Genomic DNA, 88,848 nt, shown 5'->3' with positions numbered 1-88,848 from the left:
CTAGCCTGAATAAAACGCTATCCGCTATGGATCAACGTTCGACCGCAAGGAGGCCAGGATGGTAGATCAGCAGGCAACCCAATCGCATATTCAAACGGTTTTGCAGGTAACGCCGCGTATTGACCCGCAGCAAGAGATTGATAAGCGCGTTGATTTTTTGTGTCGCGAAATGATCGATACAGGGCAGCATGCGCTTGTATTGGGTATTAGTGGCGGCGTGGATTCCACGGTAGGCGGCCGCTTGGCGCAGTTAGCGGTTAATAAGGCGCGTGAGCAGGGCATCGACGCCTCTTTCTACGCGATGCGGTTGCCTTATGGTACTCAGCAGGATGAAGACGATGCGCAGAAGGCACTGTCGTTTATTGAACCCGACCATGTGCTGGCCGTTAACGTTAAACCGGCAAGTGATGTCCTGTTGGCCGCACTGGAAGAGGGCGGGCTAACGTTTAGAGACGACGCTCACCGCGACTTTGTGTTGGGCAATATCAAGGCGCGACAACGCATGGTGACGCAATACGCAGCGGCCGGAGCACGAAGTGGCCTGGTGGTCGGCACGGATCAAGCCGCCGAAGCACTAATGGGCTTTTTCACCAAATATGGCGACGGCGCCTGTGATGTTGCGCCGCTCACCGGGCTAACCAAACGCCAGGTACGTGAAGTAGGCGCAGCGCTGGGGGCACCTGCCTTCCTAGTTGAAAAGCAGCCCACTGCCGACCTGGAAACGCTCAAGCCCCAGCTGGCGGATGAAGTGGCGCTAGGCGTGACTTATGCGGATATTGATGCCTTCCTGGTCGGCGATGCCATCAGCGATGAGGCGTATACCACCATCATTGACACCTATACCCGCACCGAGCATAAACGCCAATTGCCCAAGAGCCCTTAAGTATTTCTCACCCGTAAAGGCTAAACGCCGTCAGGTTAGGTTGTTATGATGCAACCACCTAACCTGCCGTTGAGCCTGCCATGCGTCTACTCCACACCGCCGATTGGCACCTGGGGAGATTGTTTCACAACATCTCACTGCTTGAAGACCAGCGCCACGTTCTAAACCAGCTGATCGAGATCGTCGACCGCGAAGCCGTAGACGCTGTGCTGATTGCGGGCGATATCTATGACCGCTCGGTGCCGCCTTCCGCGGCTGTTACGTTGCTTGATGATGTGCTGGGCGAGCTTTGCCAAGCGCGTGGTTTGCCAGTGGTTATTATTTCCGGCAACCATGATGGCGCCGAGCGCTTGGGCTTTGGCGCACGCCATTTGCGTCAGGCGGGGCTGCATATTCTTTCTGATTTGAGCGCCTGCGATACCCCGGTTACGCTTGCTATCAACGGCGTTGAGATCGATATTTTTGGCGTGCCCTATGCTGACCCGGAATACGTACGCAGCCAGTTCGGTGAACCGGTCCGCGACTTTGATAGCGCCCACCGCTACTTGCTAACGCGTATTGGTGAGAAGCGCCACGCTACCCGCCCAACGGTGCTGATGAGCCACTGCTTTGTAGATGGCGGCAGCGCATCTGATTCCGAGCGCCCGTTAACCCTGGGCGGTGCAGAAAGCGTTGCCTGGGAGCCCATGCAGGGCTTTGACTATGTCGCGCTTGGTCACTTGCATGGCCCGCAATACCGTGGCGGCGAACATGTTCGCTACAGCGGCTCGTTGCTTAAATACAGCTTTTCAGAAGCTCAGCAGCGTAAAGGCGTTACGCTTGTGGATATAGGTAACGAGGGAGTGACCGGCATTGAGCATCGCCCGCTGGTGCCCAAGCGCGAAGTGCGCGTGCTGGAAGGCGAACTTGATGAACTGTTGAGACAAGGGCGCGAGGACCTCTGTGCCGATGACTACTTGTTGGTTCGATTAACCGACCGCCACGCTATTTTAGACCCCATGGGTAAGCTGCGCGCGATATACCCTAACGTTTTGCACCTCGAAAAGCCCGGTATGCTAGGGATGCAGCAGCGTCAGCAACTGGATCGCGAACGGCTGCGCTTTAATGCCCTGGATATGTTCAGCGATTTCTTCGAACAAACCAGCGGTGACGCCATGAGCGCGGACCAGGCGCGTGCCATGAGTGATGTCATCACCTCCCTCAGCCGCGATGAAGAGGGCCAGTCATGACGCCGCTCGTACTCACCATGCAGGCCTTCGGCCCTTTTGCGGCTGAGGAGATCATCAACTTTTCTCAGCTGGGTAGAAGCCCGCTGTTTTTGATCAACGGCCCGACAGGCGCCGGGAAAAGCTCGATTCTGGACGCTATCTGCTTCGCGCTTTATGGCCAGACCACGGGAGAAGAACGCTCGGGCACCCAGATGCGCTGCGACCAGGCCGCCGATACGTTGCTAACTGAAGTAACGCTGGATTTTTACCTGCGCGGAGAAAACTACCGGGTGCGCCGCGTGCCTCAGCAGGAGCGCCCTAAAGCGCGAGGCGAAGGGACGACAACGCAAAACGCAGAAGCCCAGCTGTGGCGGCTAACCGCTGACGACAAGGAAAATCAGTGCCTCGTCGCGCGTAGCGTTAACGATGCTACCGCCCAAGTGCAGGCACTACTGGGGCTGGATGCCAGCCAGTTCCGCCAGGTGATGGTGCTGCCCCAGGGCAAGTTCCGCGAGCTGTTGCTGGCGGAGTCAAAAGATCGCGAAAAGATTTTTTCCCAGCTGTTTCAAACCCATATTTTTCAACGCATTGAAGAGCATCTGCGCACCCAAGCCAACCAGATAGACCGAGCGGTGAAAGATCACCAGCATCGTGTCCAGGGCATTCTGGATGCAAGCGACATTGAAAGTGAAGCGGTGCTTATTGAGGCGCTGGAAACGCTGGCGCCAGAGCATCAGGCTGCTGAAAAGGCGTTAGCCATTGCTAAACAGCAACGTGAACAGGCAGAGGCTGCCGAGCGCCAGGGACAGGAGTGTCAGGCGCTTTTTGACCGCCATACGGCGTTGGGCGCAGAAAAAAAACAGCGGCTACACCAGCAGCCGGAAATAGAGCGTGCTCAACAGCGCCTAAGCGCCCATGAGCAAACCCAGGCGCTGGCCGAACCCTTTCACCGCGTGCAAACAGCGCAGCAAACGGCAAGCGCTACCCAGCAAGAGCGCGTTCAGGCTCAAACGGCTGTTGAAAAACAGCAGGCGACGCATCAACACGCTCAGCAAGCGTTACATCAGGCACAAACCCGCTACCAGCAGTTGCCGGAACGCCGTGAACAGGCTGGCCGTTTACAGCAAGCGCTGGAGCAATTTCAGGCGCTCACTGGTGTGGAGCAGGCGCTACACCAGGCGCAACAAACATGGCAAAGCCTGTATCGGCAGCTTGACCAACAAACGCAGCAGCGCGACACCATCGCTGAGCAGGGCGAGGCACTTGCCGCCAGGCTGAAAGCAGAGCAGATAGAGCGCAATCACCTTGCAGGCTGCGATGAAGTGTTAAAAAGCCGCCAAGCGCTGCACGCGCAGCGGCAAACACTGGCCGGGCTTGAATCCCAGCGCGCTGCATTGGCCGAGCAAGTGGCTCAGGCGGCAAGCGATGTTGAGCATCATCAGCAAACGGTTGAGCGCTATAAGCGTCGCGCCACCGAGCAGGAGATGCACTGGCACCAGGGCCAAGCCGCGTTACTCGCCGCTCGGCTGGAATCCCAGCAGCCCTGCCCGGTGTGTGGCAGTCGTGAGCATCCTGCGCCCGCCGTACAAGAGCAGCCCCCCGTTACCCAGGCCGATGTGAAGCGCGCACGCACGGATCATGAGCAGGCGCATCAAGCGCTGGTGCAAGCTCAACAGTTGCAGCAGCGTTTGACCCAACAGCTTAAGTATAACGACGAGCAGAGCGAGTACTTACGTCATACGCTGGGCGAGTGGGGCGCTAAACCACTAAGCGCACTGGAGGCTGCCTGCCAGGAGAGCCAGCGACATGTTGAGCGCTATCAAGTGCTGACTCGAGAGTTGGCAGCCCGGGAGCGCACACTTGAGCAACATCGCAGCGAATGGAAAGCGCTGGATACCCAGATAAAGACACAACAGCCTGAGTTAGAGGCCGCTCAAAAGCGGTGTCATCAGTTGGAAGCCCAATGTGAGCAACTGCGCAGGGCGTTGCCTGAGCCACATGGGTCACTTGAGGCGCTTCAGGTAGAGCTTGGCCGTGTGCAAAGCGACATTCAGCAGTCTGAGGCGGCGTGGCAATCTGCTCAGGAGAGTGCTCATCACGCACAAACGGCGCTGGCCCGCGCCGAAACCACGCTGTCAGATATTGCCCAGCGCGCCGCCGCCGCGACTCAGGCGCTAAGCGCGGCCCAAAACGAATGGCAACTGGCGCTAAGCGGTAGCGCTTTCGGCAACGACGCTGACTTTATTCAGGCCCGCCTGGAAGCGCCTGAGCGCCAGGCGCTTATTGAAACCGTCACCCTCTTTCAGCAGGCGCTGGCCAAGCTGGATGGTCAGCTTGAGGATAGCCAAACACGCCTTGAGGGGCTAACGCCGCCTGATTTAACCGCTTTGGCGGAGCAAGTGGCTAGCGCGCAGGCGCATGAGCAGGTTTGTAATCAAACCTACCAGCGCTTGGCGGCTCGGATTGCACAGCTAACCGCCACTCAGCAAAAGCTCAAGGCCGCCCATGCCGCCGAGGCGGAGCTTGAAGCCGAGTATCGGCTGTGGGGAACGCTGAGCGAGATCGCCAATGGGCGCACCGGGCATCGCATTAGCCTGCAGCGTTTTGTGCTTGGCGTGTTGTTGGATGATGTGCTTATCCAGGCATCCGAGCGGCTGGTGCGGATGAGCCGGGGGCGTTATCAGCTGGTACGCCGTGAAGACCCCTCCAAAGGAAATAAGGCCTCAGGCCTGGAGCTGGATGTTGCCGATACCTATACCGGTAAAAATCGCCCCGTCGCGACGCTCTCGGGTGGCGAATCGTTTATGGCCGCGCTGGCGCTAGCATTGGGCCTCTCTGACGTGGTGCAGGCGTATGCCGGTGGCATTCAGCTCGATACGCTATTTATCGATGAAGGTTTTGGCAGCCTGGACCAGGATGCCCTTGACCAGGCCATCACCATGCTGAGCGAGCTGCAAATGGGCGGGCGTATGATTGGAATTATTTCTCATGTCAGCGAACTCAAAGAGCAAATGCCGGTTCGTATAGAAGTACGTGCCAGCCGCCAGGGAAGCACAGTACAAGTGCAAGGTGTTATACCGGCGTAGGTCCTCTAGACTCAGTAGGATCTAGGCGTGCATTCGTTGCCAGTACGTACATGGTTAGCACGTACATTGTCAGTACAATCTGTCAGCCCCAAGGAGTACAAGGATGAACGCTAGTAAAATTCTTCAACAGCTTATGCAGCAGGCCGGTGGCAGCCAAAACGGCAGCAGCGGAGTCAATGTGAAGGGCATGCTGGAGGGCTTGTCTCGTCAGTTGGGCGGGGGCGGTAGTGATCAGCGCTCAAGCCAGTCGGGAAGTTCCAGCGGCTTCGATATGAAAAGCCTTTTGGGCGGTGGAGCCATGGGCATGCTGGTCGGTTCCAAACGTGGCCGGAGCATGGGCGGTAAAGCGCTTAAGTATGGCGCTATTGCAGGCGTTGGCATGCTGGCCTGGAAGGCCTGGCAGAATTCACAGGCCGCTAAAAATCAACCCGCCACCAGCAGTAACGCAGAAGGCGAGCGTGTTGATGTATTAAGCGGTGAGATTCAGGAGCGGCGTAGCCTTGAACTGCTGCAGGCCATGATAATGGCAGCTCGCGCCGATGGGCATATTGATGAGCAGGAACAGGTGCTGATTACGGAGCAGATCGATGCGCTAGGGGCCGACCAGGAAATGCATAACTGGGTCGAAAGGCAGCTAAAGGCTCCATTGGATGCCGAAGCGCTTGCCCGCGAAGCGGACTCGCCCCAGGCTGCCCGGGAAATGTATTTAATGAGTGTCGCAGTAACTGATGACCAGAACCCCATGGAGCGCGCCTGGTTGGATCAACTGGCGCAAGCGTTAAAGCTTACCCCAGATGTCACCAAAGAGCTTGAGCACCAGGCCCAGCAGGCGGGCTGATAGCGTTTTCGTTTTCACACTAAAAAGCGCCGCCAGGATGCTGGCGGCGCTTTATTTTTACCGGTGGCAATAGCCTAAACGGCGTTATCGATTACTCCTGAATTTGACCCGCCAAAGGGCATTTCCGGGGTGGCAATAAAAAGTGCGTACGTCTTTTATCAATGGCTGGTTGGCTGGCGTATGTATTCGTGATAGTTCCGTCCATCTTTTTAAAGCCAGTTTCTTTAAAGCGAGGGCCATACTTCGTTCAGCGTACGTAATGCCGCGTCAATGGGAGGTTCTTCTGCACGATCATGGCGCCAAATCAGGCTAAGTGCGCAGGGCAGGCGAATATTGCTGGCAACGACAAGGCCGCTTTCCTGACGCTCGGTCATAGCCAGAGCGTCGCGCGCAAGGCTCAGGCCAACGCCCGCGCGGACTAAGTCCAGCATGCAGGCCTCCTGATCGACCTGAGCGACGCGATTGGGTGTGGCGCCACTGCTGGCAAGTGTGTGTTGTAAAAGGCGGTGATGGGCCGAGTCCTCTGGCGTGACGATCCAGGGCAGGCGGGCCAGGGCTTCCCAGCGCGTATCGGCCAGTTGGGCATCCCAGCCCATCGGGGCAACAACGTAGTAGTGAAAGTGGGTCAGCTCGCGCCAGGCAAGCGCCTCATGGTCGGTTCCCAGGCTGGGTGGCGCCAGGTAAAACCCCACATCCAGGTCGCCTTGCTCAACACGCCTTAACGTATTGCCGCTCATCCCATGATGAAGCTCGGTTTCAAGCTGCGGTGCTTGCGTCATTAGGCGGCGCAGGAAAGCGCCCAGGCGAATAAATTCTGGATCGACAATCGTGCCTATCTTGAGCTTGCCTCTTGGCGTGCTATGCAACGTATTGGCTGTTTGCTCAAAAGCATAGGCGCTTGCCAAGGCTTTCTCGGCGGAGGGTAGCAGGGTATGGCCATCAGGCGTTAGCGCTAAGCCCTGGGGGCGGCGTTCAAACAAAGTAAGCCCCAAGCTTAGCTGAAGCTGCTTCAACTTTAGGCTGATGGCGGGCTGGGTAAGGTGCAGTTGCTCAGCCGCGCGTGAGACGCTGCCTAGACGGGCGACCATGACAAATGCCCGTAGTGTCGCATATTCGTGCATGGCGCCTCCTGGTTTTCATTTTGTTATTAGCAGAGCTTATATCCCGGTTTAAATTTACTCAATTGATCGAGCCAACAATCACGCTAGTCTGGGCAGATCCCATTGGTTCTGCTTATAAAGGTAGTGATGATGACAACAACAGCCATTCAGCACTTTATTAATGGTCAGATCAGCGAAGGTCGCTCTGGCGATGCCCAGGATGTGTTTAACCCAGCCACCGGCCAAGTCACCGGCCGTGTCGCCCTGGCATCACAAAGCGATGTGGAGGCGGCTGTAAATGCGGCCAGTGCAGCGTTTCCTGCGTGGGCCGATACGCCGCCCATTCGCCGGGCCCGAGTGCTGTTCAAGTTTCTGGAATTATTGGATACGCATAAAGATGCCCTCGCTGAGGCGATCACCCAAGAGCATGGCAAGGTATTTACCGATGCCCAGGGCGAGGTGGCGCGCGGGATCGATGTTGTCGAGTTTGCCTGCGGTATCCCCCAACTGCTTAAGGGTGACTACACCGAGCAGGTCAGTACCGGTATTGATAATTGGACAACCCGGCAACCGCTTGGCGTTGTGGCGGGTATTACGCCGTTTAACTTCCCGATCATGGTGCCGATGTGGATGTTCCCTATCGCCATCGCCACGGGTAACACCTTTATTCTCAAACCAAGCCCGCTTGACCCTAGCGCGTCACTAATGCTGGCAGACCTTCTGAAGCAGGCCGGTTTGCCCGATGGCGTGTTTAACGTGGTGCAGGGAGGGAAGGAGTCTGTTGAAGCATTAATCGATCACCCCGAGGTCAAAGCGCTCTCGTTTGTTGGCTCGACGCCAATTGCCAACCTGATCTATGAGCGGGGTGCCAAGCACGGCAAGCGCGTGCAGGCATTGGGCGGGGCGAAAAACCATATGGTCGTGATGCCTGATGCGCACCTGGATAAAGCGGTGGATGCGTTAATCGGCGCCGCCTACGGCTCGGCGGGCGAACGCTGCATGGCGATTAGCGTAGCGATACTGGTCGGTGACGTGGCGGATAGCGTGGTGCCCAAACTTGCCGAGCGCGCTAAAGCGCTAAAAGTAAAAAATGGCATGCAACTGGATGCCGAAATGGGGCCGATCGTAACGCGTCAGGCCCACCAGCGTATTACCGGCTACATCGAAAAAGGCGTGTCTGAAGGCGCGAAACTGATCGTGGATGGCCGCGAGTTTAATACTGCCCAGGTGGGTAGTGACTGTGCCGACGGCTTCTGGATGGGCGGCACGCTTTTCGACCACGTCACGCCGGAAATGACAATCTATAAAGAAGAGATCTTTGGCCCGGTGTTGGTGTGCGTACGCGTGCCGGATGTCGCGACGGCCATTCAGTTAATCAACGACCATGAATTCGGTAACGGCGTCAGCTGCTTTACCGAAAGCGGCAGCGTGGCAAGAGAGTTTGGGCGCCGTATTCAGGTCGGCATGGTGGGTATCAATGTGCCTATCCCGGTGCCGATGGCGTGGCACGGCTTTGGCGGTTGGAAGCGTTCACTGTTCGGCGATACCCACGCCTACGGTGAGGAGGGCGTACGTTTTTATACCAGGCAGAAGTCAATTATGCAGCGCTGGTCAGACTCGATTGATAACGGGGCTGAGTTTGTGATGCCGACGGCCAAATAAGTCGATGCGGAGCAAGGCAAATGACACAACAACAAACCTTGGCATTTGACTACATTGTGATAGGCGCAGGCACCGCAGGGTGCCTGATGGCCAACCGGTTAAGCGCCGACCCGAATAATCGGGTGCTTCTAATCGAAGCGGGTGGGCGCGATAACTATCACTGGATCCATATTCCGGTGGGGTATCTGTACTGCATTAATAACCCGCGCACCGATTGGCTGTTTCGCACCGAGCCAGAACAAGGCTTGAACGGCCGTTCGCTGATTTACCCGCGGGGTAAAACCCTGGGCGGCTGTTCGAGTATCAACGGCATGATTTATATGCGCGGCCAAGCGCGCGACTACAATCACTGGGCTGAGGTCGTGGGTGATGAGGCGTGGCGGTGGGAGAACTGCCTGCCGGACTTTATGCAGCATGAAAGCCACTACCGGCTGGATGAAGGAGGCGATGCGGATGCCGAGCAGCGCGAGTTTCACGGCGATAGCGGTGAGTGGCGGGTTGAAAAGCAGCGCTTGAAGTGGGAAGTGTTGGACGACTTCGCCGAGGCGGCCGTGCAGGCCGGTATTCCCCGCACCGAGGATTTTAACCGTGGCAATAATGAAGGCGTTGCTTACTTTGAAGTCAACCAGCGTAATGGCTGGCGCTGGAACACCGCCAAGGCGTTTTTACGCCCTGCGCTTAAACGTAACAACCTGACGCTTTGGCACTCTACCCAGGTGAATCGGCTCTGCTTTGAAGATGATCAGGGCAGCCCGCTCTGTAACGGGGTAGACGTTACCCTGCGCGGGGAAAATCTGAACGCCCGCGCCAGCAAAGAAGTAATTTTATGTGCCGGTGCCATTGGATCGCCGCATCTTTTGCAGCTATCGGGTATTGGGCCTAAAGCACATCTTGAAGAGCACGCCATTGAGGTAGTGCATGACCTGCCGGGTGTAGGCGAGAACCTGCAAGATCATCTTCAGATCCGCTCAGTGTATCGTGTCACCAATGCAAAAACGCTCAATGCAGTAGCAGGCACTTTGCTGGGTAAAGCAGGCATTGGCTGGGAGTATCTGTGCAAGCGCACCGGCCCCATGAGCATGGCACCTTCACAACTTGGCGCCTTTACGCGCAGTTCTAACGAGTATGAGCACGCGAATATTCAGTATCACGTTCAGCCATTAAGCCTTGAGGCATTTGGGCAGCCGCTACATCCTTATCCGGCCATTACCGCCAGCGTATGCAACTTAAATCCGAGCAGTCGCGGAACAGTCCGCCTGAAAAGCTCCAATCCAACTGATGCTCCGGCTATTTCGCCCAACTATTTAAGCACCCACGAGGATCGAAAGGTGGCCGCTGATTCACTGCGCGTTACTCGGCACATTGCAGCGCAGGCGGCTTTTTCCAAATATGCTCCCGAGGAGGTTAAACCGGGGCTTGAGTATCAAAGTGATGACGAGCTAACGCGCTTGGCAGGCGACATAGGTACCACCATTTTTCATCCAGTAGGCACAACACGGATGGGTTGTGCTGATGATCCGATGGCCGTTGTGGATGCTAAATTACGAGTGCTGGGCGTCAAGGGGTTACGCATTGCGGATGCGGGGATAATGCCCACCATCACCAGCGGTAATACAAACTCGCCCACGCTAATGATTGCAGAAAAAGCGGCTAAATGGATTTTAGAGGAAAATGTGTTGCATTAACTTTTTTTTTAAGCATAGTGTTGACGTGTGACCTGGTTAGGCGCATTCTTAAACGCAGTTGGTTAGCAAGTCGAACGTTGTCAGCAGTATCGAACGCCTAAGCGTGAGTCTGGTGAAAGTTTCTTGTTCTACCCACTGCAATTCGGGTATTTCCCGGCTTTACATTAAGCTACATCGAGGATTTCGATCATGGCAACTGGTACCGTTAAGTGGTTTAACGACACTAAAGGTTTCGGCTTCATTTCTCCGGACGACAATGGCGACGACCTGTTCGCGCATTTCTCTGAAATTCAAGCTGACGGTTTCAAAACTCTGCAAGACGGCCAGAAGGTTTCCTTCGACGTCACTCAGGGTAAGAAAGGCCTTCAGGCTTCCAACATCAAAGTTCTGGGTTAATTCTCAGCATTTGATGTTCGCTGCTAGCGCCAGGCGTTAGTAAGCTGAAAAAACGCTCGTGAGCGTAATGCCGTTCGGTTAACGATGACCGAAGGCTCTAAGAAAATCCGGTATTCTTCATTGGATACCGGATTTTTTTGTGCCTATTCAACAGACATTGCTCGATATTGATGAGCTACATTCCTTCACTGGCCTCAGCACCTTTGCCCAGCATATCCCTGTCGAATGGATAGAGTCTGCTCTTCACCTTTCTGGATGACCGTCCTCGACCATCAAGGCCGAGGACGGTAAAAATATCCAAAACCCGCTATCCAGTAAATCGCAAGGCGGCGCCGCTTAAGTGAACAGCATTACGAGCCTAGCGCCGGGGCTTTTTGCTATCCACTTCCCAGCTAGAAGCGTCACAGGTGCCACTACCGAGCAAATCAGATACAGCAGACATTGCGGTTAGAGTCTTTTGATGGGCAGGAAGGATTCAACCCCGCTGAAGCGGGGTCTGGTGGTTAGGCGACCTGATTCATAAGGCTGTCGTAAGGGATTTTCAGGCCGTCATGAAGTCTTTTTATCATGCCCAGGCTTAGCTTGCGCTTACGGTTCAATACCTCAGAGACGCGGCCACTAGGACCGATATAAGCCTCAAGGTCGCGCTGCGTTAGCCCCTGTTGCTCCATGCGAAATTTGATAGCTTCGATGGGGTCGGACGGGTCGATGGGATAGTGCTTATCCTCGTACTTCTCAATAAGGATGGAAAGCACTTCAATTTCATCGGCTTCAGGAGAGTCAGGCGCGGCACTCCAAAGCTCTTCTAGGCGAGCGAAAGCGCGATCAAGGTCGCTATCATTACGGATGGGCTGAATGTTCATCATATTGTCTCCGCATCAACTTTATCGTACTGAGCATGGGTGCCGACGAATCGAACCCAGGCAATTTGCTGCTCATAACGAATGGATAGGATTACCCGGTACTTATTGCCGCCGATATTGAAAACAGCGCGCCCACCTTTAAGGATGCTTGCTGTTCTAATATCAGCCTTTAGTTGCTGTGGTGTTTCCCAAGATGCCTTTAGCATCATGTTATACCACTCGGTCAGCGAGGTTTCGGCATCGCCATAGCCCTGCTCCCAAAACTCTTTCAGCGTACGCTTTGCTATGACTCTCATGCCACCTCCCAATATGGGATATTGTAGCGCCTCCCAATTTGGGAGTAAAGTTTGATTCCAGCAGGCTAGCGCCGCCTTCCCCCCCCCCCCTTAAAGCTAAGATTGGTTAGAACGCCCATATCGTCAGATGCCGCTAAGCGCGTCCCCAGTGATCGACTGCATGCCTTTCAGGGGGCGCTTGCGGCGGAGGGCTGAAGGAGGCTGAATTCTTGGCGCGAGAGAATGAAGAGACGCGATACCGTATTTCGATCGATTCCAGTGGCACCATGGATATATCGCCTACTGCCTACTAGGACGCTTATTTATTCTCAAGGGCTTGAGATAGGAAGACCCCGCCGAAGCGGTAATGCTGTTCGGTCATCGGCAAACCTTAACCGAACAGCATTACGCTCACGAGCGGGGTTTTTTGTGTGTGAATTTTATTATTCTATTTTGGTATTTAAATGTTTCTAAAAATAACTTTTTAGAATATGTGGTTGAGGTCACAATAGCGCATTACTTTTGTTAGGAATGTCGCGTTATGACACTGGATGCATGGATTGCGATAGCGGTGGTTGCCACCATCTTCCCGCTAATGACCGTCTCGAGGTTAGGGCCCGACATCATTTTGCTTGGCGCTGTCATTGTACTGATGACCCTGGGCGTTATTGAGCCAGCTCAGGCGTTAAGCGGCTTTTCCAACAGTGGGCTGTTTACGGTCGCTTTTATGTACGTGCTGGTGGCTAGCATCCGTGAAACGGGTGGTATCGATCTTATTATTCGCTATGTATTGGGGCGCCCTAAAACCGAGCGGGGTGCTTTGGTGCGGTTACTGTTACCGGTGGCCTCTTTAAGTGCTTTTTTAAATAACACCCCTGTAGTAGCTACCTATATACCGGCGGTTATGAGCTGGAGTCGGCGGCTGCGACGCTCCCCTCAGCGGCTGCTGATGCCGTTAAGCTTCGCCTCCATTCTTGGCGGTACGATTACCTTGTTTGGCAGCAGTACCAACCTGGTGGTGTATGGGCTGCTGACGGAGCGTTATCCCAATGTGGCCATGGGCCTGTTTGACCTTGCCTGGGTGGGTGTGCCAGTCGCCGTGGTAGGGCTTGCCTATCTGGTGATTCTTGGGCCGCGCCTGTTACCTGCCCGCGAGGGGTTGGCCAATGCGTTCGCTAACCCGCGTGAATTTACCATTGAGATGGAGATCGATCGGGAAGGCGTTCTGGTTAATCGAACGGTGGAGGAGGCCGGGTTGCGCCACTTGCAAGAGCTGTTCCTGGTTGAGATCGAGCGTGACGGTAACGTTGTGAGTGTTGTGGGGCCTGGTGAGCAGTTAAAGGGTGGCGACCGGTTGGTGTTTGTGGGCACCAGCGATGCCGCTGTCGAACTACAGCAAATTCGTGGATTAATACCCTCGCATGATCATACCTCCAGCCTTGAAAAAGAGTTCAAAGAGCGCCGCTTGGTCGAAGCCGTAGTGTCGAATCAGTGCCAGTTCATTGGCCAGCGCATTCGAGACGGCCGCTTTAGGACGCTTTATGGTGCGGCCGTACTGGCTATTTGCCGAGGCGGTGAGCGTGTCACCGGCAATCTGGGGCAGGTACGCCTGCAGCCCGCTGATGTGCTGCTACTGGAAGCGCGTCCTCCGTTTATTGAACGCCACCGTCAGTCAAAAGACTTTCTCTTGATCAGTGAGCTAAACGGCTCTGCGCGGCCTGTTCATGAAAAAGCGCCGCTCGCCTGGGGGATTCTGCTGGGGGCAGTATTGCTGGCTGCATTCGGCGTTTTGAGCATGTTAAATGCCGCGATGCTGGGCGCTGCACTGGCGCTGTTAAGCGGCTGCTGTTCGGTTGAAGCTGCTCGGCGCGGGCTGGATAGCCAAGTGCTTTTGACGATTGCTGCCTCGTTTGGTGTGGGGGCTGCGCTGCAGAGTTCGGGCGCCGCAGATGCTATTGCCGGTGGCATACTGCATGTCGTAGGCAGTAACCCTTGGCTGCTCTTGATAGGTACGTACTGTGTTGTGGCGTTGCTAACTGAGCTTGTCACTAATAACGGTGCGGCGGTCATCATTTTTCCGGTCGTCATGGCCGCCGCCGAGAGCCTTGGCGTAAACTCAATGCCTTATGTGATCGCGATAATGTTTGCCGCTTCGGCCAGTTTTTTAACGCCTATTGGCTATCAAACCAACTTAATGGTGTATGGGCCCGGCGGTTATCGTATCAGTGATTTTATGCGCGTAGGTGGTGGCCTAAACGTGCTAACCGGGGCCATCGCACTCATATTGATTCCTCACGTGTGGCCCTTCTAAGCGTAATCATTCGCTGTGAATGCCGGTTTACGTTAGGGTCTGTTAATGTTTCATCACCGCTTGCGCTAAACGTTCAAGCGCTCTAATTGTGTGCTTTTTCAATTAAGTAAGGATAAATATCATGACGGACCCGGGCGAACTGATTATTGAGCCGCAAAACGGTCAACCTGCCGATGCCTGTGTGTTTATCATTCATGGCTTAGGTGCCGATGGGCATGATTTCGAGCCTCTGGTGCCCGCGCTTAACCTTCCTGAAGATGCCCACGTACGATTTATTATGCCGCACGCACCACGGCTGCCGGTGACCGTTAACGGCGGCATGGTGATGCCCGCCTGGTACGACATTCTGGCGATGGACCTGGGGCGCCGTGTTGATGAAGTACAGCTGAAATGCTCTGCGGAGCGTATTCAGGCTCTGATACAGGAACAGATTGATCACGGTATCGACAGCCAGCGGATTATCGTGGCAGGGTTCTCTCAGGGGGGGGCAGTGGCTTATCAGGCGGCGCTATCTTTTCCGTTGCCGTTAGGCGGGTTGCTGGCAATGTCGACCTACTTTGCTACGGCAGACTCAATTGAGTTAAGTGACGCCAACAAGGCAATTCCGATTGAGGTGCATCACGGTAACCTGGACCCTATCGTGGCAGAGAGTTTGGGACGGGCTGGGTTTGATCGCCTAAAAGCCCAAGGCTACACCGCCAACTATCGCCAGTACCCTATGGCTCACGCACTTTGCCCTCAGCAAGTGGGTGATATTGGCCAGTGGTTGAGTACTCTTCTGAAGTAATCCTTACATCGACAAGTGATCAAAAGATAGGCAAAGTAATTTGTCTATAAGCCGCTGCAAGGATAGCAATGGCAGTAATCTCGTCGGTAGACCTCATCGAGGCTGTATTAGCGCTGTGTCTTATGATAGCAGCGCTGGTTTGCCCATTTGATCGCCATTGGCGTACACGCCCGCCGCCTGCAGGCGACTTATGGTGGCCTTATGCGTGGCTCGTTCAAAATGCCTTGGTAGGGGTTCGCTCTGCTGGGCAGTGGTGTGGCGATGTTAAAGCAGCGTCTGTGGGTATTGCTCTGGCCATTGAAAAGCGGATGATGGCGCGCTTAACTCAACTAACGGCTATGGAAAGCTGGATGCGCCACCATACGAGCGGCTTGATGATGGCGTTAGCCATTGTTTTGGCACTGTTATTAATCTGGGAAGGGTCGCCATGAGCCACGAGAGTTCACAGAACCACCGAGGGAGACGTGCCAAAAAGCCCGATGAGATTCCACGTTATGGGTGGTTTGATGTTGTATGGCGGGTGTTGCGCGCCGCTAAGCGTGACCGCCTTACCATGTTGGCGGCTGGTGTCGCGTTTTACGCTTTGCTGGCACTATTTCCTACCATTGCAGCGGTAATATCGCTGTGGGGATTGCTGTTTGATCCGGTGGAAGCAGGGCGGCAGCTTTATGAACTAAGCCGTTTTATGCCCCCGGATGCGGCAAGCCTTATTGATCAGCAAACCCAGACAGTGGTTGAGAGTGCCGAATCTGGCAACGTAATGGCGGTGCTTTTAGGGCTGTTGGTCGCCATGTATATCGCTTCCAAAAGCGTGGGAGTGCTCGTGGTAGGGCTGAATGTGGTTTATGGCGAAAAGGAGCGGCGTAACTTCTTTCTTCGCGGTGTTGTGTTGGTGCTACTGACGTTTGGCCTGATTGGCATGACGCTGGTATCGCTTGGCTTTATTGCGATTGTGCCTGTGTTGGTCGATGCCTTAGCGGTGGATGATCCTTTCGATCAAGTATTTAAGTGGCTGCGTTGGCCTGCCTTGTTGATCATCATGAGCTTTTTAATTGCCCTGCTGTACCGGTTTGCGCCTTATCGGCGTGCCGCACAATGGCGCTGGTTAAGCTATGGCACGCTGCTGGCGACCACTTTATGGTTACTTGGGTCAGGCGGGCTTTCACTTTATGTCCGCTACTTTTCAAGCTTCAGTGAGCTTTATGGGTCATTGGGCGCCGTGGTTGTACTGATGATGTGGTTTTGGCTGTCTGCGTTTGTGGTACTGCTAGGTGCAGAAGTGAACAGTGAAATGGAGCGCCAGACCTATAAAGACACCACTATTGGTGAAGAGCGCCCATTAGGTGAGCGCGAAGCCTTTGCCGCCGATACGCTGGGGGTTGAGAACCCTTGGAACGGCGATAAAGAAAAAAACCGCCAGTAGCGAGCTGGCGGTTTTACCGTACGTTTACGTATTAGGCGGTTACCCTCGCGGTAAAAGCCCTTTTTAGAACAGCCTTTTTACAAAAGCTCTTCAGCCGCCAGCGCCAGGCGCGAACGCTCAACGCTTTTGAGGGTAATATGCCCGGCGTGTGGCCAGTCACGGAAGCGCTCAACCACGGCCGCCATGCCGCAGGTATTGGCGGTTAGATAGGGCGTATCGATTTGCCCCACGTTGCCTAAACAGACAATTTTGGTATTACGCCCGGCACGGGTAACCAGTGATTTAAGCTGTTTGGGTGTAAAGTTTTGTGCCTCGTCGATAATCAAAAAGGTGTCGTTTAAGGTGCGCCCTCGCATAAAGCCTGGCGAGCGAATCTGTACGCGTGAGCCAATCAGTTGCCGTGTTGCGCCATTATCCCAGGTCGACTCTCCTTCGTCATTGCGCAGCAGGTTATCCATATTGTCGTGGAAGGCACCCATCCACGGCGACATCTTCTCCTCCTCGGTACCGGGCAAAAAACCAATGTCCTCGCCCATCGGAATAGGTGCGCGGGTAAACACGATGCGCTCAAACTGCTTGGCATCCAGGGTTTGCTGGAAAGCGGCGGCCAGCGTCATAAAGGTCTTACCCGTGCCCGCGTTACCGGCAATGGTGACCAGATCAATGTCCGGGTCCATCAGCAGGTTCAGGGTAAAGTTTTGACGGCTATCATGGGCGTGAACGCCCCACACTCCAGCGTGGTGGCGGTAGTTGGTCAACAGCTGTAACCGTGCTGATGAGGGCGACAGCTCACGAATAATGGCCTCAAACTCAGCGCCATTCTCGCTGTCGGAGACAAGCATTCCCAAGTGCCAGTGACGGGGCATGTCGCCACTTAATTGATAAAACGTTTGATGCTCCACCCGCTCAACGCTGACATCAACATTCAGCGCTTCCCAAAGCGCCCCGCCGTTGTGTCCCGCCGATGCGTATACTTGGGCACCCTCAATCATGGCATCGCTGTCTGAGAATGCCCGATCGTTAAAGTAATCCTCCACAGGGACTTTTAGCGCGGCCGCCTTTACGCGCAGGTTGATATCTTTGGTAATTAGAATGACCGAGGCATCGGGGCGCTCATCGCGTAGCCGACAGGTTTCCGCCAGAATACGGTTATCCTGACTGTCGTCCATCGAGTCGAAGGGCTTTAAATCGTTGAAGCAGAGAAAGTGCAGGCGTCCAGATTCGCCGCTAATACGTGGGATGGGGATGCCGCGTTGAATCTCGTCAAAAGTAACCTGGTTGGTAAGGTCAGAGAGCGTACGGCTAACTTGACGTGCCGTACGGGCAATCTCACGAATTCCGTTTTTATGCTTATCCAGTTCCTCAAGAACCGTCATGGGGATAACCACGTCATGCTCTTCAAAGTGGTAGAGCGCTGTGGGGTCATGGATTAGGACATTGGTGTCCAGGACATAAAGCCTTGTCGCTTTCTTATCGAGTCTTACCATCGGGCGATAGCTCCTTGGTTGACGGCAACATCGACACTGGCAGCTACATCTTACGCCTAGATGACACTTGCCTGTGTCGTTCCTCTGGCGTGTCTTTAAATCTCCTTGTGAGGCACTTTTTTATAGCGTGGAAGGATATTGCACTTTTTTCCACTGCTATATTTCACCGAAGTGACCACTCCTGCATTTCAGCGAAGTGACCACTACTGCGCATTGCCTAGAAAACGCGCCACTTTGTTAAGGAGTGCGGTGGCCACTACGCCCAGGTTTTCACTCTCTACATAGCGGTAATAGTGGCTTTCCAGGGCAAGGTCGTGATTCAGTGAGCAGAGCTGATCACTTTCCAATGCTTCTTTAACCAGCGGGTGAGGAAGTAGTGCCCATCCCGTGCCGTTTATTACCGCATCTCGGATCACCTCAAACATGGTGAAGCCCAGGTAGTTAGCGGAAAAAAGCGCTTCGCTGACCAGTTTGTCGTCCTGAATGTGGGTTAAGCAGACTTGCGTGTATTGGGCGAGATCATCGCGATTGACGCTGGGGAGCCGACTCAGTGGGTGCTGTGGAGAGGCCACTAAGCGCATACTCACAGGTGCCAGGTTGGCTGCGTGGGGGGCAACGCCTTCGGCGGTATAAAGCCCAAACGCAATATCGACAGTTTGGCGCAGAATAAATTGGCTGTGCTCCTGCGGTGGAACAAGATAAACCGATACCGCGGTCAGCGGGAACTGCTGCTTTAAATCGTGCATGACCTGGTGCCAGAACCGCTCAGGAAGCGCATCATCGCGGGCAATGCACAGCTGGTTTTCGACCCCTTGCAGATGTTGGTGGCAATGCTTTTTGATTCGGCTGGCGCTTGTCAGTAGCCGGTAACAGTCGGGGAGTACGCTTTCACCTACGGCAGTTAGTGTCAGGCTATTTCCCGAGCGTTCAAACAGTGCCACCCCCAGGCTATCTTCCAGCGCATGGACCGCCGCACTTAGCGTACCGCGCTTTATACCTGACTGCCGCGCAGCGGCGGCAAATGAGCCGTGCTCAGTAACTTCAACAAATGCCTGGACTTGTTCAGCTCGCATACGGAGTCTCGTGGTTGAGTGCTATTTTTTTTAGCGCTGAGTGATTCGTTAAACGTTAGTACACCCTTTACCATGCAGCACGATTTCCTACAATCCTGCTAAATCAGAACGGAGTTTTCTGCGTGACCCCCTTTATTGCTGAGCGCCGTGCGCTAAGATTTTCAGCTATTTCAGCAAGCTTTTTTGCGCTGTCTGGCTTGGTCCTGGGATTAGCCAGTGGCTCTATCACGATTTTATTCGATAGCGGATATTCACTGTTAAGCCTTGTTCTGGCTTCGCTCTCACTGCTTGCGTTACAGCATGCCCGCAAACCCGCGGATGATCACTACCCCTTTGGGCGGCTAACGGTAGAGCCGCTAGCGGTGTTGCTCAAAGGCGTGGTGATTGCGCTGGTGTGTCTGTTCTCTTTAGTGTCAGCCATGTGGAGCCTGGCGCAGGGCGGACGCTTGGTGACACTTGATTTGGCCTTGTTATTTGGTGTCGCTAACGTGAGCGGCTGTTTGTTGACCTGGTGGTGGCTAAAGCGCTATGCCCGTATTGCTCGCTCCTCCTTATTGGCGGCTGAGCTGCGTCAGTGGCAAATGGATACCTGGTTAAGCGCGGCGGTAATGCTTGGTTTTGCACTTACCTGGGGACTCACGTTAACGCCCTGGGCAAGTTATGCGCGGTTGGCTGACCCGGTAATGGTGCTGGTCATTGCAGGCTACTTTTTACCCATGCCTATCCGCATGGTGCGTGGAGCGCTTCGCGAACTGATGTTTGGCGAACCCATGGGCAGCATTCGCCAGGACATGGTGGAAGAGATCGCCGAGTTTGATATCGCCAGTGACGATGTGCGCCTGGCACAGGTGGGCAGTTTTCTGATGGTGGATATCCAGCTCGACAAGCAACAGATCGATGATGCCGAAGAGATTGTGGAGAGCGTTGAGCAGCACTGCTTGCAGCGTAATTTGCGCCCCGTCACCAGCATTACCCTGGTGGCCACGTAAACCGGGGGAATAGCGCTGTAATTTTCGTTGGTGTTGATCATAACGCCTGCTTAATGAAGCGGGCGTTATGATGTAGAAGCGGAGCACTACAAGCGCAGTTAATCGCCTTTCTTCTCTGGTTTGCCTTTGCGCTCGGTGCTTGCCATCTCCTCAAGCTCCTCTTCGCTCATTGAGTCGTACATATCCTTGGAAGCATCATAAAGCTCACTGGGCTTGGTTTCTCCACGTTTGGCGGAAAGGGCAGCGCCTGCGGCTTTTTGCTGGGCTTTCGATGTAGCTGGCATAATTAAGGCTCCTTTCGGTTGACTTCCCTTTAGCGCTTACGCTATTTAGCGTAGCAGGCAGGAATAGGCTTTCCAGAGCGCGCCACGAGGGCTGCCCAACTTTACTAAACATCAAGAGAGCGTCATGACACCAGCCATTAATACGGCCAAAAAAGCGGGTATCCCGTTTGAAATTCGTGAATATCAGCACGATGTAGCGGCAGAGTCCTACGGCTTGGAAGCCGCTGAAAAACTGGGGGTGGCCGTCGAGCAAGTATTCAAGACCCTGGTAGTAACGCTGGACGGCAAGACGCTTGCCGTGGGGATCGTGCCAGTCACTCAGCAGTTGGGCCTAAAGCAGATTGCCAAGGCCGCTGGAGCTAAAAAAGCCGTCATGGGGGTACCTGCCGAGGTCGAGCGTGCCACTGGTTACGTGTTGGGTGGGGTAAGCCCCTTGGGGCAGAAAAAACGCCTGGCAACCTATATTGATGCGTCGGCTGCGGGCTTTGCCACTATTTTTGTCAGCGCCGGGCGGCGTGGGCTTGAGATTGAGCTGGCGCCCAATGACCTGGCAACCCTTTGCAAGGCTGAGCTTGCGCCACTGGCGGTATGAGATGCACGCAGGGGCAGGCACTTTCTGGTATGGTGCTTCACATTAAAGTGTATCCGTATTAGTTACCTCTTTACTGGCCGTTAAACGGCCCTGCAGGTTTTATTGTGTCAGACGTCTCCTTCTCGTCGCTCGCCTTACCGGCCACGCTGCTTACTAACCTTGAGTCGCTGGGTTATCACCAGATGACGCCTGTTCAGGCGCAAAGCCTGCCGCCCATGCTGGCCGGGCGGGATGTGCTGGCACAGGCCAAAACAGGCTCGGGCAAAACAGCGGCGTTTGGTTTGGCGCTACTCGCTGAACTACGGGTTGAAGTATTTTCTGTACAGGGGCTGGTACTTTGCCCTACTCGTGAGCTTGCTGATCAGGTAGCCGAAGAGCTGCGCCGTTTGGCGCGGGCCATGGCTAACGTTAAAGTATTAACACTGTGTGGCGGAGCGCCGTTTGGGCCACAGTTAGGCTCGCTTGAGCATGGCGCGCATATTGTTGTTGGTACCCCGGGGCGTATTGAAGAGCATCTGCGTAAAGGTTCGTTGACGCTGGGTTCGCTAAGCACACTTGTGCTGGATGAGGCGGATCGCATGCTCGATATGGGCTTTCAAGCATCATTGGATGCGATCATTGCGGAAACCCCGGCGGATCGCCAGACGCTGCTATTTAGCGCTACCTTCCCTGATGAACAGGAGTCCGGTGGCTTGGCGGCCATGACGCGCGGCGTCATGATGGATCCTGTCAGCGTTAAAGTGGCTGAGGTGCATGACGCCACTACCATTGATCAGCACTTCTATGAAGTGCCCAATGAAGATGCCCGCTTTGGTGCGCTTAAACAGCTGTTGCTGGTCAACCGTCCGACGACCAGCGTGGTGTTTTGCAACACCAAGCGCGAAACCCAGACGGTAGCCGATAGCCTAGTGGATGCCGGTTTTAGCGCGGTAGCGCTGCACGGTGATTTAGAGCAAAAAGACCGTGATCGTATTTTGATACTCTTTGCCAACCAAAGTGCGTCAATCCTGGTGGCCACCGACGTGGCGGCACGTGGCCTGGATATTGCGCAATTGGATGCAGTGTTTAACTATCAAATTGCCCGTGAGCTAGAAGTTCATGTCCACCGCGTAGGACGTACCGGGCGGGCTGGCGCCAGTGGCATTGCCTGTACACTGGTAACCCCTCAAGAAACTTATCGCCTGGGCCGCTTGGCAGAGCTTCTGAGCGAGCAGCTCACCACGGAAGCGCTTCCTAAAGCCACACAAACAGCCCCCTTTGAACCTCCCATGGCGACGCTGCAATTAGCCGGTGGTAAAAAGGATAAACTGCGGCCAGGCGATATTTTGGGTGCCCTGACCAGCGAGGGCGGGCTGCGCGGTGATCAGGTCGGTAAAATTAAAGTGTTGGCCCGTAGTGCGTATGTCGCGGTTGAGCGTAGCGCCGTTCAAAAAGCCCAGGCCAAACTCGAACGTGACAAACTAAAAGGACGCGCCTTTCGTGTGCGTCGCATTCGCTACTGAGTGCCAGAAACTGTCCCTACGTCTATAGGAGCCATTGCAGCTAGCCATGAAAACACCCAAACGATTACAGCCCCTGGTCGATGACGGCCTGATCGATGAGGTGCTGACGCAGTTGATGAGCGGCAAGGAAGCACAGGTTTACGTGGTGCGCTGTGGCGAAGAAGTACGCTGTGCCAAGGTATTTAAAGAGGCTAAACAGCGTAGCTTTAAGCAGGCGGTACAGTACCAGGAAGGGCGTAAAGAGCGTAATAGCCGGCGTGCCCGGGCCATGGCGAAGAAGACCCGCTATGGTCAAAAAGAGCAGGAGCAGGCGTGGCTAACTGCGGAAGTAGACGCGCTCTATCGCCTTGCCGCGGCTGAAGTACGCGTACCCAAGCCTTTCGGTTTTGTGGATGGCGTGCTGCTCATGGAGATGATTACCGATGCCGAGGGCACTGTTGCGCCACGCCTGGATGACGTAACTCTGACCCACGAGCAAGCGCTGCGCTATCACGATAAAGTCATCAAGGATGTGGTGCGCATGCTCTGCGCTGGCCTGATCCACGGTGACTTGTCGGAATTTAACGTGCTGGTAGATGCCGAGGGGCCGGTCATTATTGACCTGCCCCAGGCCGTGGATGCTGCTGGTAACAATAGCGCGGCTGCCATGCTAGAGCGTGACGTTAATAATATGCGCGCCTACTTTGGCCACTATGCACCGGAACTGCTAAAGACCCACTATGGCAAAGAGATGTGGGCGCTTTATGAGGCAGGCGAGCTGCACCCAGAGAGTAAGTTGACCGGCCACTTCGACTTCGACACCCATATCGCCAATGTCGATGAGTTGATGGAAGTGATCGATGACGCCAAAGAAGAAGAGGCTGAGCGTCAGGCGCGGATGCGCGATGACGAGGATGAAGATTAAGCTTATTGGTCGTCAGCGTGAATAATCAGAGCATGGCATTTTTGGTGATGCTAGCCATGCTCTGAGTAGAACGTCGTTCAGCTATTTTTCTTACCTGTTTAGCATTTCTTCTGCTGTGCCAAGAATATTCTCAACCGTAAAGCCGAAGTGCTTGAACAGCTCACCCGCAGGGGCGGACTCGCCGAACGTGGTCATGCCGATCACACGCCCGTCCAGACCCACATACTTGTACCAGTAGTCGGCATGTGAGGCTTCAACGGCAATACGCTTGGTGACCGCCCTGGGCAGGACGCTTTCCCGGTACTCGGCGTCCTGACCGTTGAAGCGGTAGGTCGACGGCATGGAGACCACGCGTACCGCTTTGCCTTGTGCTTCAAGCTCGGCGGCAGCGTCCATGGCCAGCCCCACTTCCGAACCGGTGGCGATCAGGATCAGCTCGGGTGTACCGTCGCTGTCTTTCAGCACATACCCGCCACGCTGAATGGAAGCCAGCTGGGCTTTGGTGCGGGCCTGGTGCGGCAGGTTCTGACGCGACAGGATCAGCGCCGTGGGGCCAGAGTGACGCTTGATGGCCGCATCCCAGGCCGCGGCGGTTTCCACGGCGTCACACGGGCGCCAGGTGTTCAGGTTCGGCGTCGTGCGCAGGCTGGTCAACTGCTCAATCGGCTGGTGGGTCGGGCCATCTTCACCCAGGCCAATGGAGTCATGGGTAAATACGTAGATCGCCTGCTGACCCATTAACGCCGCCATGCGAACCGCGTTACGCATGTACTCCATGAAGATCAGGAAGGTTGCGCCGTACGGGACAAAACCACCGTGCAGGGCGATACCGTTCATCACCGCGCCCATGCCGAACTCACGTACGCCATAGTGCAGGTAGTTACCGCTGGCATCTTCCGGCGTAATCGCTTTGGCGCCCTTCCAGAAGGTCAGGTTGGACGGGGCAAGGTCCGCACTGCCGCCCAACAGTTCCGGCATTTTCGGACCAATCACGTTAAGCGCTTCCAGCGACGCTTTACGGGTGGCGATGCTGTCGCCTTTTTCCTGGGCCTGCTCGATGAGGGCTTCGGTCGGTATTTCAGCCGGCAACTGGCCTTTCATGCGGCGCTTGAATTCCTGCGCCTCGGCCGGGAACGCCTCGGCATAGCGGGCAAAGCGCTTTTCCCATTCCTGCTGGCGGGTTTTACCTGCTTCACGCGCATCCCAGCCAGCGTACACGGGCTCGGGAATATGAAACGGCGCGTGGGGCCAGTCCAGCTGCTTGCGTGCCAGGGCAACTTCGTCTTCGCCCAGCGGCGCGCCGTGCGACTCTTCCTTGCCCTGCTTGTTGGGCGCACCGAAACCGATAACCGTTTTACAGATAATCAGGCTGGGCTTGTCATCGTTCTGTTTGGCAAGTGCAATGGCGGCCTGGATCTCTTCGGGCTTGTGACCATCGACATTGGGCACCACGTGCCAGCCATAGGCTTCAAAGCGTTTGGCGGTATCGTCGGTAAACCAGCCTTCCACTTCCCCATCAATCGAAATGCCGTTGTCGTCATAGAGCGCAATCAGCTTGCCCAACTGCTGAGTACCCGCCAGCGACGCCGCCTCATGGGAAATACCTTCCATCAGGCAGCCATCACCCAAAAAGCACCAGGTGTGGTGATCGACAATGGTGTGGCCTGGACGGTTGAACTGCGCTGCCAGGGTTTTTTCGGCAATCGCAAAGCCGACGGCGTTGGCAAACCCCTGACCGAGCGGGCCGGTAGTGGTTTCGATGCCGGGCGCGTAGCCAAGCTCCGGATGGCCAGCGGTGGGCGAGTGCAACTGACGGAAGTTCTGAAGTTGTTCCAGGCTTAACTCATAGCCACTTAAGTGCAGCAGTGAGTAGAGCAGCATTGAGCCGTGGCCATTGGACAGCACGAACCGGTCACGATCGGCCCATTTGGGGTCTTCGGGGTTGTGCTTGAGGTGATCATTCCACAGCACCTCGGCGATATCAGCCATGCCCATGGGGGCGCCAGGGTGGCCGGACTTGGCCTTCTGAACAGCATCCATGGAAAGGGCGCGAATGGCATTGGCGAGGGCAGAGCGATTTTTCATAAGAATCATGCCTTGGTCTTGTTGATTAAATGACACTGCAAGCTATAAGGCGCTACGAGATTAATGACGCCAGGTCCTGTTAGTCGATGTCAACAGCCGAACGCCATCTGCCAGCGAGTGTTCGCTTGTCATTTTTGCTATTTTTAAAATGAACAGTCTGTGATCAAATGATTGGGCAGTTAAGGGTCTTTCGTCAAGCATGGTGACGGAGTTTTTGGATGGATGGTTACTATACAAAAGTATAAGTATTATGCTTCTACAGCTTTTTTGGCTAATAATTTATATTATTCAATCGCTTGCCATAATTATGTTTTATCTCTTTTGTATAAGCGCTGACATATACTTTATGTTCTTATGATCAATCTGTTTACAAATGATCATCTGGTGGTAGATTGAAGGCACCAGTAGGCGGCTGGATAGAGTGTCTGAATATTTGTTGCTATCGGTCGCTGTGCTTCTATTGCTTGTGCGGAGAGAACCAAAATGTCTAATAAAACGCCTACTCTCAGAGTCGCGATTGGTGGTGATGAGGCTGCTTACGGCTTAAAGGAAATGCTGATTAGCCATGTTCGTGAGCTAGGCTTCGAGGTTGAAGATTTTGGCACGTTTAATGCTGAGCCGGTGCTGTATCCCGACGTCGCCTTTGAGGTGGCAACGGCCATTAAGGAAGGACGTTTTGATCGTGGAGTACTGGTCTGTGGGACGGGTATCGGGGTGGCTATTTCTGCCAATAAAGTGCCAGGTATACGGGCTGCTCAAGCGCATGATGTTTATTCGGCCGCTAAAGCTCAAACCAGTAACAACGCACAAATTGTGACCCTTGGGGCGAGGGTTGTGGGACCAGAATTAGCCAAGTTAATTGTCTCCACTTTTTTGAATCATCATTTTTCTGGTGGTGCTTCCGAATTAAAAATAGCAAAAATTGAAGAGTACGAGTCTCGATTAACAACCCGCTAATCATAAGTTGATGGGATGACGAGACTGATTAATAGCCAGAAATTAACAATAACACCACCATGCAAGCTGTGATGACGCCGTACGTCTTCACTCCGGAGGTATAACAATGACACGCCTGTTTAATGATCCGAGTAATTTTCCTGAAGAAGCGCGTTTAGGGTTAGTGGCTGCTAATCGCGATAAGTTGATGGCTGTGCCCGGTGGTGTTGTGCGCAGTACGCGCAGTGAACCCGGCACGGTAGCCGTTGTAATTGGAGGTGGGAGCGGCCATTACCCAACCTTTGCTGGTTTGGTGGGGCAAGGGTTAGCGCATGGTGCCGTCATGGGAAACCTGTTCTGCTCTCCTTCCTCTCAGCAGGTTTACTCGGTGGCTAAAGCAGCCCATAACGGTGGGGGTGTGCTGCTTTCGTTTGGCAATTATGCGGGTGATGTGCTGCATTTTGGTGAGGCACGAGAGCGCCTCATTGCCGAGGGTATTCCCTGTGAAATCGTGCTGGTGACTGATGATGTAGCCAGTGCACCGCTAGAAGAGATAGATAAGCGTCGTGGCATTGCGGGGGACTTAACCGTTTTTAAGGCCGCTGCTGCCGCTGCTGAAAACGGCTTGTCGCTTGAAGAAGTCGTCGTGGTGGCGAAAGAGGCAAACCGTTGCACGCGCTCTTTTGGTGTTGCCTTTGAGGGATGCACGCTGCCGGGAGCGGATGATTCCCTTTTCCATGTGCCTGAGGGGAGGATGGCTATTGGGTTGGGGATTCATGGTGAGCCTGGTATTAGTGAGGCTGATGTTCCCACCGCCGATGAACTGGCAGAAATGCTCGTTAATCGATTGCTGCAAGAGGTTCCTGAAGGTATTGCAGTCAGCGGAGCCCGCGTGGCCGTGGTACTTAATGGGTTGGGTACCGTAAAGTACGAAGAGCTATTTGTTATTTATCGCAAAGTCGATGAGCTATTGCAGAGTGTAGGCATACATATTGTAGAGCCGGATGTGGGTGAGCTGGTGACTAGCCTGGACATGGCGGGGGTTTCACTGACATTTTTCTGGCTTGATCAACAAATGGAGCCGCTTTGGACCGCTGCGGCTGATGCGCCTGGTTATCGAAAAGGCAGTGTCAAGCCCGCTGAGGCGTTAGACCCGGCTGAGGTAGAGGTAGTGGTGCAAGATGCTATTCCTGAGGCCAGCGAGTCTTCTCGCAAGTTGGCGCGGGGCGTCATCGAGTCGCTGGAGGTTCTTGCCAATACCGTCAATAGGAATTGTGATTTATTGGGTCAGATTGATGCTGTCGCGGGTGACGGTGATCATGGCATCGGTATGCAGCGCGGTAGTAAAGCGGCGCTAGAAGGTGCTAACGAGGCTTTTAATAAAGGTGCGGGAGCGCAAACAGTGCTGCAATGGGCAGGGCAGCGCTGGTCAGATAAAGCGGGTGGTACGTCAGGAGCTATCTGGCGGGTGATTCTGAAATCAATGGGAGAGTCGCTGGGCAATGATAGGCCGCTCTCAGGCCAGCGCCTTGCGGCAGGTGTGATAAATGCGCGTGGTCAGGTAATGGCGTTTGGTAAGGCGGAGCTGGGCGATAAGACGCTCGTTGATGTGCTGGCCCCATTCGCCGATGCTTTATCCAGAGAGGTTGAGAAAGGCGGTGAGCTGGTGGCTTGCTGGGAGGTTGCTGCACTCACTGCTAGTAAAGCAGCTGATGAAACGGCGAAACTGTTGCCCCGAGTGGGGCGGGCACGCCCGTTGGCAGAAAAAAGCCTGGGCACGCGTGATGCAGGAGCTGTTTCGCTCGCGCTGATCATTCAAGCGCTTATCCCTGTATTGAAAAAGTGTGAGCCTAGCTGACATTATACATTCTCGTGCGAGGCGCTCTTAAGTAGGAGTGCCTCGTTTTTAAGTACGTGCCATGCTTTTAAACAATTCCCGGATGCTGAATGAATAGTCAAGATGTTGCTGACATTGACTTAATGACAGAGATTTCGACTCTCTACTATGTACAGGGGGAAACCCAAGAAGCGATTGCTAATCGGCTCGGTCATTCACGAGTACGAATAGGGCGTCTGCTTAAAAAGGCGCAAGCAGAGGGAATTGTTGATGTTCGAGTACGAATGCATCCCGCTGTTAGTATTGAAATTGAGCAAGAGCTTAAGCGACGTTTTGGCCTCAAACGGGCGTTAATTGCCTTGGATAACGCGGATCCGGATGCGCAGCGTTCAGGTGTGGCAAGCCTCGTGGCAGATCACTTATCGCGTAGCCTGATTGATGGCCAGATTGTCGCCGTTGGTATGGGGCGTAATGTAGCCGCCGTGGCAGATAACGTTTTTCAGGCAGAGGTATTAAAGGTTTCTTTTGTCTGTGCAATTGGCGGATCGCTGCGTGCAGGTGAGCATATGAACCCTGACCATATTTGTCGACGCTTGGCGAGCCGGTTTGGCGGCGATAGTGAGACACTTTACGCTCCTGCCTTGGTGCAAAATGGCGATGTAAGGGACGCATTGTACGAAAATTCCACTGTTCGCCAGACGCTGGATCGTGCTCGACGTGCTGATACTGCTTTAATTGGTGTGGGTGACGTAAGTGAAGATAGCAATATGGTGCGCATGGGGTGGTTTTCTGCTCAGGAGATAGCCGAAGCACGCCTGTCTGGAACGGTGGGGGATATGATGGGCTATGACTTTATCGATATCCACGGTCAGCCTTCTGATACACGCATGCAGGGGCGTGTAGTAGGCCTTAATATTCAGGACCTTACGCGAATTCCCGATGTTATTGCTATCGCTAGTGAGAATACCAAAGCTGTAGGTATTTTGGGTGCGCTCCGCACAGGCGTGATTGATACATTAGCGACCAGCGTCACCAATGCACACACTATTCTGCGCCTTGATGAGGCGACTCAGCGCAATGTGACATAAGCAGATGCCTGTCCATTGGCTTTTTGGCTGACCTGAACGCCCAATTTATTCAGGTGCTTGGCGGCTTTGGTTGTCTGCTTAATCCCTTTTTCAGTCTCTTCTTTTGTTTATCGCTTTGTCCATGGCATATGCATTTTGGTATGCCAAGGATGTCGTGAGTTAAGCAATGCATTTAATAAGGCTGTGATCATATGATCGAAGATAATTCATGTATTGCTGATATAGTCATCTTTTATGCCTGATTGAATTTTTATTTTTTAATTGTTAATAATCAATTTGTTATGGCTTTAGCCTAAAGTATGAGTATGAAAAGTTACATTATAAATTGACTCGACTATCCTTAAAGTACTTAACTCATATGTACACGGTGATATCTTTTGTAATGTACGAAAGGTTGTAAACCATAATAAGAGACATTAGGAGTGAGCAATGCGTAATGCCGATAACTACAAGCACGCTGAATTACCACTAACCATGCAAGCTGTCGTGGCCTATGCTCCAGGTGATTATCGCCTTGAGGAGGTTGCTGTTCCAGAGGCGAAAGAGGGAGAAGTGGTGATTAAGGTCGAAGCATGCGGCATCTGCGCAGGTGACCTCAAGGCATACGAAGGCGCACCCAGCTTTTGGGGAGATGATACTCAGCCCGCTTATATAAAGGCTCCTATGATTCCTGGGCATGAATTTATAGGTCATGTAATGGCATTGGGTGAAGGCGTTAAACACTTGGAAATTGGTGATCGCGTTATATCTGAGCAAATTGTGCCCTGCTGGGAATGCAGATTCTGTAACCGGGGTCAGTATTGGATGTGTGAAAAGCATGATGTCTATGGGTTTCAGAACAATGTAAATGGTGGTATGGCTGAATACATGGTCTTCCCCAAAGAAGCCATTAACCATAAGCTCCCCGATGAAATCCCGATGGAAAAAGCGGTTCTCATTGAGCCCTATGCTTGCTCACTGCATGCCGTTAAACGTGCACAGGTTGAGCTGGGTGATGTAGTGGTTCTCTCCGGTGCCGGTACGCTTGGACTAGGAATGATCGGCGCGATTAAAAAATCCGGCCCTTCAAAACTAGTGGTCCTGGATCTCAATAATAAACGACTAGAGCTGGCCAAAGAGTTTGGGGCGGATATCGTTCTGAATCCAGCTGAGGTTAATGTTGTCGACTATGTAAAAAGTATTACAGAGGGATACGGCTGCGATATTTATATTGAGGCTACCGGAGCAGTTAAGTCGGTAGAGCAGGGACTTTATATGATTCGTAAACTTGGGCGGTTTATTGAATTTAGTGTTTTTAAAGAACCTGTTACTGTTGATTGGAGTATTATTAGTGACCGTAAAGAGCTGGATATATTGGGTGCTCATTTAGGCCCCTATTGCTATCCATTGGTTATTGAAGGTATTGGTAATGATGATTTTCCGACGAGTCGTGTAGTAACCCATAAGCTTCCGTTGAATAAGTTTCATGAGGGGCTAGATCTTATGCGTAACGATCCCGATGCATTAAAAGTGGTGTTAATTCCAGACTGGAAGTAAGTCGTGAAAGATTTTTATCATAAGCATAATGATAACTGGAGTGATCATGCCAGCGACATTAAATTCGTTGCCCGCTAACAAGCGTATAAAGGTTTATGTGGCAGGTGTTTGTGCCATAGCGCTTATTGCACTAATGGCATTTGATACCAAAGTTTTAAGCCTTGCTGAGCTTGAAGGTGAAGTGGGTTTTTCACCAGAAAACTTTGCACAACAAAGTTTTCCTGAGATCAAAGAGTACATTGAAACCAATGCGGTAGAAGCAAACGTGTTGGCCCCAGAGGCTCTTGAGAGTGCCGGTGCGTCAGGCGAGAAATACGGTGTTCCATCAGGTATTGGTCATGTTATACCGGTGACACTAACAGGCGTGGTCGTAGACGAAAAGTCAGGCATTTACACCGTTAATGTCGCTGATATGTCCGATGAAATTGTTATCCGGGTGCAAGCCGGATCGGCGATTAATGGCACAACGCTTCGCGATACCACTGGTGATATTCAGTTTAGTGATTTTACCAACCAGATTGAGTATCAAAATGCAGGTGCTGCTTTAAATGAAGAAATGAAGCGTCAGATACTTTCGGAAATGGCAGGGCAGGATTTAACGGGAAAAACATTAGTAATCGCTGGCTCCTTTAACATGATTAATCCAAAGAACTGGCTAATTACTCCGGTGAGCATAGCGATCACTGACTAAGGAGTAGCTATGTATAACAATCAGAAATCGACAGCTAAAACGACTTCACGTGAGGTGATCCTTTCTGCACGTAATGTTGAAAAACGTTTTGGTGCAGTGCAAGCCCTTAAAGAAGTCAATTTCGATATACACCGAGGGCTGGTGACTACGCTTTTTGGCGAAAATGGGGCGGGAAAATCTACACTGATGAAAATTTTGTCTGGCGTCATCCCTCAGACAGCTGGAGATATTGTTCTTGAAGGAAAAAATGTTTGCTTTTCTTCACCATCGGATGCGGAAGCATTAGGTATTACTATCATTCACCAAGAGCTAAGTTTGGCTCCTAATTTGAATGTCCGCGATAACATCTTCATGGGGCGTGAGCTTACTAAAATTAGTGGTAGCGTCGACTATAGCGAAGAGGCACGTCAGGCTGAGTTGTTAATGAAAGAGCTGGATGAGCCCATTCACCCCTTGACGCCGGTCGAAGATCTGCGTGTGGGTCAACAACAGATTGTTGAAATCGCTAGAGCGCTGTCCAAAAAATCCCGCATTCTCATCATGGATGAGCCGACTTCTGCATTAAGCGCGTCGGAGGTTGAGACACTGTTCAAAGTAGTCCGGGATCTCAAAAGCAAGGGTGTATCGATTGTCTATATCTCACACCACTTAGAGGAAGCGCTGCAAATTACAGACCATGCTGTTGTTCTGCGTGATGGCGTTATGACCGCCTATGCCCCGCGCTGCGAAATCGATCTTCAATGGATTGTAAGGCACATGGTGGGTGAGAGTTTTGATCTGGGCTCACCCCCGGAAGGGTATGAGCAAGGAGACATAGCGCTTTCTATTCAGCACCTTTGCGTAAGTGACGATAATGTCGCAGATCGCTATGTGGTGGATGACTTGTCACTTGATGTTCGTGCGGGAGAAATAGTCTGTATTTATGGATTGATGGGGGCAGGAAGAACAGAGCTACTAGAGTGTGTTGCTGGGCGAGTACGGCAGTCGGAAGGGAAAATATTGCTCCAGTCACAAGAAGTATCGCATTACAACATTGCACAGCGAATAGAAAGAGGTTTGGTGCTAGTACCGGAGGACCGCCAACGGGATGGATTGGTGGCAACCATGACAGTCGGGCGTAATTTGTCGCTGGCTAGCATCAATGCATTTACTCGCAAAGGGCTTACTTCATCCAGCTTAGAGGAGGGAATGATTGCTTCAGCCATCAATAAGGTACATATCAAAACAGATGGTGGTGAGGCTGAAATTGGCTCGTTGTCTGGAGGCAATCAGCAGAAAGTTGTTATCGGTAAAATGCTGGCAACCAATCCTGACGTCTTCATGCTTGATGAACCGAGCCGAGGTATTGATATTGGCGCGAAAGCAGAGCTCTTCAAGCTGCTCAGTGAAGGGGCACGCGAGGGCTTGGCAGTCGTTTTTACAACATCTGAAGTAAGCGAGTGCTTAAGCATACCGCATAGGGTTGTAGTGATGAGCAAGGGGCGAATCTCTGCTGAATTCGGACCTGGCGTATCAAAGGAAGAAATTATGGCCGCTTCAGGCGAATCAGTTGCCGCGTGAGTATTCAATCGGATAGGTGTTTAACATGTCTCATTACAACAACGGATCACAAGGCAAAAAGGGCAGCATTGATATCATCAAGATATTATTGGAAGGTAGGGCCTTTTTTGCATTGATCGCGATTATTATCGTCTTTTCTATTCTCTCGCCTGTTTATTTCTCGACGGGCAATTTTTTGACGATGTCCTCGCACGTAGCCGTTTTCGGTTTGCTAGGTATAGGAATGCTGTTTGTCATCCTAACAGGCGGTATAGATTTGTCGGTAGGCTCTACGTTGGCGCTGTGCGGAGTATTTGCCGGCATGCTGCTAGAAGGGGTTGAGATTGAGGCGCTTAATTTAGCGTTCTTTCCCTCCGTGTGGGTTGTTGTAGTGCTTACGTGTTTACTAGGTGGGTTGGTCGGAAGTATTAACGGTGTTCTGGTTGCCTATTTTAAAGTGCCTGCTTTTGTTGCCACCTTGGGCATGTTGTATGTTGCCCGCGGCGCAGCATTGTTATTGACTGATGGCCTGACTTTTAATCGCTTGAGTGGCGATCCTGCATTAGGTAATACGGGATTCGAGTGGCTTGGTTTTAACAAATTATTGGGGATTCCTGTGGGAGTTCTGATCCTCTTTTTTGTGGCTATTGTATGCATGCTGGCGTTAAGTCGCACACCGTTTGGGCGCTGGATCTACTCAACGGGTGGTAATGCACGGGCGGCAGAGTTATCGGGTGTGCCTGTTAATAGAGTGAAGCTCTCTGTTTACATTATTTCCGGTGTATGTGCTGCCTTGGCTGGGATTGTTCTTGCCTCTCAATTAACGTCAGCAGGACCCACCGCCGGAACAACCTATGAATTAACGGCAATCGCTGCAGTCGTTATAGGGGGTGCTTCACTAATGGGTGGGCGCGGCTCAGTAAGAAATACTCTGCTGGGTGCATTTGTAATTGGCTTCCTGGCAGATGGCCTGGTAATCATTGGGGTTTCTGCCTACTGGCAAATGGTGTTTACAGGAAGTGTTATTGTTTTTGCCGTCATGCTTAATAACATTCAGTACAGTGCCAAAAATAAGTCTTCTAAAAAGTTAGAGAAAAAACAAATTGATTCAAAAGATAAAAATTCTGAAGCAACAGCCGCTTAGCGTGGTTTTGCTTAGAAGTATGGCCTGCTAAGGGCTACGCAGAAGCTCTAATAATCATAACTATGAGGTGATGTATGTTTCCAAAAAGTAAAAAGCTAGCTCTAACAGCGCTTGCCAGCATGTCAATGCTAGTAAGTGGCTCTATTGTGGCTCAGGATAAAGGGTTAATATCTATTATTGTGAATGATATGTCTAACCCCTACTGGCAAACAGAAGGAGCAATTGCTGAGCGCACCGCACAAGAATTAGGGTACACAGCAAATGTCAGTTCACATGTAGGTGATACTAATACGGAAAGCAATCAGGTGGATACGGCTATTACCAATGGGGCTGAGGCTATAATTTTGGATCCTGCTAATGCAGATGGCTCCATTGGCGCTGTCCGTAGGGCTGTCGACGCAGGAATTCCTGTATTTATAATTAATGCTGAAATAAATCAGCAAGGATTAGCTAAGGCGCAGCTAGTTTCAAACAATGCTCAAGGGGCTGCACTAGGAGCACAAGAATGGGCAATGCAGTTGAACGGGGAAGGGACCTATATAGAATTAGAAGGTCCGCCTTCAGATAATAATGCCGCAACCCGCTCTAATGGGTATGAGACTGTCTTGAGCCAGTACCCTGATCTAACCCAGGTAGCCTCTGATATTGCTAATTGGGATCGTACCCAAGGGCGTAATAAGATGCAGAGTATGCTGCGTTCTCACCCAGATATTAGTGGTGTCATCAGCGGTAACGATGAAATGGCGCTAGGGGCTATTGTGGCTCTCAAACAAGAGGGCCTGCTGGACGGTGTGTTAGTTGGTGGGTTCGATGGTTCTCCTGATGCCGTTGATGCAGTTCGTTCTGGTGAGTTGGCTTATACAGTCTTGCAGCCAGTAGCTGTCTTTGCAGAAGATGCCGTTAGAATTGCTGATAATTATATTAATACAGGTGAAACTGGCCTGGATAATGAAAAGCAACTTTATGACTGTATCCTTATTACACCAGATAATGTTGATGACTATATCGCGCCCTTCGTGCTAGAAGGATAAGTGGTCAGAAAGCGATCTAAAGGCCAGTCAGTTTGATACTGGCTGGCCTTTTTAATAAAGAGAAGAGTTGATGATTTATAATTATGGTTCGATTAATATCGATTATATCTATCACGTTCCATATTTTGTTCGTCCCGGAGAAACACAAAGGTGCGACGGGCACAGTGTTGGATTAGGCGGTAAGGGCGCAAATCAATCGCTGTCAATAGCATGCGCTAACGGTTTGGTAAGCCATTGGGGGAGAGTGTCTTCAAAAGATGCTTGGGCGGTTGAAGAGCTAAAAAGGGCGGGAGTGAATGTATGTGATATAGAGCTAACCCAGCAGCCTAGTGGACATGCTGTTGTTCAGATTGATGAGCAAGGGGAGAACTCTATAATTTTGTTTCCTGGTGTTAATCACGGAGCTGAAAAAGAGCGATTGGCATTTTTGCTATCTAAAGTGAAGTCGGGAGATACGTTGCTTGTTCAAAACGAGTGTGATGGACTTGGCTATATTATTCCGCTTGCAGTTAGCCATGGTTGTAACGTTATATTTAATCCCGCACCCATGACCGCAGATGTATCAGAATTACCCCTGGATCAATGCAAGTTGCTTTTTTTTAATCGCACTGAAGCCGCTTCTTTATTAGAAATACCGATAGAGTCGAGTGCATCAGACTTGCTCCGAAAGTTAAGAAATAAACTGGGCAGTGCCGAGATAGTACTGACCTTGGGAAGCGAGGGTGCATGGTACTTATATAATAGTGAAACTTATTTTCAAGCTGCTTTACCGGTGAGAGCTATTGATACCACAGCGGCGGGTGATACCTTTGTGGGCTATTTTCTCGCAGCTCGCCAGGCGGGCGCTGAGCCATTTGAGTGCCTCAAAAGAGCAACGGCAGCCGCCGCGTTAGCCGTTCAATACCGGGGCGCTGCCAGCAGTATCCCAAAGGCAGAAGAGGTCGATCGGCTGATGCGACAAGAAGGGATGTAAAGTGCTTTTTTAATATTTTAATGGCTAAGGTTTATCCGCCCTGTGCACGCGTAGGGATGCGGTTGTTACGTGTATTGGTGACTAACATTCATTGGATGCGATGATATCTCGCTCGTTGGCTTTTTATTTTTTCGCTGATCTTCCGGCCTTTTTCTTCCTCTCAGTATTTCCACATCATGGGTTTGAGGGTGTGTTTATCTCGTACATGCTCAGAACTTGAGAGCACCCTGGCTTTCTCTCTCTCTTTCGCTATTGGTTGACCATTTTTCCATAGTTTTATTTATATTGTCTGCGGTTGTTGATACGGCATTGATTTTGCGTGCCTGCCTTATATAACTAAGCGATATTTTTCATTCAGCTGGTTGTTTTTATTATATTTTTTCATTTTTTTAATTATTTTAATTTTCTATATTTATTAAAGTTAATGTAATTTACCATAGACTAAAGTTCTGTTTCGAGGAATATAAATTGCCTATATCTTCAATTGGTCAACCAATTGGAGGTGACTTGCATGAGTCAAACAGCTACCGCATCGAAGGCCAGCACCGTAGAGGCGCTTCGGAAGCGGGCCTACAATATTCGCCGTCACGCCCTACGTATGGGCGAGGTGCAAGGTCAGGGCTATGTGGGTCAAGCTCTGGGAATCGCCGATGTACTGGCCGTTTCCTACTTCCACGCTTTAAAAATCGATCCTAAAAATCCCGAGTGGGAAGAGCGGGATCGCTTTCTGCTGTCCATTGGCCACTATGCCATCGCTCTTTATGCCGCTCTGATTGAGGCAGGCGTTATCAGCGAAGACGAAATCGAAGACTACGGCAGCGATGACAGCATCCTGCCCATGTCCGGTATGGCTGCTTATACCCCGGGCATGGAAATCACCGGCGGTTCCTTGGGGCACGGTTTAGGTATCGGTGTTGGCATGGCGCTTGGTCTTAAGCGCAAACAGAGCACTTCACGGATTTTCAATCTGTTATCCGATGGCGAGTTGAACGAAGGCTCCACTTGGGAAGCGGTAGCCTCAGCGGCGCACTGGAAGCTGGATAACCTGATTGCCATCGTTGATGTTAACGACCAGCAAGCCGACGACAAGTCTTCAATGGTGCTTAATTACGAGCCCATCGCAGATAAGTGGACGGCGTTTGGCTGGGAAACCTACCGCGTTGATGGCAACGATCTTGAAGCCGTACTTGAAGCCTTCGATAACGCCTTGGCAAGTAACTCCGACAAGCCCCGCGTGATCATTTGCGACACCTTGATGGGCCGCGGCGTGCCTTTTTTGGAAAAACGGGATAAGAACCACTTTATTCGTGTGGATGAAAACGAATGGAGCGTGGCGCTCAAAGAGCTTGATGACGTTTACGGTATCCAGTCAGGGGAGAAATAAGATGAGCGCCAAGAAGAAGCTTAAAACATCGGCCATGATCGCCTCCATTGCGGGGGAAGACCAGCCGACTACCTCGGCGCCGTTTGGCCACGCGCTGGTCGAGGCCGCCGATAAAAACGACAAGATCGTCGGTATGACCGCGGACTTGGGAAAGTACACCGACCTGCATATTTTCGCCAAGGCCTACCCGGATCGTTATTACCAGATGGGTATGGCCGAGCAGCTTTTGATGATGGCCGGTGCCGGTATGGCTCGCGAAGGCTTCATTCCCTTCGTGACCACCTATAGCGTATTCGCCTCGCGCCGCGCCTATGATTTTATCTGCCTGGCGATTGCCGAAGAGAATCTTAACGTCAAGATCGTCGGCGGCTTGCCTGGCCTGACCACCGGCTACGGCCCGAGCCACCAAGCCACCGAAGATGTTGCCATCTTTCGCGGCATGCCGAACCTGACGATCGTCGACCCGTGTGATGCGGTCGATATCGAGCAGTCCGTTCAGGCGATGGTGGATTTCAACGGCCCGGTATATCTGCGCCTGCTGCGGGGCAAGGTGCCGCGCGTGCTGGACCGCTTCGAAGGTTACAAGTTCGAAATTGGCAAGGCCAAGCAACTGATCGACGGTAAAGACGCCCTGATTATCTCCTCAGGCCTGATGACTATGCGGGCTATCGAGGCTTCCGACGAGCTCAAGGAGAAAGGCAAAGAGGTGGGCGTGCTGCACTGTGCCACCATCAAGCCGCTGGATACCCAGACTATTCTGGAAGAAGTGCGCCGCCACCCGGACCGCCCCGTCTTTGTCGCCGAGAACCACTCGGTAGTAGGCGGCTTGGGTGAAAGCGTGGCCTCGCTTCTAATGAAAGAGGGTGTGGCCGTCAAGTTCTACCAGATCGGCCTGCCGGATGAGTTTTTAGATGCCGGTGCGTTGCCCACCCTACATGACCGCTACGGTATTTCTACCAAGGAGGTAGTCAAAACCATTGAGCAACATGTTGCTGTAAACGTTAATTGATTCAGAAGCTTAATACGCTAGTTACAACTTACAACAAATAATCGAATTGAGAGAAACGTCATGAAAAAAACAGTGCTTGCCTCCGTCATCGCCGGTGCCTTCATCTTCTCTGGTGCTGCTACTGCCCAGCAGGTTCTTCAGCTTACACATAGTGCGGCGGAAGGAAACCCAAAGTGGGATGCCTCTGCTCTTTTTGCTGAACTGGTGGAAGAGGGAACCAATGGTGAATTGAAAGTCGACGTTGGTGGTAATTCCCAGTATGGCGATGATATGGAAGCGATGACCCTAATGCGTATGGGAGCTCTGGCTTTCAGCAGCAATAGCCAGGGAACCGCTTCAAGTGTTGTTCCTGAGTTCGCAGTATTAGGTCTGCCATTTCTCTTTAACTCGCTGCCTACTGCCTGGAACGTGATGGATGGTGAAGTAGGCGATGAGCTGAAAAGACTTTCTGAAGAGAAGGGACTGATTTTGCTAGCTTTCTGGGATAACGGCATTCGTCACGTGAGCAACAATGTTCGCCCAATCGAAACACCACAAGATCTGGCTGGGCTTAAAGTTCGTACGCCACCCGATGAAATGACCGTCGATATCTTCAACGCGCTGGGTGCCAACCCGACTCCGATGAATTTTTCCGAACTCTACATTGCGCTTGAGCAGGGCGTGGTAGATGGCCAAGAAAATCCGCTGATGAACACCTACTCGTCCAAGCTTTATGAGGTTCAGGATTACATCACGCTAACGGGGCATAAATATGAATCAACCCCAGTGCTGATGAGCAAAATGATTTGGGACACGCTCTCCGCTGAGCAGCAGGACGTGATTCAAGAGGCAGCCATCGAGGCAGGTGAGTTTAACCGTCAGGCATCGCTTGAAGCCAACCAGATTTTACGCACGGAGATGGAAAGTGCGGGTGTGATATTTAATGAAGTAGATACGGTGCCGTTTATTGAAGCGACGTCCTCTGTTTACGATCATTGGCGCGAAGAGTATCCCGAGCTGGTTGAAATGGTGGTCAATGCCGCTCAGAACGAGCAACAGTAACGGGGAGGGGCTTTTCATGAAGCTCTCGGCTGAGAGCCACAACAACGAGGTGGGCATGCCTGCCTCGTTGTTAGTGAGCTTAAAAAATACGATTTATCACGCCTTCAAATGGGTGGCAATTATTGCCGTCGTTACCATCTTTGTTTCACTGATGATGGGCGTGATGGTTCGCTACGTCTTTTCGATTAATCTGGGGTGGGTAACAGAAATACCTAACCTGTTTTTTCCCTGGTTAACCATGAGTGCCATTGTGGCCGCGGCGGCCAAGAACGAGCATATTGGTATTGAGCTTGTGGTGGAAAAGCTACCTTCGCTTCCAAGAAAGTTAGTTGCACTTGCCGTTAATCTCATCGCGGTGGTTGCGTTTGGCACGATGGCTTACCACGGATTGGATGTGGTGGACATTGCGGGAAGCCAGCGATTCCCCATTACACGCTTGGGTATGTCTTGGGCTTACTGGTCAGTGGTTATTGGTTTTATAGGATTGGCTGTTGTCTCTCTTATCAACATAGCTCTGATTCTGGTCGGTGGTAATGAGTTCTCCGACCCTCAAGTTTCTCATGGGGAGGAGGGAGTATGACGGCTCAGATGCTTGTTGCGTTTGCCCTGTTTGTATTAATGGCGATGCCCGTTGGTTATTCGCTGGTGATCAGTGGATGGGCGGCCTTGTCGGTATTTGGTCCCATGTCATCCAGTATGGCAATCATGAAGATTTTTCAGCCTACGCAAAGCTTTCCACTACTAGCGATCCCATTCTTCATTCTATCGGGTAGCCTGATGATGTCGGGCAAGCTGGGGCAGAAACTTGTTGGGCTGGCCTCGATGCTGGTAGGTAAATATCACGGTGGGCTGGGTCAGGTCAGTGTGGTGGGGTCGACTGTTTTCGGTGGGGTCTCCGGCTCTTCGGTGGCGGAAGCCTCGGCACTGGGTTCCATGCTTATCCCCTGGCAAAAAAGAGAAGGCTATCCGGGAGCGTTCGGCGCAGCGGTTACCTCAGCGTCTTCGGTTATCGCCGGGTTAATGCCACCTTCGATTCCTCTAATTCTGTTTGCCACGGTTTCCAACACTTCGATTGCATCGCTGTTTGTCGCTGCTGTTATTCCTGCGCTAATGCTTGCCGCTGGCATGATGCTGGCTTGTTATATCGTAGGCAGACGGCGGGGGTTTCCACGCCTCACACTCAAGCATACGCGGGCTGAGGTGTACAGTACGCTCATCACCGCGCTGCCTGCGCTTTTGATGCCGGTTTTCATCGTTGTGCTGTTAAGGGCGGGTATTGCTACGCCTACCGAGGTCAGCATTATTGCGGTTGCCTATGCGCTAGTCGTCAGTGTCGTTATCTACCGTGACTTGACCGCTGATCGAGTGATGAGCGCGCTGGTAAATACGGTAATTACGACCGGTATTGTGATGTTGATCATCGCGGCGGCCAACATTATCGCCTATATCCTGACCTCCGGTGGCGTACCGCAAGCTGTTGCCCAGTGGGCCGTTGAATACCTGAAACACCCACTTTTGATCATTCTGGCAATCAATTTATTACTGCTGTTTATCGGTATGTTCCTTGATTTACCTGCTGCGATCCTACTGCTGGGACCTACGCTTGTCTCCATTGCTAATGCTATCGGGCTGGATCTGGTGCAACTGGGCATCATGATGTGTGTAAATCTTAGTATTGGTCTCTTTACTCCGCCCATTGGTACAACGCTGTTCGTTTCCGCAGCGATTGCGCGCGAGCGTATCGGGGCCGTCGTGAAGGAACTTGTACCCTTCTATCTTGTGGCCATCATTGTGTTGTTGTTGGTGTCCTATGTGCCAGCACTGATCATGTATTAGGTGTGATGATGACAGCCAACCTGCAAAGCCTCATATCCGTCAGTACCGCTGCCTACGATGGGTATGGGTTCGATGTGATCTTGCCTTCGCTTGCGCGGTGCGGGGTGAAAAATATTGAGTTCGCTTTTATCGATGGCTACGTAGAGGCGTTTACTGATAGCGACTTTACCGAGTCATTTGCCAACGATTTGAAAAGCGAGATGCGCCGCTATGGCCAGCAGTGTCGTTACTTCTCAGGCCATATTGATCTGGGGCTTGAAAACGCTGCTGCCAGGCTTGAGGCGCGCTGCCGTTTTGCGGCTTCGCTAGGCGCAGGTTTTGTCATTACCAACGCGGCCACGAGTGAGCATGAGAGCGCGTTCTTTAAGCAGGCCGATACACTGGCCGCCATTGCGCGTGAGTACGGCGTGCGTATTTTGCTTGAAAACCCCGGTAACGGGGCGCCCAACGTGTTCGATAGCTCAGCGGATGCGTCGGCGTTACTTGAACGGTTGGGTGATGAGGCCTTTGGCATTAACTACGACATGAGCAATTTGCTTTCCCACTGCCTAAATAAGAACGCCCTTGGTGATGCTTTGGCGGCCATGTCTATCGCCGATCACTTTCATCTCAAGCCCTGTGCTCGACGTAGCGATGGGTTCGATTTTGTTCCGTTCGGCGAAGGTGATACGGATGATAAAGCGCTCGCTGCTTCGCTGCTTGACCAAGGTAAGCCGTTCTCGCTGGAACTTCCATTTCGACTGCATCGCGATGCTGGCGCTCAGCCGTGGCGCGATGAACAACCACTGCCGCTCGATAGGATCGAGTCGCAAATTTTACGCTCCCTTGAGGAGTTGGCTTTACTGACCCAACATTAATAAAAGGAAAACGTCATGCTGCTTAAAGGTAAAGTATGTATCGTGACTGGCGCTGCCGGTGAAAAAGGTATTGGTCTTAGAACGGCGCGTCTCTTCTACGAGCACGGTGCTTCCATTGTTATTTCCGACATCAATGAGGCAGCCTGCGAGAAAGTACGCAGCGAGTTTGACGCTGACCGCTCGATGGTCGTAACAGGTAACGTGGTAAGCCGTGATGACTGCTTCAGTCTGGCGAAAGCCGTGATGGAAAAGTTTGGTAGAATTGATGTGCTGGTCAATAACGCAGGCATCACTCAGCCGGTTAAGTTTGAAGAGATTACGCCAGAAGATTACGACCGTATTTTAGACGTTAACCTGCGTGGCATGATGTATATGTCGCAAGCTGTCGTGCCGCACATGAAACAGGGCGGAGCTGGGTCTATCATTAATACATCTTCGGTTTCTGCACAACGCGGCGGTGGTATCTTCGGTGGCCCACATTATAGTGCGGCCAAGGCCGGTATGCTGGGGCTTGGAAAAGCCATGGCGCGCGAGCTCGGTGCATCCGGTATTCGTGTTAACTCCGTAACGCCTGGCTTGATTGCCACCGACATTACTGCTGGCAAACTTGATGATCAAATGAAAGCAAAAATCCTGGAAGGTATTCCGCTCGCCCGCTTGGGTGGACCCGACGATGTTGCCAATGCTTTCCTTTTCCTGGCAAGTGATCTCTCAAGCTACATGACAGGGACTACTCTGGATGTGAACGGCGGTATGCACATTCACTGACTATGATAAGCTACCCTTATACTTAAAATACGGTATAGGGGTAGCACTTGGATGACGCTATGAGCCAAATGGATCCGAATCTTTTGGATAGGCTTAAGGAGTTTGTTTCTGTCTCCGAACTTTCCAAGGATGGCCGGTTAAAGCTCCCTCCAGAAAGAGCGCTCTGCGAGCACTTTGATATGCACCGCTCATCGGTACGAAATGTACTTTCAGTATTGCATAGCCTTGGGTTCATTGAGCGCAAGCAGGGCAGTGGCACCTTTCTCAAAATGCCGGAGCCGGTGTTTATTCAGCTCTACTTTGAGCTGGCGCTAAAACTTAATTATATCTCTGTTGATCATCTTGAAACTGCCCGGGAAATGTTTGAAAAAGAGATTGTCCAGGCAGCCGCGGTCAACCATCAGGCTCATGAGCTAGAGCAGCTTGAAAGGCTCTGCAGCAAGATCGTTAATTCCACCGATGTACTTGAAGGTATTCAGGCGGATTACGAGTTTCATGAGCTGTTGGCGATTATGGCCAAAAATCCCGCTGTGTTGATTATTTTTCAAGGACTGTCATCGGTGCTTAAAAAAGTACTTCATCAGCGCAGGGTTCTTGCCAGGCAGTCAAAGGGCGCACAAAAGAAAACCAACGAGACGCATATCGCGCTTGTTGATGCTGTTAAAACCCGTGATCGCGAGTTGGCACGCCAAGCTATGCACGACCACTTTGAGACCTGGAATCAGCAGACATTACGCTCCTTCCCTCAAAAGAAAGCGCCTGCTTTTTCGATAGAGTAAGCGCTTATATTCCAAGGCAGCGGAGCTATTTTGATAGCCAGCGTAGCGTTGCTGCCTGCCTGATACACGTCAGTCTTCACCGCGTTAGCGCTGGCAATCCTGCAAGCAGCGTCGGCTTCCTTGCTATTGGTGTCCTTGTATAGCCTGGTCAGTGATAAACTATCGTTATATTTAGCGGGTTAATAAATTAACCCGCTAGCGCAGATTTCGGTAGCGAGGGCTGGTGTGAAAGGTGTTGTAAGTACAAGAAGTGCAAAAGGGCTGTTAACGTCGCTCATCGTTGGCGCGCTAGGCGGCACGATTTTCCAACTTACCGGTTTACCGCTTGCCTGGATGCTTGGCCCTCTGGTTGCCAATTTGCTGGTTTCCTCTCGGGGCGTTAACGTTGTAGTGCCGGAGCGACTGCGTAATGTTTTTCTCGCTGTTATGGGGTTGGTGTTAGGCAGCCAGGTAACACCGGAACTCGCTCAGCGGGTGGTCGATTGGCCAATATCAGCCGTGCTGTTGTTAGCGGGTATTAGCGCCTCTACGGTGGCGGCCTCGGCCTGGTATCGGCGCTGTGGGTTTGATTCCGTCAGCGCCTGGTTTGCCGCCGCTCCTGGCGCCATGACGGCGATGATTATCCTGGGCGACAAATGTGGCGGTGACCCTCAGCGTATTGCTATTGCCCAGTCGCTTCGCGTGATTTTGGTGATTTTAGTGTTACCTCCTCTTTTTTGGGCCTACGAGGGCGGGGAGGGTGGCATGGCGTTGCGGGCAAATGAGTTTGAACATGCCTGGATGCTATTGCTTATCCCTCTGCTACTGCCGCTCGGGCGCTGGCTACGCTTTCCTACCCCCGCCTTATTGGTACCGTTGCTTACCGCTGCACTGCTTTCAGGGTTTGATATTGCAAGTCTTCGGTTGCCTGATTGGGGGATGAACCTGATGCTTTGGGTATTGGGCAGCGCAATCGGTTCTCGCTTTAAAGGCATGACGCGACGGTTATGGGGACGCTATTTATGGCAGTCAGGCATTGCCACGCTGTTGGCGCTTATGGTGTTGGCTCTGTTTGCCGAATTGATTCATCAGTTTGTGGGCGTTGGCCGTGATGTCGCTCTGCTGGCGCTGGCACCCGGCGGGGTTGGCGAGATGGCCATTTTGGCGGTGGCGCTTAATATTGACCCGGTATTTGTCGCATTTCACCACCTTCTTCGCATGGTGACGTTGATGGTTTTTGCGCCATTTTGGGCTCGCTGGCTTTTACGGCATCAGGCACCTAACCCAACTAATGATCGATAAGTAACGTAAGGAACGTTCATGTTTTCTCGTATGCTGCAGCCGCTATTTCGTTACTTTGAAACGCGCGTAGATCCTTACCCTATGGAGGATGTTCAAACACCGCCTAAAGGCCTGTTGCCCTTCATCAAGCACTTCTCGCGCCCGGTATTGCCGTTGCTGATTGCCATGACGCTATTTACTGCGCTGGTGTCATCTGCGGAGGTGGTTTTCTTTAACTATATGGGGCAACTGGTTGATTGGCTGGGCAATGTAGAGCGTGAAGGCTTTTGGGCTGCGAATGGGCTTTGGTTGGCCGGGGTAGGTGTGTTGATGCTTGTGGGGCTGCCGCTGCTGGTGCTGGCTCAATCGTTGGTTACTCATCAAAGTATCTTCGGCAATTACCCGATGATTGGCCGTTGGCTATCGCATCGTCATATGCTCAATCAAAGCCTGGCTTTTTATCAGGACGAGTTTGCCGGGCGGGTCTCCCAAAAAGTGATGCAAACCGCCCTGGCGATCCGCGAAACGGTCACCAAGGTGATGGGCCTTTTGGTCTATGCCATTGTGTACTTCACCGGTGCGGCGATTTTGTTGGGGCGGGCCGATTTGTGGCTATTGCTCCCTTTGGGGCTTTGGCTTATTGGGTATCTGGCCATCATGCGCTTTTTTGTTCCTCGGCTGCGTGATGTGTCCATGGCGCAGGCCGATGCCCGCGCGCAGATGACTGGGCGCGTGGTCGACAGCTACAGCAATATTCAAACCATAAAGCTATTTGCGGATACCGAGCGTGAGCAGCGCTATGCACGTGATGCCATGGAAGGGTTCATGGAAACCGTGCATCAGCAGATGCGTTTGGTCACCATTATGAGTGTCTGCCTGACGCTGCTAAATACCGCGCTGCTGGTAGGCACGGCAGGTATGGCGATTAGCACCTGGTATTACGATGCCATTTCGCTAGGCGTATTAACCATCGCGATTGCGCTGGTGATGCGGATCCGCTTTATGTCTGACTGGATTTTATGGGAAGTGGCGGGCTTGTTTGAAAATATTGGTACGGTACAGGATGGCATGAACACTATTGCCCGCGAACCGACCATCAGTGATGTGCCCAATGCGCCAGCCCTCCATGTACCGGCGGGTAAAATTCATTTTGACGCGCTGCGTTTTGGCTATGAGCAGGCCAAAGGCGAAAGCCGAACCGTGTTTGATGGACTGAATCTGACAATCGCCCCCGGTGAGAAAATTGGCCTGATTGGTCGTTCAGGCGCGGGTAAATCGACCCTCGCTAACCTGCTGCTGCGTTTTTATGATGTTCAGGGCGGGCGCATTCTTATCGATGATCAGGACATCGCTCAGGTCACGCAAACCTCATTGCGTCACCAGATTGGCATGGTGACCCAGGATACCTCGCTTTTGCACCGTTCACTGCGCGATAACATTCGCTATGGCACTCCGCAGGCAGACGATGAGGCAGTATGGGCCGCCGTATGCCGCGCCCATGCGGATGCGTTCATTAACGACCTGGTGGACCCTCAGGGGCGTCGTGGATTGGACGCACATGTGGGCGAGCGCGGCGTTAAGCTGTCGGGTGGCCAGCGCCAACGTATTGCCATCGCGCGCGTGCTGTTGAAAAACGCGCCTATTTTGGTATTGGATGAAGCCACGTCGGCGCTGGACTCTGAAGTGGAAGCCGCCATTCAAGAGCAGTTGGATACGTTAATGGAAGGCAAAACGGTTATTGCCATTGCCCACCGTCTTTCCACCATCGCAATGCTTGATCGGCTGATCGTGGTTGAGCAGGGGCGTATTGTAGAAAGCGGCACGCATACGGAATTGCTCGCTCAAGACGGTATTTATGCCGGGCTATGGAAGCGCCAGTCGGGCGGCTTTCTTGGGGTTGATATGTGAATTTTCTGATCCTCTGCTAACGTGTTCCAGACGACAGCTAAACCGGGAGATCGACAATGCAAGTGGTAACGCTACAAGCCCCAGGTGGGCTGGATAAACTTAATGTGCAGGATGCCACGGCACCTGGCGCACCTGCAGCGGGTGAGGTTCGCGTACGCATTCATGCAAGCTCGCTGAATTTTCATGATTACGGCGTAGTGGCGGGCAAAATGCCGACCGCTGACGGCCGTATTCCCATGTCGGATGGAGCGGGTATTGTTGAAGAGGTAGGTGAGGGAGTATCCGAGTTTTCAGTGGGTGATCGCGTAGTATCGACATTCTTCCCTCACTGGCTGGAAGGCCCTGCACGCGTTGCGGATTTTACGACGACGCCTGGCGATGGTGTCGATGGCTATGCCTGTGAACAGGTGGTTCGCCCTGCGCAGTGGTTTACCCATCAGCCGAAGGGGTATAGCCATGCTGAGTCGGCAACGCTCACTACTGCAGGGTTAACGGCATGGCGTGCGCTTGTGGTGGATGGCGGCTTAAAAGCAGGCGATACGGTATTGGTGCTGGGCTCTGGCGGTGTATCCATATTTGCGCTGCAGTTTGCACGCATGATGGGCGCCCACGTTATCGCGACGTCGTCTTCCAACGCGAAACGTGAGCGGTTACGTGAATTGGGCGCTACCCATACGATTAACTACAAGGAAACCCCTGAATGGGGCAAGCAGGTTAATGAACTGACGGATGGGCAAGGTGTTGATCATATTGTCGAAGTAGGCGGACCTGGAACGCTGCCGCAATCTATCGAAGCGGTCAAAATTGGTGGGCATATCTCATTGATTGGTGTGCTGACTGGCCGCCAGGGAGACATTCCAACCGCGAAGCTAATGGCAAAACAGGCGCGTTTGCAGGGCCTGATTGTGGGCAGTCGCCGCCATCAGATAGAGATGATCAAGGCTATAGAAGCTAACGATATGCGCCCCATTATTGATCGAGAGTTTGCATTAGCCGAGATTGCGGATGCCTTTCGCTACCAGGAGGCGGGCAAGCATTTAGGAAAAATCTGTTTAACGTTCTAAAGGCATTCGCTTGCGATCTTTACCAGCACTGCCCGTAAGGGGGTGCTGGTAGAACGATGCGATTATTCTGCTAAACGGCTATACACCACGCCCTTAATTTCAAGCTCCCAGATATGCTCATAAGGCACGGTGATGCTATCCACTTCATCAGGATCATCGTGACTTTTGTGTAGCTGTTTTTCGGGAATGACCGTTGCATCCATTTTACGGGCGAGCTGAATGCGCGCGCTAAACCGGTTGCCAGCCTGGTCAATGAGAACGCGCTCTCCCGACATACATTTTTCAAGCTTGGCGTAGAGCTCTGCCTCGCTAACATGAACAATACTCATGGTCGCCTCCTGCGTAACATGAAATGGTTGCGGATAATGGTTATCTCTGAAGATGTCATTTTAGTCGATAAGTTCGAATAGCTCCGCAGTGATTTATCCTCAAAATACTAACCTTGTTCTTGTTTAGTGTATCGACCGTAAACCTCAGGGCGTTCGTTGTTTGATGGCGCCTCCTCATCAAGCGCTTGTCCATAAAGAGCGACAGCGTTTAGCGGTGTACTGTCGGGGCAGTTGGGTGTGGCAGCAGTTTTGGTTTATTACCGATCTAACCGTGCGGGGGAAGCAGGTGCTGAGCGATGCCGGTATTAAGCCTGCGCTGTTGTCACCAAATGCTGCGCTGGCCGTCAGCAATACGCTGACGGCCACTTTAAACGTACCGATCGTGCTATTTACGCTGTCTCTTCTGGCAACTCAGCGCTGTGGAAGACGTTTTGTACATCGTCCAGATCGGTGAGCATGCCCACAAATTTTTCAAATAGCGCCACGTCATCGCCTTCGAGCGGCGTGGTGTTTTGCGGCAGAAACTGAATCTCATCAATTTCAAAATCGAGCTCACCGAACGCATTCAGCAGGGCTTGCTTGGCTTTAGAATATTCGGTGTGTGGCGCATAAACCGTAATACGCGCTTCTTCCTGCTCAATGTCGGTCACATCAACATCGGCTTCCATCAGCGCTTCAAGCACCGCCTCTTCTTCCTGGCCGACAAACGCAAAAATCGCGCAGTGATCGAACATGTGGCTAACGCTGCCGGGGGTGCCAATCTTGCTTTTCGTTTTGGTAAAGCAACCGCGTACATCGCCAAAGGTGCGGTTAGGGTTATCGGTTAAGCAGTCGACAATCACCATGGCGTTACCGGGACCAAAGCCTTCGTAGCGTGCTGGAGAGAAGTCTTCGCCACCTGCGCCGCTGGCCTTGTCTAGCGCTTTATCAATAACGTGCGAGGGAACCTGATCTCTTTTCGCACGCTCTATTAAACCGCGCAGGGCAAGGTTACCGTTCGGGTCTGAGCCGCCTGCTTTTGCAACGACATAAATTTCACGCCCGTATTTGCTATAAACCTTGGTTTTTGCGTCGGCCGTTTTAGCCATCGATTCTTTACGGTTTTGAAACGCCCTACCCATATCGGAGTCCTTTATTAGCCGTGCCACGCCTGTTTTGACAGCAGGCGTCATTTTCATCGAAAAAGGGGCAAATTTTACCCAACAGCGTACCATGCTAACAGCGTTATTTAAGCGAGACGACGTTATACAGCAAGCAACTCAGCCGGTAACGGCATTGGCGCATGTAGACGACGATTCATTAACAAGTAAAAAGAGGAAAAAATGCCGTTCTCACTCTGGTTGTCACTCGCGGCTATCTGCGCCATGGGGGCGATGTCGCCCGGACCCAGCCTCGCTCTGGTTTTAAAACACACGTTGGGCGGTGGGCGGTTGCCAGGTATTACCGCTGCTTTATTTCATGCGGCTGGCGTCGGGTTTTATGCGCTTTTGACTGTCTGGGGACTGGGCGCGTTAGTTACTCGTTCGCCTGACGTTTTTCAACTGATTACTTGGGCGGGCGCCGCCTATTTAGCCTGGTTAGGCATCAAGGCGTTACGGGCTGGCAGGGCGGGGGTAATGAGTCAACAGGGGGTGGTAACCACTCGCCGTCAGGCGGCCAAAGAGGGGATGCTAGTGGCGCTGGGTAATCCCAAGCTGATTATCTTTTTTGTAGCGTTGCTGAGCCAGTTTGTTACTCCTGATATGAGTAGTATGGCAAAGATGATCGTCGTACTAACCGCTATGCTTATTGATGGTGGTTGGTACGTGCTGGTGGCGGTCGGCTTGTCGCATTCGCGGGTACTGCCTTGGTTGCAGCGCCATGCGCACTGGATAAATCGATTAACCGGCGTGCTACTGATTGCGCTGGCGCTGCGCGTTGTCATGGGGCCCATTACCATAGGTTAATAGGCCGTTGTGCTTGGCAATAATCGATATAAGGCGCTGGTGCCATCCCTGTAGCCGTGGCAAGGTAGTGTTTATATCGCCTGGAAGGTGTAAGGCTTAATAATGACGATTTACGATCAAGACTGTTACACCCACCAAGGGCAGCCGTTTAATTTACGCGCGCTGCGTGGGCAAGTGCTGTTGGTAGTTAATGTGGCCAGCCAATGCGGATTTACGCCGCAATTAAAAGAGCTTGAGGCGTTATACCAGCGTTATCGTGACCGCGGCTTCACCGTGCTGGGGTTTCCCTGCAACCAGTTTGGCCGTCAGTCGCCGGAAAGTGCTGAAGCATTTTGTGCGTTTGGTGAGCAAACGTACGGGATAAGCTTCCCTTTGATGGAAAAAGTCAGTGTTAATGGCAACCACGCACACCCGTTATTTGTCATGCTGAAACAACAGGCGCCCGGGGTTTTGGGTACCCAAGCCATTAAGTGGAATTTCACCAAGTTTCTGGTTGGACGCGATGGCAGGGTCATTGCCCGTTTTGGCCCGCGAGATCATGGGCAACCCTTACGCTTGGCATTGGAAGCGGCGCTGGATCGTGAATAGGTCATTGGCCATCAACGAGTCAGAGTGTTGACGGCGGCTTAATGCTCTCCACGGGCAACCTTAACGCGGTTCATAAGCTCGACCCAGCGGTGGCGTACCATCATGGTGGTTAGCCCGGAAAAAAGCGCCCAGCCTTTGCGTCGCCACCCCTTTAAGCGCAGGTTATGACTCACTAGCTGTTGCATCAGCTTATGGTCATCAAATTTTCGCCATTCGCTGGCAATCGAAAGTTGATGGCGTGACATCACTGGCGCTAGCTCCAGGCGAAACATCCACTCAAGCTCCATCAGCGGCATGTCGTACTGATTAATGACCTCGACCATGCGGGCGTAATCCCGTTCGCTGGGTTCGCGGTCTAGCCATAAGGGGGCCAAGGCAAGCCAAAGGTCGCCGCGCTCGTCGACTAGCTGCTGTGCGTTCATGATGGCCTCGCAGGCATTTAAAAGAAGGGGCACTATCCTGCCGTGAAAGGCAAATAAGCTCAAGAGCGGACAGCGCCCGCTTGGCAAGCTAAAATAGCCGCCATGCTTACAGCATTGTCATGCTGATAATGAAATCAATCCGATAGTGAGGTTCGATGTGATTATTAAACCCAAAGTACGCGGCTTTATCTGCACGACTACTCACCCTACAGGCTGCGAGCAAAACGTGCTCGAGCAGATTGAAGCAACCCGCGCGCGTGGTTTGGATAAAAGTGCCGGCCCCAAAAAAGTTTTGGTGATCGGGGCTTCCAGCGGTTACGGCTTGGCTGCTCGGATTACCGCTGCCTTTGGTTACGGTGCCGATACGCTGGGCGTGTTTTTTGAAAAGCCCAGCAGTGAAACCAAAACCGGTACGGCGGGTTGGTACAACAGCGCAGCGTTTGACAAGTTTGCCAAGCAGGAAGGCCTTTACAGTAAGTCTATCAATGGCGACGCCTTCTCTAACGAGGCGCGTGAAAAAGCCATTGAGCTGATCAAGCAAGATATGGGCGAAATCGACCTGGTGGTGTACTCACTGGCATCGCCTGTGCGCAAGCTGCCGGATAGCGGTGAACTCAAGCGCTCAAGCCTAAAGCCGATCGGTGAGACCTACCGCGCCACGGCCATTGATACCAATAAAGACCGGATTATCGAGGCAGAAGTGGAGCCTGCCACCCAGCAGGAAATCGACGATACCATCACCGTGATGGGTGGCGAAGATTGGGAACTGTGGATGGACGCGCTGGATCAGGCGGGCGTGCTGGCCAAAGGCGCACGTAGCGTAGCGTTTAGCTATATCGGTACGGAAATCACCTGGCCGATTTACTGGCACGGCGCCTTGGGTAAAGCCAAGGAAGACCTAGATCGCGCGGCCACGGCGATTGATGACAAGCTTAAAACTAGCGGCGGCGGTGCTAATGTCGCGGTACTCAAATCTGTTGTTACCCAGGCCAGTGCAGCTATTCCGGTGATGCCGCTGTATATCGCCATGGTGTATCGCATCATGAAAGAGCAGGGCGTACACGAAGGCACCATTGATCAGCTCAATCGACTCTTCGGTGAACGGCTATATTCTGCAGGCCAGAGCGGTGATATGGCCACGGATGATAAAGGCCGTCTGCGTCTGGATGATTGGGAGCTGCGCGACGATATCCAACAGGCTTGCCAGGACCTGTGGCCGGAAGTGACTACCGAGAATCTGTTTGATATCACTGATTACGCTGGCTATAAGCATGAATTCTTGAAACTGTTCGGCTTTGAGCGTGATGATGTCGATTACGACGCCGACGTGAACCCTAATGTTGAGTTCGATGTGATTAATTTATAAGCCGTTAAATCTGTAAGCGACTCACTTACCGCTTTAACGAATTGCCGGGCCTTTGTGCCCGGCAATTTGCGTTTGACGCGTAAAGTCCGTTAGCAGCAGGCATAAAATCAATCACTGTTAAATGTTTACTGCTGGATACGCAAGTCCTCTGGTTCAGCGCCTGATGACACTCAGGATTACGATGCGTCTGACCCCAACGCAGGCAAAGGCGTTTCGTAACAGAGTCGTTTCAGCTGCGGGCCAGAAGATGCCATGAACAGACGATGTCATGAAACTGATTTGATAAACAGGCAGCGATTACCCCCGCAACTGGCGGGTATTGGTGATTTTCAATTTGGTCAACTAACTTGTAAGAGTGTGGCACTCAAGGAGAGACAGCATGAAACGGACTACATTAGCTATTGCAATTGCAGCCCTTTGCACTGGAATGTCCAGTGGCGTGTTCGCTGAGGATAACCAGAAAGAAAGTGGTCAACCAGAAGGCGCGCTGGAACAACAGGAAGAGGCGGTCGATGAACAGGACGACGCTCAGGATGAGCAGCCCGCCGCTATGACAGGTGGTAACGCGGCGTCTTCTTCGGATGTTGACCAGGAGGAGAGTGATGATCCGAACGACCTGATGTCTCGCCAAATAAGTGATATCGAAGGCATGACAGTGGTCAACATGCAGGATGAAGAAATTGGCGGTATTGACCGGATAGTTGAGCATAAAGAGTCTGGCGAACTGTATGCGGTTATTTCCATTGGTGGCGTATGGGGAATCGGTGCCGATGAAGTGGCGCTGCCATTAGATGAAATTGAGATGAAGGACGACCAACTGGTTACCAACACCACCTACGGTAGTGAAGAGATAGAAGCGACGGCAGAACAGTATGACGAAGACAATTTCAGCCAGATAGATAACGATATGACCGTAACGCAGGCCCAGCAGCATCCTGATTAAGATACTGTCATGAGAATGGCCATCTAATGCCTGAAAGGCCATAACACTTTGTTCATGAGTTCGCCTTGCCTTGTATAATGAGGTAAGGCGTTTTTTTGGTCGTTAAACGATTATTAAGATCGTTATTAACTTTCATACAAGTTTTAAGAAAGATGGTTTTTTATTGTTACTTTTTTCCTCCGTTGGCTAACGTTTGAAGAGTGACTCATCCAAGGAGGACAGCATATGAACCGGACAATAGTAGCCATTGCTATCGGTGCTATCTTTACGAGCATTTCAGCAGCCGTGTTGGCCAATGAAAATGATGCATCACAGAGCGACGGTCAGATGACCCAGCAGCAGGACAGCTCAACAGCCGGACAGCAGCAAAGTACGGACACTCCCCGTAATCAGGAACAGGGTGATACCGAGCGTGAAACCGGCACTCAAGGGCCTCAACAGAGCTCTGAAAGCGACGACTTGGATATGCCTGACCAGGCCGATATAGACAGCGACGATACGCAGAATGAACAAGGTGGTAACCGCTTGGAAGTTTTGAAAGATGAGGATGCCGACCAGACCACGGTTGAATAATATAAAACTTCACCATTGTGTCTTGACGAGTCTTACTAAGTAAGCGGTGATAATATACGTGTTAATTTTTATTATAATTCATCGTTAGCTTTGCTCTTAGGCGCTTAGGTCTACTAGCTTTTTAAGTGCAAGCCAACACAAGGAGCAATATTATGAAACGGACAACACTAGCCATTGCTATTGGTGCGATTTGTGCAGGACTTTCAGGCGGCGCTCTGGCTCAAGACGCTAACCAGAACGACACTGACAATGCCGATCAAATGACGCAGCAGCAAGATGCTACGGCGCAAACGCCGCCACAAGGCACAGAAACTGACAGCCGTGCTCAGTCTCAGCCTAATGGCGACGAAACGATGGACGTTGAAGTCGACCAGGAGCCTGCTGAAGTAAAAGTTGAACAAGACTCTCCCAATATTCGAGTAGAGCAGTCAGAGCCGGACGTGACGGTCGAGCAGCCTGAACCCAACGTGACGATTGAACAGCCCGAGCCCAACGTTACCGTTGAAGACGCTGAGCCTAACGTTACTGTTGAGCAGGGTGGCGAGCCTGACGTTAACGTCGAGCAAGCCGATGATGCACAGGTCGACGTTAATAGCGATGACGATCAAGAACGCCAGCAGGCTGCCCAGGATAATCGTAACGACCAGGATGGCAATAATTCATTGATGTCTCACCCGGTTAGCGAGCTGGAAGGTATGACCGTCATTAACCAGGATGGCGAAGAGATCGGTGATATTCAACATATCGCTCAGCACAACGACTCTGGTGACCTGTTTGCCATTATCTCAGTCGGTGGTATCTGGGGCTTCGGCGCGACAGAAATCGCTTTGCCGATGGATGAAGTGGAGTTCCAGGATGAACAGCTCATCATGAATACCACGTATGGCAGTGACGAGATTGAAGCGTCCTCAGAGGATTATGTCGAGGATAATTATACGCAGGTCGATAGCGATATGACGCTATCCGAAGCGAAGCAGAATCAAAACCAATAAGCGATTTGATCGATAAGCGGCTTAGATGCTGACAGGAAGGGCCGGGCGTTCGCGCCTTGCCCTTTTTCTATTGATGGCTCTGTCCATCAATACGATGTATCGCTATGCCCATCACTTCGGCCCTCAAATACGATCAGCGCTAGCCAGGTGCGACTGTGGGTTTCGATACTTAGGCTTTTACCTCTTCCTGCTCTGCAAGGCTGGCTTCTTTGTCAGCAGATGACTCTTTGGTGGTCGCTCGCGTACTAACACCTGACGCATTGCCTTTCGCCGGTAACGTTTTGGTATGGGTGGGCGCGTCATTAAAGCTGTTTTTTAGCATTTCATTGTCGGCGCTCATATCAATGCTGCCGTGGAAAACGCTGCCATCTTCAAGCACAAGGCAGGGCGATACGATGGTGCCAGTCACTTGGGCGCCCTTGTGGATCGTTGCGCGGTGTAATGCGACTAAATTACCTTCTACTTCGCCGGATATGTGCAAGGTATGAGCAAACACATCGCCTTTAAAATAGCTATTTGCGCCTAATGTGACGGTGTGCTGTTTGCAGGTGATAGTGCCGCTAACACGCCCTTTTACGGTCAAATCCTCATCACTATTGATGTCGCCTTCTACTTGCGTATGGCTACCGATAATGGAGGTGCTGGGGCGCGCATTGCTGCTGGTTGGCGTGCCCGTTAGAAGCGTGTCACTTGAGTCTGGTGAGCTGGGCGGCGTCGTTTTTTGCTCGGCAGTTGCATTCTTGGCTTTATTAAACATCGTTAACTCCTGGTAAATGTCGGCCTGGCGCTTTTAAGACGCACGCGTTGAGCATAAAAAGTCATTGAATACTTTAATCTGCTTAACGGCTGGATAAAGCTCAGAATTAAGCCGAGTGGGGGAGGTTATTCGCGCCGCCATAAAAATAAATCGCGTATAACCTTAGTCTGGGCAAAATTTGACAGTGGCGGGACCGGTGTATGGGTATTCAAGCATGGTTTATTCTTATTGGTGTTAGCGCAATGACACTGATTGTATGGGATGGCAGGCGCCGTAAGGCAAGGCAGCGTGCTGAAGGCTCGTACTCTTCAGATGACGTGCCTCAACCGTCGCCTGCTGTCTCTCTCGTTTCTGACATCGCTGTTGAACAGTCACCACCCAAAGCCACCGTTACACCGATGGTGGCCCCGTTAAAAGAGGGCAGCCGAATTGGGGCGGCCACATCGATTACGGGGAATATCACCGCCAACGAGCCCGTGCTGGTTAAAGGGAACGTGCAGGGCAGGGTCGTCGCGTCGCATCACTCTTTAACGGTGAATGCATCAGGGCAGGTAGCACCCTATATAGAAGGTGGTTTTGTCACCGTTGATGGCCATGTCTCAGGCACACTGAAAGCGCATGCCAGGGCCACACTACTTCCACAAGCAACTGTACAGGGTGTGATTGATACGCCATGTTTAGAGTGTGAGGCGGGTGCCTGGCTTCAAGCAAGTGTTAGACATCGCGTCGTTCAGAAGAGCATTACTGCGATGGTTTCTTAGGGCGGTTTCTTAAGACGATTTCCTAAAGCGGTTCTTAAGGCCGTTTTAAAGAGCAGGCTATTTATCGCTACGGCCTCTCAGGCCTCAGCGCTTTATCTTCATAGCCTCAGCCCAGCGTACGGCGATGCCTTTTTCTATTGGGTGCTATCAGGCACTGCCCAAAACGTCACAATTGGGTAAGATGACGTTTCATTTACTGATGGCGTTTTGGCATGCAGCTCAGCTCTTTGTCTCCCCCGTTAACACTTGCGCGTCAGCGCATTGGGGTATTACTGCTGCCTGGTTTTTCCATGCTCTCACACGCCAGTGCCGTCGAACCGCTGCTGATGGCCAATCAGCTTAGCGGCCAGGTTCTCTATCAGGTGTTTACGCTCAGTACCGATGAGCAGCCGGTGCGAAGCAGCGCTCAATTATCCTGTCATGCTGACTACACCCTGGAGGGGGCACCGCCTCATCTGGACATGGTGCTTATCTGCGCGCCTTCGCCTCTGCCCTATGCGTTACCGGCCAAACTAATGGAGTGGCTGCGCCACCAGCCAAGCCGTACGATGCTGGGCGGATTAGCGGGAGGAGCTGAGGTATTGGCCCGCACGGGATTGCTGGAAGGATATCGAGCGACCTTGCCCTGGCAACGTTTTGCGGCCTTTGCCCAAGCGTATCCTCAAGTGACACTGTCGCAACAGCTTTTTGAGATCGACCGCAACCGGATCACCTGTGCCAGCGGTACGGCGGCCATGGACATGATGCTGACGCTAGTGCGCCAACAGCAGAGCAGTCATCTGGTTGAGCAGGTGTCAGAGCACTTTATGTGTGAGCGAATCCGCATGGCCGATGAGCGCCAACATGTGCCGCTGCGCCACCGATTGGGTCACGCCCCGCAGAGCTTGGTAGACGCTGTGACGCTGATGGAAGCCAACATAGAAGAGCCGCTTTCGACCCTGGAGCTGGCTGAGCATTTAGGCATTTCCCGCCGCCAGTTGGAGCGCCTGTTTAAAAAATATCTTCAGGCGGTGCCTAGCCGCTATTACCTCAATTTGCGTTTGCAGGATGCCCGTAAACAGTTGCGTGAAAGTGATCGCTCGGTAGGCGATATCGCGTTTGCGACGGGATTCTCCTCGGCGGCTCATTTCTCAACGGCTTACCGCAATCATTTTGGATTAACCCCACGGGAAGAGCGTTTGAGCTGATGCTCGTCCACGTCGCAACATCTGCAGTAACGCATCAGCACCAGAGACCTCCCTTCGGAAATAATCTGAAATATGGGCAGCATTACATAATTTACCGTCACATTACTGAAAGCGGGTGAGCTTGCTCGCCCCGTATACTGATATAACTGATTGACTCAACGAGAGGGACTGACCCATGAGCACGACCCCAACCCGGCAGGATTTCGATCACTACATGACCCCCAACTATGCGCCGCAGCAGATTATTCCGGTGCGCGGAGAAGGTAGCCGCTTGTGGGATCAGCAGGGGCGTGAATATATTGATTTTGCGGGCGGTATCGCGGTGAACTCGCTGGGTCATTGCCATCCCGTGTTGGTGAATGCTTTAAAAGAGCAGGGGGAAAAACTCTGGCATCTCTCCAATATCTATACTAATGAACCCGCGCTTAAGTTGGCTAAAAAGCTGGTTGAACGGACCTTCGCTGACAAGGTGTACTTGTGCTCTTCCGGCGGTGAAGCCAACGAGGCCGCACTGAAGCTGGCGCGCCGTTACGCGGTAGACCATTACGGCGAAAAGAAAGACAAGATCATCTCCTTCAACCAATCCTTCCACGGCCGCACGCTGTTTACCGTGAGCGTGGGTGGTCAGCCCAAGTACTCCCAGGGTTTTGGTCCAGTGCCTGGCGGTATTTTGCACGCTGAGTTTAATGATCTTGAAAGTGTGCGTGCCTTAATGGGCGATGACACGTGTGCGGTGATGGTCGAACCTATGCAGGGTGAAGGCGGCATTTTGCCCGCGACGCCCGAGTTTCTAGAAGGCCTGCGCGAACTGTGCGATCAGCACAATGCGCTGCTGGTGTTTGATGAAGTGCAAACCGGGGTTGGCCGTTGCGGTACGTTGTATGCCTATGAGCGTTATGGCGTAACGCCCGATATTCTCACCAGTGCCAAGTCGCTGGGTGGCGGCTTCCCGGTTGGCGCGATGCTGACAACCGACAGCGTCGCCAAATCCCTCGCGTTTGGAACCCATGGTTCTACCTACGGCGGTAATGCCTTGGGCTCAGCGATTGCGTTGGCTGCGCTGGAATTTATCGATACACCAGACGTATTGGAAGGCATTCAAAAGCGCCACGACCTGTTCCGTGAGCAGCTGGAAACCATTAATCGCAAGCATGACGTGTTTAAAGAAATTCGCGGCATGGGTCTGTTGATAGGTGCCCAGATGTCGGACGCCTTTGAAGGCCGCGCCAAGGATATTCTGCCGCTGGCCATCGAAGAAGGCGTAATGGCATTGATTGCAGGTCCTAACGTACTTCGCCTGGCGCCTTCACTGGTAGTGCCGGAGGCAGACATTGCTGAAGGTATGGCCCGTTTAGAGCGTGCGATTGAGCGCCTTGTTGCCAACGCATGAATTCGACCACGGCGATATTGAGAGAGGGGGCGTCAAGAATGCTGGTCATTCGTCCGGTCAAAATGGCGGATCTCGAAGCGCTGGTCGTGTTGGCAGAGCATGCGACTCCCAAGCTTACCAACCTGCCCGCTAACCGCGAACGTTTAGAGGAGCGCATTGAGCGCTCCCTAGCAGCGTTTAATGATGAGATCGAGTTTCCAGGTAACGAGCACTACACCTTCGTGCTTGAAAACAGCGCGTTGTTGGATGAAAAGGGTAATGGCGAAGTGCTGGGAACGGCCACTATTCGTGCTCAAGCGGGCGCCAATGAGGCCTACTACACCTACCGCCAGGAAACGTTGATTCATGCGTCCCAACAGCTCAATGTACGTCGCGAAGTACAAACCCTGGCGCTCTCTCATGAGGTTTCTGACGCTACGCTGCTGTGCGCGTATTCACTAAACCCGCGTTACAAGGGGACCAGCGCCGAAAGCCTGTTGCGGCGTGCTCGGCTGATGTTTATTGCCCAGTACCCCGAGCGTTTTTCGCGCATATTGGCCGTGGCGTTTCCCGGTTACCTGGATGCGCAGAACGAATCGCCCTTTTGGGAAAGTGTGGGCCACCACTTTTTTGCGCGCAGTTTTCACGATATCAACCACATCGCAGGTGTGCGCTCCAAAAGCTTTATTGCCGAGGTGATGCCTCAGTTCCCGCTCTATTTGCCGCTGTTGACGCCACCGGCCCGGGCGGCGATTGGCCGGGAGCATCCTGCGCATGAAGAAGCTTTGCAGGAGATGCTTGCCGAAGGCTTCGTGCGCTCGCGCCATGTGGATATTTTCGACGCGGGGCCGCTTGTGAAAGCCGAACGCGAGCGTTTGGCGACATTCAACCGTGCCGCTTGGCATCCGGTACGCCTTCGTCCGGACGAAACGCTTCCAGATGCCGAACCTGCCTTGATCGCTAATCAGGCGCTGGGTGATTTTCGCTGCATTGTCGCCCGTTACGCGCTTTCAGCCACTGGGCAACTGATGCTTTCAGAGGCGGATGCCAAACGCTTGGGAGTAGAAGAGGGGCGAGCTGTATTTGCTGCACCACTCACTCTGCCCAGCGCGGTGGATGCCTTTGATGAAGGAGAAATATGATGCGCATTCGTCCTATCGCCCGTGCAGATGTTGATGGGTTGCTGGCGCTTGCGCAGCAGGCGGGCGTGGGCTTTACCTCGCTGCCCAATAACCGAGAATTTCTGGCAGAAAAAATTGAAACGTCTGTTCGCGCGTTTGAAGAGCGCACCCCGGTTAACAATCGGCTCTACTTCTTTGTGCTGGAAGATGAGGCCAATGGCGAGCTGGCTGGCTGCTGTGCCATTGAAGGCCAGGTAGGGCACGAAGTGCCTTTTTATAACTATCGGTTGGGCACGCTGGCGCACTCGTCGGTACAGTTGGACTTGCACCGCACCATCGATACGCTGTTTTTAAGCTCTGACCATACCGGCGATGCCGAAGTATGCTCACTTTTTTTGCGCCCGGAATATCGCGGCGAGGCCAATAAGCACCTGCGCAACGGTGCGCTGCTCTCCAAGGCGCGCTGGCTGTTTATTGCACAGTTTCGTGATCGTTTTCCTGAGAAAGTGCTCGCAGAAATGCGCGGCGTGTTCGATGAGCAGAACCGCAGTCCCTTCTGGGAGAGCCTTGGAAAACACTTTTTTCCCATGGATTTCAGCGAAGCCGACCGCTTGACCGGTCTTGGGCAGAAAAGCTTTATCGGTGAATTGATGCCGCGTTTTCCCATTTACACCACCTTTATGGCCGAAGAGGCGCGCGCGTGTATTGGCCAAGTGCATCGCCATACCCGGCCTGCGCTTGAAATGCTCAAAAAAGAGGGGCTGCGCTGGGAAGGCTATATCGATATTTTTGACGGTGGCCCGACGGTTGAAGCCTATATAGACGATGTGCGGGCTGTGCGCAATTCGCAGCTATATCACGTTGAAGTATCGACCAAGGCACCTGATGAGAGCATTAGCCGCTGGTTGGCCGCGACCACCACCATGCAGGCCTTTACCGCCGCGTGGATAGGCCGTGCACCCACCCGCGATACGATTGTTTTAAGCCACACAGAAGCCGAGCGCCTAGGGGTTACCACAGGTGATGCCGTGCGGCTTCTGGAAACCTGAACAGGTAGGAGAACATGATGCACGCCCAACAACAGCAGCTTATCAACGGCGCCTGGGTAAAGGGCGCTGCAGCATCGTTTAGTAAGTTTGACCCCGTCTCAGGCGGGCTACTCTGGCAAGGGGCATCGGCCAGTGATTCTCAGGTTGCAGAAGCGGTAGCCGCTGCGCGTAAAGCGTTTCCCGAATGGGCAAAAACGCCATTTGGCGAACGCCAAGCGCTGGTCGAGCGTTTTGCTGAGGTACTTAAATCACACAGTGAAGCGCTGGCTGTCGCCATTGCCTCTGAAACCGGCAAGCCGCTTTGGGAAGCGCGTACGGAAGCGGGCGCTATGGTGGGGAAAATAGCGCTCTCACTCAAGGCGTACAAGGAGCGCACCGGCGAGCGTGAAAAAGCTGTAGGCAGTGCCAAAGCCGTGCTGCGCCACCGCCCGCATGGCGTGATGGCGGTGTTTGGCCCCTATAACTTTCCAGGCCACTTGCCTAACGGCCACATGGTGCCGGCTCTCCTGGCAGGCAATACCGTCGTCTTCAAACCGAGCGATCAAACCCCGTTAACCGCGGACTTGGCGCTGCAGTGCTGGCAAGAAGCCGGGCTGCCTGCTGGCGTCATCAATCTTGTTCAAGGCGGTGTGCCGGTGGGGCAGGCGCTCTCAGCACACCCTGGGATCGATGGCCTGCTATTTACCGGCAGTGCAAAGGTTGGTGGCATGCTGCAACAGCAGTTTGCCGGGCAGCTGGATAAAATCCTCGCGCTGGAGCTTGGGGGCAACAATCCGCTGGTGGTTAAGGACGTGGATGATGAGCGCGCCGCCGTGCTGGCCATTTTGCAATCCGCCTTTCTGTCCGGCGGCCAGCGCTGCACCTGCGCCCGGCGCTTGATCGTACCCCAAGGCGAGGTTGGCGACCGGCTAATTGACGCGCTTTCCGAAGCGATTGCCAGGCTTCATGTGGCCGGGCAGTTTGATGAGTCGCCCACACCGTTTTACGGCGGCCTGGTCAGTGTGGCGGCGGCTGAAGGCCTGCTAAAAGCACAGGATGCGCTGGAGGCGTTGGGTGGCACGGTGATTAATCGCATGCAGCGTGTGAAAGAAAATACCAGCCTGCTCACGCCTGCATTAATCGATGTGACGGGCCTGGAAGTGCCTGACGAGGAGTACTTTGGCCCGTTATTGAAGGTGCACCGTTACTGTGATTGGGATGAGGCGCTGATGCTTGCCAATAACACGCGCTATGGCTTGTCCGCAGGTTTGATTGGCGGTGAAAAGGCCGACTGGGACGATTTTCTGCTGCGTATCCGTGCGGGGATTGTGAACTGGAACCGCCAGACCACTGGGGCTTCGGGTGATGCGCCGTTCGGTGGCGTCGGCGATAGCGGCAACCACCGTCCCAGCGCGTACTATGCGGCGGACTACTGCGCCTATCCGGTGGCTTCCATGGAAGCTGAGGCATTGGAGATGCCCGATACTCTGCCGCCGGGAGTTAGTCTGTGAGCACATCTGTGATCAGTAACGTTAGAGAAGTCAATTTCGACGGGCTGGTAGGCCCGACGCATAACTACTCAGGGCTCGCCGTAGGCAATGTGGCTTCCATGAGCCACGGCGGCCTTGAGTCCAATCCTAAAGAGGGGGCGCTACAAGGGCTTTTAAAAATGAAATCCTTGATGGAGGCAGGCTACGCCCAAGGCGTTCTGCCACCTCAGCAGCGCCCGGATATCGGCGCGCTGCGCGATTTAGGATTTAGTGGAAACAACCACGAGTTGCTCGCCCGCGCCGCCACAGAGGCCCCGCAACTGTTGCGGGCTGTATGTTCCGCTTCGAGCATGTGGACGGCTAACGCCGGTACCGTTACCCCCAGCATCGATGCGCCGGACCGCCGGGTTCATTTTACCCCGGCCAACCTGCAATCAAGCTTTCATCGCTTTCTTGAGCCGCAAACCACGGGCCGCGTGCTGCAGGCCATTTTTCACAGCGAACAGCACTTCGCCCACCACCCAGCGCTGCCCGCCACGCCTGCGTTTTCCGATGAAGGTGCTGCCAATCATACTCGCCTGTGTGGTGAATACGGTGAGCCGGGCGTTCATCTGTTTGTATATGGCCGCCAAGCGTTTGGTGACGTGCGTAGCGGCGAGCGCGAACCTGCTCGCTATCCCGCCCGCCAAACGCTGGAAGCCAGCCAGGCAGTAGCCCGCCAGCATGGGCTTGTTGCGTCGCAAACGGTATTTGCTCAGCAGCATCCGGACGCTATTGATGCGGGCGTATTTCATAACGACGTCATCGCCGTGGGCAACGGTCCCGTGCTGCTGTATCACGAAATGGCTTTCCTGGACGAAGAGGGCACGCTCAACGAGCTGCGCCGCAAGATGACGACGCCCTTAATCCCCGTTCGCGTACCGGTTGAAGCGGTAAGCCTGGAAGATGCAGTGGCGTCGTACCTGTTTAACTCGCAGCTGCTTTCCAACCCCGATGGCACCATGACGCTGGTCGTGCCCAGCGAATGTCAGGAACGTGAAGCCGTCTGGCGCACCGTTCAAGACTACCTGCTGGCAGGCAATAACCCCATCAGTGACGTGGTGGTGAAAGACGTCAAGCAAAGCATGCGCAACGGCGGCGGCCCCGCCTGCCTGCGCCTGCGCGTTGCTCTTTCAGAAGCCGAGCGCGCAGCACTGACCGGCCGCGTATTGCTCACCCATGATCTTTACGAAGACCTTACTGCTTGGGTCAATCGCCACTACCGGGATCGCTTGGTACCTGGCGACCTCGCCGATCCGCAGTTGGCAGAAGAGTCGCTCAGCGCACTGGATGAGCTAACGCAGCTTCTGCAAATAGGGTCGGTTTACCCGTTTCAGTTGGGATAGAAGAAATCAGCTTTGAGCTAAAATCAGGCGTTATGTGGCTTGGGGAGTTCCAATAAATATGGCATTCAGTGAAGCAGAAAAAGCTGCGCTACTGAAGGTGAAGGGTGTTGGGCCTATGGTAGTTAAGCGCTTTGAGGAAATAGGTATCGGTTCGTTTTCGGAGTTGGCGAATTACGAACCAAAAGAAATAGCCGAAATGGTCGCTTCGATGCTTAGGTCTACGTGTTGGAAGAATAGTCCTCAAGCGCTGTCAGCGGTTGAGTCTGCTATAAAAAGGGCTCGACAAGGTTTGTAGTGGCTACGCTCACATAATAGTGTTGGGTGGCACTGACGTGATGTGCATAGTTTTGTAAAAGCAAAATGCGTATATCGGATGTTTCAGCACGAGATAATAACCTAACCAGTAGGGACTCAAAATGACAGTTGAAACATGGGCTCTATATGTCGGTACGGTGCTGCTGTTCATGAGTACACCGGGGCCGAGTCATTTGCTCATGCTTTCTGTCAGTGCGTCGAATGGATTCCAAAGATCGCTTGCCACGGCCGCCGGCGATTTAACCGCCAATACCTTTCAAATTATCTTGGCAGGGCTTGGGTTGGCAGCGGCTTTACATGCTTCCAAGTATGGATTCTCCGTTGTCAAATGGCTCGGCGTGGGCTATCTGATTTGGCTAGGCATGCGTCAGATTATCCGATCGTTCAAAACGCATGGCGTAGCCGCGCCTGCCCGTAGGGCATCGCTGAAAGCACTCTGGGCGCGTGGGTTCATCACATCAGCCGCTAACCCCAAAGCAGTTGTATTCTTTGCTGCTCTCTTTCCACAATTTTTGAGTTCTACCCATAGCTTGCTTCCGCAAATTCTCGTGCTGGGCTTTTCTTATATCGTGATTGATGGTCTGTTTCTCAGCGCCTACGGTAAGGGCGGGAACTGGATAGCAGCGAAATTAAGCGGCAGAAAACAGATATGGGTTGAGCGATTTGCAGGAGCTGGCCTAATTGGCGCAGCCCTGTTGCTTGGGCTCAAGTCTCAGCGCTCATAGGCCAATTAAGGTGCTTTCTCAACGAGTGCGAAAGGGTGCCAGGAGTAAATATGACGCCACTGATTGTGCCGACTAACGACAAGGAGTTTGCAGAGCAGCTGATCCGGCAGAATATGTCCGGCTACTATGAACAGTTGGATATGCACTGGGACAGCGCTTTGTTTGAAAGTGAGTGGCGCACCCTGGAAAGCTATCAGTTGGTCATTAACACGCACCCGGTGGGCCTACTGCGTATCAACCAGGCTACCGAGGCTTGCTATATTCGCGAGCTGCAAATCGCGCCGCAGTGGCAGCGTCAGGGTTTTGGTACGGCAGCCATCCATCATATGGTACACAGGGCGCGGCAATCGAGTATCGATACGCTGCGCCTTCGGGTGTTCTGCATTAATCCTGCCGTCGCGCTCTACGAGCGCATGGGCTTTCATATTCGTAAAACGGAAGGCAATACTCACTACATGGAACGGCTTATTGTTTAAGTGATGCCTGCCAGATATGCCTTTGTTTATTTAGGCAAGTTGCCTGGCTTTGCCAATATTAAGCAGAGCGATACCTGTGCCTATCAGCAGGGCGCCGGGTAGTAAGCCCTCCGGCGCGGCTTCTCCTTGGAGCACTATCGCCACCGGAACGCCAACCACGGCGCCGACGGAACCCAGCAGGCTGAGAAGCACTGGCCCGCCGGTTTTCTGAAGCAGAAATAGCAGTAAAAACTGGCCTGCAAATACCATTGATTGAAGGGCAATTAGGAGAAGTGGAAGGCGTTGCCCGCTTGGGATACCAAGCGAAAACCCAGGCAGCAGGCCGACGCTGAACAGAAGAGCCGCCGCAGCGACTAGCATACCGGGCGCAAGAGCGTCGCCTGAGACACCCGCTGGCCAGCGCAACGTTCGGTAAAGATTGCCGATGGCCAACAGTACTGGCCCCGCCAACGCCAGCAAAATCCACACATAGTCGGCATCAGGCGTGGAAAGCTTGTGAGCTGCCAAAGTGACGGCGCCCGCGAGCGCTGACATAACGCCCATCGCCCGCATCATCTGAAAGCGTTCCAGCTTTACTATCAGCGCACCAACGTAGGTAAGCAACGGCGGCAATGTAATCACAAGGGCGACAAAACCTGCACCAATATGCGGAATGGCCGAGAAGAAAATCAGGTTAGAACCCGCCACGCCGACAAAGGCCGAAACCAGGTAATACTCAAGCGTACGACCCGTGACAGGCGGCAAATTGCTGCGTAGTGCGGCTACGGCCAGCAGAATTAAAGCCGCGCCAGTAATCGACCAAAATAGAAAGGCGAGAGGCGACAGCTGCACATCACCGGCCAGTTTGGCCACATTGGTCGAAAGTCCCAGCAGCGCGCCACCTGCCAAAAGATAGATAAATGCGGCAAGTCGCTTCTGTTTGGGAAGTGCCCCTGATCTTGCCTTGGATGGTTGCATAGTGTGGCTCATATAATGGCTCTTGAAATGTCTTTTGAAAATAGCTTGATGTCAAGGTACCTGAGTTTTTACCTTGACGTCAAGTTAAAATGGGGTGAGCATGAGTGCCATGGATCATGTCGATAAAATACTTACACAGTGGCAGCAAGAGCGCCCCGACCTAAACGTGGCTCCGATGGGTACGCTGGGCCGCCTCAAGCGGCTCAATCAGAGCTTGATGCGGCGTATGGAGCAGACGTGGGCGGCGTACGGCCTTAATGACTCAAGCTTTGATGTGTTGGCCACGCTGCGTCGCGAAGGTCCGCCTTATGCGCTTTCACCCAGCGACTTAATGGCCTCCACCATGGTGACATCCGGTACCATGACGCATCGGCTTCAGCAGTTGGAAAAAGCGGAGTTGATTGAGCGTGTCAAAAACCCTGCCGACGGGAGAGGATTTCTGATTTCGCTATCTGAGAAAGGGTTTGCGTTAATTGATGAAGCCATTGCCGCCCATGTAGAGACCCAAGCAGAGCTGGTTAGTGGTTTGAGTGACAAGCAGCGGGCGCAGCTTGACGCGCTGCTTAAGCAGTTTTTGAGCAGTGTTGAGAAGCCGTGAGGTGCTGAACGTGGGCATTCCGTGAGATATCTGTGTCGCAGGCTGTGTTGGCTGCAGAGGTTTAGTGACTATTTGGCGAGATGGCCGTATGTCGGACCATGTATAATCGGCGTTTTATACGGTTTGAATTCTTAATGCCCGATGGAGATTGTACCGCGATGTCTTTACGTTTTAGCTGGTCGCGACTGGACGAATTAAGCACGCGCGAATTCTATGAAATCGTAAAGGCACGCATAGCGGTGTTTGTGGTGGAACAGCGGTGTGCCTATCAGGAAATTGATGAGCTGGACCCGCTTGCCTGGCATCTTTCCGCAACGGTTGATGGTCAGCTCGCGGCGTATATCCGAGTAGTGGGGCCGGGCGATAAGTTTTCTGAGCCCTCGATTGGCCGAGTGATGACACTCAAGGCTTTCCGGGGCTATCAATATGGCCGGGCGCTGATGAGCGAGGCGATTCGTTTTACCGAGCAAACCTATCCTGGTCTGGGCATCAAGATCGGCGCACAAGTCTATTTAAACGCTTTCTACGAGTCGTTTGGGTTCGAGCGCATCAGTGAGCCTTACGATGAAGATGGCATACCGCATATTGATATGGTCAAACCCGCCTCCCACGCATAAACGATCATGGAACAGGAGTTTAATCCCGTGACCGCTTCAGATGCCTGCTTTTCAGAGAGTGAACGCCACGGGCTTTATCGTGCCATTTATGAGCGTCGTGATGTGCGCTCGCAGTTTCTTCCTGACCCGATTCCCGCTGACGTGCTGGCGCGTCTATTGCAGGCTGCCCACCATGCGCCTTCGGTAGGGTTCATGCAGCCCTGGGATTTTATTGTCATTGAAGGTGGCGAAGTCAGGGCGTCTATCCTTGCGTTATTTGAGCAGGAAAATCAGAAAGCTGCTGAGCGTTTTGAAGATGAGCGGAGCGACCTTTACCGTAGCCTCAAGCTTCAAGGGATTGTCGAAAGCCCGCTGAATCTATGTATCACCTGCGACCGCAGCCGGGGTGGCCCACACGTGCTAGGCCGCAACAGTATTGTCGAAACTGACTTGTTCAGCACGTGCCTGGCGGTACAAAACCTGTGGTTGGCCGCGCGAGCCGAAGGGGTTGGCGTTGGCTGGGTAAGTATTCTTGATCAGGCGCAGTTAAGTGACGCCTTGAACCTGCCTGATCACGTATATCCTGTGGCCTATCTATGCCTTGGCTATGTCAGCGAGTTTCTAGATCAGCCGGAACTTGAAGCCAAGGGCTGGCGCTCCAGGCTACCGTTAAGTGAGTTGGTACATGGCGATAGCTGGGGGCAGCCACTTGAGAATGGTCCTCTTGATGCGCTGCTGCGCAATTCGTCACGCTAATCGCCGCAGGTGCGAGCTTTTGCGTGATGGTGCGAGGCGGGCTACAGGATTGCCGTGACGGTATTAATTTCAGCAAAATAAGGTAAATAGTGATGCGGGACACCACTATTCAGCGACTTGGCACAGATAGTCCTCATCTTCCCACCGTAGTGCGTTGGACGTTTGAAGCGTGGGGGAATTTATACCCAGGGCTAACGCTAGAAGAAGCCATTGATGACACGATGTCTGAGTGCGGTACCTCGGGTGTGCCCTCCGTATTTATTGCTTTGCAAGGCGACGTACCTGTCGGCACTGCCTGTTTAATTGACGATGATATGAGCATTCGGCGTGAATTAACGCCGTGGCTGGCCTCTGTTTTCGTAGCGCCTGAGTGGCGCGGGCAGGGTATTGCTTCCGCGCTGGTGCAGCGCGTGGAAGCAGAAGTACGCAATAGCGGTATTCACCAATGTTATCTCTATACCCCTGATCAGCAGTCGCTTTATCAGCGGCTAGGTTGGCAAGCAATAGAAACGCTTGAATACCGAGGCGAAACCGTGATGCTCATGCGACGCCTCTTAACGGAGTAAAGACGTTGATGACGCAGTGGACGCGGAGTGTACTACTTCGATACCGTCGCACGCTGCCGCTTTGACATACCTAACGATAAGCCGTTGGTCGGCCGACGATTTGCCGATCACACAACATGAAAATAGGTAGGCCAGTGGTACGACGGCTAACAAAATTTTAGGGAATCACCATGCGGCGTTTGCTGGTACTGCCCACCTCGCGTGCGGGTTGGGGTTTATTAATTGCGTTTTTAACACTCATCGCTATGGGAACGTGGCCGATGATTGGTTGGGTAAACCGGGCAACGTTAGTGCTAGGCCTGCCCTTAATAGTGGTATGGAGCTATCTGGTTATTTTTTCTTGCGTGGTCGTCATGCTGATAGGAAACCGCATCGTAGAGCGAGATAACCATGAATAGCCTCTGGCCTCTGCTGATTACGCTTATCTATGTGGCCATTGCCATGATGATTGGCTTACGCGCCCGCGGTGGGCAGGCCAGCCGTGCCAATATGAACAGCTTGGAAGAGTGGGGGGTTGCCGGGCGTAGCATGGGGCCGGTCACGCTGTATCTGCTGATTGCCGCAGGGAGCGTCAGTGCTTATACCTTTATGGGCGCACCGGGCTGGGCTTATTCGAAAGGGGTCGCGGTCTTTTACGTCGCTATCTATTTGGCATATCTGGCCCTGATCGCCTGGTACTTTGGCCCCAAGGTATGGCAGTTTGGCGCTGAATTTGGTCACGTTACTCAGGCAAGCGCGATTGCTGACCGTTATCAAAGCCCTGCCTTGGGGGCGCTGGCATCGCTGGTAATGGCGGTTGGCTCAATTGCTTACGCGGTGCTTCAAACGGTTGGTTCGGCCTATATTCTGTTTGTGATGAGCGGCGGTATCATTCCTGTCTGGCTAGGCGTTGTACTGGTGCTTGCCTCTATTGCTGTCTATTTATACGCTAGTGGTCAGCGGGCGATTGGGCGGACCAACGCCTTTCAGGGCGTATTAATGTTGGTCGTTGCCTGGACTGTAGGACTGTGGGCGGTGCATAGCGCCACCGGCGGTTTAAGCTTTTCAGCGGTATTTGAGCGTATTCAGTCTGAGCATGCGGCGTTTTTAACCCTGCCAGGGGCCAGCGGGGATATGAGCTTTAGCTTCTGGACCACCTCGATTATTGTCTCGATGTTCTCGTTTATGCCCCCGGTATGGACCCAGTGGATGAGTGCGTCTTCCGCACGCACTATCCGGCGCAGCGCTACCTGGCTGCCAACGTACTATGTGGTGATTTTACCCATGGTGGTTGTGGGCTTTATCGGTATTTACTCGCTACCTGACCTGGCCCGAGCAGACACGGTGGCCCTTGAATATGCCATGCAGCATTTGCCTGTTGTGCTGGTCGGGCTACTGGGGGCGGGTACCCTGGCGGCTTCCATGTCATCAAGTGAGCCGTTTATTCATTCGGTGTCGCTGTCATTAAGTAAGGATGTACTGCAACCGCTGTTAAAGCTTTCAAATGCTACTACTGGCCGACTTGCCAGACTTATGATCTTACCCATCATGGCCTTGGTGATTGCACCGCTCGCAATTGCTGAACCGGGCAGCCTGGTGATGATTTTGCTGGTAGGGCTGGGGTTTGCCTCGCAAGTGTTGCCTGCTTTTGTTGGCATGTTCTTCTGGCCGCGCGCGTCACGCTTGGGCGTTATGGCGGGTATTGTGGCAGGATTTTTGGTTACCGTGGCGTTTACTACGTTATGGCCACACCCGCTGGGCATCCACGCGGGGTTCTGGGGGCTAATCATCAACTTGCCGATATTTGTGGGGGTGTCGTTAGTGACTCCGGCCACACAAGCGGATGTCGTGGAGCGTTTTTTTCGCATTGCGGCGCCGCGTGGTTTAACCCGTCTTGGGAGCGTGAGTCGTTAGGGCCGATTTATCATAAGTGTTTGTAACAGTTGGAAAACCGGGTAATAGCGTTACCCGGTTTTCTTGAGCGAGCGCGTCAGCTTCCGCTAATACCTCCGCCTACCACGCCGCTGCGAAAGCTGTTGGATGGGTTAGTACTGCCGGTGCGGTGTTGTAGATGTTCTCCTACCGCATCCTCAGGTGAGCCTGCCAGTTCGCGGAACATGCCCATGGAACCCAGCAGAGCAGAAGATTCATAAGGCACAAAAACGCGCTCGCCGTCTTTTGCCATGTTGGGCAAACCCTTGATATAGCTCTGGCCGAGTAAATAACCCACCACGGTGCGTTTGTTTTCCTCGCTGTCGCCAATGGCATTCAATACCAGTTTGATGGACTCCTGCTCGCCCTGGGCGCGCAGAATGGCCGATTCCTTATCACCCTGGGCGTTAAGAATGGACGATTCACGCTGGCCCTGAGCCATGGCGATAGCGGCCGATTTTTCACCTTCGGCTTCGGTAACGGTGGCGCGGCGTTTACGCTCGGCAGCCATTTGTAGGCGCATGGCCGTTTCTACTTCTTCAGGCATGGCGATGTCCTGTACCTCGACGCGAGATATTTTGACCCCCCATTTGGATGCAGGCTCTTCCATGGCAGCCTGAATCTCATTGTTCACTTCCGCGCGGGATTCAAATAGTTTATCCAGCTCCATTTTGCCGACCACCGAGCGTAGCGTGGTTTTCGCCAGAACCTCGACGGCCTGGCTCATGTTGACGACTTCGTAAACCGCGCGCTTAGGATCAATAATTTGATAATAAAGCGCGCCATTGATACGAACCGTTACGTTATCGGTGGTCACGACCGGCTGGCCGGGGAAATCCATCACCGTTTCACGGCGGTCAATGCGAATCTCATCCGTGGTAATTGCCTGGTACTCTTCGCCCATTTTGCGATAGCGCAGCATGGTGATCGCGCGAGGCTGCTCAATAAAGGGAACGATGATATTGATGCCACTTTCGAGCACACGATTAAATGAGCCGAGGCGCTCAACTACCATTACTTCCGACTGACGTACAATCACCAGTCCTTTGGAAATAATCACAATGCCGATAACGACAATAATCAGGCTTATTAATAAACCGGGGCTAATAGGTAAATCCATTATTAAGGCTCCTTGCGTAGGGTGGTATCGTCTTGCAAAGGGTTAGGGGCTGACGAGGGGAGGGCAACCAGCGCTGTGGTACCTTCAAAGCGCTGGAAGATAACGGACGTATCGGGTGGAAGCTCTGTGGCACCTGTGTCCATAACGCGCAAGCGGTAAAAGTCGCCGTTGATTTTGATACCGGTCGCATCGTCATAATCGCGGCGCAACGTATGGTAATGATTGCCTTTTTCGACCCCAGTGCCGGTGGTGCCGTAGGCAACGCCGCGAGGAGAAAAGCGCGGACGAATCACCATCACACCCAAGGGAACTAATAGGCCAGAAAAAATGCCCATGCTCAGCAATTGCCAAGGTAGAGAGAGCCCAAGGGCAGTGACCGCCGCGGTAAGCGCGGCAGCAATACCCAGTGCCAGTAGTACCATTGCACCAGAGGTTAACTCCCCTAAACTGAGAAGTAGCGCCAGTACTAACCATGTATAAGCAGGGTTCCAATCCATAGCACCTCCTTTTAAAAAGTTCTCACAAGCGTACCCTAAGCCACGGCGTTAAGTCGGGTTAATTAGCGAATGAGCAAGCGATAGGCGAAAAACGCATTAGTGGTATTCTGCCTGCTTTAAGAAACCGCTTTAAAAAACATAGCGCACAAAGGGGAATCACGTGACGGGTGTGGTGTATTGGTTGGACATGATGGGTGTGATTGTTTTTGCGCTATCGGGCGTTATCCTTGCGTGTCGGTCAAAAATGGACCCGTTTGGCATGCTGGTGTTGGCCGCTGTGACCGGTATTGGTGGCGGTACACTGCGTGATTTAGTGCTGGGCTTGCGGCCTGTCTTTTGGGTCGCTGATCCCACTTACTTATGGGTTATCCTGGCAACGGTGGGCATTTCGCTGGTGGGGTTCCACTATATTCATCGCTTGTCGCGAAGGTTTTTGCCGATTGCGGATGCCTTTGGCCTTGCCTTGTTTACGGTCATCGGCACCCATAAAGCGCTGTTGCTGGGAACCTCCGGTGTAGTGGCGGTATTGATGGGCATGATGACCGGTGTCGCCGGCGGAATGATCCGCGACATGCTGGCTCAGCGCGTACCGATGGTGCTGCGCGAAGAGATCTACGCTACCGCTGCCATGGCTGGCGGCACTGTATATGTCGCGCTGAACACCTTGAATACGCCGCTGAGCGTTAGTATCGCCATGGCCTTGGCGATTACGCTGGGGCTGCGGTTAGCTGCGATTCGCTGGCACTTGGCGTTGCCGGTGTTTGCTTGGGTCACTTTGCCGCCCAAAGAGACGGGTTCAGCAGCGCCGCTTTCGACGCCGGCTAAAGCCAGAGAGCGGGTCAGGATGATTCGGCGCCAGCGCAAAAAGCGCTAATCAGGACGAGGGTAACGAACCGCTTGCCGCCAGCGGTCAAACCAGCGCTTGGGTTGCAGTACGTGTAACCTGGGTTCGCTGTTAACAAGCTCCACGCCTATGCCAAGTGCGCCAAGGCGGGCATAGAGCGCGCCATTGGCGCTCTGCTCTTCAAGCGTGACATCGGAAAGCAGCAGTAGAGGGCCGCCGGTAAGCACCAGGTTGCTCAGCTGGATACGTTCGCCATTAAGCGCAAGTTCAGCGGTGCCATTAACATTGCGTACGTTGAGTAGCCTGCCGAGCCAGTCGCTTTCTCGGGCACGGGCTAAAAATAGCCTGGCGACCAAGCCGGTGTCGCGCATGGCCAGACGCAGCTGTGTGGACAGGCGAATGGGGTCATCCCAGGTAAGCTGTGCGTCATCCATGGAGAGCTGCACCCACCAGCCTGCGTCCTGAGCGCCTTGCTCGCTTATGCGGAACACATTTTCCAAGCGCAGAAATGAGTCATTAGCCGTAAAACGACGTGCCTGTAAATCGCCTTCAGTAAGTTGTAAGTAGAGTTCGATATCGCCACGTAGCCGCTGATCGAGAAGGGCGAGGTCGGCGCCAAACGCACGCAGGGTCATGTTGCCTTGGGCATTCAATCCCTCCAGTAGCCACTCGCTGCCCAGGCTTGCCTGGCCGCCAAGCAGGCGCAGGCCTGCATCTTCAGGCAGGTAGCGGTTATAGCGAGTAAAGTCCGGCACTTCGATAATCGGCAAGGCTATTCGGGTAACAAAGTATTCTGCTTCTGGCGATATGAACACTTTGCTGAGCTGGTCTGTCTGGGTGGTTAAGGCAAAGTGACGTCCCTCTACATGAGGCCTGTCATCATCGTTACGCTGTAGCACAAAGCGCGGAATGCCCAGAGAAAGCTGCGCCTGTTCGGGGCTGTCGATTTGTGCGATTAGCTCGCCGCGCCCGCTGGCCTGGTAGTCTAAAAAAGCGACTTCAAGCTGGTTGGCATCTATACGCAGCCGAGTAGGTGCCAACAGGCGCTTACCGCTAAAAGAGCCTTGGGCGAACAGCTGCCCGTTGCCAGACAACGAAACACCGTGATCTGTGGGTAAAAAGGCGTTCAGAAAACTCAAGCGCTGCACGCTGCCCTCTAGCTGAAACTGCCCACTGGGAATCTCGCCACGCCGCTGAAAGCGGCCTTCGCGAATTACCAAGATACTTTCCAGGCGCTCTTCGGGCTGTGTGTCATCAGCGACCTGCCAGCGTAAACGGCTACCACTGATATCAACGCTTGTGCCATCGGTAGCTGCCTCGCGTAGTTGCAGTGAAAGCTGCATATCGCTGGTGAGCATGGTGCTCTGCTCATCACGCTGCCAGCGGGTAGTGAGCGAATCGCCGGTTAAGGTGAGCGCTCCGCTAAGCTGTTCAGGGGTAATATGGAGCGTTCCATTACTTTGCGCTTGGCCGCTGACCAGGTTAAACGGAGCCGGGTCCGGCAGGTAGGTGGCAATATACGGTTGCAGGGCGCTAATGCTGGCCATGCGGGCATCCTGCCAGTGAAGTGTCGCGGTGGCGTGGCTGCGGGCTAATACGGGTTCGATAGGACTTTGTGCTACCAGGTCAAGTGTCGCGTCGTTAAGCAGTGTTTGGTCAGCGTGGGAGAGTGTTGCCTGGGAGAAACCAAGTGTCGCGTCCACCATCGAGGCGTCCTTTAGCTCAGCGTTAAGTATGCCTTGCCCTTGAGCGGTCATATCCAGTGCGTTGACCGCGATTGCGTCTGCCTCGACCCGCAAATGGGCGCTATGGGCGTGAGTGTCGCGAACGCTAACCCTGGCCTCTAAACGGCCATTGCCGGATAAGCGAATGCCCTGACCCTCCAGCGTATTGGCGAGGTAGCGGTCCATCATGTCCAGCCGGGTAATGGTGCCTTCAAGCGCTAGCTCAGCATCCGTGGGTGGAGTTAGTTGGTCCAAGCGCTGGTTGGCCATATCGCTTTTAAGGCTTAAGGCGGTATTTACCGCATAGGGCTGTGTATCTGCCAGCGTGACATCTTGTAGGCGAGTCTCAAAATCAATATGGTGATCGGCTACGCGTAGCTGGACGCTTCCTCTACCGGTTGCTGTGTGACGTGGAGGAGGTGCATCTGCCTCTCTCCAAGTCGTTGGTTGATCGTGCTCTAAAAGCGTTCGCTCATCCAGCGTTAAACGTAATTCAGGTGCCTTCAAAGTAAGCAGGCTACCTGGTTTAAGTGTGCCTGAGGCAAGTTCAATATGGCCCTCCAGTGCGCCGCGGCCGTCCAGGAAAAGCCACGGAATGGCCTCCAGGTAGGGCATGAATACATTCCAGGCATCTGCCTGCGCCTTAATATCAAGTGTTGCGGAAAGTGCCGCTAGCAGTTCAGGGTTAAGTGCACCCGTGGCCGGGTCCGTGGGCGTGATCTCATCAAGCGTTGCGGTGGCTTCAAGGGTTATGGCGTTAACCAGTGTGGCGTGGTCACTTGGGCGTATCAGGCGGCCTTCTGTGATTGCCAAGTTCACATGGGGTATGGCCAGGTTTTCACGGCTAAGGGTTGTATCAGCCACTTCTAGCGTGCCCTGCGCTTCAAGGGCGATATCACCCACCGTTAAGCGGCGGATTCCTTCGGCCTCTAATACCTTGATATGTAACTCGCCGCGCAGCAGCGACCATAACGAGAGTGTGAGCGTGGCATGCTCGGCCTCAATTGCCATCGGTAGCGCATCGTCTTCACGGGCAAGATAAAGGTTGTCTACTTCCCAGCGTCCAGGGTGGCGGCTAGTTCCTTGGCTCCAGCGAACCTCAATACCTTCAAACTGAGAAATTCTTTCCGGTAACCACTGACTATTCAGCAACCAGTAGCTGCCCACCAGCCAAACCGTTATGATAAACAGGCTACTGATCAAGGTAGCCAATACAACGCGGGATAAGCGCTTTTTAGTAATGTTCGTGTTTGACATACTCGCTTCCTGGCAGGTGACTCCTGTTGGCGCGTGTTTTATGGCATTATGCGCGACGCTGGATAGTTATGGGTTTTCGATTTCAACGCTAGGCAGGCAGCAAACGCCATGTTCAAGGATTTTTACGCGCAACACGGAGAGTATGTAGTGGTCTCCGCCGAGCAGGCCAGCCGTTTCGCTAAAGGCGTGGCAGGTGATTACAACCCGATCCATAATCCGGGTGCGCGACGTTTCTGCGTGCCTGGTGACCTGTTGTTTACGCTAATACTGGTAAAGTTCGGGCTGTCGCGGCAAATGGAATTTCGCTTCACCAATATGGTAAGTGCTGATACGCCACTGCTCTTTAGTGAAGCAGAAAATGGTGAGCTTCACGTAAGTGATGAGAGTGGAAAATGTTATTTACAGGTGGTTCGTGATGGCGAGACGACCCACGATAGCGCTGCTATTGAAGCATTTGCTCGTTGCTATGTGGCGTTCTCAGGCAAAAATTTCCCGCATTATTTAAAACCGCTAATGGAAAAGCATGGGGTAATGTTTAACCCTAAACGCCCTTTGGTTATCTACGATAGCATGGGGTTTTCATTAGAGCGTTTGGATGGGTTTACACCAGGCCTTGCCTTAACGCGCTCATCGCTTGATGTGCAGGGGAAGCGAGCAGACGCATTGCTTGAGTTTTCCATTGAATCGAAGGGCGTTGCAATCGGTGTCGGCTCTAAAAAGCTGGTGGTCAGTGGCCTTTGTCATTATGACGCCGCTGAAATGGCCGCCATTGTTGATGAGTTTTACCGGCTTAAAGCTGCCTACGAAGCTGCCTGAGTTGTTTCTGCAGTGCTGGTCCAGCAGGACTGGTTGAAATACGATTCTTGCAGGACATTTTTGCAGCACGTTGAAGTATTTCAAAAGGCCACCCGTTAATAGCGGGTGGCCTTTACGTATGGGTATCAGGCGGGGTGTTGCTCTACAGTGAGTTCTGGCTGACTGATGGTCAAACCTACCGTGGTAATGCGCCCATCAAGTACGCCTTGAACGGAGAGGGTCACGTTTTCCAACGCTATTGAGTCACCTATGCGTGGTTCGTCCGTCAATCGCTCACGCAGAAGCGCGTCTAATGTGCAGTGCATATCACGGTCTAGCGTAATGCCATAGGAGTTAAATACTTCGTCGACGTTGGTGTTGCCTTTCAGATGCAATATTTGATTGGGGAGTTGGTAGTGGTCGACCGTGGCTCCCTCCGCAAAAATACAGTCAACAAACGGCAGAACCTGTGGACGCAGCACGACAAACAAGTGATCGCCTGGCTGTAATTGAGTGGACCCACGCGGTGGGATAACGTCTTTGCCACGGGTGATCATGGCCACCACTGTGCCGTCAGGCAGTGCGAGTTGCGATAAACGACGGTTGGCTGCACGAGTAAAATCGCCTAGCCGATATTCCACAATGTCGGCGTCAACATCCTCCAATGAGGTAATCTCCAGGCTGGCGGCAGGCACAACAGGCGGTGGTTCGGTAAGTTTTAGTTTACGCGCCAAGTAAGGCAGCGTAGTGCCTTGAATAGTGGCAGAAATTAATACCACGAAGAACACCACGTTGAAGATAAGTTCAGCGCCTTCCAGGCCGAAAATCAGTGGGAAAATAGCTAAAATAATGGGCACTGATCCACGCAGGCCTACCCAGGCAACCAGCCCGGTTTCGCGGTTCGTAAAACCGAACATTTTAAGAATGGGAGTGACGGCGAGTGGGCGAGCCACCAAGGTTAATATAGCCGCAATCATCAGGCCTTCCAGCCATACATCCAGTAGGGAAACAGGGTTAATCAGCAGCCCAAGCACCACGAACATGACGATCTGACTCATCCATGCTAATCCGTCATGAAACAAAAACGTGCTGCGCTGAAAGGCAATCGGGCGATTGCCGATCATGACGCCTGCAATAAAAATCGCCAGAAAGCCACTGCCTCCAAGGTTCGCAGCAACGCCAAAGGCGAAGAGCCCACATGCCGCAACTAGAACGGGATAAAGGCCCGATGTGACCAGATGAATACGGTTAATAAGTTGAACGGCTGCCCAGCCGACCAGCAGGCCGACGGCGCCACCTACCCCGATTTGCAGGATAAAGAGTTTTAACAGGCCCACTCCAAGGGGCATATCGTTAACCAGTACTTCAAGTAATCCAATGGTTAAGAAAATCGCCATCGGGTCGTTGGATGCGCTTTCAATTTCAAGCGTAGACTTGAGCCGCTGATTAATATGGATGCCAGCATTACGCAGTAATGAAAAAACCGCAGCGGCGTCGGTGGAGCCGACGATGGCGCCTAGTAATAAACCATCCAACAGGGGGAGCTTTAGAATATAAGCAGCAGCGACCCCGGTAACCATTGATGTGATCAAAACGCCGAGCGTGGCCAATAGCGAGGCTGGCTTCCACACCAGGCGGATTGAGGCGAGGGGCGTTTGTAAGCCGCCATCGAACAAAATCATTGCCAGTGCCAACGTGCCCAGCGCGTGTGCCAAACCAGGATTATTAAAGTCGATACCGCCAATGCCTGCTTCCCCCGCAAGCATACCGGTTCCTAAAAACAGTACGAGTACCGGCATACCCAAGCGAGCTGACAGCTTGCTTGAAATAATGCCGACCAGTAGCAGAATTGCTGCTAGTAAAATAAGTTGGTCCACCAGAAACATACGCACGATTCCTGAAATAACTTGATATGGCCAGACCTTTTAATAATAAATGCCTGGTGTCATGTATGTGGCAAAGAGGCGTTATGCACCTCTGTTAACTGTCGTTATTTGTTAAGCGTAGGGTGGTGCTCTGCAGGGAGGAAGGCCGCCTGGTAAGCCTGGGTTCGATGAGCCAAGGGTATTCAATACGCAGTGAAAAACGGCAGGCGCAATACCAGGCCATCTTTCATGGGCGGGCAGAGCCACCCCGGTATCATTTTGAATTACTACCGGGTTTTGGCGTCGCTTGTCATGGTCCAGGCTAAGGCGATTCAGCGGGTTAGCCAGCACGATCAGCGGTTTGGTGTGATCCTCCAGGGCTGAGTGATGACTTGGCTCAGCAGCCCGCGGCATCACCTCGTGGGGAGCGGCGCACCAAAGCAATAGCGCCAGGCTCCAGAGGCCCACTTGGCCAAGCCGGAGAGACGTCATAGCGGTGGGCATGTATTGCTGAGGCAAAGAGACATCTCCTGGGTGCGCCGTATTATCATCCCTTATTGAGAGGGGAGGTCAAGGGGGTAAACATGCGTTTGCACTGTCTGTGGGGTCTTGTTATCGCTAATCGGGGTTGTTACTAATCGTTAGTTGACGTTTACGTTAACTTGCTGATATACCCTGTTCTTGGCCCTGGGGCAGCTATAGAGACTGCCTCTGTTACAAACACAATCATAATCAGGAGCAAGCGTAATGGCCGTTCGCGAAATTCCCATGATCATTGATGGTCAAGCCGTCCTGTCTCAAAGCCAGGAGTGGCGTGATGTGGTTAATCCGGCGACCCAAAAGGTGGTTGCCCGGGTGCCTTTTTGCACGGCAGAAGAAGTAGAGCATGCGATTGCAAGCGCCCATCATGCGTTTAGAGAGTGGCGCAAGGTACCGCTTGGAAAGCGCATGCGTATTATGCTGGCGTTGCAGGCACTGATTCGTGACAACACCGATGAACTAGCCGCCTTAATCACCGAAGAGCATGGCAAAACGTTGCCAGATGCCAAAGGTGAAGTAGGGCGAGGTCTGGAGGTGGTCGAACACGCCTGCTCGATTACCTCGCTCCAGCTAGGAGAGGTGGCCGAGAACGCGGCAAGCGACGTCGATGTTTATACACTACATCAGCCGCTAGGCGTAGGGGCCGGTATTACGGCCTTTAACTTCCCTATCATGCTGCCCTGTTTCATGTTTCCACTGGCCATCGCGACAGGCAACACCTTTGTGTTGAAGCCTTCTGAGCAGGATCCCAGCTCGACCATGCGCTTGGTGGAGCTTGCCCATGAAGCCGGTGTGCCAGCTGGGGTGTTGAACGTGGTGCATGGTGGTCCTGAGGTTGCCAACCAGATTGTCGATCACCCAACGATTAAAGCGCTATCGTTTATTGGCTCAACCCACGTCGGCTCATTGCTTTACAAGCGGGCGGCAGATGCGGGTAAGCGTATGCAGGCGATGATGGGGGCGAAGAACCACTGTGTGGTTATGCCCGACGCAAATCGCAGCCAAGCCATCAACAATCTGCTGGGCTCAGCATTTGGCGCCGCAGGCCAGCGCTGTATGGCTAATTCGGTCGTGGTGCTGGTCGGTGAGGCGCGACAATGGATTGATGATATTGTGGATGCTGCAGGCCAGATGAAAGTGGGGCCTGGCACCCAACAGGATGCCGATTTAGGGCCGCTGGTATCGCCTGCCGCCAAGGAGCGTGTGTTAGGTCTTATCGAGACCGGTGAAAAGGAGGGCGCAACGCTATTGATTGATGGGCGTAACTGCCAGGTACACGGTTATCCGAAGGGCAATTTTGTGGGACCGACGTTATTTACCGATGTGACTGCGGAGATGACCATTTACCGTGAAGAGATATTTGGGCCGGTACTCTGCGTTGTCAACGTGGAAACACTCGACGAAGCGATTGCGTTTATTAATGCTAATCCTAACGGCAACGGCACGTCTATCTTCACGAATTCTGGCTGGGTGGCGCGGCGCTTTGAAACTGATATAGACGTGGGGCAGGTGGGTATCAACGTGCCAATCCCGGTGCCGGTTGCCTATTTCAGCTTCACTGGCTCACGTGCTTCAAAGCTCGGCGATTTAGGGCCAAATGGAAAACAGGCGATCGCCTTCTGGACGCAAACCAAAACGGTAACGGCACGCTGGTTTGAGCCTGAAAACGTTTCAAGCGGTATCAATAGTACTATTGCATTAAGCTGACGCTTACTTACTAAGCAGTCACTGGTTCTTGTGGGGGCCAGTGACGTTGTTGTACTCAAGGCTTAAAAATCATTCAGCAGGCTCAAGCTTTCTTCCAGTAGCTTTTCAATCGGCTTAAGTTGGCTTTCATGCAATACGAGTAGAGACGGCGCCTCTTTTGGCTGTCCGACAAGGGGCACTAAAAGGGCGAACTCACTCTCCTCTAGATGAAATTCATGAATTTCACGCGGGCCTAAGGCCGTTTGGCATTGGGAGCAGCGGTAGACATCGTCCTCGCCATACACCAACCGGTGATACATTTTAAAAAGCGTATAAAGTGCCAGGCCGCCTTCAAGCGCAGACCAGCGTTCGGGCGTTTTGGGTATATCGTCGGTGACCTCTTGCCCTTCGGCTTTGGCATCGGCGATCACATTTGCTAAAGGCATCGCCAAAATGGCAGGGTCTTCAGAGGGGAGCGGAGCGTTTTGCTTCGTGGCCTGGTCGAAGTCTTTCACCGCGCGCTTTACATCATCTAGCGTATTTAAAACGTAGTCAGCATGCTGTAAGTCGCCAGGCTCGCAGCTACCGTTCTCCCAGCCATGGATCACGCGTAGCGTCATGTCTCCTCGTGACATGGGGCGGGCCAGCAGCATATAAAGCATTACGCGAACGTGAAGCTGGCGCTCATCGGTATTGTTTTCAAACGCACGGTAGGGGTCAGCAAACAGAGTATTGAGCCGCCCTTGCGTATGCTCCTTGGCTTCGGTGTATGACATAGTGGTTTCCTGTAAGCGCGTCGCTTATTCTCCTGTGCGACGCTTGTAACATTAATGTTTTATAACACTAATGGCAGTAAGCTACTTTTATTTTGTAATGCTTTGACTCAGTTTACAGCAGCTTTTGTTAGTCTAGACAACGTTGTAGCGAATGAATAGCAGAAGTAAACCGTTTTCCTGTTAGCTATTTAGCGGCTAAGATACGGTGCGAGTAGCTGCTCATTTTGACGGTTAGCTCGCTTTACATCAGGATACGCTCTCAATTCACTGTCGCCAGGGGAGCCACGTTGCGTGGCTGAGAATGCTATGACGCAGACCCTGGAACCTGAACCGGTTAGTACCGGCGGAGGAAGTGCGACATGCCATACCTAACGTCAGCCGTGCTGGGCGCGGCGCTCTGTTGCTTTGCATTTTTAGGCCTTAAAGCCCGTGGGCGTAAAGGCTCATTGGATGACTTTGTAACCGCTCGTAATTCACAAACCAGCACCACGCTAGGGCTCTCTTTTGTTGCATCTGGTATGGGGGCCTGGATTTTGTTTGCACCGCCAGAAATTGGCGCTTTTATTGGCCCATTGGCCTTGGCAGGCTATGCCCTTGGCTCCTCACTGCCTTTTATCGTCCTTGGCTTTTATGGTCCGTCTATACGCCGGGCTCTCCCTGAGGGGCGGAGCATCGCTGAGTTTGCTGAGGCGTGCTATGGGCGCGGAGTGCGCCACTGGGTAACGCTGGTTTCCGTGGTGTATATGGCCTGCTTTTTAGCCGCTGAATTAACCGCTATTGGAGCGATCACCTCGCTGCTTTCTGATGTTCCGTCGAGCTGGGTGATTATTGGAGTAACGCTCACTACGTTGCTTTACACGGTAAGCGGTGGGCTGCGCGCAAGCCTGGCCACTGACCGTTGGCAGGCATGGTTGCTGCTTGCACTGTTAGTGGTGGTTTCCAGTGTCACCCTTTGGCACTTGCCTGCCATGCCGAGCAGTGCGGCATGGCCCTCTATCGCCACTTCTGATGCGCTTAGTGTGGCACTAACGCTTGTCATCGCGGTTACCGCAGCGAACTTGTTTCACCAGGGCTACTGGCAGCGGGTATGGGCGGCACGTAATGACCACAGTTTGGCCCGCGGGGCTTGGGTAGGAGGGGGCGCCACGGTCATGATCGTTATGGTGATTGGCGGTTTGGGTATGCTTGCTGCCATGAACGGTGTTCCGCTGGGCGAACCGCCCATGCCTTTTTTTGCACTGCTCAATAACGCGCCACCCTGGCTAGCTATAACGGCACTAGTACTTGCCGTTACATTGGTGGCGTCCAGCGTAGATACGCTACAAAGCGGTATTGCCTCACTGATCGTGTCGCGCAGTGAGCAGCCAAGCGTTTCTATCGCGCTCACACGCTGGATGACCGTTTTGCTTATGGTGCCTGTCGTGGTTGTCGCACTTCAAGGTGTGTCTGTTTTACGTCTTTTTTTAATCGCTGATTTAGTCTGCGCTGCAACTGTGGTGCCCGTGCTGCTGGGCTTATGGCGGCGCATGACGCCCCTTGCGGCTATCGGTGGCGGCATGGCGGGTCTATTGGGTGCGATCTTGCCTGGGTGGATGAGTCACGCCAGCATAAGCGAAGGGATAATGGCGGCAAGCTTTCCAAACAGTGTACCCACACTAGCGCCGTTTCTAGGTGCGTTGTTAGCTTCCACGGTGGTAAGCGTGTTATTAGCGTATTTAAGAACCCCTTGGAACCAAGGACAGTTATGATTCGCAGTATTTTGACGACCCCTGATGGCGAAACCCATGAAGGGAACGAAGAGCTTTTTGTCACATGGCAGAATACCCCCGGCAGTCATATATGGATCGATATGCAGGGGGAATCAGCAGAATCTGCTGAGCGGCTACTGGGTAAATTTGAGTGTCACCCCATGGCTATTCAGGATGCCCATAAAGAGCGCGTACCACCCAAAATAGAAGAGTTTGATAACCACGCACTGATTATTTACCGCGGTATTTCATCTTTTGACGCCCAGCTAAACTTTGTTCCTCAGCAGGTCTGCTTTTTTATTGGTGAGTGCTTTTTAGTGACGTTACATCCAGGCGTTGCCATGAGCATTGAGCGGCTCTTTAAGGAGCACGGTAAGACGTTATTAGCGAAATCACCGGAGCAGGTGGCGCTCAAGGTGATGTATATCTCTGCTGGGTATTACATTGATAGCCTGCTTGAATTTGAAGCGGAATTAAGCGATTTAGAAGATGAGTTACATGAAAATGGCAACGATGTATTAATGCGCAAAATTACCATGTACCGCTCCCGGCTGGTTAAGATGCGGCGCGTGTTTAATTATCATAAAGGGATTACCCAAGAGTTAACTGTCTACGACTATGAGCACGTCCCGCGTGAGGAAAGTGAAACGCTGCATGCCATTAACGATGTTGCCGAACGTTTTGAGCGGCTTTATACGCTTACTCAGATGTATTACGACATTTGCGGTGACCTAGTCGACGGTTACATATCAATCTCGTCGCACCAACTGAACATTACAATGCGCGTTCTAACGGTCATTACGGCGATTTTTGTTCCGTTAACGTTTGTTGCCGGTATCTACGGGATGAACTTTGACTACATGCCGGAGCTGCACTATCGCTATGGCTACTTCTTCATTTTAGGCATGATGGCAGGAATCGGTGGCGTACTGATTTGGCTATTCAGACGAAAGGGCTGGTTCTAATTCAGCAGGCTTTTAAGTGGCCTAAAGAGTTTGTTATGGTCGACAAGTCATCTTATTCCTTTGTGTCAAGGAGCCTGACAATGCCTGAACCTACCGCCGTTTCTTCTACGATGGCTGCCATGCTCTTGGTCGGGCATGGTGGGGTCGAACAACTGCATTATCGTGAAGACGTCAAAACGCCGTTACCCGTCCCAGGTGATGTTCTGGTCCAGGTGACGGCGACCGCGAAAAACAATACCGACCGTAAAGCGCGTGAGGGCCTGTATCCCACCAAAGAGAAAGGCGACGTGACGTCCTTTGCTATGGGCGGCACGCCCACCTTAACGTTTCCACGTATTCAGGGGGCAGATGTAGCCGGGCGTATCGTAGCGGTAGGCGAAGGCGTGGATGCCGAGCGTATTGGCCAGCGTGGCCTGCTTGATTTCAATATTTATGCGGATGAGCGCCGGGACATCAATCTAACTCCCGACTACTACGGCCATGGGGCCGATGGCGGCTACGCTGAGTATATTGCGGTACCCGCAGACCAGTTCCACTCCATTGATAATCCCGAACTCCGCGATGCTGAGCTAGCCGCGATGGGCATGTGCTCCTATCAAACGGCGTACCATATGATGACCTCGGCACACATCAAGGCTGGCGAGCGCGTGTTGGTAAGCGGTGCCAGTGGTGGCGTAGGCACCGCGCTCATTCAGCTGTGCCGTATTGTCGGTGCCGTTCCTTATGCGGTCAGTCAGCCTGATAAAGCCGCTGCGCTGCAAGCGTTAGGCGCCGAAGCCGTTATTGACCGTGGCGACCTGCCGACCTTTGTTAACCGCGTCTTAGAAGCTACTGGCGGAAAGCCAATTGATGCGGTGATGGACTTGGTCGGCGGCGAGATGACTGATCTGTTTATCGATACCATGATTGTTGATATGCAGCACCGCCAATCCTATCCGCGCCTTTCCATCGCAGGGGCCAGCGGCGGTAATCTCAGTGAGATCATGTGGACGCGTATTTACCTTTACCAGGTGCAGATATTTGGCGTTTCTCACGGTACTCGTGAAGAAGCCGAGCAGCTAATCACCTGGATTCGTAGTGGTGAACTCAAGCCCGTTCTCCATGCGGCGTTCAAGCTTTCTGAACTGCATGACGCCGAGCGCTATTTTGTTAATCGGGGCAGCAATTATCTCGGCAAAATTGTCATTGTACCGGATGCCCAGTGGAATACTCACGGCGCACCTTTTGCACTAACAAACGCTCAGGAGCAACGCCTTTGAAAAATATCCATACGCTTCAATTAATGGATACTCATGCGGGTGGCGATGTCAGCCGAATCGTAACGGGCGGGATTGATGCTCTGCCGGGCGCCACGGTGCGGGAGCAAATGGAGTACCTGCGCGACGATGCCGATGGCTTGCGTCGCTTGCTGCTGGAAGAGCCCTACGGTATTCCGGAGATGTCGGTGGACTTACTGGTACCAGCGACGCACCCCGAGGCCGCCGCAGGTTATATCATTATGGAAGTGATGGGCTACCCGATCTATTCAGGCTCCAATACCTTGTGTACGGCAACCGCGGTGCTTGAGTGTGGGATTGTGCCTAAGCAGGAAGGCATTCAGCAGTTTTCGTTGGAGGCCCCGGCAGGCCTGGTACGTATCGAGGCGCGTGTGCATAACGGCGTGGTCGAGTCGGTTACCTGTGAAGGTTTACCCAGCTATATTGATACTTACCGCGATACCATCCAGGTGCCTGGTATCGGCACCGTGACGTACTCTGTCGCCTATAGCGGCGGCTTTTACGCGTTAGTGGATGCTGCCGAGCTTGGTTTTAAGCTTATTCGTGAAGAAGAGCAGGCGCTTTCGGCCTGTGCGCATAAAATTGTTGAGGCCTTGCAAGCTCAACGCGGCTTTTCCCACTACACGCTGGGTGATGTAGGTCCGCTGCCTTTCCTGCATTTTATGGGCCCCGAAGAGCAAGTGGGTGAAGGCTATGTACGCTCTCGTTCAACAACCTATGTGCACCCCGGGGTGATTTGTCGCAGTACTACCGGCACCGGCACTTCCGCCAGGCTCGCGTTAATGAACTACGAAGGTCGACTCAACATAGGGGATAAACTGGAAACGGTCTCGCTACGTGAAACCGGGTTTATTGGCACGTTTACAGGGACTCATCAGGAAGGCGCCTACCAGGTGGTTGAAAATACGATTACCGGGCGCAGCTATGTGCTGGCTCAGTCGGATATCGTGATCAACTGTGATGACCCTCTGGTTTCCTGCGGTGAGCTGCACCATATTTTGAGCGACCGCCACTCTGTTAACCACTAATCTGTTAATCAATACCCTGTTAATCACTGCTCTGTTGAGTCGGGTGGCTAATCTCGGTTAACGCGATATCGATATAGCCTTGCGCTTCCAGGCGCTCCCAGACCGGGGCTTTTTCGGCCTCGGTCATTTGGCCCCAATAGGCAATTTCATCCAGCGTACGACCACAGCCTTGGCACGTATTTGTCGTGTCTGTCTAGCTGGCAGTGCTGGATGCAAGGAGAGAACGGTCGAGAAACGGTGGTCATGCGCAATTCAATTGACTCAATAGCGCTTACGCAGAGGAAACTTTACCACGTAGCGATTTGATTTTACCTTTGCGGGTCTTATGGTCAACGCGGCGTCGCTGGGAGCCTTTGGTGGGTTTTGTCGGGCGGCGTACCTTTTGCTGCCGAGTCGCGCTGATGATCAATTCTTTCAGGCGAGCAAGGGCATCTTCTTTATTAAGCTCCAGCGTGCGATAACTTTGCGCCTTGATAATCACCACACCCTCTTTACTGATGCGTTGATCATTGAGTGCTATCAAACGCTCTTTATAAAACGGCGGCAGGGTAGAGCGTGAAATATCAAAGCGCAGGTGTACCGCTGACGCCACTTTGTTGACGTTCTGACCGCCTGCACCCTGAGCGCGAATTTGGCTAATATCAATTTCCCAGTCGGCCAAGGCAACATGGTTGGAAATAGTGAGCATCAAGTCCTCTGTGTCACAGGTGAGTAATAAGGCTAGCACACTTGACACAGAGGTGGTCGCAGCGACAGGATTTAAGAGGCGAGATTAGTGACCGGCTCACCGTTGCTAAACGCGACGACATTCGCAAACGCGTCACCAAAGTAGAGCTCGTAGCTATCTTTTTCGACATAACCCAAGTGAGGCGTCGCCACGCAGTTGGGCAGGGTAAGCAGTGGATCGTCGCAGGTCGGCTCGCTATCGAAAACATCAACTGCCGCGCGTCCTGGCTTGCCTGCTTCGAGGGCACTGACTAATGCACCTGATGCAATTAACGGTGCGCGGCTAGTGTTTACCAGAAGCGCTGTGGGTTTCATGCAGGCCAAATGGTCGGCGGTCACAATACCCTGCGTTTCATCGTTTAGGCGCAGATGCAGGCTAAGCACATCGGCACGTTTAAAAAGATCCTGCTGGCTCTCGGCAACCGTTAATCCGGCGTCCATGGCTCGTGCTCTGGTGCCTTCGCGCCCCCATACCAGCACGTTCATTTCAAATGCCTGCGCGTAACGGGCCACCAAGCTACCAATTTTTCCCAAGCCAAAAATCCCCATTGTGCGGCCTTTTAGCCCAGTGCCCAGGGTTTGTTGCCAGCGGCCAGCTTTAAGGTTTTCTACTTCTTCAGGCAGGTGGCGCATGCCGCAAAGTACCAGCCCCCAGGTTAGTTCAGCCGCCGCGTGCGGCGAGCCTTTACCCGTCATAACGGTAACGCCTTGGCGCTGACACGCTTTTAG

83 protein-coding genes and 1 riboswitch are annotated in these 88,848 nt (G+C 53.0%); of the genes, 63 read left to right on the top strand and 20 right to left on the bottom strand.

The features are described 5' to 3' along the window. Nucleotides 1-58 precede the first annotated feature (58 nt). From nadE to ACT3R4_RS10455, 4 genes are all read left to right on the top strand, one after another. Nucleotides 59-883: an NAD(+) synthase gene (nadE, locus tag ACT3R4_RS10470; protein WP_441678822.1), complete on the top strand. Its 825-nt coding sequence runs from the start codon at nucleotides 59-61 to the stop codon at nucleotides 881-883. Nucleotides 884-963: 80 nt separating this feature from the next. Beyond that, nucleotides 964-2,112, top strand: coding sequence for an exonuclease SbcCD subunit D (locus ACT3R4_RS10465; RefSeq protein WP_441678824.1), 1,149 nt, complete (start codon nucleotides 964-966; stop codon nucleotides 2,110-2,112). Further along, entirely contained in the window at nucleotides 2,109-5,177 is a 3,069-nt protein-coding gene (locus ACT3R4_RS10460) for an AAA family ATPase (RefSeq protein ID WP_441678826.1), read from the top strand. The genes ACT3R4_RS10465 and ACT3R4_RS10460 overlap by 4 nt, the downstream gene beginning before the upstream one ends. Nucleotides 5,178-5,280: 103 nt before the next feature. After that, the gene (locus ACT3R4_RS10455) at nucleotides 5,281-6,015 is read left to right on the top strand and encodes a tellurite resistance TerB family protein (RefSeq protein WP_441678828.1); all 735 of its coding nucleotides are present in this window, start codon (nucleotides 5,281-5,283) and stop codon (nucleotides 6,013-6,015) included. Between the two features lie 224 nt (nucleotides 6,016-6,239). On the opposite strand, the gene ACT3R4_RS10450 is transcribed toward ACT3R4_RS10455, so the two are convergent. Beyond that, nucleotides 6,240-7,136, bottom strand: a complete 897-nt coding sequence (locus tag ACT3R4_RS10450) for a LysR family transcriptional regulator (protein ID WP_441678830.1) — start codon at nucleotides 7,134-7,136, stop codon at nucleotides 6,240-6,242. A 129-nt stretch (nucleotides 7,137-7,265) separates the two neighbouring features. Between ACT3R4_RS10450 and ACT3R4_RS10445 the strand changes: the two genes are divergently transcribed. The 3 genes from ACT3R4_RS10445 to ACT3R4_RS10435 all read left to right on the top strand — a co-directional run bounded on the left by ACT3R4_RS10445 (nucleotide 7,266) and on the right by ACT3R4_RS10435 (nucleotide 10,858). Beyond that, nucleotides 7,266-8,777 (top strand): CoA-acylating methylmalonate-semialdehyde dehydrogenase, encoded by a 1,512-nt coding sequence (locus ACT3R4_RS10445; RefSeq protein ID WP_441678832.1) that lies wholly within the window; start codon nucleotides 7,266-7,268, stop codon nucleotides 8,775-8,777. A 20-nt stretch (nucleotides 8,778-8,797) separates the two neighbouring features. Then, on the top strand, nucleotides 8,798-10,462 hold the full coding sequence (locus tag ACT3R4_RS10440; protein ID WP_441678834.1) for a GMC family oxidoreductase: 1,665 nt from the start codon (nucleotides 8,798-8,800) through the stop codon (nucleotides 10,460-10,462). Nucleotides 10,463-10,651: 189 nt separating this feature from the next. Next, complete coding sequence (locus tag ACT3R4_RS10435; RefSeq protein WP_054641278.1) at nucleotides 10,652-10,858, top strand: cold-shock protein; 207 nt, start codon at nucleotides 10,652-10,654, stop codon at nucleotides 10,856-10,858. 503 nt (nucleotides 10,859-11,361) lie between these two features. Here ACT3R4_RS10435 and ACT3R4_RS10430 read toward each other — a convergent pair. Together ACT3R4_RS10430 and ACT3R4_RS10425 are read right to left on the bottom strand one after the other, a co-directional pair. Beyond that, nucleotides 11,362-11,724: a helix-turn-helix domain-containing protein gene (locus ACT3R4_RS10430; protein ID WP_441678836.1), complete on the bottom strand. Its 363-nt coding sequence runs from the start codon at nucleotides 11,722-11,724 to the stop codon at nucleotides 11,362-11,364. Further along, the gene (locus tag ACT3R4_RS10425; RefSeq protein WP_441678838.1) at nucleotides 11,721-12,017 is read right to left on the bottom strand and encodes a type II toxin-antitoxin system HigB family toxin; all 297 of its coding nucleotides are present in this window, start codon (nucleotides 12,015-12,017) and stop codon (nucleotides 11,721-11,723) included. Before ACT3R4_RS10425 ends, ACT3R4_RS10430 begins: the two co-directional genes overlap by 4 nt. A 520-nt stretch (nucleotides 12,018-12,537) precedes the next feature. Between ACT3R4_RS10425 and ACT3R4_RS10420 the strand changes: the two genes are divergently transcribed. The 4 genes from ACT3R4_RS10420 to ACT3R4_RS10405 all read left to right on the top strand — a co-directional run bounded on the left by ACT3R4_RS10420 (nucleotide 12,538) and on the right by ACT3R4_RS10405 (nucleotide 16,517). Next, nucleotides 12,538-14,307, top strand: coding sequence for an SLC13 family permease (locus ACT3R4_RS10420; protein WP_441678840.1), 1,770 nt, complete (start codon nucleotides 12,538-12,540; stop codon nucleotides 14,305-14,307). Between the two features lie 121 nt (nucleotides 14,308-14,428). Then, nucleotides 14,429-15,094: an alpha/beta hydrolase gene (locus ACT3R4_RS10415; RefSeq protein ID WP_192527473.1), complete on the top strand. Its 666-nt coding sequence runs from the start codon at nucleotides 14,429-14,431 to the stop codon at nucleotides 15,092-15,094. Nucleotides 15,095-15,162: 68 nt separating this feature from the next. Then, nucleotides 15,163-15,525, top strand: a complete 363-nt coding sequence (locus ACT3R4_RS10410; protein ID WP_441678842.1) for a hypothetical protein — start codon at nucleotides 15,163-15,165, stop codon at nucleotides 15,523-15,525. Further along, a complete protein-coding gene (locus ACT3R4_RS10405; RefSeq protein WP_172117273.1) occupies nucleotides 15,522-16,517 on the top strand; it encodes a YihY/virulence factor BrkB family protein in 996 nt (331 codons plus the stop codon). Before ACT3R4_RS10410 ends, ACT3R4_RS10405 begins: the two co-directional genes overlap by 4 nt. 77 nt (nucleotides 16,518-16,594) lie before the next feature. Here ACT3R4_RS10405 and ACT3R4_RS10400 read toward each other — a convergent pair whose 3' ends face one another. Further along, nucleotides 16,595-18,004, bottom strand: a complete 1,410-nt coding sequence (locus ACT3R4_RS10400) for a PhoH family protein (RefSeq protein WP_172117272.1) — start codon at nucleotides 18,002-18,004, stop codon at nucleotides 16,595-16,597. A 203-nt stretch (nucleotides 18,005-18,207) separates the two neighbouring features. After that, nucleotides 18,208-19,077, bottom strand: coding sequence for a LysR family transcriptional regulator (locus ACT3R4_RS10395; RefSeq protein ID WP_172117271.1), 870 nt, complete (start codon nucleotides 19,075-19,077; stop codon nucleotides 18,208-18,210). Nucleotides 19,078-19,199: 122 nt separating this feature from the next. Here ACT3R4_RS10395 and ACT3R4_RS10390 point away from each other — a divergent pair, with 122 nt between their 5' ends. Then, nucleotides 19,200-20,066, top strand: a complete 867-nt coding sequence (locus ACT3R4_RS10390) for a cation diffusion facilitator family transporter (protein WP_441678845.1) — start codon at nucleotides 19,200-19,202, stop codon at nucleotides 20,064-20,066. Nucleotides 20,067-20,164: 98 nt separating this feature from the next. On the opposite strand, the gene ACT3R4_RS10385 is transcribed toward ACT3R4_RS10390, so the two are convergent. Beyond that, nucleotides 20,165-20,350, bottom strand: coding sequence for a DUF3008 family protein (locus tag ACT3R4_RS10385; protein WP_087109712.1), 186 nt, complete (start codon nucleotides 20,348-20,350; stop codon nucleotides 20,165-20,167). Nucleotides 20,351-20,474: 124 nt separating this feature from the next. Between ACT3R4_RS10385 and ybaK the strand changes: the two genes are divergently transcribed. The 3 genes from ybaK to ACT3R4_RS10370 all read left to right on the top strand — a co-directional run bounded on the left by ybaK (nucleotide 20,475) and on the right by ACT3R4_RS10370 (nucleotide 23,348). Further along, the gene (gene ybaK, locus ACT3R4_RS10380; protein WP_441678847.1) at nucleotides 20,475-20,942 is read left to right on the top strand and encodes a Cys-tRNA(Pro) deacylase; all 468 of its coding nucleotides are present in this window, start codon (nucleotides 20,475-20,477) and stop codon (nucleotides 20,940-20,942) included. 104 nt (nucleotides 20,943-21,046) lie between these two features. Next, entirely contained in the window at nucleotides 21,047-22,444 is a 1,398-nt protein-coding gene (dbpA, locus tag ACT3R4_RS10375; RefSeq protein WP_441678849.1) for an ATP-dependent RNA helicase DbpA, read from the top strand. A 46-nt stretch (nucleotides 22,445-22,490) separates the two neighbouring features. After that, nucleotides 22,491-23,348 (top strand): PA4780 family RIO1-like protein kinase, encoded by an 858-nt coding sequence (locus ACT3R4_RS10370; protein ID WP_193054535.1) that lies wholly within the window; start codon nucleotides 22,491-22,493, stop codon nucleotides 23,346-23,348. Nucleotides 23,349-23,438: 90 nt separating this feature from the next. On the opposite strand, the gene tkt is transcribed toward ACT3R4_RS10370, so the two are convergent. Beyond that, the gene (tkt, locus tag ACT3R4_RS10365; RefSeq protein ID WP_496201215.1) at nucleotides 23,439-25,433 is read right to left on the bottom strand and encodes a transketolase; all 1,995 of its coding nucleotides are present in this window, start codon (nucleotides 25,431-25,433) and stop codon (nucleotides 23,439-23,441) included. A gap of 483 nt (nucleotides 25,434-25,916) precedes the next feature. Between tkt and ACT3R4_RS10360 the strand changes: the two genes are divergently transcribed. From ACT3R4_RS10360 to ACT3R4_RS10265, 20 genes are all read left to right on the top strand, one after another. Beyond that, complete coding sequence (locus ACT3R4_RS10360) at nucleotides 25,917-26,390, top strand: RpiB/LacA/LacB family sugar-phosphate isomerase (protein ID WP_441678852.1); 474 nt, start codon at nucleotides 25,917-25,919, stop codon at nucleotides 26,388-26,390. 106 nt (nucleotides 26,391-26,496) lie between these two features. Next, nucleotides 26,497-28,227: a dihydroxyacetone kinase family protein gene (locus ACT3R4_RS10355; protein ID WP_441678854.1), complete on the top strand. Its 1,731-nt coding sequence runs from the start codon at nucleotides 26,497-26,499 to the stop codon at nucleotides 28,225-28,227. Between the two features lie 89 nt (nucleotides 28,228-28,316). Further along, on the top strand, nucleotides 28,317-29,294 hold the full coding sequence (locus ACT3R4_RS10350) for a sugar-binding transcriptional regulator (RefSeq protein WP_087106443.1): 978 nt from the start codon (nucleotides 28,317-28,319) through the stop codon (nucleotides 29,292-29,294). A gap of 429 nt (nucleotides 29,295-29,723) precedes the next feature. Beyond that, complete coding sequence (locus tag ACT3R4_RS10345) at nucleotides 29,724-30,830, top strand: MDR/zinc-dependent alcohol dehydrogenase-like family protein (protein ID WP_441678856.1); 1,107 nt, start codon at nucleotides 29,724-29,726, stop codon at nucleotides 30,828-30,830. A gap of 46 nt (nucleotides 30,831-30,876) precedes the next feature. Continuing rightward, nucleotides 30,877-31,521, top strand: coding sequence for a DUF2291 family protein (locus tag ACT3R4_RS10340; protein ID WP_441678858.1), 645 nt, complete (start codon nucleotides 30,877-30,879; stop codon nucleotides 31,519-31,521). A 9-nt stretch (nucleotides 31,522-31,530) separates the two neighbouring features. Further along, a complete protein-coding gene (locus ACT3R4_RS10335) occupies nucleotides 31,531-33,081 on the top strand; it encodes a sugar ABC transporter ATP-binding protein (RefSeq protein ID WP_441678860.1) in 1,551 nt (516 codons plus the stop codon). A gap of 25 nt (nucleotides 33,082-33,106) precedes the next feature. Then, nucleotides 33,107-34,204: an ABC transporter permease gene (locus tag ACT3R4_RS10330; RefSeq protein WP_441678862.1), complete on the top strand. Its 1,098-nt coding sequence runs from the start codon at nucleotides 33,107-33,109 to the stop codon at nucleotides 34,202-34,204. Between the two features lie 74 nt (nucleotides 34,205-34,278). Further along, complete coding sequence (locus tag ACT3R4_RS10325) at nucleotides 34,279-35,235, top strand: D-ribose ABC transporter substrate-binding protein (RefSeq protein WP_087106432.1); 957 nt, start codon at nucleotides 34,279-34,281, stop codon at nucleotides 35,233-35,235. 70 nt (nucleotides 35,236-35,305) lie between these two features. After that, nucleotides 35,306-36,208 (top strand): ribokinase, encoded by a 903-nt coding sequence (locus ACT3R4_RS10320; RefSeq protein WP_192528515.1) that lies wholly within the window; start codon nucleotides 35,306-35,308, stop codon nucleotides 36,206-36,208. Nucleotides 36,209-36,719: 511 nt separating this feature from the next. Continuing rightward, complete coding sequence (locus tag ACT3R4_RS10315; protein ID WP_087106427.1) at nucleotides 36,720-37,592, top strand: transketolase; 873 nt, start codon at nucleotides 36,720-36,722, stop codon at nucleotides 37,590-37,592. Nucleotide 37,593: 1 nt separating this feature from the next. Beyond that, nucleotides 37,594-38,601 carry a transketolase family protein gene (locus ACT3R4_RS10310; protein WP_441678865.1) on the top strand — a complete coding sequence of 336 codons (1,008 nt, stop codon included), beginning with the start codon at nucleotides 37,594-37,596 and terminating at the stop codon, nucleotides 38,599-38,601. Nucleotides 38,602-38,661: 60 nt separating this feature from the next. Then, complete coding sequence (locus tag ACT3R4_RS10305) at nucleotides 38,662-39,642, top strand: TRAP transporter substrate-binding protein (RefSeq protein WP_441678867.1); 981 nt, start codon at nucleotides 38,662-38,664, stop codon at nucleotides 39,640-39,642. 16 nt (nucleotides 39,643-39,658) lie between these two features. Next, entirely contained in the window at nucleotides 39,659-40,222 is a 564-nt protein-coding gene (locus tag ACT3R4_RS10300; RefSeq protein ID WP_441678869.1) for a TRAP transporter small permease, read from the top strand. Then, nucleotides 40,219-41,478, top strand: a complete 1,260-nt coding sequence (locus ACT3R4_RS10295) for a TRAP transporter large permease (protein WP_441678871.1) — start codon at nucleotides 40,219-40,221, stop codon at nucleotides 41,476-41,478. The genes ACT3R4_RS10300 and ACT3R4_RS10295 overlap by 4 nt, the downstream gene beginning before the upstream one ends. Before the next feature lie 8 nt (nucleotides 41,479-41,486). Beyond that, nucleotides 41,487-42,335 carry a sugar phosphate isomerase/epimerase family protein gene (locus ACT3R4_RS10290; protein WP_441678873.1) on the top strand — a complete coding sequence of 283 codons (849 nt, stop codon included), beginning with the start codon at nucleotides 41,487-41,489 and terminating at the stop codon, nucleotides 42,333-42,335. A gap of 15 nt (nucleotides 42,336-42,350) precedes the next feature. Further along, complete coding sequence (locus tag ACT3R4_RS10285) at nucleotides 42,351-43,103, top strand: SDR family NAD(P)-dependent oxidoreductase (RefSeq protein WP_441678875.1); 753 nt, start codon at nucleotides 42,351-42,353, stop codon at nucleotides 43,101-43,103. Between the two features lie 59 nt (nucleotides 43,104-43,162). Next, the gene (locus ACT3R4_RS10280) at nucleotides 43,163-43,882 is read left to right on the top strand and encodes a FadR/GntR family transcriptional regulator (protein WP_087106411.1); all 720 of its coding nucleotides are present in this window, start codon (nucleotides 43,163-43,165) and stop codon (nucleotides 43,880-43,882) included. Nucleotides 43,883-44,107: 225 nt separating this feature from the next. Beyond that, nucleotides 44,108-45,163 carry an AbrB family transcriptional regulator gene (locus ACT3R4_RS10275; RefSeq protein WP_441678877.1) on the top strand — a complete coding sequence of 352 codons (1,056 nt, stop codon included), beginning with the start codon at nucleotides 44,108-44,110 and terminating at the stop codon, nucleotides 45,161-45,163. A gap of 18 nt (nucleotides 45,164-45,181) precedes the next feature. Continuing rightward, nucleotides 45,182-47,050, top strand: a complete 1,869-nt coding sequence (locus ACT3R4_RS10270; protein ID WP_441678879.1) for an ABC transporter ATP-binding protein — start codon at nucleotides 45,182-45,184, stop codon at nucleotides 47,048-47,050. 56 nt (nucleotides 47,051-47,106) lie between these two features. Beyond that, nucleotides 47,107-48,114 carry a zinc-dependent alcohol dehydrogenase family protein gene (locus ACT3R4_RS10265; protein ID WP_441678881.1) on the top strand — a complete coding sequence of 336 codons (1,008 nt, stop codon included), beginning with the start codon at nucleotides 47,107-47,109 and terminating at the stop codon, nucleotides 48,112-48,114. Nucleotides 48,115-48,176: 62 nt separating this feature from the next. Here the strand turns inward: ACT3R4_RS10265 and ACT3R4_RS10260 are convergent, their stop codons facing one another. Together ACT3R4_RS10260 and ACT3R4_RS10255 are read right to left on the bottom strand one after the other, a co-directional pair. Next, nucleotides 48,177-48,443, bottom strand: coding sequence for a hypothetical protein (locus tag ACT3R4_RS10260; protein ID WP_087106403.1), 267 nt, complete (start codon nucleotides 48,441-48,443; stop codon nucleotides 48,177-48,179). 389 nt (nucleotides 48,444-48,832) lie between these two features. Continuing rightward, nucleotides 48,833-49,564, bottom strand: coding sequence for a YebC/PmpR family DNA-binding transcriptional regulator (locus ACT3R4_RS10255; RefSeq protein WP_087106400.1), 732 nt, complete (start codon nucleotides 49,562-49,564; stop codon nucleotides 48,833-48,835). Nucleotides 49,565-49,765: 201 nt separating this feature from the next. Here ACT3R4_RS10255 and ACT3R4_RS10250 point away from each other — a divergent pair, with 201 nt between their 5' ends. After that, complete coding sequence (locus ACT3R4_RS10250) at nucleotides 49,766-50,389, top strand: LysE family translocator (protein ID WP_192528522.1); 624 nt, start codon at nucleotides 49,766-49,768, stop codon at nucleotides 50,387-50,389. A gap of 102 nt (nucleotides 50,390-50,491) precedes the next feature. Then, nucleotides 50,492-50,977 carry a glutathione peroxidase gene (locus tag ACT3R4_RS10245; protein WP_441678883.1) on the top strand — a complete coding sequence of 162 codons (486 nt, stop codon included), beginning with the start codon at nucleotides 50,492-50,494 and terminating at the stop codon, nucleotides 50,975-50,977. Between the two features lie 38 nt (nucleotides 50,978-51,015). Here ACT3R4_RS10245 and ACT3R4_RS10240 read toward each other — a convergent pair whose 3' ends face one another. After that, nucleotides 51,016-51,399: a DUF7079 family protein gene (locus ACT3R4_RS10240; protein ID WP_087106394.1), complete on the bottom strand. Its 384-nt coding sequence runs from the start codon at nucleotides 51,397-51,399 to the stop codon at nucleotides 51,016-51,018. Nucleotides 51,400-51,556: 157 nt separating this feature from the next. Here ACT3R4_RS10240 and fabV point away from each other — a divergent pair, with 157 nt between their 5' ends. The 4 genes from fabV (at nucleotide 51,557) to ACT3R4_RS10220 (ending at nucleotide 55,273) form a co-directional block, all read left to right on the top strand. Then, nucleotides 51,557-52,765, top strand: a complete 1,209-nt coding sequence (fabV, locus tag ACT3R4_RS10235) for an enoyl-ACP reductase FabV (RefSeq protein WP_441678885.1) — start codon at nucleotides 51,557-51,559, stop codon at nucleotides 52,763-52,765. Between the two features lie 379 nt (nucleotides 52,766-53,144). Then, on the top strand, nucleotides 53,145-53,708 hold the full coding sequence (locus ACT3R4_RS10230) for a PRC-barrel domain-containing protein (RefSeq protein ID WP_441678887.1): 564 nt from the start codon (nucleotides 53,145-53,147) through the stop codon (nucleotides 53,706-53,708). A gap of 225 nt (nucleotides 53,709-53,933) precedes the next feature. Then, a complete protein-coding gene (locus ACT3R4_RS10225; RefSeq protein ID WP_441678889.1) occupies nucleotides 53,934-54,281 on the top strand; it encodes a hypothetical protein in 348 nt (115 codons plus the stop codon). A gap of 152 nt (nucleotides 54,282-54,433) precedes the next feature. Next, nucleotides 54,434-55,273 carry a PRC-barrel domain-containing protein gene (locus ACT3R4_RS10220; protein WP_441678891.1) on the top strand — a complete coding sequence of 280 codons (840 nt, stop codon included), beginning with the start codon at nucleotides 54,434-54,436 and terminating at the stop codon, nucleotides 55,271-55,273. Nucleotides 55,274-55,442: 169 nt separating this feature from the next. On the opposite strand, the gene ACT3R4_RS10215 is transcribed toward ACT3R4_RS10220, so the two are convergent. Next, the gene (locus ACT3R4_RS10215; protein WP_441678893.1) at nucleotides 55,443-56,030 is read right to left on the bottom strand and encodes a bactofilin family protein; all 588 of its coding nucleotides are present in this window, start codon (nucleotides 56,028-56,030) and stop codon (nucleotides 55,443-55,445) included. A 200-nt stretch (nucleotides 56,031-56,230) separates the two neighbouring features. Here ACT3R4_RS10215 and ACT3R4_RS10210 point away from each other — a divergent pair, with 200 nt between their 5' ends. The 9 genes from ACT3R4_RS10210 to ACT3R4_RS10170 all read left to right on the top strand — a co-directional run bounded on the left by ACT3R4_RS10210 (nucleotide 56,231) and on the right by ACT3R4_RS10170 (nucleotide 65,887). After that, nucleotides 56,231-56,791 carry a bactofilin family protein gene (locus tag ACT3R4_RS10210; protein ID WP_441678894.1) on the top strand — a complete coding sequence of 187 codons (561 nt, stop codon included), beginning with the start codon at nucleotides 56,231-56,233 and terminating at the stop codon, nucleotides 56,789-56,791. 212 nt (nucleotides 56,792-57,003) lie between these two features. After that, a complete protein-coding gene (locus ACT3R4_RS10205) occupies nucleotides 57,004-57,978 on the top strand; it encodes a GlxA family transcriptional regulator (RefSeq protein ID WP_441678896.1) in 975 nt (324 codons plus the stop codon). Nucleotides 57,979-58,153: 175 nt separating this feature from the next. Continuing rightward, the gene (locus ACT3R4_RS10200) at nucleotides 58,154-59,368 is read left to right on the top strand and encodes an aspartate aminotransferase family protein (protein ID WP_441678898.1); all 1,215 of its coding nucleotides are present in this window, start codon (nucleotides 58,154-58,156) and stop codon (nucleotides 59,366-59,368) included. Between the two features lie 38 nt (nucleotides 59,369-59,406). Continuing rightward, nucleotides 59,407-60,489, top strand: a complete 1,083-nt coding sequence (locus tag ACT3R4_RS10195; RefSeq protein WP_087106375.1) for an arginine N-succinyltransferase — start codon at nucleotides 59,407-59,409, stop codon at nucleotides 60,487-60,489. Further along, complete coding sequence (astA, locus tag ACT3R4_RS10190; RefSeq protein ID WP_441678900.1) at nucleotides 60,489-61,517, top strand: arginine N-succinyltransferase; 1,029 nt, start codon at nucleotides 60,489-60,491, stop codon at nucleotides 61,515-61,517. Before ACT3R4_RS10195 ends, astA begins: the two co-directional genes overlap by 1 nt. Nucleotides 61,518-61,534: 17 nt before the next feature. Further along, entirely contained in the window at nucleotides 61,535-63,007 is a 1,473-nt protein-coding gene (gene astD / locus ACT3R4_RS10185; RefSeq protein ID WP_441678902.1) for a succinylglutamate-semialdehyde dehydrogenase, read from the top strand. Further along, nucleotides 63,004-64,371: an N-succinylarginine dihydrolase gene (gene astB, locus ACT3R4_RS10180; protein WP_441678904.1), complete on the top strand. Its 1,368-nt coding sequence runs from the start codon at nucleotides 63,004-63,006 to the stop codon at nucleotides 64,369-64,371. Before astD ends, astB begins: the two co-directional genes overlap by 4 nt. Nucleotides 64,372-64,787: 416 nt before the next feature. Next, complete coding sequence (locus ACT3R4_RS10175; protein WP_087106364.1) at nucleotides 64,788-65,411, top strand: LysE family translocator; 624 nt, start codon at nucleotides 64,788-64,790, stop codon at nucleotides 65,409-65,411. A gap of 50 nt (nucleotides 65,412-65,461) precedes the next feature. Then, on the top strand, nucleotides 65,462-65,887 hold the full coding sequence (locus tag ACT3R4_RS10170) for a GNAT family N-acetyltransferase (RefSeq protein ID WP_441678906.1): 426 nt from the start codon (nucleotides 65,462-65,464) through the stop codon (nucleotides 65,885-65,887). 30 nt (nucleotides 65,888-65,917) lie between these two features. Here the strand turns inward: ACT3R4_RS10170 and ACT3R4_RS10165 are convergent, their stop codons facing one another. Further along, a complete protein-coding gene (locus ACT3R4_RS10165; RefSeq protein ID WP_441678908.1) occupies nucleotides 65,918-66,856 on the bottom strand; it encodes an EamA family transporter in 939 nt (312 codons plus the stop codon). An 88-nt stretch (nucleotides 66,857-66,944) separates the two neighbouring features. Between ACT3R4_RS10165 and ACT3R4_RS10160 the strand changes: the two genes are divergently transcribed. The 6 genes from ACT3R4_RS10160 to ACT3R4_RS10135 all read left to right on the top strand — a co-directional run bounded on the left by ACT3R4_RS10160 (nucleotide 66,945) and on the right by ACT3R4_RS10135 (nucleotide 71,253). Further along, nucleotides 66,945-67,442: a MarR family winged helix-turn-helix transcriptional regulator gene (locus ACT3R4_RS10160; RefSeq protein WP_441678910.1), complete on the top strand. Its 498-nt coding sequence runs from the start codon at nucleotides 66,945-66,947 to the stop codon at nucleotides 67,440-67,442. A 158-nt stretch (nucleotides 67,443-67,600) separates the two neighbouring features. Further along, complete coding sequence (locus ACT3R4_RS10155) at nucleotides 67,601-68,059, top strand: GNAT family N-acetyltransferase (RefSeq protein ID WP_441678912.1); 459 nt, start codon at nucleotides 67,601-67,603, stop codon at nucleotides 68,057-68,059. Nucleotides 68,060-68,065: 6 nt separating this feature from the next. Then, nucleotides 68,066-68,794, top strand: coding sequence for a 5,6-dimethylbenzimidazole synthase (bluB, locus tag ACT3R4_RS10150; RefSeq protein WP_441678914.1), 729 nt, complete (start codon nucleotides 68,066-68,068; stop codon nucleotides 68,792-68,794). Between the two features lie 92 nt (nucleotides 68,795-68,886). Beyond that, nucleotides 68,887-69,360 carry a GNAT family N-acetyltransferase gene (locus ACT3R4_RS10145; RefSeq protein WP_087106355.1) on the top strand — a complete coding sequence of 158 codons (474 nt, stop codon included), beginning with the start codon at nucleotides 68,887-68,889 and terminating at the stop codon, nucleotides 69,358-69,360. 170 nt (nucleotides 69,361-69,530) lie between these two features. Continuing rightward, nucleotides 69,531-69,758 (top strand): hypothetical protein, encoded by a 228-nt coding sequence (locus ACT3R4_RS10140; RefSeq protein WP_087106353.1) that lies wholly within the window; start codon nucleotides 69,531-69,533, stop codon nucleotides 69,756-69,758. Further along, entirely contained in the window at nucleotides 69,751-71,253 is a 1,503-nt protein-coding gene (locus ACT3R4_RS10135; RefSeq protein ID WP_441678916.1) for a sodium:solute symporter family protein, read from the top strand. Before ACT3R4_RS10140 ends, ACT3R4_RS10135 begins: the two co-directional genes overlap by 8 nt. A 76-nt stretch (nucleotides 71,254-71,329) precedes the next feature. Here the strand turns inward: ACT3R4_RS10135 and ACT3R4_RS10130 are convergent, their stop codons facing one another. After that, the gene (locus tag ACT3R4_RS10130; RefSeq protein WP_441678918.1) at nucleotides 71,330-72,391 is read right to left on the bottom strand and encodes an SPFH domain-containing protein; all 1,062 of its coding nucleotides are present in this window, start codon (nucleotides 72,389-72,391) and stop codon (nucleotides 71,330-71,332) included. Nucleotides 72,392-72,393: 2 nt separating this feature from the next. Next, nucleotides 72,394-72,888, bottom strand: a complete 495-nt coding sequence (locus ACT3R4_RS10125; RefSeq protein ID WP_441678920.1) for a nodulation efficiency, NfeD-like protein — start codon at nucleotides 72,886-72,888, stop codon at nucleotides 72,394-72,396. 160 nt (nucleotides 72,889-73,048) lie between these two features. Here ACT3R4_RS10125 and ACT3R4_RS10120 point away from each other — a divergent pair, with 160 nt between their 5' ends. Continuing rightward, nucleotides 73,049-73,762 carry a trimeric intracellular cation channel family protein gene (locus ACT3R4_RS10120; protein ID WP_172117241.1) on the top strand — a complete coding sequence of 238 codons (714 nt, stop codon included), beginning with the start codon at nucleotides 73,049-73,051 and terminating at the stop codon, nucleotides 73,760-73,762. Here the strand turns inward: ACT3R4_RS10120 and ACT3R4_RS10115 are convergent. Continuing rightward, entirely contained in the window at nucleotides 73,759-76,713 is a 2,955-nt protein-coding gene (locus ACT3R4_RS10115) for a translocation/assembly module TamB domain-containing protein (protein ID WP_441678923.1), read from the bottom strand. The two genes, ACT3R4_RS10120 and ACT3R4_RS10115, sit on opposite strands and share 4 nt — an antisense overlap. A 108-nt stretch (nucleotides 76,714-76,821) precedes the next feature. Between ACT3R4_RS10115 and ACT3R4_RS10110 the strand changes: the two genes are divergently transcribed. Beyond that, nucleotides 76,822-77,529, top strand: coding sequence for a DUF3581 family protein (locus ACT3R4_RS10110; RefSeq protein ID WP_087106339.1), 708 nt, complete (start codon nucleotides 76,822-76,824; stop codon nucleotides 77,527-77,529). A 125-nt stretch (nucleotides 77,530-77,654) separates the two neighbouring features. Here the strand turns inward: ACT3R4_RS10110 and ACT3R4_RS10105 are convergent, their stop codons facing one another. Beyond that, nucleotides 77,655-79,394: a potassium/proton antiporter gene (locus ACT3R4_RS10105; protein WP_441678924.1), complete on the bottom strand. Its 1,740-nt coding sequence runs from the start codon at nucleotides 79,392-79,394 to the stop codon at nucleotides 77,655-77,657. Between the two features lie 111 nt (nucleotides 79,395-79,505). Continuing rightward, the gene (locus ACT3R4_RS10100) at nucleotides 79,506-79,892 is read right to left on the bottom strand and encodes a hypothetical protein (RefSeq protein ID WP_441678926.1); all 387 of its coding nucleotides are present in this window, start codon (nucleotides 79,890-79,892) and stop codon (nucleotides 79,506-79,508) included. 228 nt (nucleotides 79,893-80,120) lie between these two features. On the opposite strand from ACT3R4_RS10100, the gene ACT3R4_RS10095 reads away from it, so the two are divergent. Further along, a complete protein-coding gene (locus ACT3R4_RS10095; protein WP_193054801.1) occupies nucleotides 80,121-81,620 on the top strand; it encodes a CoA-acylating methylmalonate-semialdehyde dehydrogenase in 1,500 nt (499 codons plus the stop codon). A gap of 62 nt (nucleotides 81,621-81,682) precedes the next feature. Here the strand turns inward: ACT3R4_RS10095 and ACT3R4_RS10090 are convergent, their stop codons facing one another. Continuing rightward, complete coding sequence (locus ACT3R4_RS10090) at nucleotides 81,683-82,375, bottom strand: hypothetical protein (RefSeq protein ID WP_193054802.1); 693 nt, start codon at nucleotides 82,373-82,375, stop codon at nucleotides 81,683-81,685. A 265-nt stretch (nucleotides 82,376-82,640) separates the two neighbouring features. Then, nucleotides 82,641-82,745, top strand: a riboswitch (TPP riboswitch). Here ACT3R4_RS10090 and ACT3R4_RS10085 point away from each other — a divergent pair. From ACT3R4_RS10085 to ACT3R4_RS10070, 4 genes are all read left to right on the top strand, one after another. Next, nucleotides 82,735-84,123, top strand: a complete 1,389-nt coding sequence (locus ACT3R4_RS10085; RefSeq protein ID WP_441678929.1) for an SLC5/6 family protein — start codon at nucleotides 82,735-82,737, stop codon at nucleotides 84,121-84,123. It overlaps the preceding riboswitch by 11 nt. Then, nucleotides 84,120-85,088 carry a magnesium/cobalt transporter CorA gene (gene corA, locus ACT3R4_RS10080; RefSeq protein WP_441678931.1) on the top strand — a complete coding sequence of 323 codons (969 nt, stop codon included), beginning with the start codon at nucleotides 84,120-84,122 and terminating at the stop codon, nucleotides 85,086-85,088. The genes ACT3R4_RS10085 and corA overlap by 4 nt, the downstream gene beginning before the upstream one ends. A gap of 80 nt (nucleotides 85,089-85,168) precedes the next feature. Beyond that, on the top strand, nucleotides 85,169-86,347 hold the full coding sequence (locus ACT3R4_RS10075; protein ID WP_441678933.1) for a zinc-binding dehydrogenase: 1,179 nt from the start codon (nucleotides 85,169-85,171) through the stop codon (nucleotides 86,345-86,347). Further along, nucleotides 86,344-87,393 carry a proline racemase family protein gene (locus ACT3R4_RS10070; protein WP_193056768.1) on the top strand — a complete coding sequence of 350 codons (1,050 nt, stop codon included), beginning with the start codon at nucleotides 86,344-86,346 and terminating at the stop codon, nucleotides 87,391-87,393. Before ACT3R4_RS10075 ends, ACT3R4_RS10070 begins: the two co-directional genes overlap by 4 nt. A gap of 271 nt (nucleotides 87,394-87,664) precedes the next feature. Here ACT3R4_RS10070 and arfB read toward each other — a convergent pair whose 3' ends face one another. Together arfB and ACT3R4_RS10060 are read right to left on the bottom strand one after the other, a co-directional pair. Next, the gene (arfB, locus tag ACT3R4_RS10065; RefSeq protein ID WP_193054807.1) at nucleotides 87,665-88,081 is read right to left on the bottom strand and encodes an alternative ribosome rescue aminoacyl-tRNA hydrolase ArfB; all 417 of its coding nucleotides are present in this window, start codon (nucleotides 88,079-88,081) and stop codon (nucleotides 87,665-87,667) included. Nucleotides 88,082-88,152: 71 nt separating this feature from the next. Beyond that, on the bottom strand, nucleotides 88,153-88,848 hold a 696-nt coding region (locus ACT3R4_RS10060; RefSeq protein ID WP_496201214.1), incomplete at its 5' end, for a D-2-hydroxyacid dehydrogenase family protein.

This window comes from Halomonas sp. AOP7-E1-9 (assembly GCF_052376035.1).
GTDB lineage: Bacteria > Pseudomonadota > Gammaproteobacteria > Pseudomonadales > Halomonadaceae > Vreelandella > Vreelandella citrativorans.
Note: the sequence above shows the minus strand (reverse complement) of the source record. Positions and strands in the feature narration are given on the sequence as shown.

Bases quoted from the DNA above. Each gene is read 5' to 3' on its own strand.
- nadE (WP_441678822.1), top strand. From the start codon at position 59: ATGGTAGATCAGCAGGCAACCCAATCGCATATTCAAACGGTTTTGCAG.
- ACT3R4_RS10465 (WP_441678824.1), top strand. From the start codon at position 964: ATGCGTCTACTCCACACCGCCGATTGGCACCTGGGGAGATTGTTTCAC.
- ACT3R4_RS10460 (WP_441678826.1), top strand. From the start codon at position 2,109: ATGACGCCGCTCGTACTCACCATGCAGGCCTTCGGCCCTTTTGCGGCT.
- ACT3R4_RS10455 (WP_441678828.1), top strand. From the start codon at position 5,281: ATGAACGCTAGTAAAATTCTTCAACAGCTTATGCAGCAGGCCGGTGGC.
- ACT3R4_RS10450 (WP_441678830.1), bottom strand. From the start codon at position 7,136: ATGCACGAATATGCGACACTACGGGCATTTGTCATGGTCGCCCGTCTA.
- ACT3R4_RS10445 (WP_441678832.1), top strand. From the start codon at position 7,266: ATGACAACAACAGCCATTCAGCACTTTATTAATGGTCAGATCAGCGAA.
- ACT3R4_RS10440 (WP_441678834.1), top strand. From the start codon at position 8,798: ATGACACAACAACAAACCTTGGCATTTGACTACATTGTGATAGGCGCA.
- ACT3R4_RS10435 (WP_054641278.1), top strand. From the start codon at position 10,652: ATGGCAACTGGTACCGTTAAGTGGTTTAACGACACTAAAGGTTTCGGC.
- ACT3R4_RS10430 (WP_441678836.1), bottom strand. From the start codon at position 11,724: ATGATGAACATTCAGCCCATCCGTAATGATAGCGACCTTGATCGCGCT.
- ACT3R4_RS10425 (WP_441678838.1), bottom strand. From the start codon at position 12,017: ATGAGAGTCATAGCAAAGCGTACGCTGAAAGAGTTTTGGGAGCAGGGC.
- ACT3R4_RS10420 (WP_441678840.1), top strand. From the start codon at position 12,538: ATGACACTGGATGCATGGATTGCGATAGCGGTGGTTGCCACCATCTTC.
- ACT3R4_RS10415 (WP_192527473.1), top strand. From the start codon at position 14,429: ATGACGGACCCGGGCGAACTGATTATTGAGCCGCAAAACGGTCAACCT.
- ACT3R4_RS10410 (WP_441678842.1), top strand. From the start codon at position 15,163: ATGGCAGTAATCTCGTCGGTAGACCTCATCGAGGCTGTATTAGCGCTG.
- ACT3R4_RS10405 (WP_172117273.1), top strand. From the start codon at position 15,522: ATGAGCCACGAGAGTTCACAGAACCACCGAGGGAGACGTGCCAAAAAG.
- ACT3R4_RS10400 (WP_172117272.1), bottom strand. From the start codon at position 18,004: ATGGTAAGACTCGATAAGAAAGCGACAAGGCTTTATGTCCTGGACACC.
- ACT3R4_RS10395 (WP_172117271.1), bottom strand. From the start codon at position 19,077: ATGCGAGCTGAACAAGTCCAGGCATTTGTTGAAGTTACTGAGCACGGC.
- ACT3R4_RS10385 (WP_087109712.1), bottom strand. From the start codon at position 20,350: ATGCCAGCTACATCGAAAGCCCAGCAAAAAGCCGCAGGCGCTGCCCTT.
- ybaK (WP_441678847.1), top strand. From the start codon at position 20,475: ATGACACCAGCCATTAATACGGCCAAAAAAGCGGGTATCCCGTTTGAA.
- ACT3R4_RS10370 (WP_193054535.1), top strand. From the start codon at position 22,491: ATGAAAACACCCAAACGATTACAGCCCCTGGTCGATGACGGCCTGATC.
- tkt (WP_496201215.1), bottom strand. From the start codon at position 25,433: ATGAAAAATCGCTCTGCCCTCGCCAATGCCATTCGCGCCCTTTCCATG.
- ACT3R4_RS10360 (WP_441678852.1), top strand. From the start codon at position 25,917: ATGTCTAATAAAACGCCTACTCTCAGAGTCGCGATTGGTGGTGATGAG.
- ACT3R4_RS10355 (WP_441678854.1), top strand. From the start codon at position 26,497: ATGACACGCCTGTTTAATGATCCGAGTAATTTTCCTGAAGAAGCGCGT.
- ACT3R4_RS10350 (WP_087106443.1), top strand. From the start codon at position 28,317: ATGAATAGTCAAGATGTTGCTGACATTGACTTAATGACAGAGATTTCG.
- ACT3R4_RS10345 (WP_441678856.1), top strand. From the start codon at position 29,724: ATGCGTAATGCCGATAACTACAAGCACGCTGAATTACCACTAACCATG.
- ACT3R4_RS10340 (WP_441678858.1), top strand. From the start codon at position 30,877: ATGCCAGCGACATTAAATTCGTTGCCCGCTAACAAGCGTATAAAGGTT.
- ACT3R4_RS10335 (WP_441678860.1), top strand. From the start codon at position 31,531: ATGTATAACAATCAGAAATCGACAGCTAAAACGACTTCACGTGAGGTG.
- ACT3R4_RS10330 (WP_441678862.1), top strand. From the start codon at position 33,107: ATGTCTCATTACAACAACGGATCACAAGGCAAAAAGGGCAGCATTGAT.
- ACT3R4_RS10325 (WP_087106432.1), top strand. From the start codon at position 34,279: ATGTTTCCAAAAAGTAAAAAGCTAGCTCTAACAGCGCTTGCCAGCATG.
- ACT3R4_RS10320 (WP_192528515.1), top strand. From the start codon at position 35,306: ATGATTTATAATTATGGTTCGATTAATATCGATTATATCTATCACGTT.
- ACT3R4_RS10315 (WP_087106427.1), top strand. From the start codon at position 36,720: ATGAGTCAAACAGCTACCGCATCGAAGGCCAGCACCGTAGAGGCGCTT.
- ACT3R4_RS10310 (WP_441678865.1), top strand. From the start codon at position 37,594: ATGAGCGCCAAGAAGAAGCTTAAAACATCGGCCATGATCGCCTCCATT.
- ACT3R4_RS10305 (WP_441678867.1), top strand. From the start codon at position 38,662: ATGAAAAAAACAGTGCTTGCCTCCGTCATCGCCGGTGCCTTCATCTTC.
- ACT3R4_RS10300 (WP_441678869.1), top strand. From the start codon at position 39,659: ATGAAGCTCTCGGCTGAGAGCCACAACAACGAGGTGGGCATGCCTGCC.
- ACT3R4_RS10295 (WP_441678871.1), top strand. From the start codon at position 40,219: ATGACGGCTCAGATGCTTGTTGCGTTTGCCCTGTTTGTATTAATGGCG.
- ACT3R4_RS10290 (WP_441678873.1), top strand. From the start codon at position 41,487: ATGACAGCCAACCTGCAAAGCCTCATATCCGTCAGTACCGCTGCCTAC.
- ACT3R4_RS10285 (WP_441678875.1), top strand. From the start codon at position 42,351: ATGCTGCTTAAAGGTAAAGTATGTATCGTGACTGGCGCTGCCGGTGAA.
- ACT3R4_RS10280 (WP_087106411.1), top strand. From the start codon at position 43,163: ATGAGCCAAATGGATCCGAATCTTTTGGATAGGCTTAAGGAGTTTGTT.
- ACT3R4_RS10270 (WP_441678879.1), top strand. From the start codon at position 45,182: ATGTTTTCTCGTATGCTGCAGCCGCTATTTCGTTACTTTGAAACGCGC.
- ACT3R4_RS10265 (WP_441678881.1), top strand. From the start codon at position 47,107: ATGCAAGTGGTAACGCTACAAGCCCCAGGTGGGCTGGATAAACTTAAT.
- ACT3R4_RS10260 (WP_087106403.1), bottom strand. From the start codon at position 48,443: ATGAGTATTGTTCATGTTAGCGAGGCAGAGCTCTACGCCAAGCTTGAA.
- ACT3R4_RS10255 (WP_087106400.1), bottom strand. From the start codon at position 49,564: ATGGGTAGGGCGTTTCAAAACCGTAAAGAATCGATGGCTAAAACGGCC.
- ACT3R4_RS10250 (WP_192528522.1), top strand. From the start codon at position 49,766: ATGCCGTTCTCACTCTGGTTGTCACTCGCGGCTATCTGCGCCATGGGG.
- ACT3R4_RS10245 (WP_441678883.1), top strand. From the start codon at position 50,492: ATGACGATTTACGATCAAGACTGTTACACCCACCAAGGGCAGCCGTTT.
- ACT3R4_RS10240 (WP_087106394.1), bottom strand. From the start codon at position 51,399: ATGAACGCACAGCAGCTAGTCGACGAGCGCGGCGACCTTTGGCTTGCC.
- ACT3R4_RS10230 (WP_441678887.1), top strand. From the start codon at position 53,145: ATGAAACGGACTACATTAGCTATTGCAATTGCAGCCCTTTGCACTGGA.
- ACT3R4_RS10225 (WP_441678889.1), top strand. From the start codon at position 53,934: ATGAACCGGACAATAGTAGCCATTGCTATCGGTGCTATCTTTACGAGC.
- ACT3R4_RS10220 (WP_441678891.1), top strand. From the start codon at position 54,434: ATGAAACGGACAACACTAGCCATTGCTATTGGTGCGATTTGTGCAGGA.
- ACT3R4_RS10215 (WP_441678893.1), bottom strand. From the start codon at position 56,030: ATGTTTAATAAAGCCAAGAATGCAACTGCCGAGCAAAAAACGACGCCG.
- ACT3R4_RS10210 (WP_441678894.1), top strand. From the start codon at position 56,231: ATGGGTATTCAAGCATGGTTTATTCTTATTGGTGTTAGCGCAATGACA.
- ACT3R4_RS10205 (WP_441678896.1), top strand. From the start codon at position 57,004: ATGCAGCTCAGCTCTTTGTCTCCCCCGTTAACACTTGCGCGTCAGCGC.
- ACT3R4_RS10200 (WP_441678898.1), top strand. From the start codon at position 58,154: ATGAGCACGACCCCAACCCGGCAGGATTTCGATCACTACATGACCCCC.
- ACT3R4_RS10195 (WP_087106375.1), top strand. From the start codon at position 59,407: ATGCTGGTCATTCGTCCGGTCAAAATGGCGGATCTCGAAGCGCTGGTC.
- astA (WP_441678900.1), top strand. From the start codon at position 60,489: ATGCGCATTCGTCCTATCGCCCGTGCAGATGTTGATGGGTTGCTGGCG.
- astD (WP_441678902.1), top strand. From the start codon at position 61,535: ATGCACGCCCAACAACAGCAGCTTATCAACGGCGCCTGGGTAAAGGGC.
- ACT3R4_RS10175 (WP_087106364.1), top strand. From the start codon at position 64,788: ATGACAGTTGAAACATGGGCTCTATATGTCGGTACGGTGCTGCTGTTC.
- ACT3R4_RS10170 (WP_441678906.1), top strand. From the start codon at position 65,462: ATGACGCCACTGATTGTGCCGACTAACGACAAGGAGTTTGCAGAGCAG.
- ACT3R4_RS10165 (WP_441678908.1), bottom strand. From the start codon at position 66,856: ATGAGCCACACTATGCAACCATCCAAGGCAAGATCAGGGGCACTTCCC.
- ACT3R4_RS10160 (WP_441678910.1), top strand. From the start codon at position 66,945: ATGAGTGCCATGGATCATGTCGATAAAATACTTACACAGTGGCAGCAA.
- ACT3R4_RS10155 (WP_441678912.1), top strand. From the start codon at position 67,601: ATGTCTTTACGTTTTAGCTGGTCGCGACTGGACGAATTAAGCACGCGC.
- bluB (WP_441678914.1), top strand. From the start codon at position 68,066: ATGGAACAGGAGTTTAATCCCGTGACCGCTTCAGATGCCTGCTTTTCA.
- ACT3R4_RS10145 (WP_087106355.1), top strand. From the start codon at position 68,887: ATGCGGGACACCACTATTCAGCGACTTGGCACAGATAGTCCTCATCTT.
- ACT3R4_RS10140 (WP_087106353.1), top strand. From the start codon at position 69,531: ATGCGGCGTTTGCTGGTACTGCCCACCTCGCGTGCGGGTTGGGGTTTA.
- ACT3R4_RS10135 (WP_441678916.1), top strand. From the start codon at position 69,751: ATGAATAGCCTCTGGCCTCTGCTGATTACGCTTATCTATGTGGCCATT.
- ACT3R4_RS10130 (WP_441678918.1), bottom strand. From the start codon at position 72,391: ATGGATTTACCTATTAGCCCCGGTTTATTAATAAGCCTGATTATTGTC.
- ACT3R4_RS10125 (WP_441678920.1), bottom strand. From the start codon at position 72,888: ATGGATTGGAACCCTGCTTATACATGGTTAGTACTGGCGCTACTTCTC.
- ACT3R4_RS10115 (WP_441678923.1), bottom strand. From the start codon at position 76,713: ATGTCAAACACGAACATTACTAAAAAGCGCTTATCCCGCGTTGTATTG.
- ACT3R4_RS10110 (WP_087106339.1), top strand. From the start codon at position 76,822: ATGTTCAAGGATTTTTACGCGCAACACGGAGAGTATGTAGTGGTCTCC.
- ACT3R4_RS10105 (WP_441678924.1), bottom strand. From the start codon at position 79,394: ATGTTTCTGGTGGACCAACTTATTTTACTAGCAGCAATTCTGCTACTG.
- ACT3R4_RS10095 (WP_193054801.1), top strand. From the start codon at position 80,121: ATGGCCGTTCGCGAAATTCCCATGATCATTGATGGTCAAGCCGTCCTG.
- ACT3R4_RS10090 (WP_193054802.1), bottom strand. From the start codon at position 82,375: ATGTCATACACCGAAGCCAAGGAGCATACGCAAGGGCGGCTCAATACT.
- ACT3R4_RS10085 (WP_441678929.1), top strand. From the start codon at position 82,735: ATGCCATACCTAACGTCAGCCGTGCTGGGCGCGGCGCTCTGTTGCTTT.
- corA (WP_441678931.1), top strand. From the start codon at position 84,120: ATGATTCGCAGTATTTTGACGACCCCTGATGGCGAAACCCATGAAGGG.
- ACT3R4_RS10075 (WP_441678933.1), top strand. From the start codon at position 85,169: ATGCCTGAACCTACCGCCGTTTCTTCTACGATGGCTGCCATGCTCTTG.
- arfB (WP_193054807.1), bottom strand. From the start codon at position 88,081: ATGCTCACTATTTCCAACCATGTTGCCTTGGCCGACTGGGAAATTGAT.